Annotated in this window: 104 protein-coding genes; 57 read left to right on the plus strand and 47 right to left on the minus strand. The window is 61.8% G+C overall.

Features of this window, described 5'->3' with window-relative positions:
- Positions 1-655, minus strand: a 655-nt coding sequence (locus AC07XZ_RS12240) for a TPM domain-containing protein (RefSeq protein WP_102686630.1), incomplete at its 3' end; no start/stop codon positions are given.
- 13 nt (positions 656-668) lie between these two features.
- Positions 669-1,277, minus strand: coding sequence for a LemA family protein (locus AC07XZ_RS12245; RefSeq protein ID WP_064383000.1), 609 nt, complete (start codon positions 1,275-1,277; stop codon positions 669-671).
- Between the two features lie 259 nt (positions 1,278-1,536).
- Here AC07XZ_RS12245 and bglX point away from each other — a divergent pair, with 259 nt between their 5' ends.
- Positions 1,537-3,828, plus strand: a complete 2,292-nt coding sequence (bglX, locus tag AC07XZ_RS12250) for a beta-glucosidase BglX (protein WP_085748217.1) — start codon at positions 1,537-1,539, stop codon at positions 3,826-3,828.
- A 140-nt stretch (positions 3,829-3,968) separates the two neighbouring features.
- On the opposite strand, the gene AC07XZ_RS12255 is transcribed toward bglX, so the two are convergent.
- The 9 genes from AC07XZ_RS12255 to AC07XZ_RS12295 all read right to left on the minus strand — a co-directional run bounded on the left by AC07XZ_RS12255 (position 3,969) and on the right by AC07XZ_RS12295 (position 13,108).
- Positions 3,969-5,126, minus strand: coding sequence for a phospholipase D-like domain-containing protein (locus AC07XZ_RS12255; RefSeq protein ID WP_102686629.1), 1,158 nt, complete (start codon positions 5,124-5,126; stop codon positions 3,969-3,971).
- Between the two features lies 1 nt (position 5,127).
- The gene (locus AC07XZ_RS12260) at positions 5,128-5,718 is read right to left on the minus strand and encodes a YceI family protein (RefSeq protein WP_085605441.1); all 591 of its coding nucleotides are present in this window, start codon (positions 5,716-5,718) and stop codon (positions 5,128-5,130) included.
- Positions 5,719-5,799: 81 nt separating this feature from the next.
- Positions 5,800-6,570: an IclR family transcriptional regulator gene (locus tag AC07XZ_RS12265; RefSeq protein WP_085683240.1), complete on the minus strand. Its 771-nt coding sequence runs from the start codon at positions 6,568-6,570 to the stop codon at positions 5,800-5,802.
- Positions 6,571-6,629: 59 nt separating this feature from the next.
- Positions 6,630-8,087, minus strand: a complete 1,458-nt coding sequence (locus tag AC07XZ_RS12270; RefSeq protein ID WP_102686628.1) for an amidase — start codon at positions 8,085-8,087, stop codon at positions 6,630-6,632.
- Positions 8,084-9,394 (minus strand): citrate-proton symporter, encoded by a 1,311-nt coding sequence (locus tag AC07XZ_RS12275; protein ID WP_102686627.1) that lies wholly within the window; start codon positions 9,392-9,394, stop codon positions 8,084-8,086. Before AC07XZ_RS12275 ends, AC07XZ_RS12270 begins: the two co-directional genes overlap by 4 nt.
- Positions 9,395-9,473: 79 nt before the next feature.
- Positions 9,474-10,649: a M20 aminoacylase family protein gene (locus AC07XZ_RS12280; RefSeq protein ID WP_085748212.1), complete on the minus strand. Its 1,176-nt coding sequence runs from the start codon at positions 10,647-10,649 to the stop codon at positions 9,474-9,476.
- 143 nt (positions 10,650-10,792) lie between these two features.
- Complete coding sequence (locus AC07XZ_RS12285) at positions 10,793-11,095, minus strand: amidase (protein ID WP_102686626.1); 303 nt, start codon at positions 11,093-11,095, stop codon at positions 10,793-10,795.
- A complete protein-coding gene (locus tag AC07XZ_RS12290) occupies positions 11,092-12,171 on the minus strand; it encodes a serine hydrolase domain-containing protein (RefSeq protein WP_102686625.1) in 1,080 nt (359 codons plus the stop codon). The genes AC07XZ_RS12285 and AC07XZ_RS12290 overlap by 4 nt, the downstream gene beginning before the upstream one ends.
- Before the next feature lie 31 nt (positions 12,172-12,202).
- Positions 12,203-13,108 (minus strand): acyl-CoA dehydrogenase middle domain-containing protein, encoded by a 906-nt coding sequence (locus AC07XZ_RS12295; protein ID WP_102686624.1) that lies wholly within the window; start codon positions 13,106-13,108, stop codon positions 12,203-12,205.
- 153 nt (positions 13,109-13,261) lie between these two features.
- On the opposite strand from AC07XZ_RS12295, the gene olsB reads away from it, so the two are divergent.
- On the plus strand, positions 13,262-14,017 hold the full coding sequence (gene olsB, locus AC07XZ_RS12300; protein WP_007957877.1) for an L-ornithine N(alpha)-acyltransferase: 756 nt from the start codon (positions 13,262-13,264) through the stop codon (positions 14,015-14,017).
- On the plus strand, positions 14,017-14,811 hold the full coding sequence (locus tag AC07XZ_RS12305) for a lysophospholipid acyltransferase family protein (protein ID WP_011332835.1): 795 nt from the start codon (positions 14,017-14,019) through the stop codon (positions 14,809-14,811). Before olsB ends, AC07XZ_RS12305 begins: the two co-directional genes overlap by 1 nt.
- Positions 14,812-14,825: 14 nt before the next feature.
- Here the strand turns inward: AC07XZ_RS12305 and AC07XZ_RS12310 are convergent, their stop codons facing one another.
- Entirely contained in the window at positions 14,826-15,398 is a 573-nt protein-coding gene (locus tag AC07XZ_RS12310; RefSeq protein WP_064382979.1) for an acyl carrier protein phosphodiesterase, read from the minus strand.
- A 171-nt stretch (positions 15,399-15,569) separates the two neighbouring features.
- On the opposite strand from AC07XZ_RS12310, the gene AC07XZ_RS12315 reads away from it, so the two are divergent.
- The 3 genes from AC07XZ_RS12315 to AC07XZ_RS12325 are packed head-to-tail and all read left to right on the plus strand — an operon-like array spanning position 15,570 to position 18,151.
- Positions 15,570-15,872: an ArsR/SmtB family transcription factor gene (locus AC07XZ_RS12315; protein WP_007957866.1), complete on the plus strand. Its 303-nt coding sequence runs from the start codon at positions 15,570-15,572 to the stop codon at positions 15,870-15,872.
- Positions 15,873-15,905: 33 nt separating this feature from the next.
- Positions 15,906-17,069: an MFS transporter gene (locus tag AC07XZ_RS12320; RefSeq protein ID WP_011332833.1), complete on the plus strand. Its 1,164-nt coding sequence runs from the start codon at positions 15,906-15,908 to the stop codon at positions 17,067-17,069.
- A gap of 32 nt (positions 17,070-17,101) precedes the next feature.
- Positions 17,102-18,151 carry an alkene reductase gene (locus AC07XZ_RS12325; protein ID WP_085605421.1) on the plus strand — a complete coding sequence of 350 codons (1,050 nt, stop codon included), beginning with the start codon at positions 17,102-17,104 and terminating at the stop codon, positions 18,149-18,151.
- Positions 18,152-18,400: 249 nt separating this feature from the next.
- Here AC07XZ_RS12325 and emhR read toward each other — a convergent pair whose 3' ends face one another.
- On the minus strand, positions 18,401-19,033 hold the full coding sequence (gene emhR, locus AC07XZ_RS12330; protein ID WP_007957850.1) for an efflux system transcriptional repressor EmhR: 633 nt from the start codon (positions 19,031-19,033) through the stop codon (positions 18,401-18,403).
- Positions 19,034-19,299: 266 nt separating this feature from the next.
- Between emhR and emhA the strand changes: the two genes are divergently transcribed.
- The 5 genes from emhA (at position 19,300) to AC07XZ_RS12355 (ending at position 27,615) form a co-directional block, all read left to right on the plus strand.
- Entirely contained in the window at positions 19,300-20,457 is a 1,158-nt protein-coding gene (gene emhA / locus AC07XZ_RS12335; protein WP_085748207.1) for an efflux RND transporter periplasmic adaptor subunit EmhA, read from the plus strand.
- Positions 20,458-20,460: 3 nt separating this feature from the next.
- A complete protein-coding gene (emhB, locus tag AC07XZ_RS12340; RefSeq protein WP_085748206.1) occupies positions 20,461-23,625 on the plus strand; it encodes an efflux RND transporter permease subunit EmhB in 3,165 nt (1,054 codons plus the stop codon).
- On the plus strand, positions 23,622-25,082 hold the full coding sequence (gene emhC / locus AC07XZ_RS12345) for an efflux RND transporter outer membrane subunit EmhC (RefSeq protein WP_064382967.1): 1,461 nt from the start codon (positions 23,622-23,624) through the stop codon (positions 25,080-25,082). The genes emhB and emhC overlap by 4 nt, the downstream gene beginning before the upstream one ends.
- 290 nt (positions 25,083-25,372) lie before the next feature.
- On the plus strand, positions 25,373-26,632 hold the full coding sequence (locus AC07XZ_RS12350; protein ID WP_102686623.1) for an OprD family porin: 1,260 nt from the start codon (positions 25,373-25,375) through the stop codon (positions 26,630-26,632).
- Positions 26,633-26,799: 167 nt separating this feature from the next.
- Complete coding sequence (locus AC07XZ_RS12355; RefSeq protein WP_102686622.1) at positions 26,800-27,615, plus strand: methyltransferase domain-containing protein; 816 nt, start codon at positions 26,800-26,802, stop codon at positions 27,613-27,615.
- Between the two features lie 51 nt (positions 27,616-27,666).
- Here AC07XZ_RS12355 and pcaC read toward each other — a convergent pair whose 3' ends face one another.
- From pcaC to pcaR, 11 genes are all read right to left on the minus strand, one after another.
- The gene (pcaC, locus tag AC07XZ_RS12360; protein WP_102686621.1) at positions 27,667-28,059 is read right to left on the minus strand and encodes a 4-carboxymuconolactone decarboxylase; all 393 of its coding nucleotides are present in this window, start codon (positions 28,057-28,059) and stop codon (positions 27,667-27,669) included.
- 10 nt (positions 28,060-28,069) lie between these two features.
- Positions 28,070-28,861 (minus strand): 3-oxoadipate enol-lactonase, encoded by a 792-nt coding sequence (gene pcaD, locus AC07XZ_RS12365; RefSeq protein ID WP_102686620.1) that lies wholly within the window; start codon positions 28,859-28,861, stop codon positions 28,070-28,072.
- Between the two features lie 12 nt (positions 28,862-28,873).
- A complete protein-coding gene (locus AC07XZ_RS12370) occupies positions 28,874-30,238 on the minus strand; it encodes a 3-carboxy-cis,cis-muconate cycloisomerase (protein ID WP_102686619.1) in 1,365 nt (454 codons plus the stop codon).
- 46 nt (positions 30,239-30,284) lie between these two features.
- Positions 30,285-31,580 carry an MFS family transporter gene (locus AC07XZ_RS12375; protein ID WP_085605407.1) on the minus strand — a complete coding sequence of 432 codons (1,296 nt, stop codon included), beginning with the start codon at positions 31,578-31,580 and terminating at the stop codon, positions 30,285-30,287.
- Positions 31,581-31,803: 223 nt separating this feature from the next.
- The gene (pcaG, locus tag AC07XZ_RS12380; protein WP_064593979.1) at positions 31,804-32,370 is read right to left on the minus strand and encodes a protocatechuate 3,4-dioxygenase subunit alpha; all 567 of its coding nucleotides are present in this window, start codon (positions 32,368-32,370) and stop codon (positions 31,804-31,806) included.
- A 1-nt stretch (position 32,371) separates the two neighbouring features.
- Positions 32,372-33,076 (minus strand): protocatechuate 3,4-dioxygenase subunit beta, encoded by a 705-nt coding sequence (pcaH, locus tag AC07XZ_RS12385; protein WP_102686617.1) that lies wholly within the window; start codon positions 33,074-33,076, stop codon positions 32,372-32,374.
- Positions 33,077-33,111: 35 nt separating this feature from the next.
- Positions 33,112-34,317 (minus strand): 3-oxoadipyl-CoA thiolase, encoded by a 1,206-nt coding sequence (gene pcaF / locus AC07XZ_RS12390; protein ID WP_173892755.1) that lies wholly within the window; start codon positions 34,315-34,317, stop codon positions 33,112-33,114.
- The gene (locus tag AC07XZ_RS12395; protein ID WP_085612381.1) at positions 34,314-35,093 is read right to left on the minus strand and encodes a CoA-transferase subunit beta; all 780 of its coding nucleotides are present in this window, start codon (positions 35,091-35,093) and stop codon (positions 34,314-34,316) included. Before AC07XZ_RS12395 ends, pcaF begins: the two co-directional genes overlap by 4 nt.
- Entirely contained in the window at positions 35,093-35,950 is an 858-nt protein-coding gene (locus AC07XZ_RS12400) for a CoA transferase subunit A (protein ID WP_003222404.1), read from the minus strand. Before AC07XZ_RS12400 ends, AC07XZ_RS12395 begins: the two co-directional genes overlap by 1 nt.
- A gap of 281 nt (positions 35,951-36,231) precedes the next feature.
- The gene (gene pcaK, locus AC07XZ_RS12405) at positions 36,232-37,578 is read right to left on the minus strand and encodes a 4-hydroxybenzoate transporter PcaK (protein ID WP_011332817.1); all 1,347 of its coding nucleotides are present in this window, start codon (positions 37,576-37,578) and stop codon (positions 36,232-36,234) included.
- A 295-nt stretch (positions 37,579-37,873) separates the two neighbouring features.
- On the minus strand, positions 37,874-38,716 hold the full coding sequence (gene pcaR, locus AC07XZ_RS12410; RefSeq protein ID WP_007917109.1) for a pca regulon transcriptional regulator PcaR: 843 nt from the start codon (positions 38,714-38,716) through the stop codon (positions 37,874-37,876).
- A 638-nt stretch (positions 38,717-39,354) separates the two neighbouring features.
- Between pcaR and AC07XZ_RS12415 the strand changes: the two genes are divergently transcribed.
- Both AC07XZ_RS12415 and AC07XZ_RS12420 read left to right on the plus strand, forming a co-directional pair.
- The gene (locus AC07XZ_RS12415) at positions 39,355-39,555 is read left to right on the plus strand and encodes a hypothetical protein (protein WP_007957826.1); all 201 of its coding nucleotides are present in this window, start codon (positions 39,355-39,357) and stop codon (positions 39,553-39,555) included.
- 375 nt (positions 39,556-39,930) lie between these two features.
- On the plus strand, positions 39,931-41,406 hold the full coding sequence (locus tag AC07XZ_RS12420; RefSeq protein ID WP_102686614.1) for an inorganic phosphate transporter: 1,476 nt from the start codon (positions 39,931-39,933) through the stop codon (positions 41,404-41,406).
- 658 nt (positions 41,407-42,064) lie between these two features.
- Here the strand turns inward: AC07XZ_RS12420 and ccoM are convergent.
- Positions 42,065-42,181 (minus strand): cytochrome c oxidase subunit CcoM, encoded by a 117-nt coding sequence (ccoM, locus tag AC07XZ_RS12425; RefSeq protein WP_007959205.1) that lies wholly within the window; start codon positions 42,179-42,181, stop codon positions 42,065-42,067.
- A 145-nt stretch (positions 42,182-42,326) separates the two neighbouring features.
- Positions 42,327-42,488 carry a hypothetical protein gene (locus AC07XZ_RS12430; RefSeq protein WP_007959203.1) on the minus strand — a complete coding sequence of 54 codons (162 nt, stop codon included), beginning with the start codon at positions 42,486-42,488 and terminating at the stop codon, positions 42,327-42,329.
- Between the two features lie 185 nt (positions 42,489-42,673).
- Here AC07XZ_RS12430 and AC07XZ_RS12435 point away from each other — a divergent pair, with 185 nt between their 5' ends.
- From AC07XZ_RS12435 to AC07XZ_RS12445, 3 genes are all read left to right on the plus strand, one after another.
- A complete protein-coding gene (locus tag AC07XZ_RS12435; RefSeq protein ID WP_102686613.1) occupies positions 42,674-43,540 on the plus strand; it encodes a LysR substrate-binding domain-containing protein in 867 nt (288 codons plus the stop codon).
- Between the two features lie 88 nt (positions 43,541-43,628).
- The gene (locus AC07XZ_RS12440) at positions 43,629-44,099 is read left to right on the plus strand and encodes a RidA family protein (protein ID WP_085748198.1); all 471 of its coding nucleotides are present in this window, start codon (positions 43,629-43,631) and stop codon (positions 44,097-44,099) included.
- On the plus strand, positions 44,096-45,307 hold the full coding sequence (locus AC07XZ_RS12445; RefSeq protein WP_102686612.1) for an aminotransferase class V-fold PLP-dependent enzyme: 1,212 nt from the start codon (positions 44,096-44,098) through the stop codon (positions 45,305-45,307). Before AC07XZ_RS12440 ends, AC07XZ_RS12445 begins: the two co-directional genes overlap by 4 nt.
- Here the strand turns inward: AC07XZ_RS12445 and AC07XZ_RS12450 are convergent.
- Positions 45,277-45,618 carry a hypothetical protein gene (locus AC07XZ_RS12450; protein WP_007959194.1) on the minus strand — a complete coding sequence of 114 codons (342 nt, stop codon included), beginning with the start codon at positions 45,616-45,618 and terminating at the stop codon, positions 45,277-45,279. The genes AC07XZ_RS12445 and AC07XZ_RS12450 overlap by 31 nt on opposite strands.
- Before the next feature lie 242 nt (positions 45,619-45,860).
- On the opposite strand from AC07XZ_RS12450, the gene rapA reads away from it, so the two are divergent.
- Positions 45,861-48,707 (plus strand): RNA polymerase-associated protein RapA, encoded by a 2,847-nt coding sequence (rapA, locus tag AC07XZ_RS12455; protein WP_102686611.1) that lies wholly within the window; start codon positions 45,861-45,863, stop codon positions 48,705-48,707.
- A 202-nt stretch (positions 48,708-48,909) separates the two neighbouring features.
- On the opposite strand, the gene AC07XZ_RS12460 is transcribed toward rapA, so the two are convergent.
- Positions 48,910-50,259 (minus strand): spinster family MFS transporter, encoded by a 1,350-nt coding sequence (locus AC07XZ_RS12460; protein ID WP_102686610.1) that lies wholly within the window; start codon positions 50,257-50,259, stop codon positions 48,910-48,912.
- Positions 50,260-50,562: 303 nt separating this feature from the next.
- Between AC07XZ_RS12460 and AC07XZ_RS12465 the strand changes: the two genes are divergently transcribed.
- Both AC07XZ_RS12465 and AC07XZ_RS12470 read left to right on the plus strand, forming a co-directional pair.
- Positions 50,563-50,916: a YkgJ family cysteine cluster protein gene (locus tag AC07XZ_RS12465; RefSeq protein WP_007959180.1), complete on the plus strand. Its 354-nt coding sequence runs from the start codon at positions 50,563-50,565 to the stop codon at positions 50,914-50,916.
- 163 nt (positions 50,917-51,079) lie between these two features.
- The gene (locus AC07XZ_RS12470) at positions 51,080-53,362 is read left to right on the plus strand and encodes a putative bifunctional diguanylate cyclase/phosphodiesterase (RefSeq protein WP_102686609.1); all 2,283 of its coding nucleotides are present in this window, start codon (positions 51,080-51,082) and stop codon (positions 53,360-53,362) included.
- Here the strand turns inward: AC07XZ_RS12470 and AC07XZ_RS12475 are convergent.
- Entirely contained in the window at positions 53,253-54,149 is an 897-nt protein-coding gene (locus AC07XZ_RS12475; protein WP_173892753.1) for an NAD(P)-dependent oxidoreductase, read from the minus strand. The two genes, AC07XZ_RS12470 and AC07XZ_RS12475, sit on opposite strands and share 110 nt — an antisense overlap.
- A 197-nt stretch (positions 54,150-54,346) precedes the next feature.
- Here AC07XZ_RS12475 and AC07XZ_RS12480 point away from each other — a divergent pair, with 197 nt between their 5' ends.
- Entirely contained in the window at positions 54,347-56,548 is a 2,202-nt protein-coding gene (locus tag AC07XZ_RS12480; protein WP_039771398.1) for a hypothetical protein, read from the plus strand.
- Between the two features lie 250 nt (positions 56,549-56,798).
- Here AC07XZ_RS12480 and AC07XZ_RS12485 read toward each other — a convergent pair whose 3' ends face one another.
- Positions 56,799-57,104, minus strand: a complete 306-nt coding sequence (locus AC07XZ_RS12485) for a DUF2288 domain-containing protein (RefSeq protein WP_007959169.1) — start codon at positions 57,102-57,104, stop codon at positions 56,799-56,801.
- A gap of 352 nt (positions 57,105-57,456) precedes the next feature.
- On the opposite strand from AC07XZ_RS12485, the gene AC07XZ_RS12490 reads away from it, so the two are divergent.
- From AC07XZ_RS12490 to AC07XZ_RS12530, 9 genes are all read left to right on the plus strand, one after another.
- A complete protein-coding gene (locus AC07XZ_RS12490; protein ID WP_085605380.1) occupies positions 57,457-58,584 on the plus strand; it encodes a branched-chain amino acid ABC transporter substrate-binding protein in 1,128 nt (375 codons plus the stop codon).
- Positions 58,585-58,815: 231 nt separating this feature from the next.
- Entirely contained in the window at positions 58,816-59,739 is a 924-nt protein-coding gene (gene livH / locus AC07XZ_RS12495) for a high-affinity branched-chain amino acid ABC transporter permease LivH (RefSeq protein WP_007959165.1), read from the plus strand.
- Positions 59,736-60,992 (plus strand): high-affinity branched-chain amino acid ABC transporter permease LivM, encoded by a 1,257-nt coding sequence (locus AC07XZ_RS12500; protein ID WP_007959162.1) that lies wholly within the window; start codon positions 59,736-59,738, stop codon positions 60,990-60,992. Before livH ends, AC07XZ_RS12500 begins: the two co-directional genes overlap by 4 nt.
- Positions 60,989-61,756, plus strand: coding sequence for a high-affinity branched-chain amino acid ABC transporter ATP-binding protein LivG (gene livG / locus AC07XZ_RS12505; RefSeq protein ID WP_007959160.1), 768 nt, complete (start codon positions 60,989-60,991; stop codon positions 61,754-61,756). The genes AC07XZ_RS12500 and livG overlap by 4 nt, the downstream gene beginning before the upstream one ends.
- Positions 61,757-62,458: an ABC transporter ATP-binding protein gene (locus tag AC07XZ_RS12510; RefSeq protein ID WP_003222380.1), complete on the plus strand. Its 702-nt coding sequence runs from the start codon at positions 61,757-61,759 to the stop codon at positions 62,456-62,458. It begins immediately after the preceding gene.
- 157 nt (positions 62,459-62,615) lie between these two features.
- The gene (locus tag AC07XZ_RS12515; RefSeq protein ID WP_011332799.1) at positions 62,616-62,921 is read left to right on the plus strand and encodes a BufA1 family periplasmic bufferin-type metallophore; all 306 of its coding nucleotides are present in this window, start codon (positions 62,616-62,618) and stop codon (positions 62,919-62,921) included.
- Between the two features lie 25 nt (positions 62,922-62,946).
- Complete coding sequence (gene bufB, locus AC07XZ_RS12520; protein WP_102686632.1) at positions 62,947-63,834, plus strand: MNIO family bufferin maturase; 888 nt, start codon at positions 62,947-62,949, stop codon at positions 63,832-63,834.
- Positions 63,831-64,589 (plus strand): HvfC/BufC N-terminal domain-containing protein, encoded by a 759-nt coding sequence (locus AC07XZ_RS12525; protein ID WP_102686608.1) that lies wholly within the window; start codon positions 63,831-63,833, stop codon positions 64,587-64,589. The genes bufB and AC07XZ_RS12525 overlap by 4 nt, the downstream gene beginning before the upstream one ends.
- Entirely contained in the window at positions 64,586-65,101 is a 516-nt protein-coding gene (locus AC07XZ_RS12530) for a DoxX family protein (protein ID WP_085748190.1), read from the plus strand. Before AC07XZ_RS12525 ends, AC07XZ_RS12530 begins: the two co-directional genes overlap by 4 nt.
- Here the strand turns inward: AC07XZ_RS12530 and AC07XZ_RS12535 are convergent.
- Entirely contained in the window at positions 65,050-65,958 is a 909-nt protein-coding gene (locus tag AC07XZ_RS12535) for a LysR family transcriptional regulator (protein WP_085748189.1), read from the minus strand. The two genes, AC07XZ_RS12530 and AC07XZ_RS12535, sit on opposite strands and share 52 nt — an antisense overlap.
- A 103-nt stretch (positions 65,959-66,061) precedes the next feature.
- Here AC07XZ_RS12535 and AC07XZ_RS12540 point away from each other — a divergent pair, with 103 nt between their 5' ends.
- The 3 genes from AC07XZ_RS12540 (at position 66,062) to AC07XZ_RS12550 (ending at position 69,083) form a co-directional block, all read left to right on the plus strand.
- Positions 66,062-66,661, plus strand: a complete 600-nt coding sequence (locus AC07XZ_RS12540; protein WP_007959150.1) for a short chain dehydrogenase — start codon at positions 66,062-66,064, stop codon at positions 66,659-66,661.
- 59 nt (positions 66,662-66,720) lie between these two features.
- A complete protein-coding gene (locus AC07XZ_RS12545) occupies positions 66,721-67,374 on the plus strand; it encodes a COG3650 family protein (RefSeq protein ID WP_102686607.1) in 654 nt (217 codons plus the stop codon).
- 95 nt (positions 67,375-67,469) lie between these two features.
- Positions 67,470-69,083 carry an NAD(P)/FAD-dependent oxidoreductase gene (locus AC07XZ_RS12550; protein ID WP_102686606.1) on the plus strand — a complete coding sequence of 538 codons (1,614 nt, stop codon included), beginning with the start codon at positions 67,470-67,472 and terminating at the stop codon, positions 69,081-69,083.
- Between the two features lie 66 nt (positions 69,084-69,149).
- Here the strand turns inward: AC07XZ_RS12550 and AC07XZ_RS12555 are convergent, their stop codons facing one another.
- Positions 69,150-70,244 carry a PLP-dependent cysteine synthase family protein gene (locus AC07XZ_RS12555; RefSeq protein WP_102686605.1) on the minus strand — a complete coding sequence of 365 codons (1,095 nt, stop codon included), beginning with the start codon at positions 70,242-70,244 and terminating at the stop codon, positions 69,150-69,152.
- Between the two features lie 246 nt (positions 70,245-70,490).
- Here AC07XZ_RS12555 and nhaA point away from each other — a divergent pair, with 246 nt between their 5' ends.
- The 3 genes from nhaA (at position 70,491) to AC07XZ_RS12570 (ending at position 72,558) form a co-directional block, all read left to right on the plus strand.
- Positions 70,491-71,672: a Na+/H+ antiporter NhaA gene (nhaA, locus tag AC07XZ_RS12560; protein WP_102686604.1), complete on the plus strand. Its 1,182-nt coding sequence runs from the start codon at positions 70,491-70,493 to the stop codon at positions 71,670-71,672.
- A gap of 203 nt (positions 71,673-71,875) precedes the next feature.
- Entirely contained in the window at positions 71,876-72,145 is a 270-nt protein-coding gene (locus AC07XZ_RS12565) for a hypothetical protein (RefSeq protein WP_085605362.1), read from the plus strand.
- Entirely contained in the window at positions 72,142-72,558 is a 417-nt protein-coding gene (locus AC07XZ_RS12570) for a hypothetical protein (RefSeq protein WP_371921025.1), read from the plus strand. The genes AC07XZ_RS12565 and AC07XZ_RS12570 overlap by 4 nt, the downstream gene beginning before the upstream one ends.
- A 499-nt stretch (positions 72,559-73,057) precedes the next feature.
- On the opposite strand, the gene AC07XZ_RS12575 is transcribed toward AC07XZ_RS12570, so the two are convergent.
- On the minus strand, positions 73,058-73,522 hold the full coding sequence (locus AC07XZ_RS12575) for an outer membrane lipoprotein (RefSeq protein ID WP_007969461.1): 465 nt from the start codon (positions 73,520-73,522) through the stop codon (positions 73,058-73,060).
- Between the two features lie 166 nt (positions 73,523-73,688).
- Between AC07XZ_RS12575 and AC07XZ_RS12580 the strand changes: the two genes are divergently transcribed.
- The gene (locus AC07XZ_RS12580) at positions 73,689-73,925 is read left to right on the plus strand and encodes a hypothetical protein (RefSeq protein WP_102686603.1); all 237 of its coding nucleotides are present in this window, start codon (positions 73,689-73,691) and stop codon (positions 73,923-73,925) included.
- Between the two features lie 5 nt (positions 73,926-73,930).
- Here AC07XZ_RS12580 and pdxH read toward each other — a convergent pair whose 3' ends face one another.
- The 5 genes from pdxH to dinG all read right to left on the minus strand — a co-directional run bounded on the left by pdxH (position 73,931) and on the right by dinG (position 81,792).
- Entirely contained in the window at positions 73,931-74,578 is a 648-nt protein-coding gene (pdxH, locus tag AC07XZ_RS12585) for a pyridoxamine 5'-phosphate oxidase (protein ID WP_102686602.1), read from the minus strand.
- Positions 74,579-74,602: 24 nt separating this feature from the next.
- Positions 74,603-75,706 (minus strand): OmpA family protein, encoded by a 1,104-nt coding sequence (locus AC07XZ_RS12590; protein WP_007959138.1) that lies wholly within the window; start codon positions 75,704-75,706, stop codon positions 74,603-74,605.
- 113 nt (positions 75,707-75,819) lie between these two features.
- Positions 75,820-76,965 (minus strand): EstA family serine hydrolase, encoded by a 1,146-nt coding sequence (locus AC07XZ_RS12595; protein WP_011332785.1) that lies wholly within the window; start codon positions 76,963-76,965, stop codon positions 75,820-75,822.
- A 106-nt stretch (positions 76,966-77,071) separates the two neighbouring features.
- On the minus strand, positions 77,072-79,552 hold the full coding sequence (locus tag AC07XZ_RS12600) for a beta-galactosidase (RefSeq protein ID WP_102686601.1): 2,481 nt from the start codon (positions 79,550-79,552) through the stop codon (positions 77,072-77,074).
- A gap of 95 nt (positions 79,553-79,647) precedes the next feature.
- Positions 79,648-81,792, minus strand: coding sequence for an ATP-dependent DNA helicase DinG (gene dinG / locus AC07XZ_RS12605; RefSeq protein WP_102686600.1), 2,145 nt, complete (start codon positions 81,790-81,792; stop codon positions 79,648-79,650).
- 99 nt (positions 81,793-81,891) lie between these two features.
- Between dinG and AC07XZ_RS12610 the strand changes: the two genes are divergently transcribed.
- Positions 81,892-82,356 (plus strand): CopD family protein, encoded by a 465-nt coding sequence (locus AC07XZ_RS12610; RefSeq protein ID WP_064382929.1) that lies wholly within the window; start codon positions 81,892-81,894, stop codon positions 82,354-82,356.
- 78 nt (positions 82,357-82,434) lie between these two features.
- Here AC07XZ_RS12610 and AC07XZ_RS12615 read toward each other — a convergent pair whose 3' ends face one another.
- The 4 genes from AC07XZ_RS12615 to AC07XZ_RS12630 form a co-directional block, all read right to left on the minus strand.
- The gene (locus AC07XZ_RS12615) at positions 82,435-83,193 is read right to left on the minus strand and encodes a collagen pro alpha-chain precursor (RefSeq protein WP_085748181.1); all 759 of its coding nucleotides are present in this window, start codon (positions 83,191-83,193) and stop codon (positions 82,435-82,437) included.
- Entirely contained in the window at positions 83,186-83,464 is a 279-nt protein-coding gene (locus AC07XZ_RS12620; protein ID WP_085748180.1) for a DUF1145 domain-containing protein, read from the minus strand. Before AC07XZ_RS12620 ends, AC07XZ_RS12615 begins: the two co-directional genes overlap by 8 nt.
- A 162-nt stretch (positions 83,465-83,626) precedes the next feature.
- Positions 83,627-84,349, minus strand: coding sequence for a PA1041 family peptidoglycan-binding anchor lipoprotein (locus AC07XZ_RS12625; RefSeq protein WP_102686599.1), 723 nt, complete (start codon positions 84,347-84,349; stop codon positions 83,627-83,629).
- Between the two features lie 89 nt (positions 84,350-84,438).
- A complete protein-coding gene (locus tag AC07XZ_RS12630) occupies positions 84,439-85,134 on the minus strand; it encodes a PA1041 family peptidoglycan-binding anchor lipoprotein (RefSeq protein ID WP_011332779.1) in 696 nt (231 codons plus the stop codon).
- Between the two features lie 199 nt (positions 85,135-85,333).
- On the opposite strand from AC07XZ_RS12630, the gene AC07XZ_RS12635 reads away from it, so the two are divergent.
- The 4 genes from AC07XZ_RS12635 to AC07XZ_RS12650 are packed head-to-tail and all read left to right on the plus strand — an operon-like array spanning position 85,334 to position 87,041.
- Positions 85,334-85,831, plus strand: coding sequence for a DUF6231 family protein (locus AC07XZ_RS12635; protein ID WP_011332778.1), 498 nt, complete (start codon positions 85,334-85,336; stop codon positions 85,829-85,831).
- 4 nt (positions 85,832-85,835) lie between these two features.
- Positions 85,836-86,312: a YchJ family protein gene (locus tag AC07XZ_RS12640; protein ID WP_064382925.1), complete on the plus strand. Its 477-nt coding sequence runs from the start codon at positions 85,836-85,838 to the stop codon at positions 86,310-86,312.
- Between the two features lie 31 nt (positions 86,313-86,343).
- Positions 86,344-86,829: an LEA/WHy family protein gene (locus AC07XZ_RS12645; RefSeq protein ID WP_085748178.1), complete on the plus strand. Its 486-nt coding sequence runs from the start codon at positions 86,344-86,346 to the stop codon at positions 86,827-86,829.
- Positions 86,830-86,834: 5 nt separating this feature from the next.
- Positions 86,835-87,041: an SEC-C metal-binding domain-containing protein gene (locus tag AC07XZ_RS12650; protein WP_007955014.1), complete on the plus strand. Its 207-nt coding sequence runs from the start codon at positions 86,835-86,837 to the stop codon at positions 87,039-87,041.
- 148 nt (positions 87,042-87,189) lie between these two features.
- Here AC07XZ_RS12650 and AC07XZ_RS12655 read toward each other — a convergent pair whose 3' ends face one another.
- Positions 87,190-87,747, minus strand: a complete 558-nt coding sequence (locus AC07XZ_RS12655) for a cysteine hydrolase family protein (protein WP_102686598.1) — start codon at positions 87,745-87,747, stop codon at positions 87,190-87,192.
- Between the two features lie 147 nt (positions 87,748-87,894).
- Here AC07XZ_RS12655 and AC07XZ_RS12660 point away from each other — a divergent pair, with 147 nt between their 5' ends.
- The 11 genes from AC07XZ_RS12660 (at position 87,895) to pdeM (ending at position 101,895) form a co-directional block, all read left to right on the plus strand.
- Positions 87,895-88,539: a glutathione binding-like protein gene (locus AC07XZ_RS12660; RefSeq protein ID WP_102686597.1), complete on the plus strand. Its 645-nt coding sequence runs from the start codon at positions 87,895-87,897 to the stop codon at positions 88,537-88,539.
- A gap of 144 nt (positions 88,540-88,683) precedes the next feature.
- Positions 88,684-91,134: a penicillin acylase family protein gene (locus AC07XZ_RS12665; protein ID WP_102686596.1), complete on the plus strand. Its 2,451-nt coding sequence runs from the start codon at positions 88,684-88,686 to the stop codon at positions 91,132-91,134.
- 305 nt (positions 91,135-91,439) lie between these two features.
- On the plus strand, positions 91,440-92,474 hold the full coding sequence (locus tag AC07XZ_RS12670; RefSeq protein WP_102686595.1) for a ligase-associated DNA damage response exonuclease: 1,035 nt from the start codon (positions 91,440-91,442) through the stop codon (positions 92,472-92,474).
- Positions 92,471-94,159, plus strand: a complete 1,689-nt coding sequence (locus tag AC07XZ_RS12675; RefSeq protein ID WP_102686594.1) for an ATP-dependent DNA ligase — start codon at positions 92,471-92,473, stop codon at positions 94,157-94,159. Before AC07XZ_RS12670 ends, AC07XZ_RS12675 begins: the two co-directional genes overlap by 4 nt.
- Positions 94,160-94,509: 350 nt before the next feature.
- Positions 94,510-95,292: a transporter substrate-binding domain-containing protein gene (locus AC07XZ_RS12680; protein WP_011332769.1), complete on the plus strand. Its 783-nt coding sequence runs from the start codon at positions 94,510-94,512 to the stop codon at positions 95,290-95,292.
- A gap of 56 nt (positions 95,293-95,348) precedes the next feature.
- Positions 95,349-96,077, plus strand: coding sequence for an ABC transporter permease (locus AC07XZ_RS12685; RefSeq protein WP_102686593.1), 729 nt, complete (start codon positions 95,349-95,351; stop codon positions 96,075-96,077).
- A complete protein-coding gene (locus AC07XZ_RS12690; RefSeq protein ID WP_039771337.1) occupies positions 96,074-96,784 on the plus strand; it encodes an ABC transporter permease in 711 nt (236 codons plus the stop codon). The genes AC07XZ_RS12685 and AC07XZ_RS12690 overlap by 4 nt, the downstream gene beginning before the upstream one ends.
- Positions 96,785-96,796: 12 nt before the next feature.
- Entirely contained in the window at positions 96,797-97,915 is a 1,119-nt protein-coding gene (locus AC07XZ_RS12695) for a succinylglutamate desuccinylase/aspartoacylase family protein (protein ID WP_102686592.1), read from the plus strand.
- A gap of 13 nt (positions 97,916-97,928) precedes the next feature.
- Positions 97,929-98,693 carry an ABC transporter ATP-binding protein gene (locus AC07XZ_RS12700; protein WP_007954993.1) on the plus strand — a complete coding sequence of 255 codons (765 nt, stop codon included), beginning with the start codon at positions 97,929-97,931 and terminating at the stop codon, positions 98,691-98,693.
- A gap of 59 nt (positions 98,694-98,752) precedes the next feature.
- The gene (locus AC07XZ_RS12705) at positions 98,753-101,239 is read left to right on the plus strand and encodes a ligase-associated DNA damage response DEXH box helicase (RefSeq protein WP_102686591.1); all 2,487 of its coding nucleotides are present in this window, start codon (positions 98,753-98,755) and stop codon (positions 101,237-101,239) included.
- Positions 101,239-101,895, plus strand: a complete 657-nt coding sequence (gene pdeM, locus AC07XZ_RS12710; protein ID WP_102686590.1) for a ligase-associated DNA damage response endonuclease PdeM — start codon at positions 101,239-101,241, stop codon at positions 101,893-101,895. The genes AC07XZ_RS12705 and pdeM overlap by 1 nt, the downstream gene beginning before the upstream one ends.
- Before the next feature lie 39 nt (positions 101,896-101,934).
- Here pdeM and AC07XZ_RS12715 read toward each other — a convergent pair whose 3' ends face one another.
- Positions 101,935-102,144, minus strand: coding sequence for a hypothetical protein (locus tag AC07XZ_RS12715; RefSeq protein ID WP_085605329.1), 210 nt, complete (start codon positions 102,142-102,144; stop codon positions 101,935-101,937).
- 106 nt (positions 102,145-102,250) lie between these two features.
- The gene (gene dcd / locus AC07XZ_RS12720; RefSeq protein WP_007954988.1) at positions 102,251-102,817 is read right to left on the minus strand and encodes a dCTP deaminase; all 567 of its coding nucleotides are present in this window, start codon (positions 102,815-102,817) and stop codon (positions 102,251-102,253) included.
- A 353-nt stretch (positions 102,818-103,170) separates the two neighbouring features.
- Between dcd and AC07XZ_RS12725 the strand changes: the two genes are divergently transcribed.
- Positions 103,171-103,380 (plus strand): cold-shock protein, encoded by a 210-nt coding sequence (locus AC07XZ_RS12725; RefSeq protein ID WP_002554837.1) that lies wholly within the window; start codon positions 103,171-103,173, stop codon positions 103,378-103,380.
- Positions 103,381-103,499: 119 nt separating this feature from the next.
- Here the strand turns inward: AC07XZ_RS12725 and AC07XZ_RS12730 are convergent, their stop codons facing one another.
- The gene (locus AC07XZ_RS12730; RefSeq protein ID WP_085748169.1) at positions 103,500-104,507 is read right to left on the minus strand and encodes a DUF481 domain-containing protein; all 1,008 of its coding nucleotides are present in this window, start codon (positions 104,505-104,507) and stop codon (positions 103,500-103,502) included.
- 177 nt (positions 104,508-104,684) lie between these two features.
- On the opposite strand from AC07XZ_RS12730, the gene AC07XZ_RS12735 reads away from it, so the two are divergent.
- The 4 genes from AC07XZ_RS12735 (at position 104,685) to AC07XZ_RS12750 (ending at position 109,431) form a co-directional block, all read left to right on the plus strand.
- A complete protein-coding gene (locus AC07XZ_RS12735; RefSeq protein WP_170929714.1) occupies positions 104,685-105,026 on the plus strand; it encodes an MGMT family protein in 342 nt (113 codons plus the stop codon).
- 43 nt (positions 105,027-105,069) lie between these two features.
- Positions 105,070-106,629 carry an AmpG family muropeptide MFS transporter gene (locus tag AC07XZ_RS12740; RefSeq protein WP_085748168.1) on the plus strand — a complete coding sequence of 520 codons (1,560 nt, stop codon included), beginning with the start codon at positions 105,070-105,072 and terminating at the stop codon, positions 106,627-106,629.
- 115 nt (positions 106,630-106,744) lie between these two features.
- Positions 106,745-108,460 carry a proline--tRNA ligase gene (locus AC07XZ_RS12745; protein ID WP_085748167.1) on the plus strand — a complete coding sequence of 572 codons (1,716 nt, stop codon included), beginning with the start codon at positions 106,745-106,747 and terminating at the stop codon, positions 108,458-108,460.
- A gap of 17 nt (positions 108,461-108,477) precedes the next feature.
- Positions 108,478-109,431, plus strand: coding sequence for a hypothetical protein (locus AC07XZ_RS12750; protein ID WP_102686589.1), 954 nt, complete (start codon positions 108,478-108,480; stop codon positions 109,429-109,431).
- A 48-nt stretch (positions 109,432-109,479) separates the two neighbouring features.
- Here the strand turns inward: AC07XZ_RS12750 and dinB are convergent, their stop codons facing one another.
- Complete coding sequence (dinB, locus tag AC07XZ_RS12755) at positions 109,480-110,541, minus strand: DNA polymerase IV (protein ID WP_102686588.1); 1,062 nt, start codon at positions 110,539-110,541, stop codon at positions 109,480-109,482.
- Positions 110,542-110,831 lie beyond the last annotated feature (290 nt).

Raw genomic sequence — 110,831 nt, forward strand, 5'->3', positions numbered from 1 at the left:
CGCCCCCTCCTCCGGAGCCGCCCCGGCCGGCGGGAAGGATACCGAGCATCTGGCAGACAAAAACAGTCAGGATGAACAACATCACCAGAAATACGAACAACGCCGGATGCCGCGAGACAAAATCATCCGCGGGATCGCCAGCCGATTCATACACCGTGGAAGGTTCGTCCAGCGGATTGCCGCCCAGCACCACCAGCATCGCCGCCACGCCGTCGCTGATGCCCTTGCTGAAGTTGCCGGCCTTGAACGACGGTGTGATCACCTGATGAATGATCACCGAACTCTGGGCATCGGTCAGGCGATCCTCCAGCCCGTAGCCGACTTCGATGCGCAATTTGCGCTCGTCCCGGGCGACGATCAACAGGGCACCGTTGTTCTTGTCCTTCTGGCCGATGCCCCAGTGCCGGCCGAGCTCGACGCCGTAGTCCTCAATAGTGGCGCCTTGCAGGTTCGGCAACGTCACGACCACCAACTGCTCACCGGTTGCCTGTTCGTGGGCCTGCAACTGCTGGCTCAGTTGCGCCCGTACCGACGGCTCGATCATCTGCGCGTCGTCCACCACCCGCCCGGTCAGCGCCGGAAAGGTCATTTCGGCCCGGGCGCTGACGGTGAACAGCCACAGCATCAGCACCAGGCCCATCTTCAACACACGCATGGGCATCCCCGGCTCAGAACTTCACTTCCGGGGCCTTGTCCGCGCCGGGGCTGGTGGCTTCGAAGGTTTCGCGGATCGGCAGGTCGCTGTACATCACGCTGTGCCACAGACGACCGGGAAAGGTGCGGATCTCGGTGTTGTATTTCTGCACCGCCAGAATGAAATCCCGGCGGGCCACGGCGATGCGGTTTTCCGTGCCCTCAAGCTGCGATTGCAGGGCGAGGAAGTTCTGGTTGGCCTTCAGGTCCGGATAACGTTCGGACACCACCATCAAGCGGCTCAAGGCGCCGGTCAGTTGATCCTGGGCCTGCTGGAACTGCTTGAGTTTTTCCGGGTTGTCGAGGGTGCTGGCATCGACCTGGATTGACGTCGCCTTGGCCCGGGCCTCGATCACCGCAGTCAGGGTTGCTTCCTCGTGTTTGGCATAGCCCTTCACGGTTTCTACCAGATTGGGGATCAGGTCGGCGCGGCGCTGGTACTGGTTCTGCACCTGGCCCCAGGCAGCCTTGGCCTGTTCGTCGAGGGTCGGGATGTTGTTGATGCCGCAAGCGGTCAACAACGTGGCCAGCACCAGCAAGGTGGCGACCTGCAAACGCGAGCGGTAGACAGGACTGACATTCATCGGACGGGTGCTCCCTTGCACATTTCATGAAAATACGAGCGCGAAACCTTCTCGGTCGGCTCTTGGGGCATAATCGCCCGCGCCACTGGATTGCGGCGGGCCGATGGGCTAAAAAGAGGCCCTGCGCGATCACGCTGCTCGATCCGGCAGCGTTTATTCGGCGTCGTTTTTTGCGTCAACACCCGAACAACAATAGTCGCTCCCTAAATTTTGGCTGGCCGGCGTTGTAACGCCGTTTGCGCCCTTGAGAAAACTATTCATGAAGAAGCTGTGTTTGCTGGGCCTGTTCGTCAGCCTGGCCAGTCATCAAGTACTGGCCGCCACGACCCCGGTACCCCTGGAAAACAAGGATGCGTTCATCAGTAACCTGATGAAACAAATGACCCTCGACGAGAAGATCGGCCAGTTGCGCCTGATCAGCATCGGCCCGGAAATGCCCCGCGAGCTGATCCGCAAAGAGATCGCCGCCGGCAACATCGGCGGCACCTTCAACTCGATCACCCGCCCGGAAAACCGCCCGATGCAGGACGCTGCCATGCGCAGCCGCCTGAAGATTCCGATGTTTTTCGCGTACGACGTGATCCACGGTCACCGTACGATTTTCCCGATTCCGCTGGCCCTGGCCTCGAGCTGGGACATGGACGCCATCGGTCAGTCCGGGCGCGTAGCAGCCAAAGAAGCCGCCGCCGACAGCCTCGACATCACCTTCGCGCCGATGGTCGACATCTCCCGCGACCCGCGCTGGGGCCGCAGCTCCGAAGGTTTCGGTGAAGACACCTACCTGACCTCGCGCATCGCCAAAGTCATGGTCAAGGCCTATCAGGGCGAGACCCCGAGCGCGGCCGACAGCATCATGGCCAGCGTCAAGCACTTCGCCCTGTACGGCGCGGTCGAGGGCGGTCGCGACTACAACACCGTCGACATGAGCCCGGTGAAGATGTACCAGGACTACCTGCCGCCGTACCGCGCCGCGATCGATGCCGGCGCCGGCGGCGTGATGGTGGCGTTGAACTCGGTCAACGGCATCCCGGCCACCGCCAATACCTGGCTGATGAACGACCTGCTGCGCAAGGATTGGGGCTTCAAGGGCCTGGCAGTCAGCGACCACGGCGCGATCTTCGAACTGATCAAGCACGGCGTGGCCCGCGACGGTCGTGAAGCGGCGAAGCTGGCGATCAAGGCCGGCATCGACATGAGCATGAACGACACCCTGTACGGCAAAGAGCTGCCGGGGCTGCTCAAGTCCGGCGAGATCGAACAGAAGGACATCGACAACGCGGTGCGTGAAGTGCTCGCTGCCAAGTACGACATGGGCCTGTTCAAGGACCCGTACCTGCGCATCGGCAAGGCTGAAGACGATCCGGCCGACACCTACGCCGACAGCCGTCTGCACCGCGCCGACGCCCGTGAAGTGGCGCGTCGCAGCCTGGTATTGCTGAAAAACCAGAACGAAACCCTGCCGCTGAAGAAAACCGCGAAAGTCGCGCTGGTCGGCCCGCTGGCCAAGGCCCCGATCGACATGATGGGCAGTTGGGCTGCCGCCGGTCGTCCGGCGCAATCGGTGACCCTGTTCGACGGCATGAGCAATGTGATCGGCGACAAGGCGAACCTGATCTACGCCCGTGGCGCCAACATCACCAGCGACAAGAAGGTTCTCGACTACCTGAACTTCCTCAACTTCGACGCCCCGGAAGTGGTCGATGACCCGCGTCCGGCCAACGTGCTGATCGACGAAGCGGTGAAAGCCGCCAAGGACGCCGACATTGTGGTTGCAGCCGTGGGCGAGTCCCGTGGCATGTCCCACGAATCGTCGAGCCGTACCGACCTGAACATCCCGGAAAACCAGCGCGAGCTGATCCGCGCCCTGAAAGCCACCGGCAAGCCGTTGGTGCTGGTGCTGATGAACGGCCGTCCGCTGACCATCCTCGAAGAGAAAGAACAGGCTGACGCGATTCTGGAAACCTGGTTCAGCGGCACCGAGGGCGGCAACGCCATTGCCGACGTGCTGTTCGGCGACTACAACCCGTCGGGCAAACTGCCGGTGACCTTCCCGCGCTCCGTGGGCCAGATCCCGACTTACTATAACCATCTGAGCATTGGCCGGCCGTTCACGCCGGGCAAACCGGGCAACTACACCTCGCAGTATTTCGATGACACCACAGGTCCCCTGTTCCCGTTCGGTTACGGCCTGAGCTACACCGACTTCAGCCTGAGCGACATGGCGCTGTCCTCGACCACCCTGAACGCCACCGGCAAGCTCGACGCCAGTGTCATGGTCAAGAACACCGGCAAGCGCGACGGCGAAACCGTGGTGCAGCTGTACATCCAGGACGTCACCGGATCGATGATCCGTCCGGTCAAGGAGCTGAAGAACTTCCAGAAAATCATGCTCAAGGCCGGCGAGCAGAAAGTCGTGCACTTCACCATCACCGAAGATGACCTGAAGTTCTACAACGCCCAGCTCAAGTACGCGGCCGAGCCTGGCAAGTTCAACGTGCAGATCGGCCTGGATTCCCAGGACGTGACGCAGCAGAGCTTTGAGTTGCTGTAACAGTTTTCACACTGCAAAAATTTGTGGGAGCTGGCTTGCCAGCGATGGCGGACGCACAGTCAACGAAGATGTTGAACGTGCCGGCCTTATCGCTGGCAAGCCAGCTCCCACAGGTCCTTCTAAAGGTATGAAAGCTGCGACTAGCCGCGACGATCCAGGAGATTGACCACCACCCGATCCACCCAGCCCCAGATCCGCTGCTTCACCCGCCGCCACAGTGGCCGTTTCCGCCATTCCTCCAGACTCACCTGCTGACTCAGGCCGAAGTCCTTCTCGAAACTCGCCGCCACCGCTGCCGTCAATGACGGGTCCAGCGCTTCCAGATTCGCCTCAAGGTTGAAGCGCAGATTCCAGTGATCGAAATTGCATGAGCCGATGCTGACCCAATCGTCCACCAGCACCATTTTCAGGTGCAGGAAACACGGCTGGTACTCGTAGATTTTCACCCCGGCCTTGAGCAGGCGCGGGTAGTAGCGATGCCCCGCATAGCGCACCGACGGATGATCGGTGCGCGGCCCGGTCAGCAGCAGGCGCACGTCGAGACCTCGGGCGGCAGCCTTGCGCAGGGAGCGGCGGATTTTCCAGGTTGGCAGGAAATACGGCGTCGCCAGCCAGATCCGCTGCTGGCCGCTGTTCAGTGCACGGAACAACGATTGCAGAATGTCGCGATGCTGACGGGCGTCGGCGTAGGCCACGCGGCCCATGCCCTCGCCCGTGTCCGGCACACGCGGTAGCCGTGGCAAGCCGAAATGCGCGTTGGGCCGCCAAGCCCGGCGATGGCGGTTGGCGATCCATTGGCGGTCGAACAGCAACTGCCAGTCGAGCACCAGCGGGCCGGTGATTTCCACCATGACCTCGTGCCATTCGCTGGTCTCGTGGCCCGGCGTCCAGAACTCATCGGTGACCCCGGTGCCGCCGACCACCGCCAGACGCTGGTCGACCAGCAACAGCTTGCGATGATCGCGATAGAAATTGCCGACCCAGCGCCGCCAGTTCAGCCGGTTGTAAAAACGCAGCTCGACCCCGGCCCCGGTCAGCCGCCGGCGCAACGTGAGGGTGAACGCGAGGCTGCCGTAATCGTCGAACAGGCAGCGCACCCGCACGCCCCGCTCCGCCGCCAGTACCAACGCCTGCACGATGGTTTCGGCACAGGCACCGGCCTCCACCAGATACAGCTCCAGTTCGATCTGCTCGCGGGCGCGGGCGATCTCGTCGAGCATGCGCGGGAAGAATTGCGGGCCGTCGATCAACAGCTCGAAGCGGTTGCCATCACGCCACGGAAACACCGCGCCGCGCATGTCAGCGCGCCGTGAAGATCAGCACCGCACCCACCGGCACCGACAGACTGATGGCCGACAGGCCGGCCATGTTGCGCAGGCTTTCCAGGCCCGGCAGCAGATCGAAATCCTCGGCGCTGATCACCAGCGGCTCCAGCGTCACCACTTGAAAGCGTCGGTCATCGAGACGCGTGGCAAGCAGTTCGGCGGGGTATTCGTGCTGTTTGCCGTGCAGGTTGACGGTCAGCGGCAGGCGCAATTCAAGCTGTGCACCGGGGGCCAGATCGTTGATCGGGCGCAGGTCGATCTGGGTGGTGATGGTCGCCTCGGGGAATTGCTCGATCTGGAACAGCTCCTTGCGCATGCGCTCGTCGCGCAGCGGGATGCCGCTGTTGATCGAATCCAGTTCGACTTCGACCACGGCGCGGCCATCGGGATCGACCTTGCCGTGCAGTACCAGAAAGCGCTGCACTTCGGACACGTTGGCGTTTTTCGTGCTGACGAACGACAGCCGCGACGACTCGCCGTCCAGATACCAGTTGGCCTGGGCCGGCAGCGCAGCGGCGCCCAGCAGCAGGCCGGCGAAGGCGTTGCACAGAGAACGGTTGAACATTGAAGACTCGTGGGGCCGATAAACCTGCACGAACCTTAACTGGCCTTGGCGTTATTGCAAACTGTCAGTCTCTGCAAACACTCAGGCCAATGCCTGCTGCACCTCGCCGATGGTCGACGCGAGGCTGTTGAGGTGCAGGCTCAGCACCCGCTCCACCGGCGCCTGATCCATTGGCCAGTGCAGCGCCATGCTGCCGACCAGCCGCCCTTGGGCACGGATCGGCAAGGCCACCGCGCGAATCAGGAACGGCAGACGCACCGGGTATTCCCAATAACCTTCGGTGCGCTGGCCGAAGCCCTGATGCAAGGCTTGTTCGGTGGCCTGCAACACACCGTCATCCGCCAGTTGTTCTCGTTCGGCCAGACGCTTAACGTCCTGGCTGTCGAGTTCACCAAGACACGCGCGGCCCATCGCCGAATGGAACAGGCTGGCGTGATGGCCGACGATCTGGCAGTTGGTTGGATAGCGTTTGCGCAGCACCTGCGGAATCGCACTTTCCATCACTTCGACCCGCTCGCCGTCGAAGCACGACAGATCCGCCACCAGCCCGGTGCGCTCGCTGAGCTCCAGCAGCATCGGCGCGGCGCTTTCCACCAGATGGCGTTTGAAGCGTTGCTGACGATCACCGAACAGCCGTTTGGCGCACAACCGGTAGCGACGGTCGCTGAGGCCGCGATAGATCCAGCCCTGCTCCTGCAAGGTCGCGAGCATCCGCGACACCGTGGCCTTGGGCAGAGTCGTCAGGTAGTGCAATTCCTCCAGCCCCAGCGCCTGATGCTCGCCGAGCAACTCGACGATGGCCAGCGCCCGTTCGACCGAGCGCACGCTGCCGGTGTCTGCCTTGCTGCCCATGTGTTCGACCTCCATGGATACGGATGAAAGATCACTTCGTGCAGCAAGATGCGGGCCGCTCAGGCCGATTGCAGGCATGCCGGCGGTCGCCGTTCGACCCAGCGGGTCAGCTGTTCATGGGCGTAGGCCAGTTGTAGCACCGCCCGATCCGCCTGGGCCGGGCCGATGATTTGCAGGCCCATCGGCAGCCCTGCCGGGTTGAAACCCACCGGCACGCTGATGCTCGGCAACCCCGCCAGAGTCGGGCCGATCACCACCTCCATCCAGCGGTGATAGGCGTCCATGGTTTGCCCGCCGACGACTCGCGGCCACGGCTGCTGTGCATCAAAAGGGAACACCTGGGCGGTGGGCAACAGCAGGAAATCGTAACGTTCGAACAACTCGCTCAACGCGCGATACCACTCGCTGCGTGCCACCGACGCCTGATAGACCTCGGCAGCGGTCAGACGCAGACCGCCCTCGATTTCCCATTGCGCTTCGGGTTTGAGCAGCGCCCGTTTTTGCGGGTCGGCATAGGCCGCGCCGAGGCTGCCCTGCACCAGAAAATGCCGGTGGGTGAGCCAGGTCTGCCACAGGCGTTCCATGGAGAAGTCCGGCTGGCAGGCCTCGACCTGACAGCCCAGCGCACTGAAATCCGCCAGCGCCGATTCGCACAGGCTCAACACGCCGTCGTCCATCGGCAGATAGCCGTTGTAATCGCCGAGCCAGCCGAGGCGCAGACCGCTGCAGTCCTGTTGCAGAACCAGTCCGAAATCCCGTGGTTCATCAGCCAGCGACAGCGGCACGCGCGGATCGTAGCCGGCCTGGGTCGAGAGCAACCGCGCGACGTCGGTGACCGTGCGCCCCATCGGCCCTTCGGTGGCCAGTTGCTGGACGAACACTTCCGGCATCGGCCCATGGGGCACGCGGCCCTGGGACGGGCGGAAGCCGAACACGTTGTTGAACGCCGCCGGATTGCGCAGCGAGCCCATCATGTCGCTGCCGTCCGCCACCGGCAGCAGACGCAGGGCCAGCGCCACCGCCGCTCCGCCGCTGCTGCCGCCGGCGATCAGGCCCGGATCGTAGGCGTTGGTGGTGGTGCCGAACACGCTGTTGTAGGTCTGCGAGCCGAGGCCGAATTCCGGTACGTTGCTTTTGCCGATGATGATCGCGCCGCAGGCGCGCACCCGCGCCACGCTGATCGCATCGTGCTGCGGCACTTGCTCGGCGAACAGCGGCGAGCCGAGGGTCGTGCGCAATCCGGCGGTGGCCGCCAGGTCTTTGATGGCCTGGGGCATGCCGTGCATCCAGCCCCGGGACTCACCGCGATCCAGTTGCCGGTCGCATTCATCGGCCTCGCTCAGCAGCACATCCTGCGGGCGCAACGACACAAGCGCGTTGACCGCCGGATTGAAGCGATCAATGTGCGTCAGATACGCCTGCATCACCTCGCGGCACGACACCTTGCGGGCATGGATCGCCCGGGACAGCGCATCGGCGTCGAGGGCGACAATCGGATCAATGGCTAACGGACTCACGGTTTCACTCCCAGGTTGAGCGCAACGGATTTCTTTGCGCGTGGTGCCTCCTGCAAACAGTAAGTACCGAGCAGGGTCAGCAGGCAAGCGAACAAGACATAGAACGACGGCGCCATCGGGGTGTTCAGAACTTTACTCAGCCAGGTGACGATCAGCGGCGCGAAACCACCGAACACCATCACCGCCACGTTGTAGGCCACGGACACGCCGGTGGAGCGCACTTCAATCGGGAACTGCTCAGCCAATGCGGTCGGGGCCGGGCCGAAGAATCCGCCAATCGCCGTGCACAGCAGCAGTTGCATCACCAGCAAACGCTCGATCGAAGGCGCCGCCGCAACCCACACGTAAAGCGGATAGACCATGACGAAAAACGCCAGGGTGAAGGCCATAAGCACCGGCCGCCGACCGAGGCGATCCGACAGGGCGCCGGAGAACGGAATCACCACGGTCATCAACCCCACCGCAAGCATCTGCACCAGCAACACCTGATCCAGCGGCAGACCGAGATTTTTGTGGGCGAAGGTCGGCATGTTCACCAGCACCACGTAGAACGACACCGTCGCCCCGCATGCCAGGCCCATCGACACCAACAGGCTGCGGCGATGTTCGCGCAGCACCTGCCACAGGCCCGGAGCGGCGCCTTTGGCTTTCTTGCGCGCTTCGAGAAACTCTTCCGGCTCTTCCATGTGCTTGCGAATCCACAGGCCCACCGGGCCGATCAACAGGCCGAGCACAAACGGAATCCGCCAGCCCCAGCTGTCCAGCGCTTCGGGGGAAAACAGGTGCGTGACCAGCGCCACCATCGCCGCGCCGCTGAACACCGCCAGGCATTGCCCGACCAGTTGCCACGATCCGTACAAGCCCTTGCGATGGGCCGGCGCGCTCTCCACCAGAAACGCCGTGGCGCTGGCGTATTCACCGCCCGTGGCAAAACCCTGAAGCATCCGCGCCACCACGATCAGCAACGGCGCGCCCATGCCGATGGCGGCGTGGTTCGGCGCGAACGCGATCAGGGCGATGGACACGGTCATCAGGCGGATGATCATCTGCATCGCCGCCTTGCGCCCTTTGCGGTCGGAGTAGATGCCGAGCAGGATGCCGCCCACCGGGCGCATGAAAAAGCCGACGCCGAAAGTCGCCAGCGCCATCAGCAGCGAGGCGTAGTCGTCGTCGGACGGGAAAAACTGGCGGGCGATGATGCTCGCCAGAAAGCCATAAACGATGAAGTCGTACCATTCCAGGGCGTTGCCGATGACGGCGGCGACCACTTGCCGGGTGCGCGAAACGCCAGAGTTTGAAGGCTGCATGGGGATTCTCCAGAAGCTGTGGGTTGACCACGCAGGCGCGTGCGCACCTGCGTTCCAGCGGCAGCAAAAAGTGAAGAAATCAGGCCGGCTTGAGCCAGCTCTCGGTGAGCGCGCCCCAATACGCCGCGCCGGTCAGCAGGATGTCGTCGTTGAAGTCGTAGGCCGGGTTATGCACCATCGGCCGCGCCACGCCGTTGCCGATGAACAGGTAGGCGCCGGGGCAGCGCTGGAGCATCCAGGCGAAATCTTCGCTGCCCATCAGTTTGGGGGTGTTGCCATCGACGGCGTCGGCGCCGACCAGTTCGACGCCGACCTGACGGGCAAACTCGGTTTCGGCGGCGTGGTTGACCAGCACCGGGTAGGCCGGTCGGTGTTCGATGGTTGAAGTGCAGCCGAAGCTCTCGGCCTGGGACTCGATGATCGAGCGCACGCGGTTCAGGGTCTGTTCGCGAACCTCGGCATTCAGCGCACGCAAGCTCAGGCGCAGGATCGCCTGTTGCGGAATCACGTTCGCCGCTTCGCCGGCCTGCAATGCGCCGACCGTTACCACCGCTGCCTGCTGCGCGTCGATGTTGCGCGCGACCACGGTTTGCAAAGCCATCACCACACTGGCCGCAGCGACCAACGGATCCACCGCCAGATGCGGCATCGAGCCGTGGCCGCCGACGCCTTCGATGGTCACCGTGAGCAAGTCCTGCGAAGCCATCATCGGCCCTTCGCGAAAGCCCAGATGCCCCGCCGGCAAGCCCGGCATGTTGTGCATGCCGAACAGCGCGTCGCACGGAAAACGCTCGAGCAGGCCATCGGCGAGCATCGCTTCGGCCCCGCCTTGCCCCTCTTCGGCGGGCTGAAAAATCAGCGTCAGGGTGCCGTCGAACTGGCGGGTCGCGGCCAGATAACGCGCCGCACCAAGCAACATCGCGGTGTGCCCGTCATGCCCGCAGGCGTGCATGCAGCCTTGATGACGGCTGCTGTAGGCGACGCCGGTGTTCTCGATGATCGGCAGCGCATCCATGTCGGCCCGCAGCCCGAGTTTGCGTGTGCTGCTGCCGTTGCGCAGCACGCCGACCACGCCGGTCTTGCCGACGCCGGTGTGGACTTCATAACCCCACTCTTCGAGCGAGCGGGCGACCAGCGCCGAGGTGCGGCTTTCTTCGAAACCGAGTTCAGGGTGGGCGTGAATGTCCTGGCGGGTGGCGTGCAGGTCGCTGGCCACGTCGTTAAGCCAGGCCAGAATGTGCTGATGTCGGGGCATGACGGTTCTCCTCGCGCGGGTGTTCCCGGTCTTGTTGTTCGGTGTTGTTTCACGACACGTGAACGGCAGGTCGTGCTCACCGCCAGATAACCGCGAGACACGCGAGAGGACAATCGAATGTGGTTCCACAGGGTGGAACCGGATCAGGGTTGCAGGCGACAGCCCTGGCGTTCGCCTTGCCACCGGGCGCTGTTGCTGCGTCCCAGCCCGCTGGCGGTGACTAGTTTTTGCGTGCGGTCATCGGTCAGTTCGCTGGGCAGCCACTGCGTCACGTAGCCCCGGCAATATTCGGCGTCGTTGTTCATGACGTAACGGCACGAACAATATTCCTTGGCGGTGTAGGCGCTGATGATGTCCGGGAAGGCCCACAGGTTTTCGCGCTCGTGCCAGCCCCAACCCAGCAGCAGGACCAACAGCACCAGCAGGATGCGTCTGAACAGTTTCATGGCCGCACCGCCCCGAGCACACGCTTGAGCAATTCGTTGTGGCGATAGCTGCCATCGCGGTCATCGGCGTAGCGCACGATCACCAGTTTTTCGCTCGGGATCACGTACAGCGCCTGGCCCCAATGGCCGAGGGCGGCGAAGGTGTCGGGCGGTGCGTCGGGCCATGGCGACGGCGCGCCGTCTGCCGGGCGATTGAGCCACCACTGGCCGCCGGGCACGGCTTCGTCCTGATGGGCCTTGTAGCCGGCGAAGGGTTGTCGGTTGAAGGCGACCCAGTCTTTGGGCAGCAACTGCCGGTCGTTCCAGCGTCCGTCCCGTTCCATCAGCAGGCCGATTCGCGCCAGATCCCGGGCCGTCATATAGGCGTATGAAGAGGCGACGAAGGTGCCCGTCGCGTCGGTTTCCCATGTGGCATGGCGGATGCCCAAAGGATCGAAAAGCGCTGTCCACGGATAGTCGGGATAACGCTGCGGACCGACGATGGTTTTCAGCGCCGCCGCCAACAGATTGCTGTCGCCGCTGGAATAGCGGAACGCCTGCCCCGCTGGCGCGTAGCTGTCGTGATCGGCGGTGAAGGCGGCCATGTCGCGGTGGCCACGGGTGTAGAGCATCGCCACCACCGAGGATTTCAGCGGGGCGTATTCGTAGTCTTCCTGCCAGTCGATACCCGAGGCCCAGTGCAGCAGATCCTTGAGGGTGATGGCCGGATGTTTTTCCAGCGCCGGGTAGAACGTGGCCGCCGGGTCATCGAGCTTGAACAGGCCTTCGCCGTACGCCACGCCGAGCACCGAGGCCATCAGGCTTTTGCTGATCGACCAGGTCAGGTGGGGGGTGTCGGCGGTGGTCGCGGCGGCGTAGCGTTCGTAGATGACCTGGCCGTCGCGGATCACCAGCAAGGCGTCGGTGCGGATGCCTTGGCGGCTGTTGTCATCGCGGGTCGGGAAGGCATAGGCCTCCAATGCATCGACGGCCGGGCCAGTGAGTTTCGGACCGGTCGGCCACTGCTCGCCCGGCCATTGTTCGGCCTGAACCGTGAAGCTGATCAGCAGCAGAAACAGGTACAGGCCTTTGAACATGGTGAGGGCTCTGGAGATGAACCTGACAAGACTAGCCGGGATTCATGACAGAAGTGTTTTGGTTAGCCGCCAACGCCTTGGCCAGTCGTTTGGCCCGCGCGCCAGCCGCCAGTTGCATGACCGATTGATCGCGCTGCCACATCGTCGCCCACTCAGGATTGCCGTCACGCAGTGCCTGATCGACTTCAGGTTTGAGCCCGTCGAATTGCGCAAACAAACCGCCGAGCAACAAATGCCCCGCCGGATTGTTCGGCGGCTGGCGACTGACTTCCGAACATCCGGCCAACAGCGCCAGCAAACGCAATTGCAGCGGCTGCGGCCAGCCGCTGTCCTGACCGACGCCGTACAACCACGCGGTCATTGCACTCAACACGTAAACGTCTTCAAGGGTGCGGAACGGTTTGACGTAGGCATCCCAACCATCCCCGGCGAGCAACTCACACAACGCATCGTCGAGATGCAGCCGGCCATGGCTGATGTCCGGCATCAACGGCAGCGCCGGGAGCTTTTCCACCCGCACGCCGGGCTCGCCGGGGTACACCACCGCCAGACTCAGGCGCGGTGATTCGTCGGGTTGCTCACTGCGCGCGGCGATCAGCAGCCAGTCCGCCGCATCGCCGGCGGTGACGAAATCCTTCTGCCCGGTGAGGCGCAGATCCGTGAGCCGGGTCTGCATGTCTGCCGGGCGCAGGCTGCGCTGCTCGGTCGCACACAACGCGCCGAGGCTTGGCGGCGCGCTCGGCCAGAGCATCCGCAGCGCCGCTTGATAACCCACCAGAAACGCCAGCCCCGGCGTCGCCATCCGCCGCCCTCCCGCCACCGCCAGTTCGAACGGCGTCACGCTTCCCAGTTGCTGCAGCAACGTGGCGAAGCCCTCCGCCAGATCGGCAACGGCGGGCAGGCGTTCGCGGCATTCAAGCAGGGTCGACCAGGTCATCAGAGGCTCCTCGTGGGCTGTCATATAAGCATCACCAAACATTCATGGCGATGACACCGGGGCTACATAGCCTGACTTTGCACAACACGGCTGCATAAAGAAAGTCGATCGGCTGCAACCCATGACGGGTTCAAGGCCCGTACGGAGATTCACATGACTCAGATCGCCCGCATCAGCGACACCGGCAATGAACGCCGCCTGCAAGCCGAACGCCTGATCGGCGCCGAGGCCTTGCAGCAAGCCCAGGCCTTGCGCTTCAACGTGTTCAGCGGCGAGTTCAACGCCAAGCTGAATGGCGCGGAGCTGGGTCTGGACATGGATGACTATGATGTTCACTGCAGCCACATCGGCGTGCGTGACCTGAACACCGGCCGCCTGGTGGCGACCACCCGTTTGCTCGATCACACCGCCGCCAGCAGCCTGGGCAAGTTCTACAGCGAAGAAGAATTCAGCCTGCACGGCCTCGCCGGCCTGCAAGGTCCGATCCTGGAAATCGGTCGCACCTGCGTCGACCCGGCCTACCGCAACGGCGGCACCATCGCCGTGCTTTGGGGCGAACTGGCCGAAGTGCTGAATCAGGGGGGCTACAGCTATCTGATGGGCTGCGCGAGCATCCCGATGCAGGACGGCGGCGTGCAGGCCCACGCGATCATGCAGCGCCTGCGCGAGCGTTATCTGTGCACCGAACACCTGCGCGCCGAACCGAAGAATCCGCTGCCGAGCCTCGACATTCCGTCGAACGTGATCGCCGAAATGCCGCCGCTGCTCAAGGCCTACATGCGTCTTGGCGCGAAGATCTGCGGCGAGCCGTGCTGGGACGAAGATTTCCAGGTCGCCGACGTGTTCATCCTGCTCAAGCGCGACGAACTCTGCCCGCGCTACGCCAAGCACTTCAAGGCGGCTGTGTAATGAGCCGGCTGCGGGTGTACGCGCGGATCGCGCGAGTGCTGCTGGTGGTGACGCTGGGCTTGAGCATGGCCAGTGTTTTCGGGGTGTTCGAGCGTCTGGGGCTGGCTCATTCGATGGAGCGTCGGCAGCGCTGGTCGCGGTTTTTCATGGCGCGTTTGAGCAATGCCCTGCCCTTTCGCGTGACCGTGCATGGTGAGCTGCCGAAACAGCCGATGCTGTGGGTCAGCAACCATGTGTCGTGGACCGACATTCCGCTGCTCGGCATGCTCACGCCGCTGTCGTTTCTGTCCAAGGCCGAAGTGCGCACCTGGCCGGTGGCCGGTTGGCTGGCGGCGAAGGCCGGCAGCCTGTTCATCCGTCGCGGTTCGGGCGACAGCCAGTTGATCCGCAAGCAGATGACCCGTCACCTGCAAACCGATCATCCGCTGCTGATGTTCCCGGAAGGCACCACCACCGACGGCCGTTCGCTGCGTACCTTTCATGGTCGCCTGCTGTCGGCGGCAATCGATTCCGAGGTGAAGCTGCAACCGGTGGCGATCCGTTACCTACGCGAGGGCAAGATCGATTCGCTGGCGCCGTTCATTGGTGACGATGATCTGCTGTCGCACCTGATGCGTCTGTTCAGCAATGACTGCGGCGATGTCGAAATCCATCTGCTCAAGCCGATTGCCTGCCAAGGCCGGGAACGCGCGGCGCTGGCGTTCGAGGCGCAACAAGCTGTGCAAAAAGCCTTGTTCGGCGATGTGCTCAAACCGGTCGAAGCGCAACACGCCCGCGATCTGATCGCGGCCTGATCGGCGAAGCCTGCCTACAGCTGCCGGCCGGCAAAGTCCTGCAGCTGTGGGTAGAACAAACGAAAGTCCTCGCTCAACGGTTCGTACAACCGGCGCAATTCCTCCATTGCCCCCGCCAGTTCTTCCGGCCGGGTCAGGCGCCGGGAGATCCCGCGCAACACCTGCTCCAGCACTTCGAACTCCTGATACGAGCCCAACCAGTCATTGGCCACCATGTGCGGGGCGATCCTCGCCAGGCGCTCGGGCAATTGCCGCTCGCTGGACAGCACGCGGTAGACGTCGGTGGTGAATTGACCGAGCGGCCGGTCGGCGTACTGCGTCCAGTCGCGGGCCAGGCAATGATCGAAAAACACGTCGAGGACGATGCCCGCGTAACGGCGACGGGTCGTGGAAAACCGCGCCAGTGACGCGTCCACCAATGGATGGCGATCAGTGAACACGTCGATCTGACGATGCAGGGCAATCGCCGCCTCGATCTCCGGGTCGAACTGCCCTTGCAGCCGCCCTTTGACGAAATCGCCATACAGACTGCCGAGCAGTTGACCGGGGCGCTGGCCACCGAGGTGTAAATGTGCGAGATAGTTCATGGGCGCAGCTTAGCACCGCGCCCGCGGTTGTTTACACCTCACATATCGTTATAACCCGATATACCGATTTATGCGGTCGTCAGATCAAATTCATATTGGTGTATCGCGAAGTACCGATATAAAGTTCGCCTCATCGCGATATAGCGCTACACACATCACGAGCACCCAGCCATGAACATTGACCTCGACGAAATAATAAAAGCCCTGGCACACCCAGTACGGCGAGACATCCTCAACTGGCTGAAAGACCCGAAAGCCCAGTTTCCGGAACAGATCCACAACCACGAGTACGGCATCTGCGCCGGGCAGATCGATCAACGTTGCGGCCTGTCGCAATCGACCGTTTCCGCCCACCTGGCCACCCTGCAACGGGCCGGGCTGATCAGCAGCCAGAAAGCTGGCCAGTGGCACTTTTTCAAACGCAACGAGGACGTGATCCAGGCGTTCCTCAGCACCCTCAGCAAAGAGCTCTGACCCTTAACGTCAGCCAGCCAAAAGGATCAAACGATGCCCCTCTCGCTACTCATACTCGCCTTGAGCGCCTTCGCCATCGGCACCACCGAGTTCGTCATCATGGGCCTGCTGCCCAATGTGGCGGCCGACCTCGGTGTGTCGATCCCCGGCGCCGGCTGGCTGGTGACCGGCTACGCCCTGGGCGTGGCGATTGGTGCACCGTTCATGGCAATGGCCACTGCAAAACTGCCGCGCAAGGCTGCACTGGTTACGCTGATGGGCATCTTCATTATCGGCAACCTGCTCTGCGCCATCGCCACTGATTACAACGTGCTGATGTTCGCCCGTGTCGTTACAGCCCTCTGCCACGGTGCGTTCTTCGGCATCGGTTCGGTGGTCGCGGCTAACCTGGTGGCGCCGAACAAACGCGCCTCGGCCGTGGCCCTGATGTTCACCGGCCTGACCCTGGCCAACGTGCTGGGCGTACCGCTGGGCACTGCGCTCGGTCAGGAAGCCGGCTGGCGCTCGACCTTCTGGGCAGTGACCGTGATCGGTGTGATCGCGCTGATCGGCCTGATCCGCTTCCTGCCGGCCAAGCGTGACGAAGAAAAACTCGACATGCGCGCCGAACTGGCCGCGCTCAAAGGCGCCGGTATCTGGCTGTCGCTGAGCATGACCGCGCTGTTCGCCGCCTCGGTGTTCACCCTGTTCACTTACGTCGCTCCGCTGTTGGGTGATGTCACCGGTGTCTCGCCCCGTGGCGTGACCTGGACTCTGATGCTCATCGGCCTGGGCCTGACCGTCGGCAACATCATCGGCGGCAAACTGGCTGACAAGGGCCTGGCCGCGACGCTGATCGGCGTGTTCATCGCCATGGCCGTGACCTCCACCGTCCTGACCTGGACCAGCATCGCGCTGATCCCGACCGAAATCACCCTGTTCCTCTGGGCCACCGCGTGCTTCGCCGCCGTACCGGCCCTGCAAGTGAACGTCGTGACCTACGGCCAGGCCGCACCGAACCTGGTGTCGACCCTGAACATCGGCGCCTTCAACGTCGGCAACGCCCTCGGCGCCTGGGTCGGCGGCAGCGTCATCGCCCACGGCTACGGCCTGACCAGCGTGCCTCTTGCTGCCGCAGCACTCGCGGTCCTGGCACTGCTGGTAACCCTGATCACATTCCGCCAGAACGGCAATCCCGAGCTGGCCACCGCTAACTGATTCACTCACTTACCTCACGAGGGTTGTATCTCATGGCAACAATTTTCGATCCGATCAAACTGGGCGACCTTGAGCTGTCCAACCGCATCATCATGGCGCCGCTGACCCGCTGCCGCGCCGACGAAGGCCGCGTACCCAACGCGCTGATGGCCGAGTACTACGTACAGCGCGCCTCGGCCGGCCTGATCCTCAGCGAAGCCACCTCGGTGACCCCGATGGGCGTCGGCTACCCGGACACCCCGGGCATCTGGTCCAACGATCAGGTGCGCGGCTGGACCAACGTGACCAAAGCCGTTCACGCCGCCGGCGGCAAGATCGTCCTGCAACTGTGGCACGTCGGCCGGATCTCCCACCCGTCGTACCTGAACGGCGAAACGCCGGTTGCACCGAGCGCCATCCAGCCAAAAGGCCATGTCAGCCTGGTTCGCCCGCTGGCCGACTATCCAACCCCGCGCGCACTGGAAACCGCTGAAATCGCCGACATCGTCGACGCTTACCGCGTCGGTGCAGAGAACGCCAAGGCAGCCGGTTTCGACGGCGTGGAAATCCACGGCGCCAACGGCTACCTGCTCGACCAGTTCCTGCAAAGCAGCACCAACCAGCGCACCGATATCTACGGCGGCTCCCTGGAAAACCGCGCCCGCCTGCTGCTGGAAGTGACCGACGCCGCGATCGAAGTCTGGGGCGCCGGCCGTGTCGGCGTACACCTGGCACCGCGCGCCGACTCCCACGACATGGGTGACGACAACCTGGCCGAAACCTTCACCTACGTCGCCCGCGAGCTGGGCAAGCGTGGCATCGCCTTCATCTGCTCCCGCGAGAAAGAAGGTGCCGACAGCCTCGGCCCACAACTGAAAGAAGCCTTCGGCGGCGCGTACATCGCCAACGAACGCTTCACCAAGGACAGCGCCAACGCGTGGCTGGCCGAGGGCAAGGCTGACGCCGTGGCATTCGGCATCCCGTTCATTGCCAACCCGGACCTGCCGGCTCGTTTGAAGGCGGATGCGCCGCTGAACGAACCGCACCCGGAAACTTTCTACGGCAAAGGCGCGGTCGGCTACCTCGACTACCCGACGCTGTAAGCCGCACCGCAGAAACACAAAAGCCCCCGACTCGCGAGAGTCGGGGGCTTTCTATTGGTCGCCGGGTGGGCGAGCCGCTCACATTCGTTCACAGGCTCGACACAAAATCCCTACAAAATACGTAGCTCGCTACATATCAACCCGTGCCGCAGAGGTATATAAAAGCATCCCGTTGCAGCGGGGCGAGTGAACAGGGATCTTCACCCTCCTCTGTCATTGACACAAACTGATCCAATAACGAATTTTGTTTCATTTGCGCAGGCTGGGGCTCAGGCGCAGCATGTCCAGCCCGGTATCGACCCAGCGCTCGGCCTCGGCGTACAGTTCGAAGCTGTCTGGCGCCAATAGCCATCCATAAAGGAGGCCATCAATATAGGCGTGAATGCTGATGGCTGCCCGGGCAGTGTCGAGGTCTGCCGGCAACTGCCCACGATTGACCGCATTACTCAATGTCAGCGCGATCCGCACATTGCAATCGAGGCTGGCGGTCCGGCGCTGTTGGCGCAGATCGCACATTTCATCGGTGAACTCGCACTTATGAAACAGAATTTCGTTGATACGCCGGGTCTTCGGGTCCAGCGCAACTTGATGAAACAAATGAATGAGCAATTTGCGCATGCAGCCCAGCGGATCGGGCTCGTCTTCGCTTTCGCTGGCCTTGGCCAGTTCGTCCAGCGGCTCATGCAGGGTATCGAGCATGGCTTGCAGCAAATCGGCCTTGTTGCTGAAGTGCCAGTAGATGGCACCGCGCGTCACCCCGGCCAGGGTGGCGATGTCCGACAGGGTCGTGCGGGCCACGCCCCGCTCATAGAAGGCCTTCTCGGCCGCTTCGAGAATCTGGCTGCGCGTTTCCTGAGCTTCCTCTTTGGTACGACGAACCATGGCAGTAAAACCTCAAACAGGATGTTTCAGGGATGGCTGGATATCCGCTGAATAAAAAAGGGTTGATCTCTCGCGGATCGGCTCCCCGGCCTACAATTTCAGACCTTGCGACGACTTTTGTAACAGGGTGGATACGACGCCAAGGTGTTTACAAACAACCATGAACGTAAGTATATTCCTTAGCAAGCTACTTATCCACCCGGTAACCCTTTTTTACCCTTCCACACTTCTTGTGCGCTTTTCGCGCGCCTGACCCGAGGATCTTCATGCAATTCAAGCCAGCTGTTACCGCTCTGGTCACTGCCGTCGCCCTGGCATCGCTGCTCAGCGGATGTAAAAAGGAAGAGGCGGCTCCCGCCGCACCACCTCCTCAGGTCGGCGTCGTCACCCTGCAACCACAAGCCTTTACCCTGACTTCCGAACTGCCGGGCCGCACCAGTGCGTTCCGCATCGCCGAAGTTCGTCCGCAGGTCAACGGCATCATTCTCAAGCGTCTGTTCAAGGAAGGCGGCGATGTCAAAGCCGGCCAGCAGCTGTATCAGATCGATCCGTCGGTCTATGAAGCGACCCTGAAAAGCGCCGAAGCCAACCTGCGTTCGACCAAGTCGATCTCCGACCGCTACAAACAACTGGTCGACGAGCAGGCCGTCAGCCGTCAGGAATACGACACCGCCGTGGCCAACCGCCTGCAATCGGAAGCGTCGTTGCAGACCGCACAGATCAACGTGCGCTACACCAAGGTCTACGCACCGATCTCCGGTCGTATCGGCCGCTCTTCGGTGACCGAAGGCGCGCTGGTCAGCAGCGGCCAGACCGACGCGATGGCCGTGATCCAGCAACTGGACCCGATCTACGTCGACGTCACCCAGTCCTCGGTCGAATTGCTGGAACTGCGCCGCGAACTGGAAAGTGGCCGCCTGCAAAAGGCTGGCGACAACGCCGCTGCGGTCAAGCTGACCCTCGAAGACGGCAGCCAGTACAAGCTCGACGGTAAGCTGGAATTCTCCGAAGTGTCGGTCGATCAGACCACCGGTTCCGTGACCCTGCGCGCGGTGTTCCCGAACCCGGATCACACCCTGCTGCCGGGCATGTTCGTCCACGCACAGTTGCAGGCCGGCGTGAACAGCGCCGCGATCCTCGCACCGCAGCAAGGCGTGACCCGCGACCTCAAAGGCACCCCGACCGCGCTGGTCGTCGGCCCGGACAACAAAGTCGAACTGCGCCAGCTCAAGGCCAGCCGCACTGTCGGCAGCCAGTGGCTGATCGAAGACGGCCTGAAGGCTGGCGATCGCCTGATCACCGAAGGGCTGCAATTCGTCAAACCGGGTGTTGAGGTCAAACCGACCGAAGCGACCAATGTCGGCAACAAGAACCCGGCCCCCGCACAGGCAGCTGACAAAGCCGCCGGCGGCAAAGGGGAGTAATCCATGTCAAAATTTTTCATCGACCGTCCGATTTTCGCCTGGGTAATTGCCCTGGTGATCATGCTGGTCGGGGCACTTTCGATCCTGAAACTGCCGATCAACCAGTACCCGAGCATTGCGCCACCGGCCATTGCGATCTCCGTGACCTACCCGGGTGCTTCGGCACAGACGGTTCAGGACACCGTGGTCCAAGTGATCGAGCAGCAACTCAACGGTATCGACAACCTGCGTTATGTGTCCTCGGAAAGTAACTCCGACGGCAGCATGACCATCACCGCGACCTTCGAGCAGGGCACCAACTCCGACACCGCGCAGGTCCAGGTCCAGAACAAGCTGAACCTGGCCACCCCGCTGCTGCCGCAGGAAGTGCAGCAACAGGGTATCCGCGTGACCAAGGCAGTGAAGAACTTCCTGCTGGTGATCGGCGTGGTGTCGCGTGACGGCAGCATGACCAAGGACGACCTGTCCAACTACATCGTGTCGAACATGCAGGACCCGATCTCGCGGACCGCCGGTGTCGGTGACTTCCAGGTCTTCGGTGCCCAGTACGCGATGCGCATCTGGCTCGACCCGGCCAAGTTGAACAACTTCAACCTGACCCCGGTCGACGTGAAAACCGCGATTGCGGCGCAGAACGTCCAGGTGTCGTCCGGTCAGCTCGGCGGCTTGCCTGCCGTGCAGGGCCAGCAACTGAACGCCACGATCATCGGCAAGACCCGTCTGCAGACCGCCGAGCAGTTCAAAGAGATTCTGCTCAAGGTCAACAAGGACGGCTCGCAGGTTCGCTTGAAAGACGTCGCCGACGTCGGCCTGGGTGGCGAGAACTATGCGATCAGCGCCCAGTTCAACGGCAGCCCGGCTTCCGGTCTGGCGGTGAAACTGGCCAACGGCGCCAACGCCCTCGACACTGCAAAAGCACTGCGCAAGACGATTGACGACCTCAAGCCGTTCTTCCCGCAAGGCATGGAAGTGGTGTTCCCGTACGACACCACCCCGGTGGTGACCGAGTCGATCAAAGGCGTGGTTCACACCCTGGTCGAAGCGATTGCGCTGGTGTTCCTGGTGATGTTCCTGTTCCTGCAGAACTTCCGCGCCACGGTTATCACCACGATGACCGTGCCGGTGGTATTGCTCGGTACGTTCGGCATCCTCGCGGCGGCCGGTTTCAGCATCAACACCCTGACCATGTTCGGTATGGTGCTGGCCATCGGCTTGCTGGTGGACGACGCCATCGTCGTGGTGGAAAACGTCGAGCGGGTGATGAGCGAAGAAGGCTTGTCACCGAAGGAAGCGACCAAGAAATCCATGGGACAGATCCAGGGCGCCCTGGTCGGTATTGCCTTGGTACTGTCGGCGGTATTGCTGCCGATGGCGTTCTTCAGCGGCTCCACCGGTGTGATCTACAAGCAGTTCTCGATCACCATCGTGTCGGCCATGGCGTTGTCGGTACTGGTCGCGCTGATCTTCACCCCGGCGCTGTGCGCCACCATGCTCAAGGCGATTCCGCACGGTGAGCACGGCACGCCGAAAAAAGGTTTCTTCGGCTGGTTCAACCGCAATTTCGACCGTGGCGTCAACAGCTACGAGCGCGGTGTCGGCAACATGCTGTCGCGCAAGGCACCGTATCTGCTGGCGTACCTGCTGATCGTGGTCGGCATGATCTGGCTGTTCACCCGCATTCCGACCGCTTTCCTGCCGGAAGAAGACCAGGGCGTTCTGTTCGCCCAGGTGCAGACGCCAGCCGGTTCCAGTGCCCAGCGCACTCAGGTGGTGGTGGATGAAATGCGTGAATTCCTGCTGCGTCCGACCAAGGATGGCGGTGAAGGCGACGCGGTAGCCTCGGTGTTCACCGTGACCGGCTTCAACTTCGCCGGCCGTGGCCAGAGCTCGGGCATGGCGTTCATCATGCTCAAGCCGTGGGACGAACGTAACGCCGACAACAGCGTGTTCAAACTCGCCGCCCGCGCCCAGCAGCACTTCTTCAGCTTCCGCGATGCGATGGTGTTCGCCTTCGCCCCGCCAGCAGTACTGGAGCTGGGTAACGCCACCGGTTTCGACGTGTTCCTGCAGGACCGCGCCGGTATCGGTCACGAGAAGTTGATGGCTGCACGCAACCAGTTCCTCGGCATGGCCGCGCAGAGCAAGGTGCTCACCCAGGTCCGTCCGAACGGTCTGAACGACGAGCCGCAATTCCAGCTGGAAATCGACGACGAGAAGGCCAGTGCCCTGGGCATTACGATCTCCGACATCAACAACACCCTGTCGATTGCATTGGGCAGTAGCTACGTCAACGACTTCATCGACCGTGGTCGGGTGAAGAAGGTGTACGTGCAGGGCCGGCCAGACTCGCGCATGAGCCCGGAAGACCTGAAGAAGTGGTACGTGCGCAACGCCTCCGGCACCATGGTTCCGTTCTCCGCGTTCGCCAAGGGCGAGTGGATCTACGGTTCGCCGAAGCTGGCGCGTTACAACGGCGTTGAAGCGGTCGAGATCCTCGGTGCCCCGGCGCCGGGTTACTCCACCGGTGAAGCGATGGCCGAAGTCGAGGCGATTGCCAAGAAACTGCCGGCCGGCGTGGGTATCTCGTGGACCGGTCTGTCGTACGAAGAACGCCTGTCCGGCTCGCAGGCTCCGGCGCTGTACGCCCTGTCCCTGCTGATGGTGTTCCTGTGTCTGGCGGCGCTGTATGAAAGCTGGTCGATTCCGATCGCGGTCATGCTCGTGGTACCGCTGGGGATCATCGGTGCGCTGATGGCCACCAGCCTGCGCGGTCTGTCGAACGACGTGTACTTCCAGGTGGGTCTGTTGACGACCATTGGTCTGGCGGCTAAAAACGCCATTCTGATCGTCGAGTTCGCCAAGGAATTGCACGAGCAGGGACGCAGTCTGCGCGATGCGGCCATCGAAGCCTGCCGCATGCGTCTGCGACCGATCATCATGACGTCGCTGGCCTTCGTCCTCGGTGTTGTACCGTTGGCTATCTCCACCGGCGCAGGCTCGGGCAGTCAACACGCGATCGGTACCGGCGTGATTGGCGGTATGCTCACCGCAACGATCCTGGCGATTTTCTGGGTTCCACTGTTCTTCGTCACTGTGTCGTCCATGGGTCAGCGCAAAAACGCCGGCAAGGATGACGCCATAGAAACTCCTAAAGAGGCTGGCCAATGAGCAAGTCGCTACTCTCCATCGCAGTCGCCGCCTTCGTGCTGAGCGGTTGCTCGCTGATACCGGATTATCAGCAGCCGGAAGCACCGGTGGCCGCGCAATTCCCGCAGGGCCCGGCGTACTCGCCGGCCCAGGCGCCGGCGCAGGCCGCTGCCGAGCAGGGCTGGAAGCAGTTTTTCCATGACCCGGCCCTGCAGCAGCTGATCCAGGTCGCCCTGGAAAACAACCGCGACCTGCGCGTCGCGGCGCTGAACATCGACGCCTATGCGGCTCAATACCGCATCCAGCGCGCCGACCTGTTCCCGGCCGTGTCGGCCAATGCCAGCGGCAGCCGTCAGCGGGTTCCGGCCCGTGCGTCGCAGACCGGCGAGTCGAGCATCACCAGCTCCTACTCCGCCACCGTCGGCATCAGCGCCTACGAACTCGACCTGTTCGGTCGGGTTCGCAGCCTGAGCGAACAAGCGCTGCAACAATACTTCGCCACCGAAGAAGCGCGCCGCAGCACCCAGATCAGCCTGGTGGCCAGCGTGGCCAATGCCTACCTGACCTGGCAGGCCGACAAGGAACTGCTCAAGCTGACGCAGGACACCCTCGGTGCCTTCGAGGAAAGCTACAAGCTGACCAGCCGCAGCAACGAAGTCGGTGTGGCTTCGGCGCTGGACCTGGCGCAGTCGCGCACTTCGGTCGAAAACGCCCGGGCACAACTGGCGCGTTATACCCGCCAGGTGGCCCAGGACGAAAACAGCCTGACCCTGCTGCTCGGCACCGGCATCCCGGCCAACCTGCAAGCGGCCAAGCCGCTGTCGGATGACCTGCTGGCCGATGTGCCGGCCGGTCTGCCGTCGGATCTGCTGCAACGTCGTCCGGACATCCTGCAGGCCGAGTACAACCTGAAGGCCGCGAACGCCAACATCGGCGCGGCCCGTGCAGCGTTCTTCCCGAGCATCAGCCTGACCGCCAACGCGGGCAGCCTGAGTCCGGACCTGTCCGGCCTGTTCAAGGGCGGTTCGGGCACGTGGCTGTTCCAGCCGCAGATCAACCTGCCGATCTTCAACGCCGGCAGCCTGCGCGCCAGCCTCGACTACGCCAAGATCCAGAAGGACATTGGCGTGGCGAACTACGAAAAGTCCATTCAAACGGCCTTCCAGGAAGTCGCCGACGGCCTGGCCGCGCGCCAGACCTACACCGAGCAGTTGCAGGCCCAGCGGGACTTCGTTCAGGCGAACCAGGATTACTACCGCCTGGCAGAGCGTCGCTATCGCATCGGCGTCGACAGCAACCTGACCTTCCTCGATGCCCAGCGTCAGCTGTTCAGCGCGCAACAATCGCTGATCACCGACCGCCTCGCGCAGCTGACCAGTGCGGTCAACCTGTACAAGGCCCTGGGCGGTGGCTGGAATGCGCAGACCGCGCAGAACGAACCGCTGAAGGAAGAAGCACCGAAGATGAAGCTGTTCTGATAATCCGCTGAACACAAAAAGCCCGCCGATTGGCGGGCTTTTTGTTGAACGCAAATCTTGCGTTCGATAATCGCCCAAATTTCACTTTCGCCGATTGAATCGCCTCGCCCGCGCCCCGCACCATTCGAGCCACAAAACCAATAACAACAGGTTCGACACCATGCTCCCGCGCCCTGCTCCTCCCGGCTGATCGCCGCCGCTTCGCCTCTGAATCCATCGAATGTCTGCGCCTTGAAAAACGGCCGCAGCGCCCCCGTTCGCCCCAAAAAAAACAAGAGAGACCCGAGCCCATGACAACCTCCCCTGCGCCCTACGCACTTCCCGGTCTGATAGCCCTCGCCCTGGCCGGCATCGCGCTGCCCGCTGCGGCTGAAGAAGCCGGTTTTATCGACGGGGCCAAGGTCAACCTGAACCTGCGTAACTTCTACATCAACCGCAACTTCACCAACCCGACCAAGGCTCAGGGCAAGGCTGAAGAGTGGACGCAGAACTTCATCCTCGACGCCAAGTCCGGTTTCACCCAAGGCACCGTCGGGTTCGGCCTGGATGTGCTGGGGTTGTACTCGGTGAAGCTCGATGGCGGCAAAGGCACTGGCGGCACGCAACTGCTGCCACTGGATCATGACGGTCGTCCGGCGGACAACTTCGGCCGCACCAACGTCGCGTTCAAGGCGAAGCTGTCGCAAACGGAAGTGAAGGTCGGCGAATGGATGCCGGTGCTGCCGATCCTGCGTTCGGACGACGGCCGCTCACTGCCGCAGACCTTTCGCGGCGGCCAGATCACCTCGAAGGAAATCGACGGCCTGACCCTCTACGGCGGCCAGTTCCGCGCCAACAGCCCGCGCGACGACAGCAGCATGAGCGACATGTCGATGACCGGCAAAGCCGCCTTCACCTCCGACCGCTTCAACTTCCAGGGCGGCGAATACGTATTCAACGACAAGCGTACCCAGATCGGTCTGTGGAACGCCGAGCTCAAGGACATCTACAGCCAGCAATACGTCAACCTGATCCACAGCCAGCCAATCGGCGACTGGACCCTCGGCGCCAACCTCGGCTTCTTCTACGGCAAGGACGACGGCAGTGCCCGCGCCGGCGACCTCGACAACAAGACCTGGTCAGGCCTGTTCTCGGCAAAATACGGTGGCCACACCTTCTACGTCGGCCTGCAAAAACTCACCGGCGACAGCGCCTGGATGCGCGTCAACGGCACCAGCGGCGGCACCCTGGCCAACGACAGCTACAACGCCAGTTACGACAACGCGCAGGAACGCTCCTGGCAGGTGCGCCACGACTACAACTTCGTTGCCCTGGGCATCCCCGGCCTGACCCTGATGAACCGTTACATCAGTGGCGAAAACGTGCACACAGGCACCATCACCGACGGCAAGGAATGGGGCCGCGAATCGGAACTGGGCTACACCGTGCAGAGCGGTGCGCTGAAGAACCTGAACGTCAGATGGCGCAACTCGACCATGCGCCGCGACTTCAGCAACAACGAGTTCGACGAGAACCGCCTGATCGTCAGCTATCCGATCAGTTTGCTCTAAGCCGCCTGTCCGAATGGCTGGCGTTACGCCAGCCATCATTTAAAGTGGAAAAACCTGAAGGACTCAGGTGCTCCACCCTCTTCGCTTCCGTTATCTGTTGATGTCGGTCCCCAAGACTTGGCCAGGTTGTCATCGGAAGACCCTGCTGATCACCGGAGGACGACCTCATGATCACCCGACTCAAACCGGCTCCCGTCGACAAAGACTGGGACGCCCGGGCGTACCAGCAATTTTCCCGTCTCAGGCAACAACCAGTCGATGAGTTGCTCAGCCGCGTCGACCTGCACAATCCTCAGCGCATTTACGACCTCGGTTGCGGCACCGGGATTGCCACCAAGGTTCTGGCCGATCGCTGGCCGCAGGCAGATATCAAAGGCATCGACAGTTCGAAAGACATGCTTGAGGTCGCCCGTTGCCTGCCGATCAAGGCACGCTGGCAACACGCCGAACTGCAGCACTGGAAACCCCGCAAGCCAGCCGACCTGTTGTTCGCCGCGGCCGTGCTGCATTTCATCGATGACCATAGAACGCTGTTGCCGGGATTGCTTCGCCACCTCAATCCCGGCGGTTGTCTGGCCGCGCATATGCCGGACTGGCGCGATGCGCTGTGGTATCGGCTGATGCTCGACACCCTCAACGATGCCGGACCCTGCGGCCGCCCCATCGGCACTGCGCAATTGCGCCAGCGCATGGCCGCGCGGCCGTTGTTGTCGCTGGAGGATTACTACCGGCTGCTGGCCCCGCTGACCCAGTCACTGGATATCTGGGAAACCGAGCAGTTGCAGATAGTCGACGGCAAGTCGCCGGTTTATGACTGGGTGAAGGTGTCGGCGCTGCGGCCGGTGATGCAGGGACTGACGTCAGAGGAACAGGCGCGCTTCATCTATCACTACCTGAGGCGGGTGCATGCGCATTATCCGCAGGAGGAAAATGGCCATACGTTGTTTGCGTTCAAGCGGATTTTCATTGTTGCCAAGGTGTGATTTTCAAAGGATCGCAGCCAGTTGAAGACTGCGATCCCTTGAGTTCAACGATCACTCGCGGGATTCGATACCCAGCTCATCCCACACCGACTCGGCCAGATGAAAGGTCGCATTCGCCGCCGGAATCCCGCAGTAGATCGCGCTCTGCATGATCACTTCCTTGATCTCGCCGCGGCTCACGCCATTGTTGGCCGCCGCCCGCAGGTGCAACTTCAGTTCACCTTCGCGGTTTATGCCGATCAGCATGGCGATGGTGATCAGGCTGCGGGTATGGCGTGGCAGGCCCGGGCGGGTCCAGATGTCGCCCCAGGCGTGACGGGTGATCATCTCCTGGAACTCCGAGTTGAACTCGGTCAGCGTGGTCAGGCTGCGATCGACGTGAGCGTCGCCGAGCACCGCGCGGCGCACTTGCATGCCGTCGTCGTAACGTTGTTTCTCGTCCACGGAAATCCCCTCAATCGGCCAGCAAAAAGGTCAGCACGCGGTCGCTGAACGCGTCGCCGGCCTGAACGTTGGAAAGGTGCGCCGCATAAAACTCGGCGTACTCGGCGCCGCGCACATGCTCCTGAATGAAGTGCCCGCCGGACGGTGGCGTCACCGCATCTTCGGTACCGGCGATCACCAGCAACGGCACCGTGATCGACGACAACTGCTCACGGAAATCCGCATCGCGTACCGCTGCGCAGTTGGCGGCGTAACCTTCAGGATTGGTCGCGGCCAGCATGTCGGTGATCTGCTTGGCTGCGGCCGGGTTGGAGGCGGAAAAGTCCGGGGTAAACCAGCGGGCAATCGATGCATCACGCAACGCAACCATCGCCGCCGGGCCGTCGCGCAGCACGGTTTCGATGCGCGGGTTCCACACCGACGGATCGCCGATTTTTGCCGCGGTGTTGCAGACGATCAGTTTGTTCAGACGCTGGCCGGCATTGATCCCCAGCCACTGGCCGATCAGGCCGCCCATCGACAGACCGCAGAAATGCGCACGTTCGATGTGCAGCGCATCCAGCAGCGCCAGCACGTCTCGGCCCAGTTGCTCGATGCTGTAAGGGCCCGGCGTCACCAGCGACTGGCCGTGCCCGCGCGTATCAAAACGCAGCACGCGAAAATGTTCGGTGAAGGCCGGCATCTGCACGTCCCACATGTGCAGGTCGGTGCCCAGCGAGTTGGACAGCACCAGCACCGGCGCATCGGCCGGGCCTTCCAATGTGTAATGCAGTTCGCCATCGGCGAGTTGAACGAAAGCCACAGCCCTCTCCTTTCAGTCAGACAATGCGTTGTGTTCGGCCACCGCACGCTCGACCCAGACCTGCGCCTGACCGAGGTAATGGGCGGGATCGAGCAGATGATCCAGTTCGGTTGCGCTCAGCTCTGCGGTCACCTGCGGTTCGTCACCGAGTACCGCACGCAGATGGCGCTGTTCGGCCACCGCTCGTTTGCAGCATTGTTCGAGCAGATGATGCGCGGTATCGCGGCCGACCCGTTGCGCGAGCACGATGCTTACCGCCTCGGCCAGCACCAGGCCTTGGGTCAGTTCCAGGTTGCGGGCCATGCGCGCGGCATCGACTTCCAGACCATCTGCCAGCAGCCGCGCCTGTTGCAGCGCGCCCGACACCAGGCAGCAGATTTCCGGCAGGGTTTCCCATTCGGCGTGCCACAAACCGAGGCTGCGTTCGTGTTCCTGGGGCATGGCGCTGAACAGCGTAGAGACCAGCCCCGGCACGCGGGTGGCGGCGCCGATCAGCACCGCCGCGCCCACCGGATTGCGCTTGTGCGGCATGGTCGAGGAACCGCCCTTGCCCGGCGCCGACGGCTCGAACACTTCCGCCGCTTCGGTCTGCATCAACAGGCTGATGTCGCGGCCGAACTTGCCGAGGCTGCCGGCGATCAGACCGAGCACCGCGCCGAACTCGACGATGCGATCACGCTGGGTGTGCCAGGGTTGTTCCGGCAGGGTCAGGTGCAGTTCTTCGGCCAGCGCCTGGGCGATCGGCAACGCCTGTTCGCCGAGCGCCGCGAGGGTGCCGGACGCGCCGCCGAATTGCAGCACCAGCAGTCGCGGTTTGAGCTCGCGCAGACGCTGACGGCTGCGCGTGATCGCACCGAGCCAACCGGCGATCTTCATGCCGAGCGTCACCGGCGTCGCGTGTTGCAGCCAGGTGCGTCCGGCCAATGGCGTCGCGGCGTGGCGCTGCGCCTGAATGGCGAGGGAGTCGGCCAGTTGCGCCAGCTCGCCTTCAATCAACTCCAGCGCCTGGCGCAATTGCAGCACCAGCCCGGAATCCATCACGTCCTGACTGGTAGCGCCCAGATGCACGTAGCGCTCGGCTTCGGCATCGGTCGCGGCAATCTGTTTGCCCAACGCCTTGACCAGCGGAATCGCCGAATTGCCGGCCGTGGCAATCGCCTCGCCCAATGCCGCGAAATCAAACAGCCCGGCGCGACAGGCGTTTTCAATCGACGCGACAGCACTCGCCGGAATCAACCCGACGCGCGCTTCGGCCCGGGCCAGCGCCGCTTCGAAGTCGAGCATCGCCTGCACCCGGCCCTGATCGCAGAACACGTCGCGCATATCGCGGGCAGTAAAGTAGGCATCGAACAATTGATTGCCCGGTCGCTGAGTCATAAACAGTCCTTGCCGGCGCGGGCCGGTGTGGCCCGCGCGCATCGGTTTAAAGGTCGTGGTGCAAATACTTCGCTTCTTTGGGCAGGCGCAGGCTGAACAGGAACGCCACGGCCATCATGATCGTGACATACCAGTAGAACGCGTTTTCCATCCCGCCGGCCTTGAGGCTCAGGGCGACGTATTCTGCCGAACCGCCGAAGATCGCGTTGGCCACCGCATACGCCAGACCAACGCCGAGGGCGCGGACTTCCGGCGGGAACATCTCGGCTTTCACCAGACCGCTGATCGAGGTGTAGAAACTGACGATCGCCAGCGCCACGGTAATCAGCACAAAGGCCAGGAACGGGCTGCCGACACTTTTCAGGCTGAGCAGGATCGGCACCGTGAACAGCGTGCCGAGGCCGCCAAACCAGAGCATCGAGTTACGCCGGCCGATCTTGTCGGCGAGCATGCCGAACAGCGGCTGCATGCACATGTACAGGAACAGCGCGCCGGTCATGATGTAGCTGGCGGTCTTGGCGTGCATGCCGGCGGTGTTCACCAGGTACTTCTGCATATACGTGGTGAAGGTGTAGAAAATCAGCGAGCCGCCGGCGGTGTAGCCGAGCACGGTGATGAACGCGGCCTTGTGGTCGCGGAACAGTGCGCGGATGCTGCCGGCGTCCTTGTTCTCGCGCATTTCCTTGCTGGTGGTTTCTTTCAGCGAGCGGCGCAGGAACAGCGAAATCAGCGCAGCGGCCGCGCCGACCACGAACGGAATCCGCCAGCCGTAGGCACGCAATTCTTCTTCGGTGAGGAACTGTTGCAGGATCACCACCAGCAGCACCGCCAGCAGTTGCCCGCCGATCAGGGTCACGTACTGGAACGAGGCGAAGAACCCGCGCTGGCCCTTGAGCGCGACTTCGCTCATGTAGGTCGCGGTGGTGCCGTACTCACCGCCCACCGACAGGCCTTGCAGCAAGCGCGCGAACAACAGCAGCAGCGGCGCCCAGACGCCGATGTCCTTGTAGGTCGGCAGACAGGCGATCAGCAACGAGCCGAAGCACATCATCAGGATCGAGATCAGCATCGAGTTCTTGCGCCCGTGCTTGTCCGCGACCCGGCCGAAAATCCAGCCGCCGATCGGTCGCATCAGGAACCCGGCGGCGAACACGCCTGCCGTGTTGACCAGCTGCACCGTGGGGTTGTCGGAGGGGAAGAACGCCGGGGCGAAATAGATTGCGCAGAAGGCGTAGACGTAGAAGTCGAACCATTCGACGAGGTTGCCGGACGACGCGCCGACAATGGCGAAGATGCGCTTGCTGCGCTCTTCACCGGTGTAATGAGAGGTGAGGGTTGTCATTGTTTTTCACTCGATAGGGACAGTGAGAGTCTAGACACACTTCGCAACAGTCCCGTTCCACATCCTGTACTGACCGTTCCCACGCAAACGCATTCGGCGCCTCGACGTTGATCGTTCCCACGCTCCGCGTGGGAATGCCGCCATGGACGCTCTGCGTCCACTGTGACGCGGAGCGTCACGGTATGCATTCCCACGCAGAGCGTGGGAACGATCAGTATCCGGTTCAATAATCGAAGAACACGGTCTCCGCATCAGTGCCCTGCAGAATCACATTCCACTGATAAACCCCCGCCGCATCCGGCTTCGCCAGCAACGTGGTGCGGCGCTCGGCCGGTACGCATTCGAGCAGCGGATCATTGACGTTCGCCGGATCGCCTTCGAAGTAGATCCGCGTCAGCAAGTGCTTCACCAGACCGCGCGCGAACACCAGCACCACCAGATGCGGCGCCTGGGTCGAGCCCTTCAGGCCTTCGACCGTGCCCGGCTTGATGGTGGTGAAACGGAAGCGGCCTTCGGCGTCCACCGGCACCCGGCCGAAGCCTTCGAAATTCGGATCGAGCGGCTTGGCCTGCTCGTCTTCCGGGTGGTCATATTTGCCGGCGGCGTTGGCCTGCCAGACTTCGAGCATGGCGTCGTTGACGACATCGCCGTTGCCGTCCACCACTTGCCCGGTGATCGCCACGCGCTGGCCGAGGGTCAGTTCGTTGGCGAGGTTTTCACGGTTCAGCCAAGTCAGGCCGATGTGGTAATACGGCCCGACGGTGTGGGACGTGGTCGCAGTCAGGGTCATCTCATTTCTCCATCGGCGTGGCTTCGCGGCCGCGCAGCACGATGTCCCAGCGATAAGCGAGGGCGTAGGACGGAATGGTTTTTTCCAGATCGAAAGCGGCGATCAGTCGTTCCTTGGCCGAGGTGTCCGGCACGCAGTTGTAGATCGGGTCGTAGGCCAGCAGCGGGTCGCCCGGGAAATACATTTGCGTGACCAGGCGCGTCAGGATGCTCGGTCCGAAAAACGAGAAATGCACGTGCGCCGGGCGCCAGGCGTTGTGGTGGTTGCCCCACGGATAGGCGCCGGGCTTGATGGTCTGGAACTGATACCAGCCGTCGGCGTCGGTCACAGTGCGGCCGGTGCCGGTGAAGTTCGGGTCCAGCGGTGCGTCGTGCAGGTCACGGGCATGGTTGTAGCGACCGGCGGCGTTGGCCTGCCAGATCTCCACCAGAATCCCCGGCACCGGCAGGCCGTCTTCGTCGAGCACACGCCCGTGAATGATGATCCGCTCGCCGAGCGGTTCACCCTGATGCTGGGCGGTCAGATCGTTGTCGGTGTCGGCCACTCGCTCGGCGCCGATGGTCGGGCCGGTGATTTCCGACAGCGAATGCGGCAGAAACACCAACGGCTTGGACGGCGAGCGCAGATTGGTGGATTGATAGGTCGGGTGCAGGTACGGCGGCTGGGTGCCTTCCTGCGGGCGGCGGTAACCAGGCTTGTCAGTCATTTCGCTTTCCTCTGTTCTTTTCATCACGGCTTGCGTCAGACGCGTTCGATGGCCAGGGCCAGACCCTGGCCGACACCGACGCACATGGTCGCCAGACCTTTCTTGCCACCGGTCTTTTCCAGCTGATGCAGCGCGGTCAGCACCAGACGCGCGCCGCTCATGCCCAACGGGTGACCGAGGGCAATCGCGCCGCCGTTCGGGTTGACCTGGGCCGCATCGTCCGCCAGCCCCAGTTCGCGCAGCACCGCCAGACCCTGGCTGGCAAACGCTTCGTTGAGCTCGATCACATCGAAATCGCTGACCGCCACGCCGAGGCGTTCGGTGAGTTTGCGCACCGCTGGCACCGGGCCGATGCCCATCACCCGTGGCGCGACCCCGGCGCTGGCCATCCCGAGCACTTTGGCGCGGGCGGTCAGACCGTGTTTTTTCACTGCTTCGGCCGAGGCCAGAATCAGCGCGGCAGCACCGTCGTTGACGCCCGAAGCGTTGCCGGCGGTGACGGTCTTGTCCGGGCCGTTGACCGGTTTCAGTTTGCTCAGCGCTTCAATCGTGGTATCGGCGCGGGGGTGCTCGTCCTGGCTGACCACGGTTTCGCCCTTTTTGTGGGCGATCCGCACTTCGACGATTTCCTCGGCGAAGTAGCCGGCAGCCTGGGCAGCGGCAGTACGTTGCTGACTGCGCAGGGCGAAAGCGTCCTGATCCTCGCGGGAAACTTCGTAGTCGTCGGCGACGTTGTCAGCGGTCTGCGGCATCGCATCGACGCCGTACTGCGCCTTCATCAACGGGTTGATGAAACGCCAGCCGATGGTGGTGTCCTCCAGTTTCATGTTGCGCGAAAACGCCGCGTCGGCCTTGCCCATCACGAACGGTGCGCGGGACATCGACTCGACGCCGCCGGCAATCGCCAGCTCCATTTCGCCGCTGGCAATGGCGCGGAACGCCGTGCCGATGGCATCCATCCCCGACGCGCAGAGGCGATTGAGGGTGACGCCCGGCACGCTCTCCGGCAGACCGGCCAGCAGCAGCGCCATGCGCGCCACGTTGCGGTTGTCTTCACCGGCCTGGTTGGCGCAGCCGAGGAATACTTCGTCGATGGCGCTCCAGTCCACCGACGGATTGCGCTCCATCAGGGCCTTGATCGGCACGGCGGCCAGGTCGTCGGCGCGAACCGCCGCCAGACCACCACCAAAACGGCCGATGGGGGTACGAATCGCGTCGCAGATATAAACGTCGCGCATCATGCTTCTCCCGGTGCCTGGCCGTGAGCCGCTGCGGTGCGGGCTTCGAGATCGCGGAGGGCGGTCAGCTCGACTTCGGTCGGTTCGGCGGTGGTGTCAACGTTGTCGGCAAAACGGATGGCCCAACCGGTAGCGGCGACCACTTGCTCGCGGGTCACGCCCGGGTGCAGTGCGGTGACCACGAATTCATGGGTGCCCTCTTCCGGCTCCATGATGCACAGGTCGGTGATGATCCCGACCGGGCCGGCGCCCGGCAGGCCCAGACGTTTGCGCGAATCGCCGCCCTCGCCATGGCCGACCGAGGTAATAAAATCGAGCTTGTCGACAAACGAGCGCGCCGACTGTTTAAGGATGATCAGCACGCTTTTCGCGGAGCCGGCGATCTCCGGCGCACCGCCGGCACCCGGCAAGCGCACTTTCGGCTGGTGATAGTCGCCGACCACGGTGGTGTTGATGTTGCCGAAACGGTCGACCTGGGCTGCGCCGAGGAAACCGACGTCGATGCGCCCGCCCTGCAGCCAGTAGCGAAAAATCTCACCGGTTGGTACGACGGTGTCAGCGGTTTCCGCCAGTTCGCCGTCACCGATCGACAGTGGCAATACGCTGGGTTTGGCGCCGATCGGGCCCGACTCGTAGATCAGCACCACGTCCGGCGACGAAGTCAGGCGCGCCAGGTTGGCGGCTTTCGACGGCAGGCCGATGCCGACGAAGCACACCGAGCCGTTCTTCAGGCGACGGGCCGCGGCGACGGTCATCATTTCATTGGTGGTGTAAGTCATTACTTGGCCTCCGAAGCAGCGGCCAATTTGGCCTGGAACTCGCTGAAGTCAGCGCAGCCATGGATGTATTCGTTGATCCACGCGGTAAACGTCTCACGGTCGCGGGCGATCGGATCCCACGCTTGATAGAAGCGATTGTCACGCTCGGTGTAACCGTGGGCGTAGGACGGATGCGCGCCACCGGGTACGTGGCAGACAGCGCTCAAGGCCCAGGTCGGCAGCACGCAGGCGTTCATCGGGGCGTTGAGGTTGTCGACGATTTCTTCGACGGTGACGATGCACCGCTTGGCGGCCAGTGCGGCTTCTTTCTGCACGCCGAGGATGCCCCACAGCAGCACGTTGCCCTGACGGTCGGCTTTCTGGGCGTGGATCACGGTCACGTCCGGACGCACCGACGGCACCGCCGCCAGCACTTCACCGGTGAACGGGCACGTTACGGATTTGATCAGCGGGTTGACCTTCGGCAGGTCCGAGCCGGCGTAGGCCCGCAGTACCGCGAACGGTAGGCCGGAGGCGCCGGCGACGTAGGCATTGGCCAGGTCGGCGTGGCTGTGTTCTTCGATTTCCAGCGCATGCGGCCATTGCTTCTCGACCGCGTCGCGCAGACGGTGCAGCGAACCCACGCCAGGGTTACCACCCCAGGAGAAAATCAGCTTGCGTGCACAGCCGGCGCCGATCAGTTGGTCGTAGATCAGGTCAGGCGTCATCCGCACCAGGGTCAGATCTTTCTTGCCCTGACGAATGATTTCATGACCCGCCGCCGTAGGGATCAGGTGAGTGAAGCCTTCGAGCGCGACGGTGTCGCCGTCGTTGACGAATTGCTTCACCGCGTCGTGCAGCGAAAGGATCTCAGCCATGGAGCGGGCTCCCGTTTTTGTAATGAATCGCCAGTGAATAAAAAGGCGCGAGGTTCTGCGCCGGAGTCACTGAAGATTAAGCCGCTGATTTTCGCCAAACAATCCGATAATCGACTGAGTGTTCGTTTATCGAACAGATTGTTATCAACCTATCGTTCCGTCATTGATCGTTCCCACGCTCTGCGTGGGAATGCAGCCCGGGACGCTCCGCGTCCTTACGGAGCCGAGCGCGAAGCAACCTCTGAAGCCAGTTCGACGAGGGAACGATCCTGCAATGAAACTCAGGTCGCGTCCGCGTGACTGACCAGGCCCTTGATCACCACCGCTGCCGTGGCCAGCCCGGCCGGAATCACCAGCGCCGTCAGCACCTGCTCGAAATTCCAGCCCAACCCCAGCAGGGTCGCGCCCATCCACGCCCCGAGAATCGCGCCAAACCGGCCGATCCCAAGCATCCACGACACACCGGTCGCCCGGCCCTGCGTCGGATAAAACCGCGCCGCCAGCGACGGCATCGCCGATTGCGCACCGTTGACGCACATGCCCGCCACCAGCACCAGCGTCGCCAGCAGCGTGATGTTGCCCAGGCTCTGCCCCACGGCGTAGGCAAACACCCCGGCCAGCAGGTAGAAAATGCCGATGACCTTGTGCGGATTGAACCGGTCCATCGCCCAGCCTACGCCGACCGCACTCAACACCCCGCCGAACTGGAACAACGCGCCGATAAACGCCGCCTGCTCCATGCTCGCGCCGCTGTCGCGCATCAGGGTCGGCAGCCAACTGGTCAGCAGGTACACGATGACCAGGCCCATGAAATAGGTCAGCCACAGCAGCAACGTGCCGACGCTATAGGTGCCCGAGAAAATCACCGCAAACACGTTGCGCGCTTTGACGGTTTTCTGTTCCGGCACGCTGAAACTCGCGGCCTGCGCGACGATGGCAGGATCAATGGGTGCGAGGGTCTTGCGCACCTTGTCGGTGCCGCGATTGCGCACCACCAGATAACGCGCCGACTCCGGCAGCCAGAGCAGCAGCACCACGGTGAGGATCAGCGGCAGGATCCCGCCGATCAGCAACAGGCTGTGCCAGCCGAATGCCGGGATCAGCTTGGCCGAGATGAATCCGCCTCCGGCCATGCCGAGGTTGAAGCCGCAGAACATGCTGGTCACCAGCAGCGACTTTTTACGCTCGGGGGTGTATTCCGACAGCAGCGTGGTGGCGTTCGGCATGCCGGCGCCCAGCCCCAGACCGGTCAGGAAACGCAGCACCAGCAGTTGATCAACATTGGTGGCGTAGGCCGACGCCAGACTGAAAGCACCGAACAGAAACACCGCGCCGACCAGTACGACTTTTCGCCCGAAGCGGTCAGCCAACGGCCCGGAGCCCAACGCGCCGAATACCATACCGATGAGCGCGGCGCTCATCACCGGGCCGAGGCTGGCGCGGTCGATGCCCCAGTCCTGGGACAGGGCCGGCGCAATAAAACCCATGGCCGCGGTGTCGAGGCCATCGAGGAACACAATCAGGAAACACAGAATCACCACTCGCCATTGATAGCGCGAGATCGGTTGGGCATTGATGAAGGACTGCACATCGAGGCAGTGACCTACAGCGGACTGAGGCTGGTTCATTATTTTTATTCCACGCAAGAAAACGCAGTCGAACGGCGGCCGGCCAGAGAGCGGCACGGTCACAACTATATAAGGAAGAAATCAGGCGTTGCGCTAATACCGGCAACAGGAACGGGAGCGGCGACAGTCGGGGAACGTGCGCATGGGAAGTTGCCTCTTGTCATTATTATGAGAGTCGACAATCCGGCGGGCTCATTCACATTCGCGCCGGATGACGCTGCCGCGACATTAATGATCCGGGGGTTTTAGCGTCAATTCGATAAACGCAACTCTGTGCGTTTATCGAACAGCTTCATCAGGCAAACAATTGCGCGCTGAGGTCGCGACTGGCGCTTAACAGGCCCGGCAGAAAGCGCTGCTCCAGCTCGGTACGGCTGACACGACCGGCGTGGGTGCTGACGTTGAGCGCGGCCACCACTTGGCCGGAGGCGTCGTAGACCGGCACGGCAATCGAACGCAGGCCCTGTTCCAGTTCCTGATCGACGATGCACCAGCCCTGCTGCCGCACTTCCTGCAAGCATTCGAGCAAGGCGTCGGGGGTGTGAATGGTGCGGCTGGTCTTGGCTACCAGTTCGGCGTGGTCGAGGTATTCGCGCAGCGAGGTGTCGTCCAGCGCCGCCAGCAGGATCCGCCCCATGGACGTGCAGTACGCCGGCAACCGCCCGCCCACCGAGAGGTCCACCGAAATCAGACGCTGAGTGGTGGCCGAACGGGCGATGTAGAGAATGTCGTCGCCTTCCAGCGTGGCCATGTTGCAGGCCTCGTGCAGTTGCTCGCTCATGCGGTCGAGGTACGGCTGGGCCGAGACCGCCAGCGGCGTCGAAGACAGATAGGCGTGACCGAGAGTCAGCACTTTGGGCAGAAGCGAATAAGTGCGCCCGTCGGTGGTGGCGTAGCCGAGCTTGATCAGCGTGTGCAGGCAACGGCGCACGGCGGCGCGGGGAATTTCCGTGCGATGGCTGATCTGGGCGATGGTCAGGTGGCGCTTGCGCTCCTGAAACGCCTGCACCACCGCCAGGCCACGGGCCAGGGAGGTCATGAAATCCGGATCGCCGGTCAGGGCCTGGATACGCTTGGCCGGCGAAGCGACGATCGGCGGCGCTACCGAGGTGAAGGAATTGCGCATTTGATCGTTCATGTCGGGTCCTTGTTCTTGTTCGGATCAACGGCTATACAAGCGGCTCGCTGGCGGATACACAAGCGACAGACCGCCAACACCGGGCGATTATCGAACCGTCGACCGATAATCGCAATCGCCCTCGTCTCCTCGTTAAGGCGGTGCGGAACGGATTTGAACTTGGAACGCCGGTGCGGTTTAAGCGCCTTAGTTGTCCGACTAAATGGCGCCAGAAATCAAACACTGCGCAATGACGATGCAACTATTGATGAAAGTTGCACGTCACAAAACAATCACACATTCAGAACCGTTTTTAACTTGGCAAAGATAGGCAATCCCGATTCGGCCGCTATAATGCACCTTAGTGACACCGCGCTTTTATTTGCCGACGGTGCCACCCGCTGGCGCGATGTCCATCGCTGCCGGCCCCGGCCAGCGCCTGATGCTCATTACTCATGCACCGCCAGCGCGCTCGCTGAAACAGGAAACTGATGCTGCGTCAGTTTTAATCTGGTGCCGTAGCCGCCTGCAACATGGAAGTCCTGACCGTCTTCCCGACAACCGCTGCCTGTCCGGGCGAGCGCTTGTTGGTGAACCGGTTAAATGATTCGTTGCAGTGCGTTCACCAGACATTTATCTCAACTCATACAGGTAGCACTGTGACGAAAGACGAACTGCGCGCGGAACTTGAGCGCCAGGAACAACGTTACAAGGAAGTTTACGGCGGGGAAGTCACCACCTACGCCGCCCAGCCCGAACCAGAACGCAAAGCCTGGCGAAAACGCCCTACCGTTCAGGATCAGGTCTTCCAGCAAGAACTGAAAAAAATGGAAGAGGAACTCAAAGCCGAAGAGCCGTGATGCCTTCCTTTGAGACTTTCGAGGGTAAGCGTACTCACCGGGTTACAAGCACGGTGGACTGACGATGCCTTGCGCGCCCGCTACCCGCGGGCAGCGGCCAACTCCCCTGTATTGCACAGGTCTGGAGCATGTCAGACGCGTTTCTCAGATATTTCATACAAGTTTCACCCCCCTCCCGACAACCGGCCAATCCGCCGGCATCTCGCATTTTTATCAATGGAATCAACATCTTGCAAAACCCTTCAAAAAGCTTGGGTAATGCACCTTGATACAAATTAATTTGGCGAAGACGCTTACCGATGAGCAGGTAGGGGATCGATTTCCAGTCTTTTCTGGCATAATCGCGCCCCCTTATGACCGGGTCAGAAAACCTTCATGATCGATTTATTCAGCGGACTGGATGCCTGGGTGCTTGTGAGCCTCCTGCTCGCCCTGACATTTGTCCTCGCCTTCGAGTTCATCAATGGATTTCATGACACCGCTAACGCGGTAGCCACTGTTATCTACACCAAAGCGATGCCGCCTCACCTGGCGGTGTTCTTCTCGGGCGTGTTCAACTTCCTCGGCGTACTGCTGGGCGGCGTTGGCGTGGCGTATGCCATCGTGCACCTGCTGCCGGTAGAACTGTTGATCAACGTGAACACCGGCCATGGTCTGGCAATGGTGTTCTCGCTGCTCGCCGCCGCGATCGCCTGGAACCTGGGCACCTGGTACTTCGGTATCCCGGCCTCCAGTTCGCACACGCTGATCGGTTCGATCCTCGGTGTCGGCCTGGCCAACGCCCTGATCAACGAAATTCCACTGGCTGACGGCGTCAACTGGCAGAAAGCGATCGATATCGGCGCCTCGCTGGTGTTCTCGCCGATGGCCGGCTTCCTGATCGCCGCGCTGGTGCTGATCGGCCTGAAATGGTGGCGACCGCTGTCGAAGATGCACAAGACGCCGGAACAGCGCCGCAAGATCGACGACAAGAAGCACCCACCGTTCTGGAACCGCCTGGTCCTGGTGATCTCGGCCATGGCCGTGAGCTTCGTCCACGGCTCGAACGACGGCCAGAAAGGTATCGGCCTGATCATGCTGGTACTGATCGGTATCGTGCCTGCGCAGTTCGTACTCGACCTGAACAGCACCACTTACCAGATCGAACGTACTCGCGATGCGACCCTGCACCTGAGCCAGTTCTACAAGCGCAACGCCGACACCCTGGGCGAATTCCTGGCCCTGGGTAAAAGCGTGGAAGGCGACCTGCCGGAAAAATTCCGTTGCAACCCGCAACAGACCGAACCGACCATCGCCGCCCTGCTCGACACCCTAAAAGGTGTGGCGGACTACCACTCGCTGTCCGCTGAAAGCCGCATCGAAGTGCGTCGCTACCTGCTCTGCCTGGACGACACCGCGAAGAAAGTCAGCAAACTGCCAGGCCTGGCCGCTCGTGAAAAAGCCGACCTGGACAAACTGCGCAAAGACCTGACCACCACCACCGAATACGCCCCGTTCTGGGTGATTCTGGCGGTCGCCCTGGCCTTGGGCCTGGGCACCATGGTCGGCTGGAAACGCGTGGTACTGACCATCGGCGAGAAGATCGGCAAACAAGGCATGACCTACTCGCAAGGCATGTCGGCCCAGATCACCACCGCCAGCCTGATCGGCCTGGCCAACATCTTCAGCCTGCCGGTGTCCACCACCCACGTCCTCTCCTCGGGCGTGGCCGGCACCATGGTCGCCAACAAAAGCGGCCTGCAAGGCGGCACAGTGAAAACCATCCTGCTGGCCTGGGTCCTGACCCTGCCAGCCACCGTGGCCCTGTCGGCCGGCCTGTTCTGGCTGGCGTCGAAGGCGCTGGGTAGCTGATAGACCGCTGTAATGAAAAAGGCGTGATTCGAAAGGATCACGCCTTTTTTGTTGGGCGCGGTAAAGAGGGGCTGAAGATCAAGAGCGCCCTCACCCTAACCCTCCCGAAACGTCGGACCGCCCGTAGGGAGAGGGGACTGACCGAGTTGTTTGGGAGAGGTACGCCGACGTGAGATACCGAGGTGTACTCAGGTCTTAAAAAGCAAACATCTAAAGCCTGCCTTTGCCTTGGCTTCCCACCACTCAACACGATGAGCGTTAGCTCGAGTACAGCTTTTGACGTGCCAGCCCCATCGGAAGGCTGAGTGGAGGGATTTATCCGGGGGTGGGAGCGCAGCGACCGTGCGGCGCAGCCGCATGCATCGAGAGGAGGTGCAGCGAAGCAAACCGTAGGCGATGCCCCCGGATGAATCCCGGAACGAAGGAACGCCGAGCCACAGCGAGGTGCCGAACGCAGGGGCCCAGCCTTTTGCTTACTTTTCGGCGTTTGGAAAAGTGAGCCGCTGTAAGAGCGGAACCGCCAGCCGCAACACCCGCAAAAACGGATATTCACAAAAAAACACCCAAAGCATGGTCGGCCCAAAGGCCGCCAAGACACAAAAAAAAGGGCAACCGAAGTTGCCCAAAATGCCTTGCGTGCTCATCAAACCCGGAAGAATCAAGGCTTCTTGCGCTTGTTCGCATCCTTCCAGATAAAAAATCCAAACCCTGCAAAAAACAGAACCATCAGCCCCACAGTCAGGACCCCGGCAAACACCACGTTATCGAAAAACATGACTGGCCTCCTGGCCCCTGCTCTGCTGCGATGGAACTAAGTTAACCAATCAGGCAGGCGCAGGAATTGACCGGGATCAATGCCGGTCACCATGGGGAGGAAAGGAAGGGAAATAACTGACCTGCATCAACGGATGCAGGGGAGATCAACGCTTTTTCGGTTTGTTTTTCGGCTTTTTCTTCGGCTTACCCAAAGGCATGGCCTGCTCGAAAGCCTGGCGAACTTCATTCAGGCGCTTCTCGTTGAGGTCATGAACCCGCTTGGCGCGTTCGGTGTTGAGGTCAATCAGCTTGTCGTCTTGGCTCATGGCGTTCGGTGCATCGCTTGGACTGAATCACAACTGCCGGATCACCGACAGGACTGCGCCAATAATGCGGCCTGACGCGGGCGCTGACCAGCCACTGACCTAAACGCTCTACAACAATTCATGTACCGCCCACCGGATTTGCCCGCACAATCGGGGCCTCGCCCTGAACCCGAAGGATCTGCGCCGTGCCCCTGCATCAGGATCTGCCACCGCTGATGGCCTTGCGTGCTTTTGAGGCCGTGGCCCGCCATTTGAGTTTCATCAAGGCTGCCGATGAGCTGTCGGTGACCCAAAGCGCGATCAGCCATCAGGTGCACAAACTCGAAGAATTCCTCGATCAACGACTGTTCGTGCGCCGCACCCGGGCGATCGATCTGACACCTGCCGGCGAACAGTATTACCGGCAAATCCAGCCGGCCCTCGCCGCAATTGCCGCCGCCACCCACGACCTGCGCGGCGAACGCCCCACTACCCTGCGCATCGGTCTGCTCGCCTCTTTCGCAACCCTGTGGCTGGCACCGCGTCTGGCGGACTTCAACGCGAAATACCCGAACATCCATGTCGAGCTGCTGCCCGCCGTGCAACTGGCCGATGTCGACGCGGGCGAGGTGGATCTGGCGATCCGCTACGGCAAGGGCGGTTGGCCGAAAGTCCAGGCCCGCCGGTTCATGGCTGAAACCCTGACGCCAGTCTGCAGCCCGGCCTTCAAGGCCAAAGGCGTGAACAACGGGCCCTTGCTGATGGCCAAGTCGCACCAGCCGTTCGAATGGATCGACTGGCAGCAACACAGCGGCATCGATCTGGCTCATGTGCCCGGCGTCATGCTGCACGACTACAACATCGTCGTCGAAGCGGCCGTCGCCGGTCAGGGCATTGCCATGGGTCGCCAGCGAATGATCGAACGGCGGATCAAGGAAGGCGCGCTGGTGCCGGCCTTCGACACGCCGCCGATGCTCGGCGAGATCGGTTATTGGCTGGTCACCCCGCAACGCCCGCCCACATCGGCGGCGCAAAGTTTCTGCCAGTGGCTGGAGGAAACCGCGAACGCATGAGTTTTTTGGATGCGTCGGATTAAATCTATCCGTTTGTCGCCCTTCGCTCTGACCAACATGCTGAAGCCCTCACTCAGGAGGACTTCCCATGACCGATTCCCTCAGCCAACGCGTTCAACAACTCGGCCTGCGCCTGCCCGAACCGAGCCAGCCGATCGCCAATTACGTCAACCATGTGGTCAGCCAGAATCAGTTGTTCATCTCCGGGCAGATTCCATTGCTCGACGGCAAACCTGCGTTCATCGGGCGACTGGGCGAAGCGATCTCCGACGAAGAAGGGGCCAACGCCGCTGAACTGGCTGCCCTGGGCCTGCTCGCCCAGTTGAGCCATGCACTGGGCGATGACCTGTCGAAACTGGTGCGCATCCTGCGCCTCGGAGTTTTCGTGGCCGCCACACCGGAATTCAAAGCTCAGGGCTTTGTCGCCAACGGCGCGTCGAACCTGCTGGTCAACGCCCTCGGCGACAAGGGCCGACACGTGCGCACCGCAGTCGGCGTGTCGAGTCTGCCGGCCGGCGTCGCGGTGGAAATCGACGCGATCTTCGAGCTCAAGCCGTGAACCTCGACGACCTCTCGCGCCTGCGCGCCGCCACGCCCGGCTGCGCTCAGGTGATCCACTTCAACCACGCCGGCGCCTCGTTGCCGAGCCAAGCCACCCTCGATGCAGTGATCGAACAGTTGCAACACGAAGCACTCGGCGGGCCGATGGAAGCGGCAGACAACCGGGTACAGGAACGCGCGCGCAACGCGGCCGCCGCCCTGCTCAACGCCCAGCCCGAGGACATCGCCTTCGCCAGCAGCGGCTCGGCAGCCTGGAGCCAGGCGTTCAACGCGCTGGGGCCGTGGCAGCTCGGCGAGCGGATTCTGGTGGGTCGCCATGAATGGGCCGGCAACCTGGCGTGCATGGCCGAAGCGGTGAAGGCCGGCGCGCGGCTCGAAGTGATTCCTTGTGACGCCCACGGCGCGGTCGACCCGCAAGCCCTGGCGCAGATGATCGACGGCCAGGTACGCCTGATCGCCCTGACCTGGCTGCCGGCCAACGGTGGCCTGATCAACCCCGCCGCGCAGATCGGCAGCGTGGCGCGGCGCCACGGCATTCCTTATTTCATCGACGCCGGTCAGGCGCTGGGGCAGTTGCCCTGCGATGTTCAGGCCTTACAGTGCGATGTGCTCAAGGGTGCGGGTCGCAAGTTCCTGCGCGGGCCGCGCGGCACGGCGCTGATGTACATCCGGCCGCATTTTTTGCAACGGCTGCTCCCCGTGCAACGCGATGTGTTGTCGGCGCCATGGGACGGCAAGCGCTTTACCCTGCGCGACGACGCGCGCCGCTTTGAAACCAGTGAAGTGTCACTGGCGCTGCTGGCCGGGCTGGCCAATGCACTGGAGGAGTACAACCGCCTCGGCGCGATTCCCGTTCGCCAGCGCATCGAACAATTGAGCAACGGATTGCGCCAACGCCTGAAGGCGATTCCCGGCCTGACGCTGCGGGATCTCGGAACGGCGAATCAACAATCCGGGCTGATCGCCTTCACGCTTGAAGGCTGGGACAGCGTGGCGCTCAAGCAGACGTTGGCCGAACGGCGAATCAACATCGGCGCCAATGGCGTGGCCTACACGCCGCTGGACATGCAGGCGCGCGGGCTGACGAATATTGCGCGGGTGGCGGTGAGCTACTTGAACACGCAAGAAGAGATCGACGTGTTGCTGGAGAACCTGACGGAACTGGCCGTCCAGCCTCAGATTTCGATGTCGACCCAAAGCCCCTGACGCGGCTGATCCTCCATCAACGGCGCCACCGGCACGGTGTTGTCGGCATTCAGTTCGGTGCCGGGCACGGCGAGGTGCGCTTCGGGGTCGTCGTCGGCTTCACGGCGCCGGCGATCACGTTCCTGCTGGCGGCGCTGCTCTTCGCGCAGCAGATAGCCGTCCTCTTCCGGGTCGCGTTTTTGCAGGTCGATGGTGCTTTCGTTGGAGCTTTCCTGCACCGGCACCACAGGGGGAATATCCGGTCGCTGGCGGATCGGATCCTGTTGGGAGGTGATCGGCACGGCGCTCAGGGGGAGCATCGGTGGCAGCATATGAGGGTCTCCTGTCAGCAGGTTATCGGCGGCGCCAGGGGTGCCTTGAGCCATCGGTCGCAAACTTGTGACCGGTTTGGCACTCAAGGGTGCCGCAACATCCCGTAAAACCGATGCATGACCTAATCTTCCCTGCAATTGGCCGATTGCGGTTAAAAGCCGGGCCGAGGCTCCTTATCCTTTGGCCTCGGGCCCTCATTCCGTTAAGATAGCCCGCTTTTTCAAGGTGGGAGTCAGGCAGCATGGCGCAGCAGTATCAACCGGGGCAACGCTGGATCAGTGACAGCGAAGCAGAGCTTGGTTTAGGCACCGTTCTGGCACAGGACGGCCGCTTGTTGACCGTGCTTTACCCGGCCACTGGCGAGACTCGCCAGTACGCGCTACGGAATGCGCCCCTCACCCGCGTGCGGTTCTCGCCCGGCGACTCGATCACTCACTTCGAAGGCTGGAAGATGACTGTCCAGCAAGTCGACGACGTCGACGGCCTGATGGTCTATCACGGCCTCAACGCGCAGAACGAAGCGGTCACCCTGCCGGAAACCCAGCTGTCGAACTTCATTCAGTTCCGTCTGGCCAGCGACCGTCTGTTCGCCGGCCAGATCGACCCGCTGGCCTGGTTCTCCCTGCGCTATCACACCCTGGAACACACCAGCCGCCAGTTGCAGTCCGCGCTGTGGGGCCTGGGCGGCGTGCGTGCACAACCGATCGCCCACCAGTTGCACATTGCCCGTGAAGTCGCCGACCGTATCGCGCCGCGCGTATTGCTGGCGGACGAAGTGGGTCTGGGCAAGACCATCGAAGCCGGCCTGGTGATCCATCGCCAGCTGCTGTCGGGCCGCGCCAACCGCGTGCTGATCCTCGTACCGGAAAACCTCCAGCACCAATGGCTGGTGGAAATGCGCCGCCGCTTCAACCTGCAGGTTGCGCTGTTCGACGAAGAACGCTTCATCGAAAGCGATGCCACCAACCCGTTCGAAGACACCCAGCTGGCCCTGGTGGCGCTGGAGTGGCTGGTCGACGACGAAAAGGCGCAAGACGCGCTGTTCGCTGCCGGTTGGGACCTGATGGTGGTCGACGAAGCCCACCACCTGGTGTGGCACGAAGAGAAAGTCAGCCCGGAATACTCGCTGGTTGAACAGCTGGCCGAAGTCATTCCCGGCGTGCTGCTGCTCACCGCCACCCCCGAACAACTCGGTCAGGACAGCCACTTCGCCCGTCTGCGCCTGCTCGACCCGAACCGTTTCCATGACCTGGCCGCCTTCCGCGCCGAGAGCGAAAACTATCGCCCGGTGGCCGAAGCCGTTCAGGAGCTGCTGGACAAGGGTCGCCTGTCGCCGGCCGCGCACAAGACTATCCACGGTTTCCTCGGCAACGAAGGTGAAGCCCTGCTCACCGCCGTCAACGATGGCGACACCGAAGCCAGCGCCCGCCTCGTGCGTGAACTGCTCGACCGCCACGGCACCGGCCGCGTGCTGTTCCGTAACACCCGCGCCGCCGTGCAGGGTTTCCCGGAGCGCAAACTGCACCCGTACCCGCTGCCGTGCCCGGACGAATACCTCGAACTGCCGCTGGGCGAACACGCCGAGCTGTACCCGGAAGTCAGCTTCCAGGCCCAGCCGGACGCCAGCGAAGAAGAACGCTGGTGGAAATTCGACCCGCGCGTCGAGTGGCTGATCGACCAGCTGAAAATGCTCAAGCGCACCAAAGTGCTGGTGATCTGCGCCCACGCCGAAACCGCGATGGACCTGGAAGACGCCCTGCGCGTGCGCTCCGGGATCCCGGCCACGGTGTTCCACGAAGGCATGAACATCCTCGAGCGTGACCGCGCCGCCGCCTACTTCGCCGACGAAGAGTTCGGCGCGCAGGTGCTGATCTGCTCGGAAATCGGCAGTGAAGGTCGCAACTTCCAGTTCGCCCACCATCTGGTGCTGTTCGATCTGCCGTCGCACCCGGATCTGCTGGAGCAGCGGATCGGTCGTCTCGACCGGATCGGCCAGAAGCACATCATCGAACTGCACGTGCCGTACCTGGAAACCAGCCCGCAAGAGCGCCTGTTCCAGTGGTACCACGAAGCGCTGAACGCGTTCCTCAACACCTGCCCGACCGGCAACGCCTTGCAGCATCAGTTCGGTCCGCGCCTGCTGCCGCTGCTCGAAGAAGCCGACGACGGCGAGTGGCAAGCGCTGATCGACGAGGCGCGCACCGAGCGCGAGCGTCTGGAAGCCGAGCTGCACACCGGTCGCGACCGTCTGCTGGAACTCAACTCCGGCGGCGCCGGCGAAGGTGAAGCGCTGGTCGAGGACATCCTCGAACAGGACGATCAGTTCGCCCTGCCGATCTACATGGAAACCCTGTTCGACGCGTTCGGCATCGACAGCGAAGACCATTCGGAAAACGCCCTGATCCTCAAGCCGAGCGAGAAGATGCTCGACGCCAGCTTCCCGCTGGGCGACGACGAAGGCGTGACCATCACCTACGACCGCAACCAGGCGCTGTCACGCGAGGACATGCAGTTCATCACCTGGGAACACCCGATGGTGCAGGGCGGCATGGATCTGGTGCTGTCCGGTTCGATGGGCAACACCGCCGTCGCGCTGATCAAGAACAAGGCGCTCAAGCCGGGCACCGTGCTGCTGGAATTGCTCTATGTCAGCGAAGTGGTTGCCCCGCGCTCGCTGCAACTGGGCCGTTACCTGCCGCCGGCCGCCCTGCGCTGCCTGCTCGATGCCAACGGCAACGACCTGTCGTCGCGCGTGGCGTTCGAAACCCTCAACGACCAACTGGAAAGCGTGCCGCGCGCCAGCGCCAACAAGTTCATCCAGGCCCAGCGCGATCAGCTGACGCCACGGATCAACGCCGGTGAAGACAAGGTCACCCCGCGCCACGCCGAGCGCGTGGCCGAGGCCCGCCGCCGTCTGGCAGCCGACACCGACGAAGAACTGGCACGCCTGACCGCATTGCAGGCGGTCAACCCGACTGTACGCGACAGCGAACTGGACGCCCTGCGCAAGCAGCGCGAACAAGGTCTGGCGATGCTCGACAAGGCAGCACTGCGACTGGAAGCGATCCGGGTATTGGTGGCAGGCTAAACCGCCCTGCTCCATCGCCAAAAACGAAAAGGCCCGCAGTGATGCGGGCCTTTTTGTTTGCCTGTCCCCCCGCCGATCGTTCCCACGCTCCGCGTGGGAATGCCTCAAGGGACGCTCCGCGTTCCAGCTCTCGAATGCGACGCAGAGCGTCCCGGGCTGCATTCCCACGCGGAGCGTGGGAACGATCAGGCGATGCAGGTCATCAAGCGGTAACGGCCTGACTCTGCGGCTCAACCACCGCCACCAGCCCCTCCTTCATCCGCTTCGCATCCCGCACAAAACAGCGTGAGGCGAGGAACAGGAACACCATGGTCAGGAACAACGCCACCGGGATCAGGTACATCGCATCATGCAGGCCGACGGCCTTGAACGCCTCGGTCATCTGCTCGGCGCCTGCCGCGACCATCGCCGATTTCGCGAAGTAATCCGACAAACCGCCGACCACCACAGGCCCCAGACCGCCACCGAGCAAATACAACCCGGCAAAGAACAGCGCCATCGCCGTGGCCCGCAGGCGTGGCTCGACCACGTCCTGAATCGCCGTGTACACGCAGGTGTAGAAGTTGTAGGCGAACAGCCACCCTACGCTGAACACCGCGACGAACACCCCGATCTCGATGCGCCCGGCATGCAGTGCCCACGCCGTGCACAGGGTCGAGATGACCAGACTGAACGCGGCAAACAGCAGTCGGCCGTTGGCCACCCGCTGGTGAATCTTGTCGGCAATCCAGCCACCGAGGGTTAAGCCGATCAATCCGGTTACCCCGACGATCACCCCGGTCGCCACCGCCGCTTCCTGCAACGGCATCAGGAAATAACGCTGGAGCATCGGCACCAGAAAAGAATTGCAGGCGTAGGTCGCAAAGTTGAAGCACAGCCCGGCCATCACCAGCCACAGGAAGGTCGGCACGGCGAGAATCCGGCGGATCGGCTTGTCGACTTTCTCCTGCGACACCTGCACGGTTTCCGCTGCGCCACGTTTGGGTTCCTTGATGAAGAACATGAACACCGCCAGCAGCAGCCCCGGTACGGCGGCGATGAAGAACGGCGCGCGCCAGCTGTCGAACGCCTTGACCATCCAGCCGATGGTGAAGAAGGCCAGCAGCAGCCCCAACGGCAGGCCGAGCATGAAAATGCCCATGGCCCGGGCCCGGCGATGAGCCGGGAACAGGTCGCCGATCAGCGAGTTGGCGGCGGGTGCGTAACTCGCTTCACCGATGCCGATGCCCATGCGCACCAGCAGGAAACTCCAGAAACTGCCGACCAGACCGTTGACCGCCGTCAGCGCGCTCCAGGTCGCCAGGCCCCATCCCATCAGTTTGCTGCGCGAGCCAGTGTCGGCCATGCGCCCCAGCGGCAGGCCGGCAATGGCATAAACGATGGTGAACGCAGTGCCGACAATCCCCAGCTGAAAGTCGCTGAGGTGCCATTCCATGCGGATCGGTTCGATGATGATCGCCGGGATGGTGCGATCGAAGAAGTTGAACAGGTTGGCGAGGAACAGCAGGAACAGAATGCGCCAGGCATTCGCCGCTTGGGTCGAGTTCTGCATGGGTCCGTCTCTTTATTGTTATTAGGGCTTCACTGCCAACGCATCCGAGCCCGGAACCTGCAATCTAGTCACGCTCGTCGGGGCTGTCTGTGATCATTCGTCAGCCTGATGACGGGCCATGGCCGTGTAACGAAACGTAAGCCCTTGAAATGCTTCGAATCCCCCTAAAACCGGGGGTTTTGCGGAAAAATTCGGCAATGAAAAAATACTTTCTCGCCCCCCTTCCCAACGCCGTGGCAAAGCCTAGAATGGCCGCCGGATCCGTCCGGATCCTGCCGATCAATCCCTTTGATACCCCCGCCCATGTCCGAAGTCAGTCCGTGTCTGAATTGCGGTGCCTGCTGTTCCCATTTTCGTGTTTCTTTTTTCTGGGGGGAATGCGCATCCTCCGGCGGGACCGTACCCGATGAACTGGTCACCCAGATCACGCCCAGCCGTGTCGCGATGATCGGCACCGACCGCAAGGCGCCGCGCTGCACTGCGTTGGAGGGCGAAGTCGGAAAGTCGGTGGCTTGCACGATCTACGACAAGCGTTCCAGCCCCTGCCGCGAGTTTGAAGCTTCGTGGGAAAACGGCGAACAGAACACCGACTGCGACAAGGCGCGTGCCCGTTTCGGCCTGCCGCCGCTGCAACCGCACTGGAATGAAGTCGCCTGAGTTCAGGCGTTTCAACGCTTAGCGCCAAACGCTATGACGCTCATGCCAAAATCATTAGCGCCAATGTGCCACTACCGCTTGCACGCCAAAAACCGCCTCTATACTGCAAACATTCGCCTGCGTTGATGACGCAGTAAGGACGCACTCAGAGACGGGGCATGCTATGGAGTGGCTTGGTTTGCAATTTGTTGCCGAGCAGCCGGAGAGCGGGCAGGTCATCCTCAATTGCACACACAATCCCCTGTTGGTGCTGGTGGCCTACCTGGTCGCCTGCGCCGCGAGTTTCGCCACCCTAGACATGGCCGAGCGGGTCGTCCACGCTGAAGAGCCCGGTTCGCAACGCCTGTGGCGCTGGATCGGCGCAACCTGCCTGGCCGGCGGCATCTGGGCCATGCACTTCATCAGCATGCTGGCGTTCCAGGCGCCGATCGACATCCAGTACGACCTGCCCGTGACCCTGTTTTCCCTGGTGATCGCGTTACTGGCGTCCTGGCTGGCCATGCACACCCTCAGCCATCCGCAGCCGAGCCTGCTGCAATACCTCAAGACCGCTATCGTCATCGGCCTGGGCATCGCCGGCATGCACTACGTCGGCATGGCCGCCATCGAATCCGCCGCCACGTCTTACTACGAGCCCATCCTGTTCGTGTCATCGATCGTGATCGCCATCGGCGCCAGCTTCGCCGCACTGTGGGTGGCCGGTTACTTGCGCGAAGGCAGCGGCCTGCACATCCAGATGCTCAAGTACGTGGCGGCGCTGATTCTCGGTGCGGGCATCCTCAGCATGCATTTCACCGGCATGGCGGCGCTGCAACTGGTGCTGCCCGAGGGGCAATCGCCGACATTGGCGTCGCAAACCGGTCACTTGCAGTTGGGCCTCACCGTCGCGCTGATCACGCTGCTGATTCTCGGCAGCGCCATCAGCGCCGCATTGGCCGACAAGAAGCTGCAGAACAAGGAGCACGATCTGCGCCGGGTCAACGCCCTGCTCAGCCAGCTCGATCAGGCGCGCATGTCGCTGCAACACGTGGCCAACTACGACGCTCTGACCAACCTGATCAACCGGCGTGGCTTCAATCAGATCTTCGCTGAAAAACTCAGCCAGAAAACCAGCGAAGGCGGGATGCTCGCGGTGATGTTTCTCGACATCGACCACTTCAAACGCATCAACGACAGCCTCGGCCATGACGCCGGCGATGAACTGCTCAAGGTTATCGCCCAGCACATCAAGGGTTCGGTGCGCAGCCATGAAGACGTGGTCGCGCGGTTCGGCGGCGACGAGTTCTGCATCCTCATCGGTCTGCGCGACCGCGAGGAAGCGCGCAACCTGGCCCAGCGCATCATGCTCAAGATGAAAGAGCCGATTGAGCTCGCCGGACGACGCATGGTGATGACCACCAGCATCGGCATCAGCCTGTTTCCCGAAGACGGGTCCACCTGCGATGAACTGCTCAAGCATGCGGATCTGGCGCTGTACCAATCCAAGGGCGCCGGGCGCAACGGCGTACACTTCTTCGATTCCAACCTGAAGAATCGCGCCAGCCTCGAACTGCAACTGGAAGAGGAACTGCGCCATGCTCTGCGTCAGGAGAACGGTCTGCTGCTGTATTACCAGCCGATCTTCGAACTCAAGACCGGCAAGGTCACCAAGCTCGAAGCGCTGATCCGCTGGCAGCACCCGGTGCACGGCCTGCTCACCCCGGATCGCTTCATCGCCATCGCCGAAAACAACGGCCTGATTGCCGAGCTGGACAACTGGGTTCTGCGCAAGGCTTGTGAAGACCTCGGTGAACTGTCGCGCCATGGTTGCGAAGACTTGAAGATCGCCTGGAACTGCTCACCGCTGAATCTGGCCCGGGAAGAACTGGCCAATGAAATCGAGCATGCCCTGCGCAGCGCCGGGGTCGCCCCGGAACGGCTGGAACTGGAAGTCACCGAAAACGCCTTGATGGGCAACATCGCCAACACGCTGGTGTTGTTGCGGCAGATCCGCGCCCTCGGCGTGTCACTGTCGATCGACGACTTCGGCACCGGCTATTCGTCGCTGGCTTATCTCAAGCGCCTGCCGCTCAACACCCTGAAAGTCGATCGCTCGTTCATCCTCGATATTCCCAAAGCCACCGCCGACATGGAGATCGTCCAGGCGATCATCGTCATGGCGCACACTCTGCATTTGCAGGTGGTCACCGAAGGCGTCGAAAGCCTGGAGCAATACGAATTCCTGGAGCGCTCGGGCTGCGACTTCATTCAGGGTTACCTGCTCAGCCGCCCGGTGCCACTGGCCGAACTGCGCCCGGTGCTGGAGGAAATCAACCAGCGCAAACACGCGCACACGGTCAATCCGCTGAGTCTGGCGCGCGGTACATTTGCACCAGTGTCGCTGGATCCTTCTGCAAAAAGCCTTGTGCCCCATGCAGGCGCATCAGTTGTGCGGCCAATCCGCTGATCGGCGTGGCCGAGCCGGTTTCCCGGGAAAACTTCACTGCGGTATCCAGATCCTTGAGCAGCGTGCGCACGTGCCACTTCACCGGCTCGAAACGGCTTTCGGCCATTTGCGGAGCGAGGATCTGCAACGGTCTGGAATCGGCAAAACCACCGGCCAGCGCTTCGGCGATCAGGCTGGCATCGACTCCGGCCTGCTCGGCCAGCGCCACCACTTCGGCGATTACCAAGGCGTTGCAGGCGACGATCATCTGATTGCAGGCCTTGGTCACCTGACCGGCGCCGACGCCGCCCATGTGCGTAACGCGCTGCCCGAGTTCGAGCAACACCGGGCGTACGCGATCAAGATCCGCTGCATCACCGCCGACCATGATCGCCAGACTGCCGGCCTCGGCTCCGACTACCCCGCCGGACACCGGTGAATCGAGCCAGGCCATGCCTGCCTTGTCGGCCAGTTCGGCTGCCATCTCACGGGTCGCCGTCGGTTCGAGGCTGGAGAAATCCACCAGCAACTGACCGGGTTTCGCCCCTTCAGCCACGCCGGCCGGGCCGAACACCACCTCGCGCACCACCGCTGTGTCCGCCAGGCACAGCATCACCACGTCAGCCTGTTCACAGAGTTCAGCAGGGGTCGCCACCTGCCGGGCGCCGGCCTCGACCAGCGGCGCGCACTTGGCCGGGTTGCGGTTCCACACGGTCAGCGGATAACCGGCGGCCAGCAAGCGGCGGCACATCGGCAGGCCCATCAGGCCGATTCCGGCAAACCCCAACGAAGGTCGCGTTGACATCATTTAGCCTCCTTTTGATTAAAGATCGCCGAATAATGGCCGATCCATCATCGATCAGGAAAGGATTCCCCCGCGCGGCACTCAGGCAAAGTCCCTGACGCACGGGCAAAACACGCGCAGAAAAAAGACGCGAGATTCCCATTCCGTGAGGCTCGACGACAGCGGTCGTTGATCCAACCAGTCCAGGTAGATGGCGCACAATGACTTCTAAAAACAATCCGGCCACTGCGGTATCCGATCTGACTCTGAGCCCTGCGGCGAACAGCCCTGCCCCGATGAAGCCATTGCCACCCTCGCGCCCGCTGGGCACCCAGCAATACCTGTACTTCACCGAAACCAATACCGACCGCATCCTCGACAACCTCGATGGCCTGCGTGACCTGGTGTTCCCGCGCCCGCCGCACCTGGAAGGCGACAACGAACAGCACAACGACCAGGAATTCCCGTCGGTGTGCCTGATCGGCCTCGGTCGCTGCGGCTCCAACATCGCCCTCGACGTGGCGGAGCTGGTGTACAACGCGCGCAAGTTCTACCTCAACGAATTCAACAGCGAAGATCGCGCGGCTGACCGTCGCCTGGCCTCCGACAAAGGCTACAGCCCGGCCCAATGGATCAAGCAGAACCTGCGGATCGGCCCGAACAAGTCGACCAAACCGGTGTTCCTCGTGGAACCGCTGGTGATGCTCGGCGACCTCGACAAGGACATCGCCGGGCGTATCCGTTTCTCGCGCAAGGGCGAAAAAAGCGGTTTCCTGCGCGACTACAGCAAGATGAAGATCATGGACTTGTCGGAAGTCCACGCCGGTGGCGCCGGTAACGCGCCGATCCTCGGCCAGTACCTGGCGAAGATCATCCTGAACAAGGACACCCAGCGCTTCTCCAGCCCCGACTGGAAAATGATCCACTCGTACCTGATCGACAGCTGCGGCATCAAGGCCAACCAGTCGCGCCTGTATTTCTCGATCTTCAGTGCCGGCGGCGGTACCGGTTCGGGCATGGCCTCGGAATTCGGTCTGGCCCAGCAGCACTCGTACATGAACAAGACGTTCGACACCAAGCCGATGGACGAGCACGACGGCAAGAGCGGTCATTCGTTCGTGTTCGAGCCGATCTTCACCAGCGGCATCTGCGTGCTGCCGAACATTTCCGACCACCGCAGCGAAATGTCCGAGGCGCTGCACATCAACGCCGGCCGCCTGCTGTGCAAATACCTCTCGGAAGAATGGGATTTCTCGTACAACTTCGCCAACGAAGACAGCAGCGAAGCCAGCGTCATGGGCCGTATCCGCCCATGGAACGCGATGATGCTGATCTCCAACGACATCATGCGTTATGCCGAAGAGAGCGATGACGGCAACATCCAGAACATTGATGTCAATGCGATGGAGAAGCACGCCAACCAGTACATTTCGCAGCAGATCTTCAACATTCTGACGGCCCAGGCCGTCACGACCGACTACGACCAGAACTATTTCCGTCGTGCCGGCATCGACATCGGCGAGACCATTCGCCTGGACGCCAACGACCTGTTCATGAGTCTGGCCGGCCCGGTGGCGATTGCCTACGCCGAATCCGTGGTGCCGGAAACCCCGCCGCCGAGCAGCGACAAGTTCAAGGTGTTCGACAAAGAGCCGCAGCGCCTGAACATCGACGACCTGTTCTTCCGCTCGATCGACCTGCCGCACTTCAACAAAGTGACCCAGGCCATCGAAGGCATCAGCCTGCTGCCGATCGAATCCAAGCGTTATCGTGCGTCGCTGGAGCAATACAAGAACTCCGGCTACGACGCGGCTGCGCTGCACGACCTGCACTTCTTCAAGAACTGCTCGTCGGTGGTCTCGATCGTTTCGCTGCCAAAAGACTACAAGCTGTCGTACATGGACCTGAACCGGTTGAAGACCCACCTCAACAGCCTGTTCCCCAACACCACGCTCAAGCGCTACGCGCTGGTGATCGGCGCCTCGGCCAACCTGTCGCTGACCACCCTGATCGCCAAGAGCCCGTGCCTGTCGGACGACTTCCTGACGCTGATCGTGGCATTCATCAAGCGTTGCTTCGCCAAGACCCCGTACCGTTTCGACGAGACCCTGGACAACTCGATCCTCGATTTCATCATTCAGGAAGAGTTCGACGAAGACCGCATCGACGACCTGCTCAACGAATTCGAAAACCCGGCGAAGATCCTCGATACCAACTGGTACGCGATCAAGCCGATGTACGAGAAGAAGTATCGCGAGTTGATCAACGACAAAGAGAAGTTTGTCTCGATCAACGACATTCGGCTGTCGCGCGATTGCGTGAAGAAGTCGATCAAGTACCTGCGGGAGATCTACCGTCACCGGATCGGCAAGACCAAGGTTATTTCCCTCAATAACCATACCGGCAAGTCTTACTCGGTCTGATCCGGGACCGGGTCGCCCTCATCGCTGGCAAGCCAGCGATGAGGCCCTGAAATTCACTGAAAATTTCAGCCTTTCCAACATCCCGAAACAATTAAGCAGCCGTTAGGCTGCTTACTAAACTGTGCCCGTTACGTTTACGTCACCGTTATGCCACCCACGCTTGTGGCATTTCTCTACGGCAACGTGCCATCACGCTACTCCGCTACACACTTTTTGCCGGCCGGCACTCGCACCAACAAGGTGCAACCCGTCAGGCCGCTGCCCTTTCCTGGACCAGGATCCACGGCCGGACCACCACCGCCCACATCTCGGGATCGCGCTCGAAAATATCCAGCGCCCGCGTTTCAGACAGCTTGGCGACCTTGTCTTCGGCCAGCCAGGCAGCGACTTTCTCGCCCTGATCCGACGCCACGGCCTCGGCGACCGCGATCAAATCCAGGCTGGCGTCGACCCACAATAGGGCACCTTGGGCGTAGAAGCGCTCCAGCTCTTTCCAGGTAATAGATGCGGTTTCACCAAGCAGCTTGGCATAGAGGGTGCTAGGTTCTTGATTCATGGGACTGTCCGGAAAAGAAATCGGCGCGAATGATAACGTCGGTGATCCGGCAGAAAAACCCGGTTGCAAAAGGCCGTACCGAACGAAAAGAGCAGGAACGCCAAGGAATGCTGATGATTGGGGTATAAGCCCTCTGAACGTCCCGCCGCAATTCTGTCTTTTTCTTTCATTTAAGCGACACCCTCAGGTTTTGCCCCCTGGCGCCAGCTTCCCAGGCCAACAACCGGCGCTCTACACTGTACCGGTACAGTTGCCGGGGGCTTTTCCGGAGGGTATCGCCTAGATATCTGTCCCGGTTCTGCTGCTACGGCGTCAGGACTCTAAAAAAATACAACAGTAAGAGTGGAGCACTATGACTAAGGCTACTAAGCAGATTTCCAAACTGTTTGCCGCTATGGTTCTGGCCGGGGTTGCCAGCCATTCGTTCGCAGCTGACACCATCAAGATCGGTATCGCCGGCCCTAAAACCGGTCCAGTAGCCCAGTACGGCGACATGCAGTTCAGTGGCGCGAAAATGGCCATCGAACAGATCAACGCCAAAGGCGGCGTCGACGGCAAGAAGCTCGAAGCCGTTGAATACGATGACGCTTGCGATCCGAAACAAGCGGTAGCGGTTGCGAACAAGGTCGTCAACGACGGCGTCAAGTTCGTGGTCGGTCACCTGTGCTCCAGCTCCACCCAGCCTGCTTCGGACATCTACGAAGACGAAGGCGTGATCATGATCACCCCGGCTGCCACCAGCCCGGACATCACCGCTCGTGGTTACAAAATGATCTTCCGTACCATCGGTCTGGACAGCGCCCAGGGCCCTGCCGCCGGTAACTACATCGCCGATCACGTGAAGCCGAAAATCGTCGGCGTGCTGCACGACAAGCAGCAGTACGGTGAAGGGATCGCCACCGCCGTCAAATCCACTCTCGAGAAGAAAGGCACCAAGGTTGCCGTCTTCGAAGGTATCAACGCCGGCGACAAGGACTTCTCCGCGATCATCGCCAAGCTCAAGCAAGCCAACGTCGACTTCGTCTACTACGGCGGCTACCACCCGGAGCTGGGTCTGATCCTGCGTCAAGCCCAGGAAAAAGGCCTGAAAGCCAAGTTCATGGGTCCGGAAGGCGTGGGTAACGACTCGATCACCCAGATCGCCAAGAGCGCTGCCGAAGGCCTGCTGGTGACCCTGCCGAAATCCTTCGACCAGGATCCGGCCAACGTGGCCCTGGCCGATGCATTCAAGGCCAAGAAAGAAGACCCGAGCGGTCCGTTCGTGTTCCCGTCCTACTCGGCAGTTGAAGTAATTGCCGAAGGTATCAAGGCTGCCAAGTCCGAAGATGCTGCCAAGGTGGCTGAAGCCATCCACAAAGGCACCTTCAAGACGCCTACCGGTGACCTGAGCTTCGACGACAAGGGCGACCTGAAGGACTTCAAATTCGTGGTTTACGAATGGCACGAAGGCAAACCTAAAACCGAAGTGTCGCCTCAGTAAGGCCCTGCCTGACTGACTGCCAATAAAGCCCACGGCGTGCCGTGGGCTTTGTTTTACGAATGTATTGGGCCGCGCTGGCGTGATCCGCCAGTCTCCCCACCTGAAAATCTCAAAACCGTCATCAGCGGTTCGCTGGCAAAACCCGGATTCGAAGTGGATAAAGATCCACGGGACCGGGCGGGAAAATGACTCCACCAGTGAAATGCGTATCAGGTTTTTAGGAGCGCTGTAATGCCTGACATCTATCACTTCTTCCAACAGCTGGTTAACGGCTTGAACGTTGGCAGCATGTATGCCCTGATCGCCATCGGCTACACGATGGTCTACGGCATCATTGGAATGATCAACTTCGCCCACGGCGAGGTGTACATGATCGGTTCCTACGTGGCGTTCATCGCCATCGCCGGGCTGACCATGATGGGACTCGAAAGCGTCCCGCTGTTGATGACCGTGGCGTTCATCGCCAGCATCGTCGTCACCAGCTCCTACGGTTACAGCATCGAACGCATTGCCTACCGCCCGTTGCGCGGCAGCAACCGTCTGATCCCGCTGATTTCCGCGATCGGTATGTCGATCTTCCTGCAGAACACGGTTCTGCTGGCGCAAGACTCCAAGGACAAAGCAATCCCCAACCTGATTCCGGGCAACTTCGCCTTCGGCCCAGGTGGCGCACATGAAGTGCTGATTTCCTACATGCAAATCGTGGTGTTCGTGGTGACCCTGATCGCCATGCTCGGCCTCACGCTGTTCATCTCCCGCTCTCGCCTGGGCCGCGCCTGCCGCGCCTGCGCCGAAGACATCAAGATGGCCAACCTGCTGGGCATCAACACCAACAACATCATCGCCCTGACCTTCGTCATCGGTGCTGCGCTGGCGGCCGTCGCGGCCGTGCTGCTGAGCATGCAATACGGCGTGATCAACCCGAACGCCGGTTTCCTCGTCGGCCTCAAGGCCTTCACCGCCGCGGTACTGGGCGGGATCGGCAGCATCCCGGGCGCCATGCTCGGCGGGCTGGTGCTCGGGGTGGCGGAAGCCTTTGGCGCCGATATCTTCGGCGACCAGTACAAGGATGTCGTGGCTTTCGGCTTATTGGTTCTGGTGCTGTTGTTCCGTCCGACCGGCATTCTGGGCCGTCCGGAGGTTGAGAAAGTATGACTAGGAATCTTAAACAGGCGCTGTTCAGTGCCTTGCTGGTCTGGGCCGTGGCCTATCCGGTACTGGGTCTGAAACTGACCATCGTCGGTGTCAACCTGGAAGTGCACAACACCAGCCCGGCCATTCTGGCGACCATCGCCATCTGCTCGGTGCTGATGTTCCTGCGGGTGCTGTTCAACCAGCAGATCAGCAAGGCGTGGCGCTCGTCGCCAGGCATGCCGCTGATTCCGGCCAAGGCCAGCAACTTCCTGACCCTGCCGACCACCCAACGCTACTTCATCATCGCGCTGATCATCGGTGCGCTGGTGTGGCCGTTCTTCGGCTCCCGTGGCGCGGTGGACATCGCGACGCTGATCCTGATCTACGTGATGCTCGGCCTGGGCCTGAACATCGTGGTCGGTCTGGCCGGTCTGCTCGACCTGGGTTACGTCGGTTTCTACGCCGTCGGCGCCTACAGCTACGCGCTGCTGTCGCACTACTATGGCCTGAGCTTCTGGATCTGCCTGCCGATTGCCGGCCTGATGGCGGCGACGTTCGGCTTCCTGCTCGGCTTCCCGGTGTTGCGTCTGCGCGGCGACTACCTGGCGATCGTGACCCTGGGCTTCGGGGAAATCATCCGCCTGTTCCTGCGTAACCTGACCGACATCACCGGCGGCCCGAACGGCATCAGCAACATCGAGAAACCGACGTTCTTCGGCCTGACCTTCGAACGTAAAGCCGCAGAAGGGATGCAAACCTTCCACGAATATTTCGGCCTGCAGTACAACTCGATCAACAAGGTGATCTTCCTCTACCTGGTTGCCCTGTTGCTGGCGCTGGCGGCGCTGTTCGTGATCAACCGCCTGCTGCGCATGCCGATCGGCCGTGCATGGGAAGCGTTGCGTGAAGATGAAATTGCCTGCCGTGCGCTGGGCCTCAACCCGACCGTGATCAAGCTCTCGGCGTTCACCCTCGGCGCGGCATTTGCCGGTTTCGCCGGCAGCTTCTTCGCCGCCCGTCAGGGTCTGGTAACGCCGGAATCGTTCACCTTCATCGAGTCGGCGATCATCCTCGCCATCGTGGTGCTGGGTGGCATGGGCTCGCAGCTGGGCGTGATTCTCGCGGCCGTGGTGATGATCCTGTTGCCGGAAATGATGCGTGAGTTCAGTGAGTACCGCATGTTGATGTTCGGCGCCCTGATGGTGCTGATGATGATCTGGCGACCTCAAGGTCTGCTGCCCATGCAACGTCCTCACATGGAGCTGCGCAAATGAGCCGCGAGATCCTGAAAGTCGAAAATCTGAGCATGCGCTTCGGCGGCCTGCTGGCGGTCAACGGCGTGGCCCTGACCGTGAAGGAAAAACAGGTGGTGGCACTGATCGGGCCGAACGGCGCGGGCAAGACCACCGTGTTCAACTGCCTGACCGGTTTCTACCAGCCATCGGGCGGCAGCATCCTGCTGGACGGCGAGCCGATTCACGGCCTGCCGGGCCACAAGATCGCCCTCAAAGGCGTGGTGCGCACCTTCCAGAACGTGCGGTTGTTCAAGGACATGACGGCGGTCGAGAACCTGTTGATCGCCCAGCACCGTCACCTGAACACCAACTTCCTGTCCGGCCTGTTCAAGACCCCGGCGTTTCGCAAGAGCGAGCGCGAGGCCATGGAGTTCGCCGAGTACTGGCTGGAAAAGGTCAACCTGAAAGAGTTCGCCAACCGCCCCGCCGGCACCCTGGCCTACGGTCAGCAGCGCCGTCTGGAAATCGCCCGCTGCATGATGACCCGTCCGCGGATCCTCATGCTCGACGAGCCGGCCGCCGGCCTGAACCCGAAGGAAACCGAAGACCTCAAGGCGCTGATCAGCGTGCTGCGTGAAGAGCACAACGTGACCGTGCTGCTGATCGAACACGACATGAAACTGGTCATGAGCATTTCCGACCACATCGTCGTGATCAACCAGGGCACGCCCCTGGCCGACGGCACGCCGGAACAGATCCGCGACAATCCTGAAGTGATCAAAGCCTACCTGGGGGAAGCGTAAATGCTGCAGTTCGAAAACGTTTCCACCTTCTACGGCAAGATCCAGGCCCTGCACAGCGTCAACGTCGAAGTCCGCCAGGGCGAGATCGTGACCCTGATCGGCGCCAACGGTGCAGGCAAGTCCACGCTGCTGATGACACTCTGCGGTTCGCCGCAGGCCCACAGCGGCAGCATCCGCTACATGGGTGAGGAACTGGTCGGCCAGGACTCGTCGCAAATCATGCGCAAGAGCATCGCCGTGGTGCCGGAAGGTCGTCGGGTGTTTGCCCGTCTGACCGTCGAAGAAAACCTGTCCATGGGCGGATTCTTCACCGACAAGGGCGACTATCAGGAACAGATGGACAAGGTTCTCGGACTTTTCCCACGTCTGAAAGAACGCTTCAACCAGCGCGGCGGCACCATGTCCGGCGGCGAACAGCAAATGCTCGCCATCGGCCGTGCACTGATGAGCAAGCCGAAACTGCTGCTGCTCGACGAGCCGTCGCTGGGCCTGGCACCGATCATCATCCAGCAGATCTTCGACATCATCGAACAGCTGCGCAAGGACGGTGTAACGGTGTTCCTGGTCGAGCAGAACGCCAACCAGGCGCTGAAAATCGCTGACCGCGCGTACGTTCTGGAGAACGGCCGGGTGGTGATGCAAGGCACCGGCGAAGCGCTGCTGACCGACCCGAAAGTGCGCGAGGCGTACCTCGGCGGTTGATTGATCGCTTCAAACAGAAAACGGCCTTCGGGCCGTTTTTTTTGTGCCCGGCAAAAAACTTCTACCGATCGCTGTAACGCATCGCCGAGTCGTTTCTCTAGTGGGGCAAGCAAGCGCAATCGCTTGTTCAAACCCAAGTTAAAACCGGAGAAACATCATGACTGCTACCACCCGCACCCTGTCCGCCACCGCCCTGGTTCTGGCCCTCGGTTCTGCTCTGAGCATCGCTGCCGTCTCCACCGCCCACGCCGCTGACGACAACATGGAAAAATGCTTCGGCGTGGCCATGAAAGGCAAGAACGATTGCGCCGCAGGTGCAGGCACCACCTGTGCCGGCACCGCGAAAATGGATCATCAGGCCAACGCCTGGAAACTGGTTCCGAAAGGCACCTGCACCACCACCGAAAGCAAAACCTCGCCGACCGGTTTCGGTCAGCTCGAAGCGTTCAAAGCCAAGTCCTGATCCGGGAGCCGCCCGAGTGTCGATCATGATCACATCCTGCGACCATGCCTTGCGCCGCACTCGGGCAGCCCTCACCGGGCTCCCGTCCCGTGCCGGGCTGGGGCTCAAGAGCGAGCACTTCAGCGAAGTGCTCGATTCACGTCCGGACATCGGTTTCTTCGAAGTCCACGCCGAAAACTACATGGTGGCCGGCGGCCCGTTTCATCATTTTCTGGGTTTGATTCGCGACGCGTATCCGCTGTCGCTGCATGGCGTCGGGCTGTCCATCGGTGCCGAAGGCGCGCTGGATGTCCAGCACCTCAAACGCCTGGCCGCGCTGATCGAGCGCTATCAACCCCACTCCTTTTCCGAACACCTGGCTTGGTCAAGCCACGGCCCGGTGTTCCTTAATGACCTGCTGCCCCTGGCTTACGACACGCCGACGCTGAACCGCGTCTGCGAACACATCGATCAGGTGCAGAACACTCTTAAACGCCCGATGTTGCTGGAAAACCCGGCGACCTACCTGGCATTCGAGCGCTCGACAATCGACGAAGCGGACTTCATCCGCGAAGTCATCCGGCGCAGTGGCTGCGGTCTGTTGCTGGACGTGAATAACGTCTATGTCTCGTGCATCAACCATCAGCGCAATCCCCTGCGTTATCTCGACGCACTGCCGCTGCACGCGGTGGGCGAGATTCATCTGGCCGGGTTTGCCGAAGATGCCGACAGCCTCGGTGATCGTTTGCTGATCGACGATCACGGCGCGCCAATCGATCAAGCGGTCTGGTCGTTGTACCGGCAAGCGCTGGAACGCGTCGGCCCGGTGGCGACGTTGATCGAACGTGACAATCAGGTGCCAGCCTTCAGTGTGCTGTTGGCGGAAGCGCAGCAGGCCGATGAGCTGTTGCTGTGCGCGGGAGGTCGGCCATGAGCACTCAAGCCGCATTCAGCGTCGCGCTGCTCGATATCGACCTGCCCTGCCCCGACGGTTTGTGCAGCGCCAACGCTGCCGACCCGGCCAGCCGTTTCGCGGTGTACCGCAACAATGTTCAGAGCTCGTTGATCAACGCACTGGCCGACAGTTATCCCGTGGTGATGCAGTTGGTGGGTGACGAATTCTTCCGGGCCATGGCCGGAATTTTCGTGCAAAGCCATCCGCCACACAGTCCGTTGATGAGCGACTACGGCAGCGGGCTGGCGGACTTCATCAGTGAGTTCGAACCAGCCGCGAGCGTTCCCTATCTGGCCGATGTCGCGCGGCTGGAACGCTTGCGCACGCAGGCCTACCACGCTGCCGATTTGTTGCCCCTGAGTCAGGAGCGGATCGCTGCTGTGTTTGCAGATGCCGATGCGCTGAATGAACTGCGCATCGGCCTGCACCCTTCGCTGCATCTGCTCGATTCAAACTTCGCCGTGGTGGACATCTGGGCCGCGCATCAACACGACGCGACGCTGGCCGGGATCGATCTGCATCACGCCCAACACGCGCTGATCCTGCGCAATGGACTGGAAGTCGAGGTGTTCACCGTGGATCGCGGCGCCAGCCAGTTTATTCGCCAGCTCAAGTCTGGCCTGTCACTGACCCAGGCGCTGGAATCCGCCGAGACCTTCGACCTCAGCCAGACCCTCGCCCTGCTCATCAGCCGCCACGTCATCACTCATTTCCACCCAAAGGTGTTGTCATGAACAGTCTCATTGCCCGCGCCATCGCGCTGCTGGAGAAAATCCCTCACAGCCTCATCGCATTCATCGCGCGTTTTTCCATCGCGGCGGTGTTCTGGAAATCCGGGCAGACCAAGGTCGAAGGGCTGGCCGTCGACCTGATCGATGGCACCTTCGAGTTCGGCTGGCCACGTCTGGCGGAATCGACGATTCCGTTGTTCAAGAGCGAGTACCACGTGCCGCTGCTGTCGCCGGAAATCGCTGCACATCTGGCCGCGTTTGCCGAACACTTCTTCCCGATCCTGATCCTGATTGGCTTCGCCACACGCTTTTCGGCGCTGGCCTTGCTGGGCATGACCCTGACCATTCAACTGTTCGTGTACCCGGATGCCTACCCGACCCACGGCACCTGGATGGCGGTGTTGCTGTACCTGATGGCCACCGGGCCGGGCAAACTGTCGATCGATCACCTGATCGCCAGGCACTACAACCGGTCCAGCGCCTCGCCGCTGAGCTTGAACCAGCCGATCAGGTAATCCGCCAGCACTTGGGTGCGTTTCGGTAACCCGCCCTGATACGGATGCACCAGATACATCGGCATGCGCCGGGTCTGAAAATCGCGCAGGAGCCAGCGCAATCGGCCGTCAGCCAATTCCGTCTGCAACAGATAGGACGGCAAGCGAGCGATCCCGGCGCCGGCCAGTGCGGCTTTCTTCAACAGGTTGTAGTGATTGCTGGCGAACGGTCCCGACACCCGCACCCGCAGCAGTTCGTGCTGCTGGTGATAGAGCCATTCCTCGCGACCGCTGTAATGACTGTTGAGCAGGCAACGGTGTTCGGCCAATGCTTGCGGCGTCAGCGGTTCGCCAAAGCGCTCCAGATATTCAGGGCTGGCACAGGTCATTTCCTGCCAGGCCAGCAGCGGCTTGGCCACCAGTCGCTCGTCATTGGCGACCTCGGTGCGGATCGCCAGATCGAAGCCGTCGCGGGAGAGGTCGCGGTAGCTGTTATTCAGCTCCAGTTCGATCTGCACTTCGGGGTATTTCTGCGAGAAGTCCAGCAGCAGGCCATCGAAGAAAGTTTCCCCCAGCGAAACCGGAACCGTCATACGCACCGGACCGGCCATGTCGTCCTTCAATCGCGCCAATGCCTGACGCGCTCGCTCCACCTGGACGACAAGCGCCTGAGCCTGCGGCAACAACGCCGCACCGGCCGCCGTCAGGCTCAGCCGACGCGTAGTACGTTGCAACAACACCACGGAAAATCGTGCCTCCAGCTGACTGATGCGCTTGGACAACTGCCCCTTGCTGCACCCCAATTGCTGCGCTGCCAAGGTAAAACTGCCGGCTTCGATCAACACCGCGAACGCCGCCAGATCATCCATCTCGCTCATGGATTGTTTCCATTTGAAAACCAAAGGTTGCCCATTAGTGCGCTTATCCGCAGAAAAAACCACTCTAGACTGAAACCTCGTTCAATCACTTGAGGCAATCACGATGAAAATTCTGTTGATAGGCGCGGGCGGCACCATCGGTTCGGCCGTGGACAAAGAGCTGTCGCAGCGTCATGAAGTCATTCGTATCGGTCGCAGCAGCGGCGATTTCCAGGTGGATATCAGCGACAGCGCATCGATCCGCAAGCTGTTCGAACAGACCGGCAAGTTCGACGCACTGGTCTGCGCCGCTGGCAACGTGACCTTCGCCCCGCTGGGTGAAATGACCGAAGACAGCTTCGCCCTCGGCCTGAAAGACAAGTTGATGGGCCAGGTCAATCTGCTGCTGATCGGCCGTGAGTTCGCCAACGACGGCGCATCGTTCACCTTCACCACCGGCGTGCTCAGCCACGATCCGATCCGCAGCGGCGCTTCGGCTGCACTGGTCAACGGCGCGCTGGACAGCTTCGTCCGCGCAGCGGCCATCGAACTGCCACGCGGCCTGCGGGTGAACTCGATCAGCCCGACCGTGCTTGTAGAAGCCATGGGCAGCTATGCCCCCTATTTCCGTGGCTATAAGCCGGTTCCTGCGGCGGATGTGGCATTGGCCTACGCCAAAAGTGTCGAAGGCTTGCAGACAGGTCAGACATTTCACGTGGGCTAAACCCTTGTGATGAACGGTCAGCCTGCGTAACGTGGCGGCACTTGTCTGGAGAGCCAAAGATGCGTGTTGCCCGTTCCCTGATCGTTGTTGCCCTGCTCCCGTTGTTTGCCGCGTGCCAGTTGTTCGATGGTGCGCGGGAAAGCGCCTCCCACGTCGGCCAGACGCGGATGCAGGGGCAACTGACCGCTGCCGACGGCAAACTGGTGTTCCAGGCCTGCGGCGAGCAGCGCCAGTACGTGGTCAATGACATCGGCGGCACCAGCGTCCTGCAAGAGGCCGTCACCCTGGCCGATCAACAGGGCAAGCTGTTTGCCGACGTGCGCGGGAAGATCGCCGGCGACCGCCTCGACCTGACCCAGTTGTACCGTGTCGAACGCTCCGGCACTGCCTGCGACGATCCCAACTTCAAACAGTTGATCCTGCGCGCCGCCGGTCATGGTCCGGAATGGAACGTCAAGGTCAGCGGCAAAGGCCTGGTCATCGACCGCGAAGGCCAGCCGCCGCTCGCCGTGCCTTACGTCGAAGAGCAACTGGGCGACGGCCGTTTCAATCTCAGCAGCGAAGCCAACAACCAGCGCATCGAGCTGTGGGTGGCGCCGCAGCGCTGCGTCGACAGCAGCACCGGCAGCGTGCAGCACATGAGCGCCGAGCTGCGTATCGACGGCAAGGTGCAGCGTGGTTGCGGGTATTTCGGCGGTTCGCGTAACGACTGATCGTTTTACCCTCACGGGATCCGGCCGATGCGGCTTATAATCGCCGCCTTCAAACGCCCTGGCGCAGTTGTGCGCCCCGCGAACCGGATCCTGTCATGTTACGAATCACCGAACTCAAGCTGCCGATCGACCATCCCGACGAAGACCTGCGCGCTGCCATCGTGCAACGCCTGGGCATCGCCAGCGATGACCTGCTCGATTTCACCTTGTTCAAGCGCAGCTACGATGCGCGCAAAAAGTCCTCCGAACTGTGCTTCATCTACACCATCGACCTCGAAGTGCGCGACGAGGCCAAAGTGCTGGGCAAGTTCGCCGACGACCGTAACGTCAACGTGGCGCCGGATGTCAGCTACAAATTCGTCGGCCAGGCGCCAAGCGACCTGAGCCAGCGCCCGATCGTGGTCGGTTTCGGCCCGTGCGGGATCTTCGCCGGCCTGTTGCTGGCACAGATGGGCTTCAAGCCGATCATCCTCGAGCGCGGCACCGAAGTGCGCCAGCGCACCAAGGACACCTGGGGCCTGTGGCGCAAAAGCGTGCTCAACCCCGAGTCCAACGTGCAGTTCGGCGAAGGCGGCGCGGGCACGTTCTCCGACGGCAAGCTGTACAGCCAGATCAAGGATCCGAAATTCCTCGGCCGTAAAGTCCTGCACGAATTCGTGAAGGCCGGTGCGCCGGAAGAAATCCTTTACGTCAGCAAGCCGCACATCGGTACGTTCCGTCTGACCGGCATGGTCGAGACCATGCGCGAAGAAATCCGTGCCCTGGGCGGTGAAGTGCGCTTCCAGGAGCGTGTCACCGACGTGCTGATCGAAGACGGCCAACTGGTCGGCGTCGAGCTGGCCAGCGGCGAAACCCTGCATTCGAAACACGTGATTCTGGCCCTCGGCCACAGTGCCCGCGACACCTTCCGCATGCTCCACAGCCGTGGCGTGTTCATGGAAGCCAAGCCGTTCTCGGTGGGTTTCCGTATCGAGCACCCGCAATCGCTGATCGACCGCGCACGTCTTGGCAAGTATGCCGGACACCCTAAATTGGGCGCCGCCGACTACAAACTGGTGCACCACGCCAAGAACGGCCGTTCGGTCTACAGCTTCTGCATGTGCCCGGGCGGTACCGTGGTGGCGGCGACTTCCGAGCCGAACCGCGTGGTCACCAACGGCATGAGCCAGTACTCGCGTAACGAGCGCAATGCCAACTCCGGCATCGTCGTCGGCATCACCCCGGAAGTCGATTATCCGGGCGGTCCGCTGGCCGGTATCGAGTTGCAGGAACGTCTGGAATCCCACGCCTTCATCCTCGGCGGCAGCGACTACAAGGCGCCGGCGCAACTGGTCGGCGACTTCATCGCCGGCACACCATCCACCGCGCTGGGCGAAGTCGAGCCGTCGTACAAACCGGGCGTCTCGCTGGGCGATCTGGCCCTGGCCCTGCCGGACTTCGCCATCGAAGCCATTCGTGAGGCCCTGCCGGCGTTCGAGAAGCAGATTCGCGGTTATTCGCTGCACGATGCGGTGCTGACCGGGATCGAGACCCGCACCTCGTCTCCGCTGCGCATCACGCGTAACGAGACGCTGCAGAGCATGAACGTCAAAGGTCTGTTCCCGGCCGGTGAAGGCGCGGGTTATGCAGGCGGGATTCTGTCGGCGGGTGTCGATGGCATTCGCATCGCGGAAGCCGTGGCGCGTGACATCCTCGGTCTGAAAGACTGATCCGCACGACCTGAAACACTGCAAAAAACTGTGGGAGCGAATTCGCTCCCACAGTCGTTTTCGGCGTCAGATATTGGCGCGCAGAACCGAGGCCGGCAGCGCCTCACCTTGCTCGGCACTCGCTGCCACAGCCGCCATCAATCCCTCCAGCTCATAGCCCTGCGCCTTGAGCCACGCTGGATCGTAATAGGTGTCTGCGTAACGCTCGCCGCCATCGCACAGAATCGCCACGATCGAGCCCGACTCCCCCGCCGCTTTCATCTGCTGCGCCGCCATCAGCGCGCCGATCAGGTTGGTGCCGCTCGACCCGCCCACATGCCGGCCCAGACGCTGCGCCAGGTAATGCATGGCCGCCAGCGACAAGGCGTCCGGCACCTTGACCATCGCATCGATGACCTTCGGCAGGAACGACGCTTCCACTCGTGGCCGGCCGATGCCTTCGATGCGTGAACCGTGGTCCAGACGCAAACTCGCGTCGCCGGTCTGGTAGAAGTCGAAGAACACCGAACGCTCGGCATCGGCGCACAGCACGCGGGTGCAGTGCTGGCGATAACGCACGTAACGCCCGAGGGTCGCGGTGGTGCCGCCGGTGCCGGGACTGGAAATCAGCCAGGCCGGGCACGGGTGCTGCTCGTAACGCATCTGCTGGAAGATCGACTCGGCGATATTGTTGTTCGCCCGCCAGTCAGTGGCGCGTTCGGCGTAGGTGAACTGGTCGATGAAGTGACCGTCGTGCTCGCGGGCCAGGCGTTCGGATTCGGCGTAGATCTGGGTCGGATCGTCCACCAGATGACTCTGGCCTCCGTAGAACGCGATCTGCGCAATTTTTTCCTTGGAGGTGGTCGCCGGCATCACCGCAATGAATGGCAGGCCGAGCATCCGCGCGAAATACGCCTCGGAAATCGCCGTCGAACCGCTGGACGCCTCGATCACCGGCGCGCCGGGTTTAAGCCAGCCGTTACACAAGGCATAGAGAAACAGCGAGCGGGCCAGCCGATGCTTGAGGCTGCCGGTCGGGTGGCTGGACTCGTCCTTGAAGTACAACTCGATGCCCGGGAACCCCGGCAGCGGCAAGGGGATCAGGTGGGTGTCGGCGCTGCGCTGGAAGTCCGCTTCGATGATCCGGATGGCTTCGCGGGCCCACTGTCGGTTGTCGCTCATGGCTGTCGTTCTCGTTGAATCGGGCAGAAGTGCCTTCACAGGCTCAGCCCCCAAGCTTAGGAAAAATCCCACGGCACCGACAGATACAGCTGAGCTTCAATCCCTCGGGCAACTGCTAGGCTCTGCTGCATGTCGGCCTGGCGCTCTGTAACCGCATATAACAAAAAAGAATATAACTTTTGTTTTAACAACTAACGGTACGGGTTAGGGTGTGCCACCTTTTGACTTTATCGATGGAGAGCGACCTTGCCTCTGCGTAGCACTTTCACGCGTTTCTTTCAGTTGGAAGCTGCCAGCGGTCTGTTACTGATCGTCGCGGCCATCCTGGCTCTAATCATCAACAACTCGCCGCTGTCGTGGTTGTACAGCGGCCTGCTCGACACCCCGGTGGTGGCGCAGATCGGCGCGTTGAAGATCGCCAAGCCCCTGCTGCTGTGGATCAACGACGGCCTAATGGCGCTGTTTTTCCTGCTGATCGGCCTGGAAGTGAAGCGCGAAGTCCTCGACGGCCAGTTGTCGAAACCGTCGCAGATCGTCCTTCCCGGCGCGGCGGCCATCGGCGGCATGCTGGTGCCGGCGCTGATCTACTGGTTCCTCAACCGCGACAACCCGGGCGCCCTCGACGGCTGGGCGATTCCGACTGCCACCGACATCGCCTTCGCCCTCGGCGTGCTGGCCTTGCTCGGCAAGCGCGTGCCGGTGTCGCTGAAGCTGTTCCTGATGACCCTGGCGATCATCGATGACCTCGGCGCCATCGTGATCATCGCGATCTTCTACTCCGGCGAACTGTCGACCCTGTCGCTGGGCCTGGCGGCGGCGTGCATCGCGGCGCTGGTGGCGATGAACCGGCTCGGCGTGGTCAAGCTCGGGCCGTACATGATCATTGGTTTGATCCTCTGGGTCTGCGTACTCAAGAGCGGTGTCCACGCGACGCTGGCCGGCGTGACCCTGGCGTTCTGCATCCCGCTGCGCACCAAGAATGCCGAACCTTCGCCGCTGCTGACCCTCGAACACGCGCTGCACCCGTGGGTGGCCTACGGCATCCTGCCGCTGTTCGCCTTCGCCAACGCCGGCCTGTCGCTGACCGGAGTGACCGCCGAAAGCTTCACCCACCACGTGCCGATGGGCATCGCCGTCGGCCTGCTGCTGGGCAAGACCCTCGGCGTGTTCGGCCTGACCTGGCTCGCCGTCAAAACCGGCATCGCCGCCCTGCCCCAGGGCGCCAATTGGGGCCAGGTGCTGGGCGTGGCGATCCTCTGCGGGATCGGCTTCACCATGAGCCTGTTTGTCGGCTCCCTCGCCTTCGTGCCGGGCGCCAGTGAATACGCCGGGATGGACCGGATGGGCATTCTCACCGGGTCGGTGTTTGCGGCATTGATCGGTTATGCGGTGACGTTGGCGGCGAGCAGAAAAGGATCCACACAATGAAGTTAACACGCTCATTACGCGCCTCTCACTGGAAGGCCCAAGACTCAATGAAAGATTCACACACATGATTGGGCTCCAGAACCCTGCAAAGCATTGGTAGTCTCCCGTTGGCGCTGCTCGCAGCGCTTAACCTGAGCCTTTCAAGTGTGCTATATCTTCTGTTGACAGCAGCGTCACCTCAGAACGTTTTTTCGGAGCCTTCCATGTCACGCAAAGCAGAAAAGCGCCCAATGACGGACAGTCAGATTGCCGTGCAGGAGTCTTATATTCCGGACATTGCCCTGAAAGCGTTCAACAACGCCTACAAAATGGCGCTTGCCAACGGTGCTGCTGTGCTTGTCGCCAAAGATGGTCAGCTGTTTGAAGTGACAGAAAAATCTTCGGTTGCACTGCGCTCGATCGGCACATATGGAAACCTGAAAAGCGGGACTCGCCTGCAAATCAGCAAACTGCCTAAACAGGTCGTTTCTTGAGCACACCGAGGGTACGTATATTCGCCGGACCAAATGGCTCAGGAAAAAGCACCTTTAATCGGCTGGTTCCTGCGCATCTATTGGGAAATTACATAAACCCGGATGATATAGAGCGTGCAATCAAAGACACTGGTTATTTTGATTTCACCACCTATCGCATCGAATCTCACAAAAATGACATTTTCGATTTTTTCCGCAACCACGCCCTGCTGAAAAAAGCTCCAGAGTCATTGGCAAAATTGGATTCGATTACGATTGAAGGTGACAGGCTCAGCTTCTCGGATACTCAGATCGACTCCTATGTAGCCTCCGCTCTTTCCGACTTCATACGGCGCTCTTTGATCAAAGAGAAAATCAGTTTTACGTTCGAAACCGTCATGTCCTCCTCAGATAAAGTCGATTTGCTTTACTAAGCCCAGAGATCCGGGTACAGGGTTTACGTCTATTACGTTGCAACAGCCGACCCGGAAATCAATGTCGCCAGGGTTGCCTATCGCGTATCACAGGGTGGGCACAACGTTCCTCCTGAAAAGATACGAAAGCGTTACTGGAGGTCTCTGGCGCTCCTATCGGATGCAATCCTCACCTCGAACAGAGCTTATATCTTTGATAACTCCGACGAAGGTAGCGAAGGACTGACACAGGTTGCAGAGATCACAGACGGGGAGCTGATTGAAATCAAATCTGACGTACAGCCACCTTGGTTTAAAGAGTTCGTGCTCGATAAACTGATCTAGATCACACGCCTACGACTTCTCTTAATGTCGGCCTTTATTCACGTCGAACAATCACCCACGCCTTTAAAGATACGTCCTACCCAATCGCATTCGTCTATCGGGATCACTGGTGAACACCAAACAAAAACCCCGACCAGTCACCTGATCGGGGTTTTCTTTTACCGCTTGTTCGCGCTTAGTGCGAAACGCGGCTGGTGCCGCCAACGGTCGAAATCCGTACCCGCTCGCCTACGCGGAACACTTCATTCTCCTGAACCTGCTGCACGTAGGCGCGCATGCTGCCGTCGTCTTCGCGCACGGTGATTTCAACGCCCTGGGTGCGGGTCAGGCCTTCTTCAGTGGCCGAACCGATCAAGCCGCCGGCCACGGCACCGATAACGGCCGCAACGATGCTGCCTTTGCCGCCGCCGATGGCACTGCCGCCAACACCGCCAACCACTGCACCGGCTGCACCACCAATCGGGGTTTTGGTGCCTTCGATTTTCACCGGACGCAGGGATTCGATGGTGCCCATGCGAATCGTCTGCACGCGACGCGCTTCGTCACGGGAGTAGGAGTCACCGGTCAGGCTCGACTGGCAGCCGGTCAGCAACATCGCCATCGTGGAAAAGGAAGCAACCAGCAGAACAGACTTACGCATAGCATCAACTCCAAAGGACAGGTATTCATTAAACTCCGCAGCTTGACGCCTGTCACGGCGTCGCCCGGATAAAGTTGCTTTCATTCAGGCCCGGTACAGGCACCCGCGAACTCACCCAACAGTAGCGCCAAAATCCGTTTCCTGCGCCGCCGACCCAAGGATTTCCATGGATTACTTCATCATTGTCGTCACCACCGCCGCCGGTCTGTACTTCCACTGGTGGCTGTATGTGCGGATCAAACGCTGGATGGATCGCGACCTGGCCCTGTCACTGGCCGGCAAGGACGAAGGCAAACGCGCCTTCATGCTCGAACGGCTGAAGCAGGCTCAGGCGCAGAAGATCAAGCGCCGGGACCTGCCGAAGTGGCTCCAAGCCGCTGCGGCAGGCTATCCCGCTCGGTAGACTGCTCAGGGTGCCAGACGTTCAAGAATCCAGTCGGCGCCCTGCACACGGTAGTTGAGGCGATCGTGCAGGCGGCTCGCGCGGCCCTGCCAGAATTCCATGCGCTCGGGGAGCAAGCGGTAGCCACCCCAGTGTTCCGGGCAGTGAGGCTGAGTGTCGGTGAAGCGTTGCTCGGTCGCCTTGAGCAAATCTTCCAGTTCACCCCGGCCGTTGATCACCCGGCTCTGCGGTGAGGCCCAGGCGCCGAGTCGGCTGCCCAGCGGTCGCACCTGATAGTAAGCGTCGGATTCTTCAGGCGAGACCTTCACCACCCGCCCTTCGATACGCACCTGGCGCTCCAGGGTCGGCCAGAAGAACGTCATGGCAGCAAACGGGTTCGCCGCCAGATGCTGGCCCTTGGCGCTTTCGTAGTTGGTGAAGAAGGTGAAGCCCTGCTCGTCCAGCCCCTTGAGCAGCAGAATGCGGCAATGCGGACGGCCGTCCGCATCCACCGTGGCCAGGGTCATGGCGTTGGCTTCCACCGGCGCCTGTTCGGTTTTCACCGCTTCGGCAAACCACTGGTGAAACAACGCAAAGGGCTCGGCCGGGGCTTGCGCCTCGGTCAGGCCATCCCGGGTGTAATCACGACGCATATCTGCCAGAGACTGGGTCACGGCGCATTCCTTTTCGTTAGCGGATCACTTTTTGGTGGTATCGGTCGCAGCGACTTTCTTGTCGGTTGCGGCAGCTTTGGCGGGCGCGGTCTTTTTCGCCGGAGCCTTGGCCGGGGCCTTTTTCGCTGGAGCCTTGGCGGCGGCTTTCTTGGCCGGAGCCTTTTTGGTGGCCGGTACAGCGGCTTTCTTCGCAGCCGGCGCCGGGGTCACCGGTTTGGCGGCAGGCTTGACGTCCTGGGCAGCAACCATGGTCACTGGCTTCGGTGCTGGCATGTTGTATTTGCTCAGCAGCGCGACCATGGTGTTCTGCGGGGTCACCAGCAGTTCGACACGACGGTTCAGGGCACGGCCTTCAACGCTGTCGTTGGCGGCACGCGGTGCTTCGGAACCCATGCCGCGCAGCATCAGGCGATCACGCTGCAGACCGCTGAGGCGGAAGATTGCCGCCACGGCCTGGGCGCGTTCCTGGCTCAACTTGACGTTGGCCGGAGCGGCGCCGGTGGTGTCACTGTGACCGAGCACCAGCACGGCGGTTTTCGGGTCGGCTTCGAGGATTTTCGCCACGCGGGTGAACGGGCCGAGGGTCACTGGCAGCAGCATCGCAGGGCGATCCGGGTTGAACGAGCCTTCCACCGGCGCGGTCACGACCAGCACGTTTTCACGGCGCTCGAGTTGCAGGTTGCTGTCCTTGATCGCGGTGCGCAGGCGCGGCTCGTAGTCATCCAGCCAGGCTTGAGTCACCTTCGGATCGGGCATCGGTACGACTTTGGCGGTGTCCTGCTCCTTGCCGCCGAACGGCCACCACCATTTGCCGCCCTTGTCGGCCTCGGCCTTGGCGACTTCGACTGGCTTGGCTTCGGGTTTGGCTTCAGCTTTCACTTCAGGCTTGGCCGCCGAGTCGTCCGAGCCAAACGGCCAGTACCACGGGCTGCTGCTCTCGGCCTTGGCCACAGGCGCGGTGGCGGCCGGTTTCAAAGGCGCAGGCGCCGGAGCCGGCTCCTTGGCTGCGACTTTGTCGGAAGAACCGAACGGCCACCAGCTGCCGCCATCGGCGTCGTTCTTCGGGGTCTGTGCACAACCGGTGATTGCGAAACACAGGGCCAGGGCGAGAGTTTGTTTGGACGACATTGGAAACCCACAAAAAGAAGTTATGAACAATCAGAGGACTTTCGCCCGGATAAACAGACGCTTTGAAACGAAATTCGCCATGAGGTTCCGGCCCTGGAACCTCGGACGACGCTTTACAGACAAGTGGCTAGTACCCGCGCCAGCTTCTGCGCGCGCGGATCCATCAAGACGTACGGTCCCAGGGTATTTGTCACAAATCCGAAGGCCACATCGTGCTCCGGATCAGCAAAACCGATGGAACCGCCGGCACCCGGATGGCCGAATGCACGCGGGCCGAGGCCGTAAGTGGCGTTCGGCACGTCGGGTTGATCGAGCATGCAACCGAGACCGAAACGGGTGCGGGTCAGCAAGGTTTTGTCCTCGCCGAGGCTGTGTTCACGGGTCAGTTCGTCGAGCATTTCGCTTTCCAGCAGGCTGCCGTCGAGCAGACCGGCGTAGAACCCGGCCAGGCTGCGTGCATTGCCGTGGCCGTTGGCCGCCGGTTGCTGCATACGGCGCCATTCCGGTTTGTTGGTGCTGGTGAGCACCGACGGCGGATTGGTGAAGGCCCGGGTGGTCATGGCCGTCGGTTCGCGCATGGTCACTTGCAGCAGGCGCTGGGCAGCGGCGTCGCCAGTATTGCCCTTGCCCCGGGCGATGTGCGCAACACGATGGAATTCCTCGTCGGCCAAACCGACATGGAAATCCAGCCCCAGCGGTTTGGCGACCCGCGCCACAATCGATTCCCCCGGCCCGCGACCGTCGGCGCGCCGCAGCAATTCGCCGATCAGCCAGCCGTAGGTGATCGCGGCATAACCGTGACCAGTGCCAGGCGTCCACCACGGCGCTTCGGCGGCGAGAGCGTCGACCATGGTCTGCCAGTCATACAGCGCCTCAGGCGCCAGCAATTCGCGCAGGGCCGGGAGACCGGCCTGATGGCAAAGCAGTTGGCGCAGGGTGACGGATTCCTTGCCGGCAGCGGCGAATTCCGGCCAGTAACGGGCGACCGGCGCATCGAGCTGCAACTTGCCTTCGGCAACCAGTTGCAGCGCGGTGACGGCGGTGAAGGTCTTGGTGCAGGAGAACAGGTTGGCGATGGTGTCGCTGTGCCAGGCCTCGGCGCCGTCCTTGTCGGCGGTGCCGGACCAGAGGTCGAGGACGGTTTCGCCGCCGACCCGAATGCACAACGCGGCGCCGCGTTCCTGGGGATCGTCGAACAGTGCGGCGAAGGCTTCGCGCACCGCTTCGAATTGAAGCTCGTAATGGCCCTGAATCTGCACCCGCAACTCCCCCGCGAAAACGCTCTACAAAGTGGCCCGCATTGTTCCAGCCCGAGAGGCTTTTGGGAACCGCTGCGGGCCGGGCGGTCTTAAGGTTTCGTAACGATCAGTGGCCGTTGCCGGAATGCCCGCCTGTATGGCCTGCCCCCTGCCCCGGGCCTTTGCCGGCGTCAGCCTTGCGGCCGCCTTCGGTTTCGTGGCCGGCCTTGTCCGCTGCGGCAGCCGTTTTCTGCGCCTCTTTGCTCAACTGATCGACGGTCGCCAGGTTGCTTTTGCGCACCGTTTCGACAAAACCCTGGAACGGCAGATCGGTGACACCGACCAGACCAAAGTGCCCGTTCTCACCATCGAGCAGGCGCCCGGTCACCGGTTGGTCCAGATACTGGAACCAGTGCACGCCGACAATCGACGGCTCGCTCAGCGCCTGTTTGAGGAAGTTGGCGTAGGCCGGGCCGCGGTCTTCTTCCTTGCTCAACGGGGTCACGCCGCCCCAGAACGGGCCACGGTCGGTGGAGCCGAAGTTGAACTCGGTGATCAGCACCGGTTTGTCAAGGCTGCGCAGCGCGGCGAAGTCATAGCCGTCCTGCGGTTGCAGGGTGTACATGTTGAAGCTCAGCACGTCGCAATACTGGGCGCAGGACGCCACCGCTTCCGGGGTGCTGGTGGCGAAACGGCCACCGAGCAGCAACTGGTTCGGCGCGTGCCATTTCAGCGAGTCGGAAATGGTCTTGAAGTACGTGTCGGCGAAGACCTTCTGGAAGTATTTGAAGTCGGCCTCGATTTCCGGATGCTCAGGATTCGGCAGCGGTGCTTCGAAACCCGGGTCTTCCATCAATTCCCACGCCGGCAGATCAATGCCCCAGGCCTTCGACAGCCCCGCCTGATTGCGGTACTTGTCGCGCAACTGCTTGAGGAACGCACGTTTGGCCGGAACGTCGGTGGTCATTTTCAAGGTGCCGTAGGCCAGCGCGTAACGGGATTTCGGATCATCACCAGGGCCAGCCCAGGCCAGCTCGTTGTCGGCGAAGTAGCCGATCAGCCACGGATCATCGCGATGATCGCGGGCGGCAATCGCCACGGCGCGCTCGGTGGCCATGGCGAAGCGCGGATCGAACGGGTCAGGCATGCCGCCCCACCAATCGGTGCCGGTGCTGATGCTGGCGTAATCGCCGACGATCGACAGCGGCAAGGTGTACGGCATGCGCTCGGCGTTACCGAGGACGGGGGCGCTCCAGTTACCGACCGTGTTGAAGCCCCAGGCTTGCAGGCGATTAAGGGTGTGGCTGGCCCACTTTTGCTCGTCGACCGTGTTCGTGCACGGCGTCGCAACGCTTTGCCCGCTGGTGGCTGCCGACTCGGCGACCCCGGCTTTCGGCTGTTCGGAGGCGGCGACCGGTGCACTGGCGTTGGTCGCGGCTTCTTCGGCGGCCCCGGCCTTGGCGGCTTCGGCGACTCCGGCCTTGTTGCCGCTGTCCTGGGTGCATGGCTCGCCATACAGGCGCTGAAGGTTGGCGCCGTAGAAGTCGTACCAGCGACCGAAGTTGTAGCCACGACCCTGATCGACACCGTTGCCGCCACGGTTGTCGCCTTCGCCGAAATGACTGGCCAGCGGCTCTCCCGGTTTTGGCAGGGATTCGAACATGTACTCGCGGCCGGCCACGTAGGTCTGGTTGACCTCCGGGCTGACGGTGTTCACGCCCAGGGAATAGAACGGATGGCCCTCGGGCGTCACCAGATACCAGCGGCCGTCACGCTTTTCGGTGCGGAAGAAACCGCTGGCCTTGAACGCCGGGCCTTTGCTCCAGCCACCGAACTTGTCCAGCGACGACTTTTCGCGCTCGGCCAGCCAGGTGTTCAGTTGTTGCTGCTCTTTGGCGGCGGCGGATTTCAGTTGTTCGTCATTGGCGACTTTCTCTGGCCACTTGCCGCGAGTCGACTGGCCGTAGGCATCCACCAGATTGCCGTAGGCGGATTTGATCACTTCGCCTTCGTCCTGCACGCCAAAGCGCTCGAGCAACAGACTTTGCGCGGCTTTCGGCTGATCCATCGACAGGCTGACCGACACCACCTGGCTGCGATCCAGCTCACCACTGCTGCTCGCCAGCAGGATGCGCTGCCCGTCGATCGTCATCGGCATCACCGGCCCGGCTTTCATGCCCTGGCTGAGTGGCGAGGTCGCGGTCAACGGCACGAGCAAGGTCTGCGCCGGGCCGGCCGGCAGATCGACGCGACTGACCAGAGTCTTGCCGTCGTTGCTCTGGATTTGCACGTAGACGGTCACTGCCCAGTTCATCGCACTCTGGATACGCAGGCTCATCATGCCGGACTGCGACCAGTCCCAGGCACCGGTCTGCGGGCTCAGGCGCAAGGTCGGGCGCGCCGTCGGGTTGAACGTCACCCGGCGCAGCACTTCGCCTTCGGGGGTCTGCTCGGCGTTGGCTTGCGGCAGGTCGGCGTTTTCGGTCGCCACTTTCACCACGTCGGCGGGGCGGACAAAGTTGAACAGGGTCTGCTGGCCGGCAGGTGCCGCCAGCAAGGGGCCAGCGAAAACCAGGGCAAAAACGGCAGGCAACGAACGACGAATCATGAGAACGGATTTCTCCCTAACGACCCACGAGGGCCAATGGAAAAGCAATAGCAGAGAGATAGACAACGCGGCGGGCAAAACTGCCCACCGATGTCTCAGGATATTTCACGACGGAAAGGAGGCAACGCATTGAGGATCGCCTTGCCATAGCGCTGGGTGACCAGCCGCCGATCCAGCAAGGTGATGGTGCCGCGGTCTTCTTCGGTGCGCAGCAGACGGCCGCACGCCTGAACCAGCTTCAGCGAGGCATCGGGCACCGAGATTTCCATGAACGGATTGCCGCCCCGGGCTTCGATCCATTCCGACAGCGCGGCTTCGACCGGATCGTCCGGCACCGAGAATGGAATCTTGGCGATCACCACGTGCTCGCAATAGGCGCCCGGCAAATCCACGCCTTCGGCAAAACTGGCGAGGCCGAACAGCACGCTGGAATCACCGCCATCAACCCGCGCCTTGTGCTTGTTCAGGGTTTCCTGTTTCGACAGGTTGCCTTGAATGAACACTTGCTTGCGCCAGTCGCGGTCGAGGCCGTCGAACACGTCCTGCATCTGTTTGCGCGACGAGAACAGCACCAGACTGCCGCGCGAACCTTCGACCAGTTCCGGCAGATCGCGGATGATAGCGGCGGTGTGGGCGGCGGCATCGCGTGGGTCGGCCTTCAGGTCCGGCACCCGCAACACGCCGGCATCGGCGTGATGGAACGGGCTCGGCACCACGGCAGTGACGGCTTTTTTCGGCAGACCGGCGCGCATGCGGAAACGGTCGAACGTGCCGAGCGCGGTCAATGTCGCCGAAGTCACCAGACAGCCATAGGCCACGTTCCACAGGCTGCGGCGCAGGGTTTCGGCGGCGAGGATCGGGCTGGCGTTGACCTCGATATCGAACAGCGAACCGCTTTCGGCCAGGGTCAGCCAGCGGGCCATCGGCGGGTTGTCTTCCGGGTCTTCGGCGGTGAACGCGGTCCACAGCTCCCAGTTGCCGGAAGCACGGGACAACAGGCTGCCGAACAGTGGATACCATTCTTCGGCCTGATTGCTGGCGATGCCGATGTTGACCTCGCCGTCCATGCCTTCCTTGAGCAGATCCGTCAGACGGGTGAACAGGTCGTTGAGGCGGGCGAAGCCTTTTTTCAGCTCGATGCCCATCTCGCGCATGTGTTCCGGAATCACCCCGCCGATGAAGCGATGACGCGGACGCTCGCGGCCTTCGACGTCTTCACCGGGCTTGAAATCAGCAATCTGTTCGCAGGCAGTGAACATGAATTGCTGCTGGGTCTTGATCTCCCGCGCCAGCTCCGGCACCTGCTCGATCAGCTTGCCGAGGTCGCCCGGCAGCGGGTGCTGGGCCAGCAGTTTGGTGAGGTTCTTGGCGGTGGTTTCCAGCCAGTCGGCGGTGGAACGCAGACGTGTGTAATGGGCGAAGTGGCCGATGGCCTTGTCCGGCAGGTGGTGGCCTTCGTCGAACACATAAATGGTGTCGCGCGGATCGGGCAAGACTGCCCCGCCGCCCAGCGCCAGGTCGGCCAGCACCATGTCGTGGTTGGTGACGATCACGTCGACCTTGCCCATGCCTTCGCGGGCCTTGTAGAAGGCGCACTGGCCGAAGTTCGGGCAATGACGGTTGGTGCACTGGCTGTGATCGGTGGTCAGGCGCGCCCAGTCGGCGTCTTCCAGCGCGTTGGGCCAGCTGTCGCGGTCGCCGTCCCATTTATTGCCGGCGAGCTTCTCGATCATGCTGGTGAACAGCTTCTGGCTGGCCTCATCGACCTCGATCTTGAAGCCTTCTTCTTCGAACAGCTGCGCGGTGGCGGTCTGCGCATTGCCTTCCTGCAACAGCATGTCGAGCTTGGACAGGCACATGTAGCGGCCACGGCCCTTGGCCAGGGCGAAGCTGAAGTTCAGCCCGCTGTTGCGCATCAGGTCGGGCAAGTCCTTGTAGACAATCTGCTCTTGCAGGGCGACGGTCGCGGTGGCGATCACCAGGCGTTTGCCGGCCAGTTTGGCCGTCGGGATCGCCGCCAGGCTGTAGGCCACGGTCTTGCCGGTACCGGTGCCGGCTTCCACCGCGACAATCGCGGGGTCGCCACTGCGCCGGCCTTCGTCGTCGGTGTCGATATCCCCGAGGACCTTGGCGACTTCAGCGATCATCAGGCGCTGGCCGTAACGCGGTTTGAGGCTCTTGGCCTCTAGAAAACGCGAGTAGGCGCCCTGGATCGTGGTTTTGAGTTCAGTGCTGATCATTGAGTGTCGGGCGCAAAAAACGCTGGATAAATTTTCAGTGGTTCGGTTCGGCGGCTATCATACCCCGCGAATCGATCCCGCGCAGAACGGAGTACCCCAATGACACCTTTTAGCCTCGTTTACCCCATCCATGTACTGGCCGCGCTGGTGTGGGTCGGCGGTATGTTTTTCGCCTGGATGGTGCTGCGCCCCGCGGCCATGAAGGCACTGGACGGCCCCGGGCGCCTGACGCTCTGGGTGGAAGTGTTTCAAGGTTTTTTTCGTTGGGTGTGGGGAGCGGTGATTCTGCTGCCGGTCACCGGGGTGGGCATGCTGCATCTGCAACACATCGCCTTCGATAACGCGCCGCGCTATGTGCAGGTGATGATGGGGTTGTATGTGGTGATGACCGCGCTGTTCATCCGGATTCAGGCATTGATGCTGCCTGAGCTGCGCACGGCGGTGCAGGCGAAGGACTGGCCGGCGGGTGCGGCGGTGCTGGGGCGGATTCGCAAGGTGGTGGGGTTCAATCTGCTGGTCGGGGTGGTGCTGGTGGCGGTGGCAGCTGCGCGGCCCTCGTTCTGACGAGCGCACCCTGACTGATACCTGATCGTTCCCACGCTCTGCGTGGGAACGATCAACGTAGAGGGTAGGTGCAATCGATTACAAGCGCTGTACGGTGACAGACCCCGCCGCACCCGCAGGCCCCGGCTGCCCGTCGGCCCCCGGCTTGCCGCTCTTGCCGCCGTCGGCGCGATAGACCAGGCAGCCCTTGGACTTGCCACCCGCCCCCGGCTTGCCGCCAGGACCGGCCGGGCCACCGGCACCGCCGGCAACTTCAACTTTGATCAGCTCGGCCGGAAACTCGCGCGGCACTTCAAGACGCACCAGCGCGCCCGGTGCACCCGGCTGGCCATCGCTGCCGTTGCTGCCATCAAAACCGTGTCCCGCCTGGCCCCAGGTGCAACCCGGCTCCTGACCGTTGGCGCCATCGAGCCCGACAAAACCCGGCGCACCGGTGCCGCCACGGGCATCGACCACCAGCTTCGGCGCATTCAACGCCTTGAATTGCAGATTCAGATTGCGCCCGGCGCGGGCGGCTTTTTCGTAGGTGCCCGGTGCACCACGGGCGGTGATCTGGCTGCCTTCGGCAAGTTGAGCGCGGATGACTTTCATATCCAGCGCCTGTTCGCTCGGCACGATGGCGATGCGCGCTTCATGGCCCAGTTGCAATTCGCCGACACTCAGCTCGGTCACGTTCGAAGGAATCAGCAAAGTGCCGTAATCGGCGACCACCAGTTTCTCCAGTTGCAGAGTGCTGGCAGTGTTGGGCAGACGCATCAGCGAGTTGGTTTCGACGCTGACCACCTGGGCGCAGGCCAGGGGACTGATGAATGCAGCAAGCAGGCAGAGATTACGCATGGGAAGCCTCCGGAGCGGCCGGGGCCGGGATGGTTTGCAGGTGGAAAACGCCGAACAACAGGATGCGGCCACGATCACGCCAAGGGTGCGGACGACCCTTGAGGCTGCGGTTGCACAGCAGCACTTCGAGCACGTGGATCGACAGCAGCAGACCGCCGGCCAGATTGACCAGCAGGTGCAGCGGATGAACAAACGGCACCAGCTGATTGGCCAGCACCACGCAGCAGAACAGCAGGGTCAACAATCGCCCCAGCCCACAGAACACCTTCATACGCTCCCCCGTGTTGCGAATTATTCTTTGGGCGCACAGTAACGGCTTCTGCAGGGGATAAGCCAGAGGGAAAAATGAAAAAAACCGATCCACCGCCGGATGGCTGCCGGTTCGACGATGATCATCGACCGACAGCTCTAGCCTGCGGACTACAGACGCATCCTAACGATTGATGTGCAGTTCCACCCGACGGTTTTGCGCACGCCCCTCGTCCGTGTTGTTATCGGCGACCGGTTCGCTCTCGCCACGCCCTTCACTGGTGAGTTTGTTCGGCGCTAGGCCCTGGCTCAGCAAGTACTCCGCCACGCTGCTCGCGCGACGTTCCGAAAGTGCCTGGTTGTAGGCATCCGAACCTTTGCTGTCGGTGTGGCCAACGACCTTGATGCTCACCACGTCGGCATTGCGCAGTTTGTCCATCAACGTGTCCAGCTGGCTTTTCGCGGCCGGTTTCAGATCGGACTTGTCGAAGTCGAACAGCACGTTGCCGGCATCGTTGAGGGTAATGACTTCGGTTTGCGGGGCCGGTTCGGCCGGTTTCTCGGTGACCGGATATTGCGGCAACGGGCAGCCACGGTGGTCGACCGGGGTGTTGGCCGGGGTATCGGGGCAACGGTCGCGACGATCGAACACGCCGTCGTCGTCTTCATCGCCATCCTGGGCATAGCAGATCAATCCGCCGGTGAGGATCCCCAGCGCAGCGCCACCGCCGGCCCAGCCGCCACTTTCGAGCGCGCCGAGACCGCCGCCGACCAGTCCGCCAATAAGGCTGCAGATCGGCCAGGTACGTTGATTGAGGGGAGCGGTGCCATCGCTGTGGGTGGCGCAACCGGTCAACAGGCTGCCCAGCAGCAGAACCGGCAAGACGGACCTTGTAAGAACACTCATCGTTAAAGCTCCTGTGTCACCGGCCCATACCGGTTACACAGGAGTAAAGACCCGCATCCGCGACTGCACAAGCCGCGGATGCGAGGGGGCTAGCGGTTGATTTTGATTTCGGTACGACGGTTCAGCGCACGACCGTCAGCAGTTTTGTTGTCTGCCACCGGCTGGCTTTCACCGGCACCGGTCACCGACACGAAGCTGCTTTGCGGTACACCGCTCTCGACCAGGTACTTGACCACCGAGTGCGCGCGGCGATCCGACAGTTTCTGGTTGTAGGCATCGCTGCCGACGCTGTCGGTGTGGCCGGTCACGGTCAGTTGTGCCGTGCTGGATTCCTGTTTCAGGCGCGAAGCGACCTTATCCAGGACCAGTTTGTCGGCCGGGGTCAGCGTGGCCTTGTCGAACTGGAAGTGAACATCGCGGATGACAATGGTTTCTTCCTTGACCACTACAGCTTCTTCGACCACTGGTGCAGGGGCTGGTGGAGGGCAGCCGTCAGCATCGACCTGTACGCCTTTAGGCGTGCCCGGGCACTTGTCGCGACTGTCCGGCACACCATCGCCGTCTTCATCGCCATCACCGTGAACCCAGCAATAGGCTGCTGCCGTACCGCCGACGAGTAACGCGCCATACCCCGCCCATGCGGAGCTTTCGGTCGCACCGAGCCCCGCACCGACGACACCACCGACTGCCGCACAGGTCGGCCAGTCGGTTTTCTGCAAACCTGCGCAACCAGTCAACACACTGGTTAGCAGAACCAAGGGTAATGCTGTCCGAACTATGCTCATCTAGTTTTCTCCTGAGGGATCGGCTTAGAACCGATTCAGGGAGTAAAGACCGGAGTTTTAATCTCCGCCAGCAATAGGCCATTGCTGTTTGTGCGCCTGTTCACGGGACTTCGACGAATTTGCCGCAAACCCGCAGGACAGAGATCTAGGCCTTGGCGTCCGGGCAGGCTAGTCTTGGCGCTCTGATTGAGGAGCTTCGATGAACGTCGCCATTTCTTCCCGCACGCCGCAGCAGGCATTGGCCGCCCTGCTCGACCGCTACGCTCCGGCACGTCTGCTGCTGATCGGCGCCAGCGAGTTCCCGGCGCTGGCTGCCTTTAAGGAAGCGCACCCGGACACCTGCGTCGCGCACGCCGCGCCCGGTGCGTTGCCGGCGGAACTGGCGGCCCGCCGTTTCGACCTGGCGCTGGTAGTCGACTGCCTGGAACATTTGCCCAAGCGCGACGGCCTGAATCTGTTGGGCGGGATCCGCAACCTCAACGCCAGCCGCATCGCCGTGCTGGCAGACCTGCCGGCCAGCGGCTGGCAGGAAACCGATTTTTATTCCCTGGCCCTGCAAGCCAGCGAACGCTTCGCCCGGGATGAGCAGGTATTGACCCTGTTCACCTACGATCTGCTTGACTACAAACAAGTCCCCGACTGGCTCAACTCGCGATTCTGGGCCAATCCGGAAAACTTCGGGAAATACTGGTGGTAATGCAATGAGTACAGCCATTTGCCCTTGCGGCAGCGGCAACCTGCTGGATGCCTGCTGCGGTCACTATCACGCCGGCCACCCGGCCCCGTGCGCCGAAGCCCTGATGCGCTCGCGCTACAGCGCCTATGTGCTGGGCCTGATCGATTATCTGGTGGCGACCACCCTGCCCGCTCAGCAAGCGGGGCTGGATCGCCAGTCGATCAGCGACTGGAGCGCCCAGAGCACCTGGCTCGGTCTGGACGTGGAAAGTTCGGAAGTGCTCGGTGGCCAGCCGGAACACGCGTTCGTCACCTTCACCGCGCGCTGGCATGACGGTCAGGGCGAGCACAGCCACCGCGAGCGCTCGTCGTTCGTGCAGAACAGCGGGCGCTGGTACTTCATCGACCCGACCGTGCAACTGAAGCTGGGCCGCAACGACGCCTGCCCGTGCGCCAGCGGCCAGAAGTTCAAGAAATGCTGTGCGGGGTATTTCGGCAGCTGAGGCTAGACTGGGCAGCAAAGGGAGTTAAACCATGCTCGGTCATTGGCGCGCATTTCAGGCTTTCACACTGTTCGTGTTTCTCGGGCTTGGCGGCTGCGCGTCATGGTTTACCGACGATTCCCGCGACCCCGCCGTGCACCTGGTGAAAGTCGAAGTCGTGCGCGCCAAATTGCTGGAACAGAAATTCATCCTGCACTTTCGCATCGACAACCCCAACGATAGCGACCTGACCGTGCGTGGCCTGGAATACCGCATACATCTCGCCGACATGCTGCTGGCCGAAGGCGAGCACGAGCACTGGATCACGGTGAACCCCAAAAGCAGCGCGTTTTACAACGTACCGATCCGTACCAACCTGTGGCCGAAGGTGAAAGAGGTGGTGAAAATGCTGAAAAACCCGCACCAGCAGATTCCCTATCGACTGGAGGGCGAGATGGAAACCGGTTTATTCATCGCTCACTACGTGCACCTGGCGCGCAATGGCGTGATAATCCCCGCCGATTTGATTACGGAGTGACCCCGATGACCCAGCAACCTCATGTCCATGGCCCAGACTGCAACCACGATCATGACCATCACCACCATGATCACGACCATGGCCATGTCCACGGCCCGAACTGCGGCCACGCCCACCAGGAACCGGTGCGCAACGCCCTGAAAGACGTTGGCCGCAACGACCCTTGCCCATGCGGCAACGGCAAGAAATTCAAGAAGTGCCACGGCGCTTGATGTTTCGGGCGAAAGCCTACTTCGCCTGAGACACCGCTTTCGCGAGCAAGCCCGCTCCCACATTCGACCGTATTCCTTCTGACGGAATGCAGGCAAAGGTGGGAGCGGGCTTGCTCGCGAAGGGGCCGGCCCATTCACCGTAAGCTTTTCAGCCTGCCGCCAGAATGTGCCCGGTGCTGACCACCGTCGCATACTCCCCGTGCAAATTCCCCAGCGACATCGCATGCACCTCTTCAGCTGAACGCAAGGTGCCGAAATAATCGGCCTTGTCGAAGGTAAAGCACGCATCCTCCGCCACCCACGCCTCGAACCCCAGATTGCCCGCCGTGCGTGCCGTGGATTCCACCGAGTTGTTCGTCGCCACGCCGACGATGACCAACTGCCCGATCCCCGCCTCACGCAACTTCGCCTCAAGCCCTGTGGCACAAAACGCATCCGGTACCTGCTTCTGGATCAGCCACTCGCCGTCCTGCGGCGAAAACCTTTCCTGAAAATCCACGCCTGACTGCTCGGGCCAGAACACCGAATCCGGCGAGCGCGACAGGTGCTGCACATGGATCACCGGCCGCCCGCTGCGTCGCCAGAAGCCCAGCAAATCAAGAATCCGCTCCTCGGCCGACGGATTGTTCCGCCGCCCCAGACGCGGTTCCAGAATGCCTTTTTGCTGGTCGATGATGATCAGTGCAGCGTTGGCCTTGAGCTCCATGGCGATTTTTCTCATGCGGGGTCATTGAATTTCCCGTACTTGAGCATCACCTCCTGTAACTAAGCAAGCTATCGAACGCACACAGGACAACCTGAAGCCGGCGTTTGCTGTCCGCACGTAAGCCATTTTTCTGATTTGGAGCTTTCCATGATCGACCTGTATTACTGGACCACGCCCAACGGCCACAAGATTTCCCTGTTCCTCGAAGAAGCGGGCCTGCGCTACGACGTGCACCCGATCAACATCAGCCAGGGCGAGCAGTTCCAGCCGCACTTTCTGAAAATCGCACCGAACAACCGCATCCCGGCCATCGTCGATCATGAACCGGCTGATGGTGGCGAGCCGTTGTCGCTGTTCGAGTCCGGGGCGATTCTGCTGTACCTCGCGGAAAAGACCGGCAAGTTCCTGCCCAAGGATCTGCGTGGCCGCCAGGTGGCGCTGCAATGGTTGTTCTGGCAAATGGGCGGGCTGGGGCCGATGGCCGGGCAGAACCATCATTTCAGCCAGTTCGCGCCGGAAAAAATCCCCTACGCGATCAAGCGCTACATCGATGAAACCGCGCGCCTGTACGGGGTGCTGGACAAGCAATTGGCCAACAATGAGTTCATCGCCGGCAGCGAATACAGCATCGCCGACATGGCGATCTACCCGTGGATCGTCTCCCACAAGTGGCAGAGCCAGAACCTGGAAGACTTCCCGAACGTGCAACGCTGGTTCAACCACATCAAGGATCGCCCGGCGACCGTGAAGGCCTACGCGCTGGTGCAGAAGATCAATCCGCCGAAGGCTTGAGTCACCCGGCCTGATCGTTCCCGTGCGCGGGAACGATCAACGGGAAGAAATAACCGCTCGCCCCGCTTGCGCGGCCCCCTCCTGCTCACTAACGTAGCGGCTTTATTGCGCCCCCAGCCTCTACACCCCCGCAGGAGCTTTGCCATGGCCTCGCCAGCCCTTTCACATTTTCTTCCCCGGTTCGGCGTTGCCGCAGCAGTGGCCGGTGTTCTGAGCCTGACCGGTTGTCAGACCTGGAACGCCCAGGACACCCTCCCACCGACCTCCGGTGTGCAGCCGCTCAAGGGCCTGGCGCAGAACGTTTCGGTACGCCGCAATGCCATGGGCATGCCGCTGATCGAAAGCAACAGCTTCCACGACGCACTGTTCGCCCTCGGTTACGTGCACGCCAGCGACCGGATCAATCAGATGGTCACCCTGCGCCTGCTGGCTCAGGGCCGTCTGGCGGAAATGTCCGGTTCGTCGATGCTCGACGCCGACCGCTACATGCGCGCCGTCAACCTGAAGAAAAGCGCCGGCGAGCTGTACAAGGCTTCGTCGCCACGGCTCAAGCGCTTCTTCGAGGTCTATGCCCGGGGCGTCAACGCCTACCTGTTCCGCTACGCCGACAAACTGCCGGGGGATCTGGCTTCCAGCGGCTACAAGCCTGAATACTGGAAACCGGAAGATTCGGCGCTGATCTTCTGCCTGCTGAACTTCAGCCAGTCGGCCAACCTGCCGGAAGAAATCGCTTCGCTGGTGCTGGCGCAGACTGTGACCAACGACAAACTGGCGTGGCTGACCCCGTCCGCTCCCGACGAAAATCTGCCGCTGGCCGAAGCCGACAAGCTGCAAGGCATCAAGCTCAACGGGCAGATTCCGGGGCTGACGGAACTGAGCAACGCCACTGAACAACTGGCCGCCCTCAACCTGCTGGGCACTCAGTCGTCGAACAACTGGGCCATCGCCCCGCAACGCAGCCGCAGCGGGAAGAGCCTGCTGGCCAGCGACAGCCATGGCCCGCTGGCCGCGCCGTCGCTGTGGAGTTTCGTGCAGATTCGTGCACCGAAATACCAGGCCGCCGGCGTGACCGTGGCCGGTCTGCCGATGGTGCTCGGCGGTTTCAACGGCAAGGTGGCGTGGAGCCTGACCAGCGTGCTCGGCGATAACCAGGACCTGTTCCTGGAAAAAATCCGTCGTCAGGGCAGCACGTTGTCCTACGAGGTCAACGGCAAATGGCAACCGGTCGCCGTGCGCAACGAAACCTACTTCGTCAAAGGCCAGCGGCCGATTCGCGAAGCGGTGTACGAAACCCGCCATGGCGCGCTGCTCAACAGCACCCAGGCTGCCGCTCAGGGCGCAGGTTTTGGCCTGGCCTTGCAGACGCCGAGCTTCACCGACGACAAATCCCTCGATGCATTTTTCGATCTGAGCCGTGCACAGAACGTTGAGCGCGCCTCGGACGCCAGTCGGGAAATCCGCGCCATCGCGCTGAATCTGGTGTTTGCCGACGCCAGCAACATTGGCTGGCAAGTTACCGGGCGCTTCCCGAACCGCCGTGAAGGCGAAGGCCTGCTGCCGTCGCCGGGCTGGGAAGGTCGCTACGACTGGGACGGTTACGCCGACCCGATGCTGCACCCCTACGATCAGGACCCGGCCCAGGGCTGGCTCGGCACGGCCAACCAGCGGGTCATTCCTCACGGCTACGGCATGCAACTGTCCAATTCCTGGGCGGCGCCGGAACGTGGCGAGCGCCTGGCTGAACTGGCCGGCAGCGGTAAACACGACGGTCGCAGTGTGATCGCCATGCAGTACGACCAGACCACCACCTTCGCTGCCAAACTGAAGAAAATGTTCGAGGCGCCGGGCATGGCGCAGCCGCTGAAACAGGCGGTCGACGGCCTGCCGGAAGTCGAGCGCAGCAAGGCCCGCGAGGCGTACACCCGCTTGATGGCCTTCGACGGCAAGCTCAGCCCGACCTCCGCCGACGCGGCAATCTACGAGCTGTTCCTGCAGGAAAGCATGAAGCAGATCTTCCTCGACGAACTCGGCCCGCAAAACAGCCCGGCGTGGAAAGCGTTTATCGCCAACGGCGACTTGTCCTACGCCGCCCAGGCCGATCACTTGCTGGGCCGCGAAGACAGTCCATTCTGGGACGACGCCCGCACCCCGCAAAAAGAAGACAAACCGGCGATCCTCGCCCGCAGTCTGGCGGCAGCGATCAGCGCCGGCGACAGCCAATTGGGCGGCGACCGCCGGGCCTGGCAGTGGGGCAAACTGCACCGTTACGAGTGGAAGAATGCCAACGGCCAGACCGTTCGCGGCCCAATCGCGGCGGGCGGTGACCACACCACCCTCAACACGGCGGCGTTTGCCTGGGGCCAGGATTTCAACACCACGCGTGCGCCGTCGATGCGTTTCATTGTCGACTTTGGTCAGAGCGAACCGTTGATGGGGCAGAACGGGACGGGGCAGTCCGGGAATCCGGTGAGCCCGAACTACCTGAACGGCATCGATCCGTGGCTCAAGGGCCAGTACATCGGCTTGCCGATGCAGCCGCAGAACTTTGACCGGGTTTATGGCAAGACGCGATTGACCCTAACCCCTGGGAAATAGGCCTACTCCCCAAAAGATCAAAAGCCCCCTCACCCTAACCCTCTCCCTTAGGGAGAGGGGACTGATCGGGGGATGTTCAAGAAGTTCGCCGACCTGAACTTGCTGCACCGAATCCAGATTCGTATTGCTGCTTGAAAGATCCATAGTCGACTCGATCTCACAGGTCGATATACCTCGCCAGACGCCTCCGTAGACTCCCTCTCCCTCTGGGAGAGGGCTGGGGTGAGGGTGCTTTTGAAAATCAATAGAACTTCTGACTTCGCGCCAACCTCATAGCTAACAAGTCCCTCCATTCCGGTAACGCCATGGACCTTGTTATCGCCCGCCCCGAAGGCCTCTACTGCCCTGCCGGGGATTTCTACATTGACCCGTGGCGGCCCGTCGAGCGCTCGGTGATCACCCATGCCCATGGCGATCATGCCCGTGGCGGCAACCAGCATTACCTGGCTGCCAGCGCCGGCGAAGGGATTCTGCGCGCGCGTCTGGGCGCGGACATCAACCTGCAAACCCTCGACTACGGCCAGCGCCTGACCCATCACGGTGTCACCTTAAGTTTTCATCCCGCCGGCCATGTGCTCGGCTCGGCTCAGGTGCGGCTGGAATACGGCGGCGAAGTCTGGGTCGCGTCCGGCGATTACAAGATCGAACCCGACGGCACCTGCGCCCCCTTCGAACCGGTGCGCTGCCACACCTTCATCACCGAATCGACCTTCGGTCTGCCGATCTACCGCTGGCAGCCGCAGGCGCAGGTGTTCGCCGAGATCAATCAGTGGTGGCAGGCCAACATCGAAGCCGGCAAGGCCAGCGTGCTGTTTTGCTATTCGTTCGGCAAGGCCCAGCGGATTCTGCACGGCATCGATGAAACCCTCGGGCCAATCCTCAGCCACGGGGCGGTCGAGCCGCTGAACCGCGTGTACCGCGAGGCCGGCGTCTATCTGCCGCCAACCATCTACGCCGGCGATGTGAAGAAGAACGACCCGATGATGCGTCAGGCGCTGGTCATCGCCCCGCCGTCGGCCGGCGGCAGCAGTTGGATGCGCCGGTTCGGCGATTACAGCGACAGCTTCGCCAGCGGCTGGATGCGCCTGCGCGGCACCCGCCGGCGGCGCGGGGTCGATCGCGGTTTCGTGCTCTCGGATCACGCCGACTGGCCCGGCCTGTTGTGGGCCATCGAACAGACCGGCGCCGAACGGGTGATGGTCACCCACGGCTCGATTGGCGTGCTGGTGCGCCATCTGCGCGAGCAGGGTCTGGACGCCCAAGGTTTCAACACCGAATACGGTGACGATGAAGAAGAGCTATCCACCGCCACGCCCGTCGTTGCCGAGGTGCAACCATGAAAGACTTCGCCGGGTTGTACGCCGAACTCGACGCCACCACCTCGAGCAACGCCAAACTGGCGGCCATGCAAACCTACTTCGCCCAGGCGCAACCGCAGGATGCCGCGTGGGCGGTGTACTTTTTGTCCGGCGGGCGGCCTCGGCAACTGGTGCCGGTGCGGATCCTGCGCGATCTCGCGGTCGAGGTGTCCGGCCTGGCCCCGTGGCTGTTCGAGGAAAGTTATCAAGCGGTCGGCGATCTGGCGGAAACCATTTCGCTGGTGCTGCCGGAACAACCGCACACCTCCGAGGCCGGGCTCGCCGAGTGGATCGAAGACAAACTGCTGCCCCTGCGCGGTGAAACCCCGGATTACCTCGCTCACCAGTTACCCGCACTGTGGGCGCAACTGGATCGGCCGAGTCTGATGCTGTGCATCAAACTGATCACCGGCAGCTTCCGGGTCGGCGTGTCCAAATTGCTGGTGACCCGCGCCCTGGCTTCCATGGCCGGGCTCGACAGCAAACGCGTGGCGCAACGATTGGTGGGTTACACCGACCTGTCCAACCGACCCAACGCTGCGAGTTACCTGAAACTGATCGCCCCTGAATCCAGCGACGAACACGCCCAGCGCGGCGGCCAGCCCTACCCGTTCTTCCTCGCCCACGCCTTGGCGCAACCGGTGGAAACCTTCGACGCACTGCTCGGGCCGGCCAGTAACTGGCAGGTGGAATGGAAGTGGGATGGCATTCGCGCACAAGTGGTCAAGCGCGACGGAAAACTGTGGGTCTGGTCGCGGGGCGAGGAATTGGTGACCGAGCGCTTTCCCGAACTCGACACGCTGCTGCACGGTTTACCCGATGGCACGGTGATCGACGGCGAGATCGTGGTGTGGAAAAACCAGCGCCCGGTCACCGAAGACGCATTCGATCCGCAGTCGACAGAAACTCCGGCGGTGCAACCGTTCGCGCTGTTGCAGCAACGGATTGGTCGCAAGTCACTGGACCGGAAAATCCTTGAAGACGCGCCGGTGGTGGTACTCGCCTACGACCTGCTCGAATGGCAGGGCGAAGACTGGCGCAACCAGCCTCAGGCCAGGCGTCGTGAACAACTGGAACAAGTTATCGCCCACTGCAACAACCCGGTACTGCTGCCTTCGCCGATTCTGACGGGTGACGACTGGTTCGACCTCGCCCGCCAGCGCGAGGCCTCCAGGCGCCTGGGGGTCGAAGGCATGATGCTCAAGGCTCGCGACGCGATGTACGGCGTTGGCCGCACCAAGGACATGGGCGTGTGGTGGAAATGGAAGGTCGACCCGTTCAGCGTCGACGCGGTGTTGATCTACGCCCAGCGCGGACATGGCCGGCGCGCCAGCCTCTACAGCGATTACACTTTTGCGGTGTGGGACGGCCCGCCGGGATCCAGTGCAAGGTCACTGGTGCCATTCGCCAAGGCCTATTCAGGGCTGACCGACGCGGAAATGCGCGAGGTCGACAGCATCGTGCGCAAGACCACGGTGGAAAAATTCGGCCCGGTCAGCAGCGTGAAGCCGAGCCTGGTATTCGAACTGGGCTTCGAAGGCATCGCCCTCTCCCGCCGGCACAAGAGCGGCATCGCCGTGCGCTTCCCGCGCATGCTGCGCTGGCGCCAGGACAAGACCGTGGACGAGGCCGACAGCCTGGCGACCTTGCAAAACCTGTTGGTCTGACTCCTTCCCAACGATACTCCCCCCTAACCCCGATCGTTCCCACGCTCCGCGTGGGAATGCCTCAATGGACGCTCTGCGTCCGCTTTGGGACTGAGCGTCCCGGGCTGCATTCCCACGCGGACGGTTCGACGCCTCGACGTGGGAACGATCACCTCCGAACCAACTTGGTGCAGCTTTTCCGTCGCGCCCGTTTTCGTGCACTGACCGGCCCCGGCATGCACTTCCTGCACCTTTTAAAACACTTGTTCGGGACTCTGGTTCGGAAATTGCTACTTTCTATAAGTCGTAAGCGCTCCAGTAACAATCATTCCGCGCCACAAGCGCTCATATTGGTTCTTAGGGATTGAATAATGAAAAAAGCATTGCTGACCCTTTCTGCACTGGCGTTGTGCATGGCCGCCGGCTCCGCGCTGGCCAAGGAATACAAAGAACTGCGGTTTGGCGTTGACCCTTCCTACGCACCGTTCGAGTCGAAAGCGGCAGACGGCAGCCTGGTTGGCTTCGACATCGATCTGGGCAACGCGATCTGCGCCGAGCTGAAGGTCAAGTGCAAATGGGTCGAAAGTGACTTCGACGGTATGATTCCGGGCCTCAAGGCCAATAAATTCGACGGTGTGATCTCGTCGATGACCGTTACCGAAGCCCGCGAAAAAGTCATCGACTTCTCCAGCGAGCTGTTCTCCGGCCCGACGGCCTACGTGTCGAAAAAAGGTTCGGGTATCACCGACGACGTCGCCTCGCTGAAAGGCAAAACCGTCGGTTACGAGCAAGGCACCATCCAGGAAGCCTATGCCAAAGCCGTGCTGGACAAGGCCGGCGTGAAAACCCAGGCCTATCAGAATCAGGACCAGGTGTATTCCGACCTGACTTCCGGCCGTCTCGATGCGGGCATTCAGGACATGCTGCAGGCCGAACTGGGCTTTCTGAAGTCGCCGCAAGGCGCTGATTATGAAGTCAGCAAGCCGGTCGACAACCACTTGCTGCCAGCCAAGACCGCTGTCGGTATTAAGAAAGGTAACACCGAGCTGAAAGCGCTTTTGGATAAAGGTATCAAAGCGTTACACGATGATGGCAAATACGCCGAGATTCAAAAGAAACACTTTGGCGATCTGAATCTGTACAGCGGCAAATAATGCCCCGGCGCCCATCCTCGATGGGCGCCTTTTTCATTCAGTCAGGTTGCTGATTTATGTTCGAAAACCTCTTACAAAATCTGGGGCTCTCCGCCTTCAGCCTCAAGGGTTTTGGCCCTTTGCTGTTGGAAGGCACCTGGATGACCATCAAATTATCGGCGTTGTCGCTGCTGGTGGCCGTGTTGCTCGGCCTGCTCGGCGCCAGTGCCAAGCTGTCAAAAGTCAAACTGCTGCGCCTGCCCGCCCAGCTCTACACCACGCTGATTCGCGGGGTGCCGGACCTGGTGCTGATGCTGCTGATCTTCTACAGCCTGCAAACCTGGCTGACGACGCTCACCGACTACATGGAATGGGAATACATCGAGATTGACCCGTTCAGCGCCGGGGTCCTGACCCTGGGCTTCATTTATGGCGCGTACTTCACTGAAACCTTTCGCGGGGCGATTCTCGCCGTGCCGCGCGGTCAGGTCGAAGCCGCCACCGCCTATGGCCTCAAGCGCGGTCAGCGCTTTCGTTTCGTGGTGTTTCCGCAAATGATGCGCTTCGCCCTACCGGGCATCGGCAACAACTGGATGGTGATGCTCAAGGCCACCGCGCTGGTTTCGATCATCGGCCTGGCCGATCTGGTCAAGGCTGCGCAAGACGCCGGCAAGAGCACCTATCAACTGTTTTACTTCCTGGTCCTCGCCGCGTTGATTTACCTGCTGATCACCAGTGCCTCGAACTTCATCCTGCGCTGGCTCGAACGCCGCTACGCCGCCGGTGCCCGGGAGGCCGTACGATGATCGAACTCCTGCAGGAATACTGGAAAGCCTTCCTTTATACCGACGGCCAGAACATCACCGGGCTGGCGATGACGATGTGGCTGCTCAGCGCTTCGATCTTCTTCGGTTTCCTCGTGTCGATACCGCTGTCGATTGCCCGGGTCTCGCCGCACTTCTACATCCGCTGGCCGGTGCAGTTCTACACCTACCTGTTCCGTGGCACGCCGCTCTATATCCAGTTACTGATCTGCTACACCGGGATCTACAGCCTGGCCGCCGTGCGTGCACAACCGCTGCTCGACAGTTTCTTTCGCGATGCGATGAACTGCACGATCCTGGCCTTCGCCCTTAATACTTGCGCCTACACCACGGAGATTTTCGCCGGGGCCATCCGCAGCATGAACCACGGCGAAGTCGAAGCGGCCAAGGCCTACGGCCTGACCGGCTGGAAGCTGTATGCCTACGTGATCATGCCGTCGGCGCTGCGCCGTTCGTTGCCGTACTACAGCAACGAAGTGATCCTGATGCTGCATTCGACCACCGTGGCTTTTACCGCGACCATCCCCGACATCCTGAAAGTTGCACGGGACGCCAACTCGGCGACCTTCCTGACCTTCCAGTCGTTCGGCATCGCCGCGCTGATCTACCTGACCATCACCTTTGCGCTGGTCGGCCTGTTCCGCCTTGCCGAACGCCGATGGCTGGCCTTCCTTGGCCCGACCCACTAGGACCCTTTTGAGATGCGCCACCAGATACACGACCTGCTGGCCCCGCTGCCGGGGACCGCACGACAGATCCACAGTTTTCACTTCGGCCCGGACAAGGCCCAGGGCAAGATTTACATCCAGTCCTCGCTGCATGCCGACGAACTGCCCGGCATGCTCGTGGCCTGGCACCTCAAGCAGCGTCTGGCGGAGCTGGAAGCCGCCGGCCGCCTGCGCAGCGAAATCGTGCTGGTGCCGGTAGCCAACCCGGTCGGCCTCGAACAGGTGCTGATGGATGTGCCGCTGGGCCGCTACGAGCTGGAGAGCGGGCAGAATTTCAACCGCTGGTTCGTCGACCTCAGCGAAGAAATCGGCAACGAAATCGAAGCGCAGCTGTGCGACGACCCGCAGCGCAACCTCGAGCTGATCCGTTCGAGCCTGCGCAACGCCCTCGCCCGCCACACCGCCACGACTCAGCTGCAATCCCAGCGCCTGACCCTGCAACGGCTGGCCTGTGATGCGGACATGGTGCTCGACCTGCATTGCGATTTCGAATCCGTGGTTCACCTTTACACCACGCCCGAGGCCTGGCCGCAGGTCGAGCCGCTGGCGCGCTATATCGAATCCCAGGCGAGCCTGCTGGCCACCGACTCCGGCGGACAGTCATTCGATGAGTGCTTCACCCTGCTGTGGTGGCAATTGAAGGAGCGCTTCGGCGAACACTTCGAGATTCCGCTCGGCAGCTTTTCGGTCACCGTCGAGTTGCGCGGTCAGGGGGATGTCACCCATCCGCTGGCCAGTCGCGATTGCCAGGCGCTGATCGATTACCTGATCCACTTCGGCGCCATTGTCGGCGAACCCAAAGCCTTGCCGGCCCTGCCACATCCCGCCACACCGCTGGCCGGTGTGGAACCGGTGGCCACTCCCGTCGGCGGGCTGCTGGTGTACAGCGCCACACCCGGCCAGCTTCTGGAAGCCGGGCAGAAAATCGCCGAAATCATCGACCCGATCAGCGAGCGGGTCACGCCAGTCCATTGCACCGCTTCCGGTCTGCTCTATGCCCGCTCGCTGCGGCGCATGGCCACTGCCGGGATGGTGATCGCCCACGTCGCGGGCGCCGAAGCCTATCGCAGCGGCTATCTACTTTCGCCTTGAGGATGCCTGTCCCATGTACAAATTGACCGTTGAAGGCCTGCACAAAAGCTATGGCGACCATCAGGTGCTCAAAGGCGTCTCGCTCAAGGCCAAGACCGGCGACGTGATCAGCCTGATCGGCGCCAGCGGCTCGGGTAAAAGCACCTTTTTGCGCTGCATCAACTTTCTCGAACAACCCAACGACGGCGCAATGAGCCTCGACGGCCAGGCGATCCGCATGGTCACCGACCGCCACGGCATGCACGTGGCCGACGCCGATGAACTGCAACGCCTGCGCACCCGCCTGGCCATGGTGTTCCAGCACTTCAACCTGTGGAGCCACATGACCGTGCTGGAAAACATCACCATGGCCCCGCGCCGGGTGCTGGGTTGCAGCAAGCAGGAAGCCGACGACCGCGCCCGGCGCTATCTGGAAAAGGTCGGTCTGCCGGCGCGGGTGGCGGATCAGTACCCGGCGTTCCTCTCCGGCGGCCAGCAACAACGGGTGGCGATTGCCCGGGCCTTGGCCATGGAGCCGGAAGTCATGCTGTTCGACGAACCGACTTCGGCACTCGACCCGGAGCTGGTTGGCGAAGTGCTCAAGGTGATTCAGGGCCTGGCCGAGGAAGGCCGGACCATGATCATGGTCACCCATGAAATGAGCTTTGCGCGCAAGGTCTCGAGCCAGGTGCTGTTCCTGCATCAGGGGCTGGTGGAAGAAGAAGGCGCGCCCGAAGAAGTGCTGGGCAATCCGAAAAGCGAACGCCTGAAGCAATTCCTGAGCGGCAATCTCAAGTAAAACTATTGCCCGGCCGGCGCGGTCACTGAAGGAACACCTTCAGAGCACACGTCGCCGGCATGGGCACTTCCACCGACTTCGCCAAACACTGGTTCAGCGCCCGCGACTGGAAGCCGTTCGCCTTTCAAAAACAGGTGTGGGCGGCGGTCAAACGTGGCGAATCCGGCCTGCTGCACGCCAGCACCGGCGCCGGTAAAACCTACGCGGTGTGGTTTGCCGCGCTCAGTCGGTTTGCCCGCTCCAGGCCTGCTGCTGAAACCACCCGTAAACGCAAACCACACGCCGAACCGCTGACTGTCTTGTGGATCACGCCGATGCGGGCGCTGGCCGCCGACACTGCGCGCGCCCTGCAAGCGCCGCTGGACGATCTGCAGATCCCCTGGAGCGTCGGCCTGCGCACCGGCGATACCGGCAGCAGTGAACGCGCCCGGCAAAACCGGCGCCTGCCCCCGACATTGATCACCACCCCGGAAAGCCTGACCCTGATGCTCGCCCGAGCCGACTCGCAAACGGCGCTGTCGACATTGCGCATGGTCGTGGTGGATGAGTGGCACGAATTGCTCGGCAACAAACGCGGTGTGCAACTGCAACTGGCCCTCGCCCGGTTGCGCCGCTGGCAGCCGGGGCTGATCGTCTGGGGCGTTTCCGCAACGCTTGGCAATCAGTCCCACGCCGAACAGGTGCTGATCCCACACGGCGACGGAATCAGTATTCAGGGGCAAAGCGAAAAGTCGCTCAAGGTCGACACCCTGCTCCCACCGGCGATCGAACGGTTTCCCTGGGCCGGGCATATCGGCTTGAAGATGTTGCCGCAGGTGGTCGCCGAACTGGATGTCTGCGCCAGCAGCCTGGTGTTCACCAACACCCGGGCGCAATCGGAAATCTGGTATCAGGCCTTGCTGGAAGCGCGACCGGACTGGGCCGGGTTGATCGCGCTGCACCACAGCTCGCTGTCCCGTGACACCCGCGACTGGGTCGAGCAGGCGCTGAAGAACGGTCAACTCAAAGCCGTGGTCTGCACTTCAAGCCTGGATCTGGGGGTGGATTTCCTGCCGGTGGAGCGGGTGCTGCAGATTGGCTCGGCCAAAGGCGTGGCGCGACTGATGCAGCGTGCCGGGCGTTCGGGGCATGCGCCCGGCAGAACGTCGCGGGTCACCCTGGTGCCGACCCACAGCCTGGAGCTGATCGAAGCCGCGGCCGCTGGCGATGCCGTGGCACAGCGGCGGATCGAACCGCGACTGTCCCCGCACAAACCGCTGGATGTGCTGGTGCAGCATCTGGTCAGCATGGCCCTGGGCGGTGGCTTTGTTCCCGATGATCTGTACGAAGAAGTCCGTGGCGCCTGGGCCTATCGTGACCTGACGCTCGCGGACTGGGCCTGGGCGCTGGCGTTCGTACGCCACGGCGGGATGTCGCTGACGGCGTACCCGGATTACCGCCGGGTCGAGCCGGATGAGCACGGGATCTGGCGCGTCCCCGATGCCCGCCTGGCGCGCCGCCATCGCATGAGCATCGGCACCATCGTCAGTGATGCCGCGATCCATTTGAAGTTCTGGAGCAAGGGCGGAGGCGGCAAACAGCTGGGCAGCGTTGAAGAAGGCTTTATCGCTCGCCTCAAACCTGGCGATGGGTTTCTGTTCGCCGGTCGCTTGCTGGAGCTGGTGCGGGTGGAAAACATGACCGCCTATGTCAAACGCAGCACGGCGAAAAAAGCCGCGGTGCCGCGCTGGAATGGCGGGCGCATGCCGCTCTCCAATGAATTGGCCGAAGCGGTGGTCAGCCGGTTCAGCGCGGCGGCACAAGGCGAGTTTGCCGGCCCGGAAATGCAGGCCTTGCGCCCGTTACTGGAAACGCAGATGCGCTGGTCAGGCCTGCCGACCGTCAACAATCTGCTGGCCGAAGTGCTGAAATCCCGCGAAGGCTGGCACCTTTTCCTCTACCCGTTTGCAGGACGCCAGGTGCATCTGGGGCTGGCCAGCCTGCTGGCGTGGCGGGTCAGTCAGCGTTTGCCTGTGACTTTCTCGATTGCGGTCAACGATTACGGACTGGAATTGCTCAGCGCCACGCCCGTTGACTGGCCTGTGCAACTGGATGGCGCCCTGCTCAGTCCCGAGGACTTATTGAGGGATGTGCTGGCCAGCCTCAATGCGGGGGAACTGGCACTGCGCAGGTTTCGGGAAATCGCGCGGATTGCCGGGCTGGTGTTTGCCGGTTACCCCGGCGCGCCGAAAAGCACCCGTCAGGTGCAGGCCTCCAGCGGGCTGTTCTTCGAAGTGTTCAAACAATACGACGCCGACAACCTGCTACTGGCGCAGGCCGGGGAAGAAGTCCTGCGGGAAGAACTGGATATTCGTCGACTGGAACAGACATTGGAGCGGATCAACCGGATGAAACTGGACATGCACCTGATCAAACGTCCTACACCGCTCGGGTTTCCATTGCTGGTGGAACGCATGCGCGAAAGCATGAGTTCGGAAAAACTCGCCGACCGCATCCGCCGAATGGTCGGCGATCTGGAACAAACTGCCGACAAGGGCCAATCCTGATGAACGCGCCCTACCCGGTGCGTCTGGCAGGCGAAGACCTCTGGCTGCTGCCGGAAAAGGCACTGTACTGGCCGGCGCAACAGGCGCTGCTGATTGCCGATGTGCATTTCGGCAAGGCTGCCGCTTACCGGCGCCTGGGGCAGCCGGTGCCGCAGGGCACGACAGCGAGCAACATCGCCGTGATCGAGCAGTTGCTGGCGAAACTGCCGTGTCGGCAACTGATCTTTCTTGGGGATTTTCTGCACGGGCCCGGTTCGCATGCCCCGGGCACTTTGAGTGCTCTGTCTGAGTGGCGCTCACGCCACGCCGATCTGCCGATCACGCTGATTCGCGGTAATCACGATAAACGCGCCGGTGATCCGCCAGCGACGCTGAACATTCGGGTGGTGCCGGAGCCGATGCTGCTCGGGCCCTTCGCGTTGCAGCACGAACCCGATCTGTACCCGGAACGCCACGTGCTTGCAGGCCACGTTCACCCGGTCTATCGATTGAACGGCAAGGGGCGTCAGCGTTTGCGGCTGGCCTGCTTCAGGCTGGGGGAACGCATCAGCCTGCTGCCGGCGTTTGGCGCCTTCACCGGCGGTTATCCGGTGGAGAAGGAAGACAGCTGTCGGATCTTTGTCATTGGCGACAACGAAATATGGCCCGTCGGCTGAAGTCCTGTCCAGGATTCAGCCGACGGGCCATACAGTCAATCAAGCGACAGGCGCAGGTGGCGGTTTGTCCGGCAGCGTAGGCTCGCCGGGCTCGGTCGGTTCTTCGTTGGGGGTATCGGGATCGGGCTGGTGAGGAATTCCGCCAGCCATAGCGATGGGCGGGTGTGCCAACAAGGACCAGGCCAATACGCCAATCTGATTGGGCTCGAGCCTTGCCAGTTCGGCAGTGATTTGCGGATCGATCTTCATGGAGCACTCCTCGGCGAAGGCCCGTCCCGCTGTTCGCGAAACGGGCAGTACACCCCATAGAGTGTCTACCCGCCGAAGAATTCCCGGTAACTGCCGGATGGACGGATCAGGTGCGCGGCAGGGTCACGCCACGCTGGCCCTGGTACTTGCCCGCACGATCCTTGTAGGAGACTTCGCATTCCTCGTCGGATTCGAGGAACAGCATCTGCGCCACGCCTTCGTTGGCGTAGATCTTCGCCGGCAGGTTGGTGGTGTTGGAGAACTCCAGGGTCACCTGGCCTTCCCACTCGGGCTCGAGCGGAGTGACGTTGACGATGATGCCGCAGCGAGCGTAAGTGCTCTTGCCCAGGCAGATGGTCAGGACGTTGCGTGGAATACGGAAGTATTCAACGGTCGTGGCCAGGGCGAAGGAGTTTGGCGGAATGATGCAGACGTCGCTGTGGACATCGACGAAGCTGCCAGCGTCGAAGTTTTTCGGATCGACGATGGCCGAATTGATGTTGGTGAACACCTTGAAATGATTGGTGCAACGCACATCGTAGCCGTAGCTCGACACACCGTAGGAGATCACACGGCTGTCGTCGCTGCCACGTACCTGGCGCTCGACGAACGGCTCGATCATGCCGTGTTCCTGCGCCATGCGGCGAATCCACTTGTCCGATTTGATGCTCATGGCGGGTGTCCTGAATAGCGAGGTGGAAAAAATCTGTCCGGCATCTTACCGGGCGCGCCGCCGGGTTCAAAGTCCGGGCTGCAAATCTCGCCGAACGTGCAGGAATTACGCGCCCTGGCGACGAACCGTCACACCGCCGATCCCTAAAACAGAGAAACCTTCGCAAGAAGCATTGGCACGTTCCGGAAAAAGGGTTAAGGTGGCGCCACTGTGCTGCTTGTGTCACTGAGAATCTCTACACGATATGTTGAATTTCGATCCAACCATCTACAAGAATTTTTCCTGCTCTTTGCACTCAGTCTCGGCCAGGGTTCTTCCTGAGTCGCAGTTATCTTTGTTCAAGGAGTTACACCATGTCTAATCGCCAAACCGGTACCGTTAAGTGGTTCAACGATGAAAAAGGCTTCGGCTTCATCACTCCACAATCCGGTGACGACCTGTTCGTTCACTTCAAAGCTATCCAATCCGACGGCTTCAAAAGCCTGAAAGAAGGCCAACAGGTTTCTTTCATCGCTACCCGCGGTCAGAAAGGCATGCAAGCTGAGGAAGTACAAGTTATCTAACTTGTAGCTTCTTTAGTAAAAGGCCCCGCCCTCAAAAGCGGGGCTTTTTTGTGGGCGTCTGTTTTTCCAGGCGCAAAAAAAAGATCGCAGCCTGCGAAGGCTGCGATCTTTTTTGTTGCTTACCAAGCGACGCCGAAGCCGGCGGTGTAGCGGGTCTTGCTCAAGTCCGCATCCTCGGTGCCGCTGATGATGTCGCGCTCAGCCTTGAGGTTGAGGGATGCCCAGTCGGTGACCTTGTAGCGCAGGCCCATTTCCGCATCCAGCGCGTAGTCAGCCACGCCGGACAACGGCTTGCCGACTTCGCCATTGGTGAAGAACTCAACCTTCTTGCCGATCAGGTAGCGGTTGTAGTCCCACTTCATGGCGACTGAATAGAAGTTGTCCTTGCTGCCATCGCGATACTGGTAGTCCGTGCGGTTGAGCAGCGAGCCGAGGGAGAACGCCCCCAGCTCGTCATCCCAGAACTGGTAACCCGGACCGGTACCGACCACGCGCTGGCGCGCCAGCTCTTCGATGTGATCGCGCTTGTAGTTCAGGCGGCCCTGCCAGAACCACTTGTCCGTCAGGAAGCGGTCGAGTGCGTACTCGGCGCGCCAGTTGTCGGTGGTGGTCACGTCGTCCTGCACTTCGCGGTTGTACTCGCCCTCGGCGGTGTGCCGCCAGCGACCATGGCGGGCGGACGTCTTGAAGCCGATGTCGTAGTCGTCGGTGTCCTTTTCCGCACGCTGGTAATCCAGCGCCAGGTCGACATTGCCCTTCCACACCAGATCCTCGACCACCGGTTTGGGCTTGAGAATCTGCTGAATGCTCGCCAGCTCCACGGTTTTCGGCGCTTCGCCGTTGGCAAGGATGACCTTGCCGTCTTCGGCAGCGGTCAGCGACTTGGCCTTCTCGCCGTTGTAGGCGTCCTGCTTGACCAGCAGTTCCTGATCGCTCTCCAGGGTCTTGACCTGCTTCCAGTCGATGGTGACGGCCCCGGCGTACTGGGTCTGGACCAGCAACTTGCCGCCGTCGAACAGCGTGATTTTACCGCTCAGCTTGTCACCGTTCTTCAACCAGACGGTGTCGGCAAGCAAAGGTGTGGACGCACTGAAGACAGCAAGGCACAGCAGGGTTCTGGACAACATAAGCGAATCGAAGACTCAAGTTTGCGAAAAAAGGGTCGGCATTATCCGTAGGAATAATTCCCTGACAAGGAGTGACCCGGCTAATTCTGTTGAGTTCATTTCTCAATTGCCCCTCCACCGATTACGCTTAAGGACATAACGCGATCAAGCTCAGGAACCGCGCACGTGACAGACCCGATGCATGCCTGCGAAAACGATCCGCAAATCCGACGCACGGCACTCTATTCCACCCTCGCCCAAGTGCCTGAGGGCAAAGTCGTCAGCTATGGTCAGTTGGCCGAACTGGCGGGATTGGGGCGCGCCGCCCGCTGGGTCGGCCGGACCCTGAGCCAATTGCCCGGCGACACCAAACTGCCCTGGCACCGCGTACTCGGCGCCGGCGGTCGGATCAGCCTGCCGGCGGGCAGCCCGTCCGGGGACGAACAGCGGGCTCGATTGCGCATGGAAGGCATCACCATCCTGAACAATCGTGTGGATATTCGGCGCCATGGCTGGCGTCCGGTAGAGCACAGCGGTTAGAGTGCGCGCTTTGTTTTCGCAATCTTGAGGCAGACTTCAGCCCATGCCCCGTAAAACCTGGCGCGCCGCGCTCGCCGCCTATGCCAGTCCTTCGACGCTCGTGCTGTTGTTGCTGGGTTTCGCCGCCGGCCTGCCGTACATGCTGGTGTTCTCGACACTTTCGGTCTGGCTGCGTGAAGCCGGTGTGGCCCGCGAGACGATCGGCTACGCCAGCCTGATCGGTCTGGCCTACGCCTTCAAATGGGTCTGGTCGCCCCTGCTCGACCAATGGCGCCTGCCGCTGCTGGGCAAGCTGGGTCGTCGCCGTTCCTGGCTGGTACTTTCACAGACGCTGGTGATCCTCGGTCTGATCGGCATGGGCTTTTGCGACCCGCAAAAACACCTGTCCTGGCTGATCGCCATCGCGGTGGTCGTTGCATTCGCCTCCGCCACCCAGGATATCGCCGTCGACGCCTATCGACTGGAAATCGCCGAAGACAACCGCCAGGCCGCACTGGCCGCCAGTTACATGTCCGGTTATCGGATCGCCGCCCTGCTCGCGACCGCGGGTGCGCTGTTCTTCGCCGAGGGCTTCGGCTCTACAGGCTTCAAGTACCAGCATTCGGCCTGGACCGGCACCTACGTGCTGTTCGGTGCCCTGATGGTGCCTGCCCTGCTCACCACCCTGCTGATGCGCGAGCCGCCGGTGCCGTTGCGCACCCAGTTGCAGGCGGGGCGTTACACCTTCATGCATCAGTTGATGTCGGTGTTCGTGCTGATCATTTTGCTGGTCTCCGTGCCGGCGATGTTCACCCAGCTCTACAACACCGATTTCGCCAGCGTGCTGTTTGGCGACATGAGCCCGCTGGACCTGCTGCTGGAAGACCGGGCGTTCCTGCGCGCGATTCTCTACACCACGCTGACCTGCCTGTGCCTCTCGGCCATGGGCCGTCGCGGTCTGGCGCCGGTGCTGACACCGGTCAACGACTTCATCCTGCGCTACCGCTGGCAGGCGTTGCTGCTGCTCGGCCTGATCGCCACCTATCGAATGTCCGACACGGTGATGGGCGTGATGGCCAACGTGTTCTACATCGACCAGGGTTTCACCAAGGACCAGATCGCCAGCGTCAGCAAGATCTTCGGTCTGATCATGACCCTCGTCGGTGCCGGCATGGGCGGCCTGCTGATCGTGCGTTTCGGCATCCTGCCGATCCTGTTCATCGGCGGTGCCGCGTCGGCGGGCACCAATCTGCTGTTCCTGATGCTGGCCGACATGGGCCCGAACCTGCAGATGCTGGTGGTGACGATTTCCCTCGACAACTTCAGTTCGGGCCTGGCCACCTCGGCGTTCGTCGCCTACCTGTCGAGCCTGACCAACCTGAAGTTCTCCGCCACCCAGTACGCCCTGCTCAGCTCGATCATGCTCCTGCTGCCACGCCTGATCGGCGGCTACTCCGGAGTGATGGTGGAGAAATTCGGTTATCACAACTTCTTCCTCATCACCGCGCTGCTCGGTGTTCCGACCCTGGTGCTGATCGCCCTGCACTGGTTCCAGGAAAGCCGCCGCGAAGGCCCGACGCCGACCCCGGAACCTGCACCGACCTCCGTCGTGGAAGAATCGTAAGACATCTCGCACCCGGCGAGAGGCTTCGCGCCGGGGTTGCACTTCTGTACGTCGGCGGATCTCGCCGTTACACTGCTCCGTCATTTCCAGTCATAGCAACCGACAACGGCCAACCATGCGCACCAGTCAATTTTTGCTCGCCACACAGAAAGAAACGCCTTCCGACGCGGTCGTGATCAGCCACCAGCTGATGCTGCGCGCCGGCATGATCCGCAAACTCGCCTCGGGCCTGTACACCTGGCTGCCGATGGGCTTGCGAGTGATGCGCAAGGTGGAAGCCATCGTTCGCGAAGAAATGAACGCCGCCGGCTCTCTGGAAGTGTTGATGCCGAGCACCCAACCGGCCGAGCTGTGGCAGGAATCGGGACGCTGGGAAGAATACGGCCCTGAGCTGCTGCGCATCAAAGACCGCCACGGTCGTGATTTCTGCGCGGGCCCGACCCACGAAGAAGTGATCACCGATCTGATGCGCAACGAGTTGAGCAGCTACAAACAGCTGCCGATCAACCTGTACCAGATCCAGACCAAATTCCGTGACGAAATCCGTCCACGCTTCGGCCTGATGCGCGGTCGCGAATTCATCATGAAGGACTCGTACTCCTTCCATGCGGATCAGGCGTCGCTGCAGATCACCTACGACCGCATGCACGAAGCGTACTGCAACATCTTCACCCGCCTGGGCCTGAAGTTCCGTCCGGTGGAAGCCGACAACGGGTCGATCGGCGGCGCCGGCTCCCACGAATTCCACGTGCTGGCCGAGTCCGGCGAAGACGACATCGTCTTCAGCAACGGTTCCGACTACGCGGCGAACATCGAGAAGGCCGAAGCCGTGCCGCGTGAAACCTCGCGCGCCGCGCCAAGCGAAGAGCTGCGCCTGGTCGACACACCAGACACCAAGACCATCGCGGCCCTGGTGGAGAAATTCAATCTGCCGATTGAAAAGACCATCAAGACCCTGATCGTGCACGCGGAAGAAGAAGGCAAGCTGATTGCACTGATCATCCGTGGCGACCACGAGCTGAACGAAATCAAGGCTGCCCAGCAACCTGGTGTTGCCAGCCCGCTGGTCATGGCCTCCGATGCCGAACTGCGTGACGCCATTGGCGCCGGTGCCGGCTCCCTCGGCCCGCTGAACCTGCCGCTGCCAATCATCATCGACCGTTCGGTCGAGCTGATGAGCGACTTCGCCATCGGTGCCAACATCGACGACAAGCACTACTTCGGCGTGAACTGGGAGCGTGACCTGCCGGTTCCGACCGTGGCCGACCTGCGTAACGTCGTGGCTGGTGACCCAAGCCCGGACGGCAAGGGCACCCTGGAAATCAAGCGCGGCATCGAAGTCGGGCACATCTTCCAGCTGGGCAACAAGTACAGCAAGGCGATGAAGTGCGAAGTGCTGGGCGAGAACGGCAAGCCGGTGACCCTGGAAATGGGTTGCTACGGTATCGGCGTTTCCCGCGTGGTGGCTGCCGCCATCGAGCAGAACAACGACGAGAACGGCATCATCTGGAGCGACACCCTGGCGCCGTTCCAGATCGCCCTGGTGCCGCTGCGCTATGAAACCGAGCTGGTGCGCGAAGCCACCGACAAGCTGTACGCGGAACTGACCGCGGCCGGCTTCGAAGTGCTGCTGGACGACCGCGACAAGAAAACCAGCCCGGGCATCAAGTTCGCGGACATGGAGCTGATCGGCATTCCGCACCGGATCGTGGTCAGCGACCGCGGCCTCGCCGAAGGCAACCTGGAATACAAGAGCCGTACCGAAGGCCAGGCGCAAGCGCTGCCGGTTGCCGACGTGCTGTCCTTCCTTCAGGCCCGTATCCGCCGCTGAAACCAGATAGAGACGTCATGTTCAAGCGAAACACCTTAGGCCTCGGTGGTGCCGCCCTGTGCGGCACCCTGCTGGTCAGCGGCTGTGCCAATCACATGTCACAACGCAGCGAGCACGAGGAACGTGTCGAGCGCAAACTGCTCGATCACAGCCTGCAGATCGATGTCGGCGAGCCCAAGGTGCTTGAGCTGCCGCAACGGCGCGTGAAGATCAACGAACAGAAGACTTTCGAAGTCACCGAGTTCGAGGTCACGCGCCATTACGACCGTTACACGCCTTACCAGCCATGGCGGGAAATCTACGAGATTCCGCTGGGCGCGGTGGCGGTGGTCGGCGGCGTCGGCGCCAACGTGGTCAACGTGTTTGCCCTCGGCAATCTGCCCGACAGCGTGACACGGGACTGGCTCAGCTACGGTTTCGCCGGGCTCAACCCGTTCATGAACGTGCAATCGAACGGTCGTGCGCAACAGAACCTGGCCGGCATCGACGAAGTCCAGCGCGACAAGCGCACGGAATATTCGAGCCTGCCCTGGAGCGAGCGCCCGGTTCAGGTCAAAGCCGGCAAACAGACCTTCGACATGACTACCGATCGAAACGGCGTGCTGCGCCTGAACCTGCTGGACAGCCCGTTCGCCGAAAACGACCTCAATCATGTGGGCAAACTGCAGATCAGCGTCGAAGACGGCAAGGATGACGTGCATTCCGATTCGTCCCTGGCGATCAGCACTCACCTGCGCGGCAAGCTGCTGGAAGCTCACGGGCTGATCTACGACGATCTGGAAGACGACGAAGTGAGCCAGTGGGTGCACCGGGTCAAGCGTCTGTCGGAACTGGGTCTGGAAGAAGAAGCCAGTGAGCTGGAACAAAGCCTGATCGAACTGACCCGCAACGATCCCGAGTTGCAGGCCGAATTCCTCAAGTCCCTGACCCGGGATGCGGGGCGTCTGGTGGCGGATCCGGGGCCGAACTGAAACCCCTGAAAAAATGCCCGAACCTGCTTCGGGCATTTTTTTGCTCGTCTATCGCTCAAACAGCTCCATCTGCTCGAACCCGCCGCGTAAATCCTCGAGCCGCACGCCCACTCCCAATAACCGCACCGGTTTGCCACCGCGATTGAACGCCTGCGTCAGCATCAACTGGTAACTGCCCAGATCCCGCCCTGCCCCCGCCTGTTCCAACGTGGTCTGGGTAAAATCGTGAAACTTCACTTTGACGAACGGCTTGCCCGGCCGGTAGCTGCTGTCGATCCGCGCCATGCGGGTTTTCAGGGTTTCCAGCAATTCCGGGAGCTTGTCGAGGCAACTGCGCAGGTCCGGCAGATCGACGTCGTAGGTGTTTTCGACACTGATCGACTGACGGCGACTGTCGTTGTGTACCAACCGCTCATCAATCCCACGGGCCAGACTCCACAAGCGCTCGCCGAAACTGCCGAATTCCCGCACCAGCGCCAGCTTGTCCCACTCGCGCAATTGCATACAGTCATTGATACCGAGCCTGCTCAGCTTGTCGGCGGTGACCTTGCCCACCCCGTGCAACTTGCTCACCGGCAGACCACTGACAAAGTCTTCGACCTGATCCGGGGTGATTACGAACAAGCCGTTGGGCTTTCTCCAGTCGCTGGCGATCTTGGCCAGAAACTTGTTCGGCGCCACGCCGGCGGAGACGGTGATGTGCAATTGATTGGAAACCCGGCGACGAATGTCCTGGGCAATGCGCGTGGCGCTGCCGCCGAAATGCGCGCTGTCCGAGACATCAAGATAGGCCTCGTCCAGGGAAAGCGGCTCGATCAGGTCGGTGTAATCGCTGAAGATCGTGTGTATTTCCTTCGACGCCTCGCGATAGGCGTCCATTCTCGGCTTGACGATGGTCAGGTCCGGGCACAGCTTCAAGGCATGTCCGGACGACATCGCCGAGCGAACGCCGTAAGCCCGCGCCTCATAGTTGCAGGTGGCGATCACCCCTCGCCGGTCCGCCGAGCCACCCACCGCCAATGGCTTGCCGGCGAGGCTCGGGTCATCCCGCATCTCGATGGCGGCGTAGAAACAGTCACAGTCGACGTGGATGATTTTTCGCTGAGTCATGACAGAAAAGGAAACATGGCGAGCCGGACCGGCAGTATCTCACTGACACCTGTATATAGCACCAGTGGTAGGAATGTTCTTTTCAGTTTGTAGGAAACGGACTTTGAATTTATTTTCTCAATCGAAAACCAACCTCCAATAGAGCTGAAACCCTTGCCCTGCCTGACCTGCAGCCCCCGAAAAGACCGTCAGTCAGCGCTAACCGATTGAAGCTGAAGAGGTTTTATCCAAATTGAAGGTTGACACCCCGGCGTTCCTCTGTAGAATGCCGCCACACAGACGCGGGATGG

The organism is Pseudomonas sp. GW458-11-26-14-LB4 (assembly GCF_059423925.1).

Bases quoted from the DNA above. Each gene is read 5' to 3' on its own strand.
- AC07XZ_RS12500 (WP_007959162.1), top strand. From the start codon at position 59,736: ATGACTAGGAATCTTAAACAGGCGCTGTTCAGTGCCTTGCTGGTCTGG.
- AC07XZ_RS12670 (WP_102686595.1), top strand. From the start codon at position 91,440: ATGGACCTTGTTATCGCCCGCCCCGAAGGCCTCTACTGCCCTGCCGGG.
- AC07XZ_RS12315 (WP_007957866.1), top strand. From the start codon at position 15,570: ATGAACATTGACCTCGACGAAATAATAAAAGCCCTGGCACACCCAGTA.
- AC07XZ_RS12395 (WP_085612381.1), bottom strand. From the start codon at position 35,093: ATGACTTACACCACCAATGAAATGATGACCGTCGCCGCGGCCCGTCGC.
- AC07XZ_RS12650 (WP_007955014.1), top strand. From the start codon at position 86,835: ATGACCCAGCAACCTCATGTCCATGGCCCAGACTGCAACCACGATCAT.
- AC07XZ_RS12375 (WP_085605407.1), bottom strand. From the start codon at position 31,580: ATGACAACCCTCACCTCTCATTACACCGGTGAAGAGCGCAGCAAGCGC.
- dcd (WP_007954988.1), bottom strand. From the start codon at position 102,817: ATGAGCATCAAATCGGACAAGTGGATTCGCCGCATGGCGCAGGAACAC.
- livH (WP_007959165.1), top strand. From the start codon at position 58,816: ATGCCTGACATCTATCACTTCTTCCAACAGCTGGTTAACGGCTTGAAC.
- AC07XZ_RS12580 (WP_102686603.1), top strand. From the start codon at position 73,689: ATGGATTACTTCATCATTGTCGTCACCACCGCCGCCGGTCTGTACTTC.
- AC07XZ_RS12610 (WP_064382929.1), top strand. From the start codon at position 81,892: ATGACACCTTTTAGCCTCGTTTACCCCATCCATGTACTGGCCGCGCTG.
- AC07XZ_RS12545 (WP_102686607.1), top strand. From the start codon at position 66,721: ATGCGTGTTGCCCGTTCCCTGATCGTTGTTGCCCTGCTCCCGTTGTTT.
- AC07XZ_RS12690 (WP_039771337.1), top strand. From the start codon at position 96,074: ATGATCGAACTCCTGCAGGAATACTGGAAAGCCTTCCTTTATACCGAC.
- AC07XZ_RS12660 (WP_102686597.1), top strand. From the start codon at position 87,895: ATGATCGACCTGTATTACTGGACCACGCCCAACGGCCACAAGATTTCC.
- AC07XZ_RS12285 (WP_102686626.1), bottom strand. From the start codon at position 11,095: ATGAAACTGTTCAGACGCATCCTGCTGGTGCTGTTGGTCCTGCTGCTG.
- AC07XZ_RS12350 (WP_102686623.1), top strand. From the start codon at position 25,373: ATGACAACCTCCCCTGCGCCCTACGCACTTCCCGGTCTGATAGCCCTC.
- AC07XZ_RS12260 (WP_085605441.1), bottom strand. From the start codon at position 5,718: ATGTTCAACCGTTCTCTGTGCAACGCCTTCGCCGGCCTGCTGCTGGGC.
- AC07XZ_RS12725 (WP_002554837.1), top strand. From the start codon at position 103,171: ATGTCTAATCGCCAAACCGGTACCGTTAAGTGGTTCAACGATGAAAAA.
- AC07XZ_RS12600 (WP_102686601.1), bottom strand. From the start codon at position 79,552: ATGATTCGTCGTTCGTTGCCTGCCGTTTTTGCCCTGGTTTTCGCTGGC.
- AC07XZ_RS12245 (WP_064383000.1), bottom strand. From the start codon at position 1,277: ATGAATGTCAGTCCTGTCTACCGCTCGCGTTTGCAGGTCGCCACCTTG.
- AC07XZ_RS12490 (WP_085605380.1), top strand. From the start codon at position 57,457: ATGACTAAGGCTACTAAGCAGATTTCCAAACTGTTTGCCGCTATGGTT.
- AC07XZ_RS12565 (WP_085605362.1), top strand. From the start codon at position 71,876: ATGTCACGCAAAGCAGAAAAGCGCCCAATGACGGACAGTCAGATTGCC.
- rapA (WP_102686611.1), top strand. From the start codon at position 45,861: ATGGCGCAGCAGTATCAACCGGGGCAACGCTGGATCAGTGACAGCGAA.
- AC07XZ_RS12705 (WP_102686591.1), top strand. From the start codon at position 98,753: ATGGGCACTTCCACCGACTTCGCCAAACACTGGTTCAGCGCCCGCGAC.
- AC07XZ_RS12740 (WP_085748168.1), top strand. From the start codon at position 105,070: ATGCCCCGTAAAACCTGGCGCGCCGCGCTCGCCGCCTATGCCAGTCCT.
- AC07XZ_RS12645 (WP_085748178.1), top strand. From the start codon at position 86,344: ATGCTCGGTCATTGGCGCGCATTTCAGGCTTTCACACTGTTCGTGTTT.
- AC07XZ_RS12695 (WP_102686592.1), top strand. From the start codon at position 96,797: ATGCGCCACCAGATACACGACCTGCTGGCCCCGCTGCCGGGGACCGCA.
- AC07XZ_RS12255 (WP_102686629.1), bottom strand. From the start codon at position 5,126: ATGCGCGGCGCGGTGTTTCCGTGGCGTGATGGCAACCGCTTCGAGCTG.
- AC07XZ_RS12750 (WP_102686589.1), top strand. From the start codon at position 108,478: ATGTTCAAGCGAAACACCTTAGGCCTCGGTGGTGCCGCCCTGTGCGGC.
- AC07XZ_RS12535 (WP_085748189.1), bottom strand. From the start codon at position 65,958: ATGAGCGAGATGGATGATCTGGCGGCGTTCGCGGTGTTGATCGAAGCC.
- AC07XZ_RS12450 (WP_007959194.1), bottom strand. From the start codon at position 45,618: ATGCTGCCACCGATGCTCCCCCTGAGCGCCGTGCCGATCACCTCCCAA.
- AC07XZ_RS12525 (WP_102686608.1), top strand. From the start codon at position 63,831: ATGAGCACTCAAGCCGCATTCAGCGTCGCGCTGCTCGATATCGACCTG.
- AC07XZ_RS12310 (WP_064382979.1), bottom strand. From the start codon at position 15,398: ATGAACTATCTCGCACATTTACACCTCGGTGGCCAGCGCCCCGGTCAA.
- AC07XZ_RS12355 (WP_102686622.1), top strand. From the start codon at position 26,800: ATGATCACCCGACTCAAACCGGCTCCCGTCGACAAAGACTGGGACGCC.
- AC07XZ_RS12625 (WP_102686599.1), bottom strand. From the start codon at position 84,349: ATGAGTGTTCTTACAAGGTCCGTCTTGCCGGTTCTGCTGCTGGGCAGC.
- dinB (WP_102686588.1), bottom strand. From the start codon at position 110,541: ATGACTCAGCGAAAAATCATCCACGTCGACTGTGACTGTTTCTACGCC.
- AC07XZ_RS12680 (WP_011332769.1), top strand. From the start codon at position 94,510: ATGAAAAAAGCATTGCTGACCCTTTCTGCACTGGCGTTGTGCATGGCC.
- pcaK (WP_011332817.1), bottom strand. From the start codon at position 37,578: ATGAACCAGCCTCAGTCCGCTGTAGGTCACTGCCTCGATGTGCAGTCC.
- AC07XZ_RS12400 (WP_003222404.1), bottom strand. From the start codon at position 35,950: ATGGCTGAGATCCTTTCGCTGCACGACGCGGTGAAGCAATTCGTCAAC.
- AC07XZ_RS12540 (WP_007959150.1), top strand. From the start codon at position 66,062: ATGAAAATTCTGTTGATAGGCGCGGGCGGCACCATCGGTTCGGCCGTG.
- AC07XZ_RS12665 (WP_102686596.1), top strand. From the start codon at position 88,684: ATGGCCTCGCCAGCCCTTTCACATTTTCTTCCCCGGTTCGGCGTTGCC.
- AC07XZ_RS12515 (WP_011332799.1), top strand. From the start codon at position 62,616: ATGACTGCTACCACCCGCACCCTGTCCGCCACCGCCCTGGTTCTGGCC.
- AC07XZ_RS12700 (WP_007954993.1), top strand. From the start codon at position 97,929: ATGTACAAATTGACCGTTGAAGGCCTGCACAAAAGCTATGGCGACCAT.
- AC07XZ_RS12295 (WP_102686624.1), bottom strand. From the start codon at position 13,108: ATGACCTGGTCGACCCTGCTTGAATGCCGCGAACGCCTGCCCGCCGTT.
- AC07XZ_RS12305 (WP_011332835.1), top strand. From the start codon at position 14,017: ATGAGCCGGCTGCGGGTGTACGCGCGGATCGCGCGAGTGCTGCTGGTG.
- emhC (WP_064382967.1), top strand. From the start codon at position 23,622: ATGAGCAAGTCGCTACTCTCCATCGCAGTCGCCGCCTTCGTGCTGAGC.
- AC07XZ_RS12715 (WP_085605329.1), bottom strand. From the start codon at position 102,144: ATGAAGATCGATCCGCAAATCACTGCCGAACTGGCAAGGCTCGAGCCC.
- AC07XZ_RS12655 (WP_102686598.1), bottom strand. From the start codon at position 87,747: ATGGAGCTCAAGGCCAACGCTGCACTGATCATCATCGACCAGCAAAAA.
- AC07XZ_RS12320 (WP_011332833.1), top strand. From the start codon at position 15,906: ATGCCCCTCTCGCTACTCATACTCGCCTTGAGCGCCTTCGCCATCGGC.
- AC07XZ_RS12615 (WP_085748181.1), bottom strand. From the start codon at position 83,193: ATGCGTAATCTCTGCCTGCTTGCTGCATTCATCAGTCCCCTGGCCTGC.
- pcaG (WP_064593979.1), bottom strand. From the start codon at position 32,370: ATGACCCTGACTGCGACCACGTCCCACACCGTCGGGCCGTATTACCAC.
- ccoM (WP_007959205.1), bottom strand. From the start codon at position 42,181: ATGTTTTTCGATAACGTGGTGTTTGCCGGGGTCCTGACTGTGGGGCTG.
- AC07XZ_RS12590 (WP_007959138.1), bottom strand. From the start codon at position 75,706: ATGTCGTCCAAACAAACTCTCGCCCTGGCCCTGTGTTTCGCAATCACC.
- AC07XZ_RS12635 (WP_011332778.1), top strand. From the start codon at position 85,334: ATGAACGTCGCCATTTCTTCCCGCACGCCGCAGCAGGCATTGGCCGCC.
- AC07XZ_RS12280 (WP_085748212.1), bottom strand. From the start codon at position 10,649: ATGCCCCGACATCAGCACATTCTGGCCTGGCTTAACGACGTGGCCAGC.
- emhA (WP_085748207.1), top strand. From the start codon at position 19,300: ATGCAATTCAAGCCAGCTGTTACCGCTCTGGTCACTGCCGTCGCCCTG.
- AC07XZ_RS12290 (WP_102686625.1), bottom strand. From the start codon at position 12,171: ATGTTCAAAGGCCTGTACCTGTTTCTGCTGCTGATCAGCTTCACGGTT.
- AC07XZ_RS12620 (WP_085748180.1), bottom strand. From the start codon at position 83,464: ATGAAGGTGTTCTGTGGGCTGGGGCGATTGTTGACCCTGCTGTTCTGC.
- AC07XZ_RS12470 (WP_102686609.1), top strand. From the start codon at position 51,080: ATGGAGTGGCTTGGTTTGCAATTTGTTGCCGAGCAGCCGGAGAGCGGG.
- AC07XZ_RS12475 (WP_173892753.1), bottom strand. From the start codon at position 54,149: ATGATGTCAACGCGACCTTCGTTGGGGTTTGCCGGAATCGGCCTGATG.
- pdeM (WP_102686590.1), top strand. From the start codon at position 101,239: ATGAACGCGCCCTACCCGGTGCGTCTGGCAGGCGAAGACCTCTGGCTG.
- AC07XZ_RS12640 (WP_064382925.1), top strand. From the start codon at position 85,836: ATGAGTACAGCCATTTGCCCTTGCGGCAGCGGCAACCTGCTGGATGCC.
- AC07XZ_RS12555 (WP_102686605.1), bottom strand. From the start codon at position 70,244: ATGAGCGACAACCGACAGTGGGCCCGCGAAGCCATCCGGATCATCGAA.
- pcaF (WP_173892755.1), bottom strand. From the start codon at position 34,317: ATGATGCGCGACGTTTATATCTGCGACGCGATTCGTACCCCCATCGGC.
- AC07XZ_RS12440 (WP_085748198.1), top strand. From the start codon at position 43,629: ATGACCGATTCCCTCAGCCAACGCGTTCAACAACTCGGCCTGCGCCTG.
- AC07XZ_RS12550 (WP_102686606.1), top strand. From the start codon at position 67,470: ATGTTACGAATCACCGAACTCAAGCTGCCGATCGACCATCCCGACGAA.
- emhB (WP_085748206.1), top strand. From the start codon at position 20,461: ATGTCAAAATTTTTCATCGACCGTCCGATTTTCGCCTGGGTAATTGCC.
- AC07XZ_RS12745 (WP_085748167.1), top strand. From the start codon at position 106,745: ATGCGCACCAGTCAATTTTTGCTCGCCACACAGAAAGAAACGCCTTCC.
- AC07XZ_RS12735 (WP_170929714.1), top strand. From the start codon at position 104,685: ATGCATGCCTGCGAAAACGATCCGCAAATCCGACGCACGGCACTCTAT.
- emhR (WP_007957850.1), bottom strand. From the start codon at position 19,033: ATGGTTCGTCGTACCAAAGAGGAAGCTCAGGAAACGCGCAGCCAGATT.
- AC07XZ_RS12575 (WP_007969461.1), bottom strand. From the start codon at position 73,522: ATGCGTAAGTCTGTTCTGCTGGTTGCTTCCTTTTCCACGATGGCGATG.
- AC07XZ_RS12275 (WP_102686627.1), bottom strand. From the start codon at position 9,394: ATGCAGCCTTCAAACTCTGGCGTTTCGCGCACCCGGCAAGTGGTCGCC.
- AC07XZ_RS12465 (WP_007959180.1), top strand. From the start codon at position 50,563: ATGTCCGAAGTCAGTCCGTGTCTGAATTGCGGTGCCTGCTGTTCCCAT.
- pcaR (WP_007917109.1), bottom strand. From the start codon at position 38,716: ATGAACGATCAAATGCGCAATTCCTTCACCTCGGTAGCGCCGCCGATC.
- AC07XZ_RS12325 (WP_085605421.1), top strand. From the start codon at position 17,102: ATGGCAACAATTTTCGATCCGATCAAACTGGGCGACCTTGAGCTGTCC.
- olsB (WP_007957877.1), top strand. From the start codon at position 13,262: ATGACTCAGATCGCCCGCATCAGCGACACCGGCAATGAACGCCGCCTG.
- livG (WP_007959160.1), top strand. From the start codon at position 60,989: ATGAGCCGCGAGATCCTGAAAGTCGAAAATCTGAGCATGCGCTTCGGC.
- AC07XZ_RS12530 (WP_085748190.1), top strand. From the start codon at position 64,586: ATGAACAGTCTCATTGCCCGCGCCATCGCGCTGCTGGAGAAAATCCCT.
- bglX (WP_085748217.1), top strand. From the start codon at position 1,537: ATGAAGAAGCTGTGTTTGCTGGGCCTGTTCGTCAGCCTGGCCAGTCAT.
- pcaH (WP_102686617.1), bottom strand. From the start codon at position 33,076: ATGACTGACAAGCCTGGTTACCGCCGCCCGCAGGAAGGCACCCAGCCG.
- AC07XZ_RS12370 (WP_102686619.1), bottom strand. From the start codon at position 30,238: ATGACTCAGCGACCGGGCAATCAATTGTTCGATGCCTACTTTACTGCC.
- AC07XZ_RS12480 (WP_039771398.1), top strand. From the start codon at position 54,347: ATGACTTCTAAAAACAATCCGGCCACTGCGGTATCCGATCTGACTCTG.
- AC07XZ_RS12510 (WP_003222380.1), top strand. From the start codon at position 61,757: ATGCTGCAGTTCGAAAACGTTTCCACCTTCTACGGCAAGATCCAGGCC.
- AC07XZ_RS12420 (WP_102686614.1), top strand. From the start codon at position 39,931: ATGATCGATTTATTCAGCGGACTGGATGCCTGGGTGCTTGTGAGCCTC.
- AC07XZ_RS12630 (WP_011332779.1), bottom strand. From the start codon at position 85,134: ATGAGCATAGTTCGGACAGCATTACCCTTGGTTCTGCTAACCAGTGTG.
- AC07XZ_RS12685 (WP_102686593.1), top strand. From the start codon at position 95,349: ATGTTCGAAAACCTCTTACAAAATCTGGGGCTCTCCGCCTTCAGCCTC.
- AC07XZ_RS12730 (WP_085748169.1), bottom strand. From the start codon at position 104,507: ATGTTGTCCAGAACCCTGCTGTGCCTTGCTGTCTTCAGTGCGTCCACA.
- AC07XZ_RS12430 (WP_007959203.1), bottom strand. From the start codon at position 42,488: ATGAGCCAAGACGACAAGCTGATTGACCTCAACACCGAACGCGCCAAG.
- AC07XZ_RS12675 (WP_102686594.1), top strand. From the start codon at position 92,471: ATGAAAGACTTCGCCGGGTTGTACGCCGAACTCGACGCCACCACCTCG.
- AC07XZ_RS12485 (WP_007959169.1), bottom strand. From the start codon at position 57,104: ATGAATCAAGAACCTAGCACCCTCTATGCCAAGCTGCTTGGTGAAACC.
- AC07XZ_RS12265 (WP_085683240.1), bottom strand. From the start codon at position 6,570: ATGGGCAGCAAGGCAGACACCGGCAGCGTGCGCTCGGTCGAACGGGCG.
- dinG (WP_102686600.1), bottom strand. From the start codon at position 81,792: ATGATCAGCACTGAACTCAAAACCACGATCCAGGGCGCCTACTCGCGT.
- bufB (WP_102686632.1), top strand. From the start codon at position 62,947: ATGATCACATCCTGCGACCATGCCTTGCGCCGCACTCGGGCAGCCCTC.
- AC07XZ_RS12460 (WP_102686610.1), bottom strand. From the start codon at position 50,259: ATGCAGAACTCGACCCAAGCGGCGAATGCCTGGCGCATTCTGTTCCTG.